Origin of the sequence: Paenibacillus sp. SZ31 (assembly GCF_012912005.1) — a bacterium.
GTDB lineage: Bacteria > Bacillota > Bacilli > Paenibacillales > Paenibacillaceae > Paenibacillus.
In genome coordinates, this window is record NZ_JABBEA010000002.1 from 1 (window position 1) to 115,343 (window position 115,343).

Annotated in this window: 103 protein-coding genes and 1 pseudogene (1 of these 104 running past the window's edge); 65 read left to right on the plus strand and 39 right to left on the minus strand. The window is 45.5% G+C overall.

Annotated elements, in window-relative coordinates; all coding sequences use genetic code 11:
- Positions 1-429: 429 nt before the first annotated feature.
- The 4 genes from HF638_RS04725 (at position 430) to HF638_RS04740 (ending at position 4,704) form a co-directional block, all read left to right on the plus strand.
- Positions 430-1,479 (plus strand): LacI family DNA-binding transcriptional regulator, encoded by a 1,050-nt coding sequence (locus tag HF638_RS04725; RefSeq protein ID WP_169479160.1) that lies wholly within the window; start codon positions 430-432, stop codon positions 1,477-1,479.
- Positions 1,480-1,533: 54 nt separating this feature from the next.
- Positions 1,534-2,706 carry a Gfo/Idh/MocA family protein gene (locus tag HF638_RS04730; protein ID WP_169479161.1) on the plus strand — a complete coding sequence of 391 codons (1,173 nt, stop codon included), beginning with the start codon at positions 1,534-1,536 and terminating at the stop codon, positions 2,704-2,706.
- Positions 2,707-2,775: 69 nt separating this feature from the next.
- Entirely contained in the window at positions 2,776-3,501 is a 726-nt protein-coding gene (locus HF638_RS04735) for a ThuA domain-containing protein (RefSeq protein ID WP_169479162.1), read from the plus strand.
- Between the two features lie 96 nt (positions 3,502-3,597).
- Positions 3,598-4,704, plus strand: coding sequence for a Gfo/Idh/MocA family protein (locus HF638_RS04740; protein ID WP_169479163.1), 1,107 nt, complete (start codon positions 3,598-3,600; stop codon positions 4,702-4,704).
- A gap of 167 nt (positions 4,705-4,871) precedes the next feature.
- Here HF638_RS04740 and HF638_RS04745 read toward each other — a convergent pair whose 3' ends face one another.
- Together HF638_RS04745 and HF638_RS04750 are read right to left on the minus strand one after the other, a co-directional pair.
- Entirely contained in the window at positions 4,872-5,690 is an 819-nt protein-coding gene (locus HF638_RS04745; RefSeq protein WP_169479164.1) for an SPL family radical SAM protein, read from the minus strand.
- Positions 5,687-6,271, minus strand: a complete 585-nt coding sequence (locus HF638_RS04750; protein WP_169479165.1) for an Ada metal-binding domain-containing protein — start codon at positions 6,269-6,271, stop codon at positions 5,687-5,689. The genes HF638_RS04745 and HF638_RS04750 overlap by 4 nt, the downstream gene beginning before the upstream one ends.
- Before the next feature lie 191 nt (positions 6,272-6,462).
- Here HF638_RS04750 and HF638_RS04755 point away from each other — a divergent pair, with 191 nt between their 5' ends.
- The 4 genes from HF638_RS04755 to HF638_RS04770 are packed head-to-tail and all read left to right on the plus strand — an operon-like array spanning position 6,463 to position 8,934.
- Positions 6,463-7,443: a Gfo/Idh/MocA family protein gene (locus HF638_RS04755; RefSeq protein ID WP_169479166.1), complete on the plus strand. Its 981-nt coding sequence runs from the start codon at positions 6,463-6,465 to the stop codon at positions 7,441-7,443.
- Between the two features lie 30 nt (positions 7,444-7,473).
- Positions 7,474-7,638: a hypothetical protein gene (locus tag HF638_RS04760; RefSeq protein WP_169479167.1), complete on the plus strand. Its 165-nt coding sequence runs from the start codon at positions 7,474-7,476 to the stop codon at positions 7,636-7,638.
- Positions 7,639-7,679: 41 nt separating this feature from the next.
- Complete coding sequence (locus HF638_RS04765; protein ID WP_169479168.1) at positions 7,680-8,048, plus strand: hypothetical protein; 369 nt, start codon at positions 7,680-7,682, stop codon at positions 8,046-8,048.
- Complete coding sequence (locus tag HF638_RS04770; protein ID WP_169479169.1) at positions 8,041-8,934, plus strand: NAD-dependent epimerase/dehydratase family protein; 894 nt, start codon at positions 8,041-8,043, stop codon at positions 8,932-8,934. The genes HF638_RS04765 and HF638_RS04770 overlap by 8 nt, the downstream gene beginning before the upstream one ends.
- 409 nt (positions 8,935-9,343) lie before the next feature.
- On the opposite strand, the gene HF638_RS04775 is transcribed toward HF638_RS04770, so the two are convergent.
- Positions 9,344-10,360, minus strand: coding sequence for a LacI family DNA-binding transcriptional regulator (locus HF638_RS04775; protein WP_169479170.1), 1,017 nt, complete (start codon positions 10,358-10,360; stop codon positions 9,344-9,346).
- A gap of 412 nt (positions 10,361-10,772) precedes the next feature.
- Here HF638_RS04775 and HF638_RS04780 point away from each other — a divergent pair, with 412 nt between their 5' ends.
- The 13 genes from HF638_RS04780 (at position 10,773) to HF638_RS04840 (ending at position 27,058) form a co-directional block, all read left to right on the plus strand.
- On the plus strand, positions 10,773-12,563 hold the full coding sequence (locus HF638_RS04780; RefSeq protein WP_169479171.1) for an L-fucose isomerase: 1,791 nt from the start codon (positions 10,773-10,775) through the stop codon (positions 12,561-12,563).
- A gap of 124 nt (positions 12,564-12,687) precedes the next feature.
- Positions 12,688-14,178, plus strand: coding sequence for a rhamnulokinase (locus HF638_RS04785; protein ID WP_169479172.1), 1,491 nt, complete (start codon positions 12,688-12,690; stop codon positions 14,176-14,178).
- 69 nt (positions 14,179-14,247) lie between these two features.
- The gene (locus tag HF638_RS04790; protein ID WP_169479173.1) at positions 14,248-14,910 is read left to right on the plus strand and encodes a class II aldolase/adducin family protein; all 663 of its coding nucleotides are present in this window, start codon (positions 14,248-14,250) and stop codon (positions 14,908-14,910) included.
- Between the two features lie 282 nt (positions 14,911-15,192).
- The gene (locus HF638_RS04795) at positions 15,193-15,921 is read left to right on the plus strand and encodes an FCD domain-containing protein (protein WP_340398468.1); all 729 of its coding nucleotides are present in this window, start codon (positions 15,193-15,195) and stop codon (positions 15,919-15,921) included.
- A 41-nt stretch (positions 15,922-15,962) separates the two neighbouring features.
- On the plus strand, positions 15,963-18,011 hold the full coding sequence (locus tag HF638_RS04800; protein ID WP_169479174.1) for a hydantoinase/oxoprolinase family protein: 2,049 nt from the start codon (positions 15,963-15,965) through the stop codon (positions 18,009-18,011).
- Positions 18,008-19,981: a hydantoinase B/oxoprolinase family protein gene (locus HF638_RS04805; protein WP_169479175.1), complete on the plus strand. Its 1,974-nt coding sequence runs from the start codon at positions 18,008-18,010 to the stop codon at positions 19,979-19,981. The genes HF638_RS04800 and HF638_RS04805 overlap by 4 nt, the downstream gene beginning before the upstream one ends.
- 69 nt (positions 19,982-20,050) lie before the next feature.
- A complete protein-coding gene (locus HF638_RS04810; protein ID WP_169479176.1) occupies positions 20,051-21,187 on the plus strand; it encodes an ABC transporter substrate-binding protein in 1,137 nt (378 codons plus the stop codon).
- A gap of 72 nt (positions 21,188-21,259) precedes the next feature.
- Positions 21,260-22,390, plus strand: coding sequence for an ABC transporter ATP-binding protein (locus HF638_RS04815; RefSeq protein WP_169479177.1), 1,131 nt, complete (start codon positions 21,260-21,262; stop codon positions 22,388-22,390).
- Positions 22,387-23,304 (plus strand): ABC transporter permease, encoded by a 918-nt coding sequence (locus tag HF638_RS04820; protein ID WP_169479178.1) that lies wholly within the window; start codon positions 22,387-22,389, stop codon positions 23,302-23,304. The genes HF638_RS04815 and HF638_RS04820 overlap by 4 nt, the downstream gene beginning before the upstream one ends.
- Entirely contained in the window at positions 23,297-24,142 is an 846-nt protein-coding gene (locus tag HF638_RS04825; protein WP_169479179.1) for an ABC transporter permease, read from the plus strand. Before HF638_RS04820 ends, HF638_RS04825 begins: the two co-directional genes overlap by 8 nt.
- The gene (locus HF638_RS04830; RefSeq protein WP_169479180.1) at positions 24,135-25,352 is read left to right on the plus strand and encodes a M24 family metallopeptidase; all 1,218 of its coding nucleotides are present in this window, start codon (positions 24,135-24,137) and stop codon (positions 25,350-25,352) included. Before HF638_RS04825 ends, HF638_RS04830 begins: the two co-directional genes overlap by 8 nt.
- A gap of 19 nt (positions 25,353-25,371) precedes the next feature.
- Complete coding sequence (locus HF638_RS04835; RefSeq protein WP_348982070.1) at positions 25,372-26,622, plus strand: MFS transporter; 1,251 nt, start codon at positions 25,372-25,374, stop codon at positions 26,620-26,622.
- An 85-nt stretch (positions 26,623-26,707) separates the two neighbouring features.
- A complete protein-coding gene (locus tag HF638_RS04840) occupies positions 26,708-27,058 on the plus strand; it encodes a hypothetical protein (RefSeq protein ID WP_169479181.1) in 351 nt (116 codons plus the stop codon).
- A gap of 108 nt (positions 27,059-27,166) precedes the next feature.
- On the opposite strand, the gene HF638_RS04845 is transcribed toward HF638_RS04840, so the two are convergent.
- The gene (locus HF638_RS04845; protein WP_169479182.1) at positions 27,167-27,793 is read right to left on the minus strand and encodes an FMN-dependent NADH-azoreductase; all 627 of its coding nucleotides are present in this window, start codon (positions 27,791-27,793) and stop codon (positions 27,167-27,169) included.
- Between the two features lie 236 nt (positions 27,794-28,029).
- Here HF638_RS04845 and HF638_RS04850 point away from each other — a divergent pair, with 236 nt between their 5' ends.
- The 6 genes from HF638_RS04850 to HF638_RS04875 all read left to right on the plus strand — a co-directional run bounded on the left by HF638_RS04850 (position 28,030) and on the right by HF638_RS04875 (position 34,816).
- On the plus strand, positions 28,030-28,968 hold the full coding sequence (locus HF638_RS04850; RefSeq protein WP_169479643.1) for a sugar-binding transcriptional regulator: 939 nt from the start codon (positions 28,030-28,032) through the stop codon (positions 28,966-28,968).
- Between the two features lie 215 nt (positions 28,969-29,183).
- Positions 29,184-29,834 carry a deoxyribose-phosphate aldolase gene (gene deoC, locus HF638_RS04855; protein ID WP_062834778.1) on the plus strand — a complete coding sequence of 217 codons (651 nt, stop codon included), beginning with the start codon at positions 29,184-29,186 and terminating at the stop codon, positions 29,832-29,834.
- A gap of 227 nt (positions 29,835-30,061) precedes the next feature.
- A complete protein-coding gene (locus tag HF638_RS04860) occupies positions 30,062-31,252 on the plus strand; it encodes a NupC/NupG family nucleoside CNT transporter (protein WP_062834777.1) in 1,191 nt (396 codons plus the stop codon).
- 29 nt (positions 31,253-31,281) lie between these two features.
- Positions 31,282-32,460: a phosphopentomutase gene (deoB, locus tag HF638_RS04865; protein WP_169479183.1), complete on the plus strand. Its 1,179-nt coding sequence runs from the start codon at positions 31,282-31,284 to the stop codon at positions 32,458-32,460.
- Positions 32,461-32,558: 98 nt separating this feature from the next.
- Positions 32,559-33,266 carry a purine-nucleoside phosphorylase gene (gene deoD / locus HF638_RS04870; protein ID WP_169479184.1) on the plus strand — a complete coding sequence of 236 codons (708 nt, stop codon included), beginning with the start codon at positions 32,559-32,561 and terminating at the stop codon, positions 33,264-33,266.
- Between the two features lie 248 nt (positions 33,267-33,514).
- On the plus strand, positions 33,515-34,816 hold the full coding sequence (locus HF638_RS04875) for a pyrimidine-nucleoside phosphorylase (RefSeq protein WP_169479185.1): 1,302 nt from the start codon (positions 33,515-33,517) through the stop codon (positions 34,814-34,816).
- Positions 34,817-34,935: 119 nt separating this feature from the next.
- On the opposite strand, the gene HF638_RS04880 is transcribed toward HF638_RS04875, so the two are convergent.
- Both HF638_RS04880 and HF638_RS04885 read right to left on the minus strand, forming a co-directional pair.
- A complete protein-coding gene (locus tag HF638_RS04880; protein WP_169479186.1) occupies positions 34,936-35,919 on the minus strand; it encodes a TIGR03943 family putative permease subunit in 984 nt (327 codons plus the stop codon).
- A gap of 82 nt (positions 35,920-36,001) precedes the next feature.
- Entirely contained in the window at positions 36,002-37,042 is a 1,041-nt protein-coding gene (locus HF638_RS04885) for a permease (RefSeq protein WP_169479187.1), read from the minus strand.
- Between the two features lie 223 nt (positions 37,043-37,265).
- Here HF638_RS04885 and HF638_RS04890 point away from each other — a divergent pair, with 223 nt between their 5' ends.
- Positions 37,266-38,465 carry a GTP-binding protein gene (locus tag HF638_RS04890; protein WP_169479188.1) on the plus strand — a complete coding sequence of 400 codons (1,200 nt, stop codon included), beginning with the start codon at positions 37,266-37,268 and terminating at the stop codon, positions 38,463-38,465.
- A gap of 69 nt (positions 38,466-38,534) precedes the next feature.
- On the opposite strand, the gene HF638_RS04895 is transcribed toward HF638_RS04890, so the two are convergent.
- The gene (locus HF638_RS04895; RefSeq protein ID WP_169479189.1) at positions 38,535-39,392 is read right to left on the minus strand and encodes a stalk domain-containing protein; all 858 of its coding nucleotides are present in this window, start codon (positions 39,390-39,392) and stop codon (positions 38,535-38,537) included.
- A gap of 169 nt (positions 39,393-39,561) precedes the next feature.
- On the opposite strand from HF638_RS04895, the gene rpmG reads away from it, so the two are divergent.
- The 6 genes from rpmG to HF638_RS04925 all read left to right on the plus strand — a co-directional run bounded on the left by rpmG (position 39,562) and on the right by HF638_RS04925 (position 43,817).
- Entirely contained in the window at positions 39,562-39,711 is a 150-nt protein-coding gene (gene rpmG / locus HF638_RS04900; RefSeq protein WP_036613813.1) for a 50S ribosomal protein L33, read from the plus strand.
- Positions 39,712-39,760: 49 nt separating this feature from the next.
- Positions 39,761-40,468, plus strand: coding sequence for a metal ABC transporter ATP-binding protein (locus HF638_RS04905; RefSeq protein ID WP_169479190.1), 708 nt, complete (start codon positions 39,761-39,763; stop codon positions 40,466-40,468).
- Complete coding sequence (locus HF638_RS04910) at positions 40,414-41,307, plus strand: metal ABC transporter permease (protein WP_169479191.1); 894 nt, start codon at positions 40,414-40,416, stop codon at positions 41,305-41,307. Before HF638_RS04905 ends, HF638_RS04910 begins: the two co-directional genes overlap by 55 nt.
- Positions 41,294-42,412: a metal ABC transporter solute-binding protein, Zn/Mn family gene (locus tag HF638_RS04915; RefSeq protein ID WP_169479192.1), complete on the plus strand. Its 1,119-nt coding sequence runs from the start codon at positions 41,294-41,296 to the stop codon at positions 42,410-42,412. Before HF638_RS04910 ends, HF638_RS04915 begins: the two co-directional genes overlap by 14 nt.
- A gap of 165 nt (positions 42,413-42,577) precedes the next feature.
- Positions 42,578-43,060: a hypothetical protein gene (locus tag HF638_RS04920; RefSeq protein ID WP_169479193.1), complete on the plus strand. Its 483-nt coding sequence runs from the start codon at positions 42,578-42,580 to the stop codon at positions 43,058-43,060.
- A 55-nt stretch (positions 43,061-43,115) separates the two neighbouring features.
- Positions 43,116-43,817 (plus strand): M50 family metallopeptidase, encoded by a 702-nt coding sequence (locus HF638_RS04925; protein ID WP_169479194.1) that lies wholly within the window; start codon positions 43,116-43,118, stop codon positions 43,815-43,817.
- A gap of 115 nt (positions 43,818-43,932) precedes the next feature.
- Here HF638_RS04925 and HF638_RS04930 read toward each other — a convergent pair whose 3' ends face one another.
- From HF638_RS04930 to HF638_RS04950, 5 genes are all read right to left on the minus strand, one after another.
- Positions 43,933-44,304, minus strand: coding sequence for a DUF4363 family protein (locus HF638_RS04930; RefSeq protein ID WP_169479195.1), 372 nt, complete (start codon positions 44,302-44,304; stop codon positions 43,933-43,935).
- A gap of 26 nt (positions 44,305-44,330) precedes the next feature.
- A complete protein-coding gene (locus HF638_RS04935) occupies positions 44,331-45,059 on the minus strand; it encodes a DUF421 domain-containing protein (RefSeq protein ID WP_062834765.1) in 729 nt (242 codons plus the stop codon).
- A gap of 206 nt (positions 45,060-45,265) precedes the next feature.
- Entirely contained in the window at positions 45,266-46,129 is an 864-nt protein-coding gene (locus HF638_RS04940; protein ID WP_169479196.1) for an SDR family oxidoreductase, read from the minus strand.
- The gene (gene uxuA, locus HF638_RS04945) at positions 46,126-47,193 is read right to left on the minus strand and encodes a mannonate dehydratase (protein ID WP_169479197.1); all 1,068 of its coding nucleotides are present in this window, start codon (positions 47,191-47,193) and stop codon (positions 46,126-46,128) included. Before uxuA ends, HF638_RS04940 begins: the two co-directional genes overlap by 4 nt.
- A gap of 40 nt (positions 47,194-47,233) precedes the next feature.
- Positions 47,234-47,899, minus strand: coding sequence for a GntR family transcriptional regulator (locus HF638_RS04950; protein WP_169479644.1), 666 nt, complete (start codon positions 47,897-47,899; stop codon positions 47,234-47,236).
- A 267-nt stretch (positions 47,900-48,166) separates the two neighbouring features.
- Here HF638_RS04950 and HF638_RS04955 point away from each other — a divergent pair, with 267 nt between their 5' ends.
- Both HF638_RS04955 and HF638_RS04960 read left to right on the plus strand, forming a co-directional pair.
- Positions 48,167-48,469, plus strand: a complete 303-nt coding sequence (locus tag HF638_RS04955) for an ArsR/SmtB family transcription factor (protein WP_017688208.1) — start codon at positions 48,167-48,169, stop codon at positions 48,467-48,469.
- A gap of 90 nt (positions 48,470-48,559) precedes the next feature.
- Positions 48,560-49,963, plus strand: a complete 1,404-nt coding sequence (locus HF638_RS04960; RefSeq protein WP_169479198.1) for an aldehyde dehydrogenase — start codon at positions 48,560-48,562, stop codon at positions 49,961-49,963.
- Between the two features lie 82 nt (positions 49,964-50,045).
- On the opposite strand, the gene HF638_RS04965 is transcribed toward HF638_RS04960, so the two are convergent.
- Positions 50,046-50,957 carry an AraC family transcriptional regulator gene (locus HF638_RS04965; RefSeq protein WP_169479199.1) on the minus strand — a complete coding sequence of 304 codons (912 nt, stop codon included), beginning with the start codon at positions 50,955-50,957 and terminating at the stop codon, positions 50,046-50,048.
- 273 nt (positions 50,958-51,230) lie between these two features.
- Between HF638_RS04965 and HF638_RS04970 the strand changes: the two genes are divergently transcribed.
- The 9 genes from HF638_RS04970 (at position 51,231) to HF638_RS05010 (ending at position 62,050) form a co-directional block, all read left to right on the plus strand.
- Positions 51,231-53,462, plus strand: coding sequence for a glycoside hydrolase family 52 protein (locus HF638_RS04970; RefSeq protein WP_169479200.1), 2,232 nt, complete (start codon positions 51,231-51,233; stop codon positions 53,460-53,462).
- Positions 53,459-55,600 (plus strand): alpha-glucuronidase family glycosyl hydrolase, encoded by a 2,142-nt coding sequence (locus tag HF638_RS04975; RefSeq protein ID WP_169479201.1) that lies wholly within the window; start codon positions 53,459-53,461, stop codon positions 55,598-55,600. The genes HF638_RS04970 and HF638_RS04975 overlap by 4 nt, the downstream gene beginning before the upstream one ends.
- A 106-nt stretch (positions 55,601-55,706) precedes the next feature.
- Positions 55,707-56,774 (plus strand): NAD(P)-dependent alcohol dehydrogenase, encoded by a 1,068-nt coding sequence (locus HF638_RS04980; RefSeq protein ID WP_169479202.1) that lies wholly within the window; start codon positions 55,707-55,709, stop codon positions 56,772-56,774.
- A gap of 166 nt (positions 56,775-56,940) precedes the next feature.
- The gene (locus tag HF638_RS04985; protein ID WP_348982071.1) at positions 56,941-57,207 is read left to right on the plus strand and encodes an HPr family phosphocarrier protein; all 267 of its coding nucleotides are present in this window, start codon (positions 56,941-56,943) and stop codon (positions 57,205-57,207) included.
- Between the two features lie 144 nt (positions 57,208-57,351).
- Positions 57,352-57,603 (plus strand): type B 50S ribosomal protein L31, encoded by a 252-nt coding sequence (locus HF638_RS04990; protein ID WP_062834756.1) that lies wholly within the window; start codon positions 57,352-57,354, stop codon positions 57,601-57,603.
- Positions 57,604-57,752: 149 nt separating this feature from the next.
- Positions 57,753-58,058, plus strand: a complete 306-nt coding sequence (locus HF638_RS04995) for a Dabb family protein (RefSeq protein ID WP_169479203.1) — start codon at positions 57,753-57,755, stop codon at positions 58,056-58,058.
- Between the two features lie 164 nt (positions 58,059-58,222).
- Positions 58,223-58,984: an SDR family NAD(P)-dependent oxidoreductase gene (locus HF638_RS05000; protein ID WP_169479204.1), complete on the plus strand. Its 762-nt coding sequence runs from the start codon at positions 58,223-58,225 to the stop codon at positions 58,982-58,984.
- Between the two features lie 256 nt (positions 58,985-59,240).
- Positions 59,241-60,968: a ubiquinone-dependent pyruvate dehydrogenase gene (poxB, locus tag HF638_RS05005; protein WP_169479205.1), complete on the plus strand. Its 1,728-nt coding sequence runs from the start codon at positions 59,241-59,243 to the stop codon at positions 60,966-60,968.
- Positions 60,969-61,294: 326 nt separating this feature from the next.
- A complete protein-coding gene (locus HF638_RS05010) occupies positions 61,295-62,050 on the plus strand; it encodes an SDR family NAD(P)-dependent oxidoreductase (RefSeq protein WP_062834752.1) in 756 nt (251 codons plus the stop codon).
- 107 nt (positions 62,051-62,157) lie between these two features.
- Here the strand turns inward: HF638_RS05010 and HF638_RS05015 are convergent, their stop codons facing one another.
- The 4 genes from HF638_RS05015 to HF638_RS05030 all read right to left on the minus strand — a co-directional run bounded on the left by HF638_RS05015 (position 62,158) and on the right by HF638_RS05030 (position 65,617).
- Positions 62,158-63,342, minus strand: a complete 1,185-nt coding sequence (locus HF638_RS05015; protein ID WP_169479206.1) for an MFS transporter — start codon at positions 63,340-63,342, stop codon at positions 62,158-62,160.
- Between the two features lie 232 nt (positions 63,343-63,574).
- Positions 63,575-63,862 (minus strand): ArsR/SmtB family transcription factor, encoded by a 288-nt coding sequence (locus HF638_RS05020; RefSeq protein ID WP_169479207.1) that lies wholly within the window; start codon positions 63,860-63,862, stop codon positions 63,575-63,577.
- A gap of 167 nt (positions 63,863-64,029) precedes the next feature.
- Positions 64,030-64,371, minus strand: coding sequence for a ribosomal protein L7/L12 (locus tag HF638_RS05025; RefSeq protein WP_248278037.1), 342 nt, complete (start codon positions 64,369-64,371; stop codon positions 64,030-64,032).
- Between the two features lie 46 nt (positions 64,372-64,417).
- Positions 64,418-65,617 (minus strand): cytochrome P450 family protein, encoded by a 1,200-nt coding sequence (locus HF638_RS05030; protein ID WP_169479208.1) that lies wholly within the window; start codon positions 65,615-65,617, stop codon positions 64,418-64,420.
- A 188-nt stretch (positions 65,618-65,805) separates the two neighbouring features.
- Between HF638_RS05030 and HF638_RS05035 the strand changes: the two genes are divergently transcribed.
- The 14 genes from HF638_RS05035 (at position 65,806) to HF638_RS05100 (ending at position 87,542) form a co-directional block, all read left to right on the plus strand.
- Positions 65,806-66,783 carry an aldo/keto reductase gene (locus HF638_RS05035; RefSeq protein WP_169479209.1) on the plus strand — a complete coding sequence of 326 codons (978 nt, stop codon included), beginning with the start codon at positions 65,806-65,808 and terminating at the stop codon, positions 66,781-66,783.
- A 423-nt stretch (positions 66,784-67,206) separates the two neighbouring features.
- A complete protein-coding gene (locus HF638_RS05040) occupies positions 67,207-68,307 on the plus strand; it encodes an ATP-binding protein (RefSeq protein ID WP_169479210.1) in 1,101 nt (366 codons plus the stop codon).
- Positions 68,295-70,763, plus strand: coding sequence for a DUF5682 family protein (locus HF638_RS05045; protein ID WP_169479211.1), 2,469 nt, complete (start codon positions 68,295-68,297; stop codon positions 70,761-70,763). The genes HF638_RS05040 and HF638_RS05045 overlap by 13 nt, the downstream gene beginning before the upstream one ends.
- Positions 70,748-71,971, plus strand: coding sequence for a VWA domain-containing protein (locus HF638_RS05050; protein ID WP_248278038.1), 1,224 nt, complete (start codon positions 70,748-70,750; stop codon positions 71,969-71,971). The genes HF638_RS05045 and HF638_RS05050 overlap by 16 nt, the downstream gene beginning before the upstream one ends.
- 19 nt (positions 71,972-71,990) lie before the next feature.
- A complete protein-coding gene (locus HF638_RS05055; RefSeq protein ID WP_169479212.1) occupies positions 71,991-75,548 on the plus strand; it encodes a DUF4132 domain-containing protein in 3,558 nt (1,185 codons plus the stop codon).
- Between the two features lie 4 nt (positions 75,549-75,552).
- Entirely contained in the window at positions 75,553-77,385 is a 1,833-nt protein-coding gene (locus HF638_RS05060; protein ID WP_169479213.1) for a hypothetical protein, read from the plus strand.
- Positions 77,372-77,650: a hypothetical protein gene (locus HF638_RS05065; protein WP_169479214.1), complete on the plus strand. Its 279-nt coding sequence runs from the start codon at positions 77,372-77,374 to the stop codon at positions 77,648-77,650. The genes HF638_RS05060 and HF638_RS05065 overlap by 14 nt, the downstream gene beginning before the upstream one ends.
- Positions 77,651-77,936: 286 nt before the next feature.
- Positions 77,937-80,444, plus strand: coding sequence for a WG repeat-containing protein (locus tag HF638_RS05070; protein ID WP_169479215.1), 2,508 nt, complete (start codon positions 77,937-77,939; stop codon positions 80,442-80,444).
- A gap of 106 nt (positions 80,445-80,550) precedes the next feature.
- On the plus strand, positions 80,551-81,552 hold the full coding sequence (locus HF638_RS28385; RefSeq protein WP_211175514.1) for a helix-turn-helix domain-containing protein: 1,002 nt from the start codon (positions 80,551-80,553) through the stop codon (positions 81,550-81,552).
- Positions 81,553-81,702: 150 nt separating this feature from the next.
- Positions 81,703-83,502, plus strand: a complete 1,800-nt coding sequence (locus HF638_RS05080; protein ID WP_169479216.1) for an ABC transporter ATP-binding protein — start codon at positions 81,703-81,705, stop codon at positions 83,500-83,502.
- Positions 83,499-85,247 (plus strand): ABC transporter ATP-binding protein, encoded by a 1,749-nt coding sequence (locus HF638_RS05085; RefSeq protein WP_169479217.1) that lies wholly within the window; start codon positions 83,499-83,501, stop codon positions 85,245-85,247. Before HF638_RS05080 ends, HF638_RS05085 begins: the two co-directional genes overlap by 4 nt.
- A 44-nt stretch (positions 85,248-85,291) precedes the next feature.
- A complete protein-coding gene (locus tag HF638_RS05090; RefSeq protein ID WP_248278039.1) occupies positions 85,292-86,254 on the plus strand; it encodes an ABC transporter substrate-binding protein in 963 nt (320 codons plus the stop codon).
- 140 nt (positions 86,255-86,394) lie between these two features.
- The gene (locus HF638_RS05095) at positions 86,395-86,859 is read left to right on the plus strand and encodes a hypothetical protein (RefSeq protein ID WP_169479218.1); all 465 of its coding nucleotides are present in this window, start codon (positions 86,395-86,397) and stop codon (positions 86,857-86,859) included.
- A 284-nt stretch (positions 86,860-87,143) separates the two neighbouring features.
- On the plus strand, positions 87,144-87,542 hold the full coding sequence (locus HF638_RS05100) for an RDD family protein (protein WP_211175515.1): 399 nt from the start codon (positions 87,144-87,146) through the stop codon (positions 87,540-87,542).
- A gap of 387 nt (positions 87,543-87,929) precedes the next feature.
- Here the strand turns inward: HF638_RS05100 and ilvD are convergent, their stop codons facing one another.
- The 6 genes and pseudogenes from ilvD to HF638_RS05125 form a co-directional block, all read right to left on the minus strand.
- On the minus strand, positions 87,930-89,621 hold the full coding sequence (gene ilvD, locus HF638_RS05105) for a dihydroxy-acid dehydratase (RefSeq protein ID WP_169479219.1): 1,692 nt from the start codon (positions 89,619-89,621) through the stop codon (positions 87,930-87,932).
- 15 nt (positions 89,622-89,636) lie between these two features.
- Positions 89,637-90,302, minus strand: coding sequence for a GntR family transcriptional regulator (locus tag HF638_RS05110; RefSeq protein ID WP_100527506.1), 666 nt, complete (start codon positions 90,300-90,302; stop codon positions 89,637-89,639).
- A 502-nt stretch (positions 90,303-90,804) separates the two neighbouring features.
- Positions 90,805-90,915, minus strand: a pseudogene (locus HF638_RS28495) (tyrosine recombinase XerS); the annotation flags it as partial.
- A gap of 73 nt (positions 90,916-90,988) precedes the next feature.
- Positions 90,989-92,965: a sigma-70 family RNA polymerase sigma factor gene (locus tag HF638_RS05115; protein WP_169479220.1), complete on the minus strand. Its 1,977-nt coding sequence runs from the start codon at positions 92,963-92,965 to the stop codon at positions 90,989-90,991.
- A gap of 320 nt (positions 92,966-93,285) precedes the next feature.
- On the minus strand, positions 93,286-93,540 hold the full coding sequence (locus HF638_RS28975) for an alpha/beta hydrolase (RefSeq protein WP_169479221.1): 255 nt from the start codon (positions 93,538-93,540) through the stop codon (positions 93,286-93,288).
- 273 nt (positions 93,541-93,813) lie between these two features.
- Positions 93,814-94,731, minus strand: a complete 918-nt coding sequence (locus HF638_RS05125) for an alpha/beta hydrolase (RefSeq protein ID WP_169479222.1) — start codon at positions 94,729-94,731, stop codon at positions 93,814-93,816.
- Positions 94,732-94,895: 164 nt separating this feature from the next.
- Here HF638_RS05125 and HF638_RS05130 point away from each other — a divergent pair, with 164 nt between their 5' ends.
- A complete protein-coding gene (locus tag HF638_RS05130) occupies positions 94,896-95,444 on the plus strand; it encodes a TetR/AcrR family transcriptional regulator (protein ID WP_169479223.1) in 549 nt (182 codons plus the stop codon).
- Here the strand turns inward: HF638_RS05130 and HF638_RS28980 are convergent.
- Positions 95,441-95,614, minus strand: coding sequence for a DUF3888 domain-containing protein (locus tag HF638_RS28980; protein WP_169479224.1), 174 nt, complete (start codon positions 95,612-95,614; stop codon positions 95,441-95,443). The two genes, HF638_RS05130 and HF638_RS28980, sit on opposite strands and share 4 nt — an antisense overlap.
- Positions 95,615-96,190: 576 nt before the next feature.
- Here HF638_RS28980 and HF638_RS05140 point away from each other — a divergent pair.
- Positions 96,191-96,859, plus strand: a complete 669-nt coding sequence (locus tag HF638_RS05140; RefSeq protein ID WP_169479225.1) for a hypothetical protein — start codon at positions 96,191-96,193, stop codon at positions 96,857-96,859.
- Positions 96,860-97,425: 566 nt separating this feature from the next.
- On the opposite strand, the gene HF638_RS28750 is transcribed toward HF638_RS05140, so the two are convergent.
- The 10 genes from HF638_RS28750 to HF638_RS05190 form a co-directional block, all read right to left on the minus strand.
- Positions 97,426-98,559 carry a stalk domain-containing protein gene (locus HF638_RS28750; RefSeq protein WP_169479226.1) on the minus strand — a complete coding sequence of 378 codons (1,134 nt, stop codon included), beginning with the start codon at positions 98,557-98,559 and terminating at the stop codon, positions 97,426-97,428.
- A 243-nt stretch (positions 98,560-98,802) separates the two neighbouring features.
- Positions 98,803-99,738, minus strand: coding sequence for an NADP-dependent oxidoreductase (locus HF638_RS05150; RefSeq protein WP_169479227.1), 936 nt, complete (start codon positions 99,736-99,738; stop codon positions 98,803-98,805).
- 352 nt (positions 99,739-100,090) lie between these two features.
- Positions 100,091-100,495 (minus strand): GNAT family N-acetyltransferase, encoded by a 405-nt coding sequence (locus HF638_RS05155; protein ID WP_169479228.1) that lies wholly within the window; start codon positions 100,493-100,495, stop codon positions 100,091-100,093.
- 141 nt (positions 100,496-100,636) lie between these two features.
- A complete protein-coding gene (locus HF638_RS05160) occupies positions 100,637-101,248 on the minus strand; it encodes a GNAT family N-acetyltransferase (protein ID WP_169479229.1) in 612 nt (203 codons plus the stop codon).
- A 27-nt stretch (positions 101,249-101,275) separates the two neighbouring features.
- The gene (locus HF638_RS05165) at positions 101,276-102,133 is read right to left on the minus strand and encodes a DegV family protein (RefSeq protein ID WP_169479230.1); all 858 of its coding nucleotides are present in this window, start codon (positions 102,131-102,133) and stop codon (positions 101,276-101,278) included.
- Positions 102,134-102,195: 62 nt separating this feature from the next.
- Positions 102,196-103,359: an FAD-dependent oxidoreductase gene (locus HF638_RS05170; RefSeq protein WP_169479231.1), complete on the minus strand. Its 1,164-nt coding sequence runs from the start codon at positions 103,357-103,359 to the stop codon at positions 102,196-102,198.
- A 423-nt stretch (positions 103,360-103,782) separates the two neighbouring features.
- Positions 103,783-104,484 (minus strand): SDR family oxidoreductase, encoded by a 702-nt coding sequence (locus HF638_RS05175; RefSeq protein ID WP_169479232.1) that lies wholly within the window; start codon positions 104,482-104,484, stop codon positions 103,783-103,785.
- Positions 104,485-104,821: 337 nt separating this feature from the next.
- The gene (locus tag HF638_RS05180) at positions 104,822-105,664 is read right to left on the minus strand and encodes an alpha/beta fold hydrolase (RefSeq protein ID WP_169479233.1); all 843 of its coding nucleotides are present in this window, start codon (positions 105,662-105,664) and stop codon (positions 104,822-104,824) included.
- 3 nt (positions 105,665-105,667) lie between these two features.
- Positions 105,668-106,681, minus strand: coding sequence for an NADP-dependent oxidoreductase (locus tag HF638_RS05185; protein WP_169479234.1), 1,014 nt, complete (start codon positions 106,679-106,681; stop codon positions 105,668-105,670).
- Positions 106,682-106,693: 12 nt separating this feature from the next.
- Positions 106,694-107,695, minus strand: a complete 1,002-nt coding sequence (locus tag HF638_RS05190; RefSeq protein WP_169479235.1) for an NADP-dependent oxidoreductase — start codon at positions 107,693-107,695, stop codon at positions 106,694-106,696.
- 184 nt (positions 107,696-107,879) lie between these two features.
- Between HF638_RS05190 and HF638_RS05195 the strand changes: the two genes are divergently transcribed.
- Positions 107,880-108,428 carry a TetR family transcriptional regulator gene (locus tag HF638_RS05195; RefSeq protein WP_169479236.1) on the plus strand — a complete coding sequence of 183 codons (549 nt, stop codon included), beginning with the start codon at positions 107,880-107,882 and terminating at the stop codon, positions 108,426-108,428.
- A 492-nt stretch (positions 108,429-108,920) separates the two neighbouring features.
- On the plus strand, positions 108,921-109,673 hold the full coding sequence (locus HF638_RS05200; RefSeq protein ID WP_211175516.1) for an SDR family oxidoreductase: 753 nt from the start codon (positions 108,921-108,923) through the stop codon (positions 109,671-109,673).
- A gap of 132 nt (positions 109,674-109,805) precedes the next feature.
- Here HF638_RS05200 and HF638_RS05205 read toward each other — a convergent pair whose 3' ends face one another.
- Entirely contained in the window at positions 109,806-109,952 is a 147-nt protein-coding gene (locus HF638_RS05205; protein ID WP_169479237.1) for a hypothetical protein, read from the minus strand.
- A gap of 779 nt (positions 109,953-110,731) precedes the next feature.
- Between HF638_RS05205 and HF638_RS05210 the strand changes: the two genes are divergently transcribed.
- Both HF638_RS05210 and HF638_RS05215 read left to right on the plus strand, forming a co-directional pair.
- Positions 110,732-111,253 carry a GNAT family N-acetyltransferase gene (locus HF638_RS05210; RefSeq protein ID WP_169479238.1) on the plus strand — a complete coding sequence of 174 codons (522 nt, stop codon included), beginning with the start codon at positions 110,732-110,734 and terminating at the stop codon, positions 111,251-111,253.
- Positions 111,254-111,282: 29 nt separating this feature from the next.
- On the plus strand, positions 111,283-112,107 hold the full coding sequence (locus HF638_RS05215) for a MerR family transcriptional regulator (protein WP_211175517.1): 825 nt from the start codon (positions 111,283-111,285) through the stop codon (positions 112,105-112,107).
- Positions 112,108-112,543: 436 nt separating this feature from the next.
- Here HF638_RS05215 and HF638_RS05220 read toward each other — a convergent pair whose 3' ends face one another.
- From HF638_RS05220 to HF638_RS05235, 4 genes are all read right to left on the minus strand, one after another.
- The gene (locus HF638_RS05220) at positions 112,544-112,939 is read right to left on the minus strand and encodes a hypothetical protein (RefSeq protein ID WP_169479239.1); all 396 of its coding nucleotides are present in this window, start codon (positions 112,937-112,939) and stop codon (positions 112,544-112,546) included.
- Positions 112,940-113,301: 362 nt separating this feature from the next.
- Complete coding sequence (locus HF638_RS05225) at positions 113,302-113,880, minus strand: TetR/AcrR family transcriptional regulator (protein ID WP_169479240.1); 579 nt, start codon at positions 113,878-113,880, stop codon at positions 113,302-113,304.
- A 75-nt stretch (positions 113,881-113,955) separates the two neighbouring features.
- Entirely contained in the window at positions 113,956-114,213 is a 258-nt protein-coding gene (locus tag HF638_RS05230) for a muconolactone Delta-isomerase family protein (RefSeq protein ID WP_169479241.1), read from the minus strand.
- A gap of 358 nt (positions 114,214-114,571) precedes the next feature.
- Positions 114,572-115,343, minus strand: the 3' end of a protein-coding gene (locus HF638_RS05235) for an ABC-F family ATP-binding cassette domain-containing protein (RefSeq protein ID WP_169479242.1). It continues 968 nt past the right edge of the window; the window shows 772 of its 1,740 coding nt (coding positions 969-1,740); its start codon lies off the right edge, out of view; its stop codon occupies positions 114,572-114,574.

The window sequence follows — 115,343 nt, forward strand, 5'->3', positions numbered from 1 at the left end:
TCATTCTACACGAATCCGGCCATGGGCCATTTTTTATTTATTTCCAGTAGGTGTCGCACTTCATATTACAATTCGTCTAGTTAAAAGGATGGGGAAATGGGGTCAATCCATTCCTCATCCTTTTTGTGTTAAAAGCATTGACAACGGTTACATGGCATGAGAAAATGTACGCGCGTACATAAATATATATTTTTAATTACTATTTGATTTATTGATGAGCTATATATGTTGAACTAATCATTTGCACGATAACGGAGAGGACAGAAAAAACCTGAAAAAGCAAAGCGTTCGCCTTTATCCCCGGATTTTCCCCTTTAGAAAAAAGGAATCGAAAAATCTGGGGATAACAGCGATTGGAAGGTTGTTCTGTCATCGTAGTGTCAGTGTAAATAATCTTTAGTTCAACTTATATAAAAGGGGGTGAAATTCATGGCATCTCGTAGAGAAGTGGCTGATCTTGCGGGGGTTTCCGAGGCAACCGTATCCCGGGTGCTTAATGGGGTAGGTCCTATTAAAGAAGAGACGCGTCGCAAGGTTCTTGAAGCTTCCGAACAGTTAGGCTATGTGCCCAGCGCGCTTGCTCGCAGTTTTGCCAGAAGTAAAAGCGGGAACCTTGGTGTGGTATTACCTTATGTTCCGAAAGCGCATCTGTTCTCGGCGTATTTTTTCTCGGAAATGCTCAGTGGGATTGGAAGCAAAGCCAGAGACAATGGCATGGACCTGCTGGTCATGTTCCGGACACCCGGTGAAGTGATGAATTATACGGACCTGTTCCGGCGTCAGAAAGTGGATGCCTGCATTATCCTTGGTGCCAGAGATGATCACGAAGAACTGGTGGCCATGCAGCAGCTTCACCAGGAAGGTCACCCATTCTGTGTCATGAATCAGCATTTTGAAGGCCAATCGTTCACGGAAGTGGATGCGGATCATGTGGAAGGAAGCAGGCTTGCCATACGCCATCTTACGGATCAGGGGTATCGCAAAATCGCTTTTCTCAATGGTCCGGACAGCTACTCTAACAGCCAAGAGCGAATGGAAGGTGTCCGTCTGGGTCTGCAAGAAGCGGGTATGGAGCTGGACCCTAGCCTATTGCTTGAGGGGAATTACAGCAGACGAAGCGGCATTGCGGCCGCGGCAATTGTAGCAGATCGACTACATGAGATTGACGCTATTTTTGCGGCCAATGACCGGATGGCTATTGGGATCATGCATGGTTTGCGTGAGCGGGGAATAGGGCCTGCGGATTTTCCGGCATTTGTGGGTTATGACGACTCCGATGCCGCCGAGATGGCGGTTCCGCCGCTGAGTAGCGTACGGGTTCCATTTTTTGAAATGGGTGAACTTGCAGCATCGAAGTTAATGCGTGGGTCAGTGGGTGGAACACCTGAAGCGAATAACCCGGTTGTATCCGTAACTGAATCAGCAAGAGCGTTGTTGCCTACCGAACTGATCATCCGTGCTTCTTCTATACGTCAATAGTTTATTAGTGCATATATTGAAAGACTTTTTATTATTCCAAAGGAGGAAATGACCATGTCAAATCGTCTTCGTGTCGGAATGGTTGGATACAAGTTTATGGGGAAGGCCCACAGTAACGCTTATCGCAGTCTGCCAATGTTTTTCCCGTCTGCTCCGTTGCAGCCTGAGATGTCTGTGATCTGTGGACGTAACGAGCAGGGAGTTCAAGAGGCGGCGAGCCAGTTCGGTTGGTCCGAAAGTGTAACGGATTGGCGCGAACTGGTGAAGCGGGATGATATCGATCTGATTGATATTAACGCGCCAAGTGATGCCCATAAGGAAATAGCTTTGGAAGCGGCTCGTCAGGGCAAGCATCTGTTCTGTGAGAAACCACTGGCCCTGTCGCTCGCAGATTCGCGTGAGATGCTTCAAGCAGCAGAGGATGCTGGCGTCGCCCATATGGTGGGGTTCAACTATCGTTTCTCACCAGCAGTACAGTTAGCCAAAGATCTGGTGGAGAGCGGACGACTGGGTAAGATCTATCATTTCCGTGCGTTTTTCCTTCAGGACTGGATTATGGACCCTTCGTTCCCATTGGTATGGCGTTTGCAAAAAGAAGTGGCTGGATCCGGTTCCCATGGGGATCTGGGCGCGCACTTAATCGATCTAGCTCGTTTCCTTGTTGGTGAATTCCAGGAAGTCATCGGCATGAGCGAAACCTTTATCAAAGAACGACCCCTTGCATCTGAGATGACCGGACTAAGTGCAAAGGGCAGTTCCAATGCAGATGCACCGATGGGAGAAGTAACTGTCGACGATGCTACGCTATTCCTTGCACGATTCGCAGGAGGTGCGCTGGGCAGCTTCGAGGCTACACGCTTTGCGGCGGGGCATCGCAGTACGAATTCGTTTGAGATTAACGGTAGCCTCGGCAGTGTACGATTTGATTTTGAGCGTATGAATGAACTGGAAGTGTATTTCACAAAGGATGAAGAGGACGTACAGGGATTCCGCCGTGTATTGGCAACCGATCCTGCTCACAAATATTCCGAGGCCTGGTGGCCTGCCGGACATACGATTGGATTCGAGCACACGTTCACGCATGAAATGCTGGAGCTGGTGACTGCGATCTCTGAAGGACGACAACCATCACCGAGTTTCCACGATGGGGTCGCCTGTCAGGCTGTACTTGAAGCCGTAGAACGCTCGGTGACAGAGCGACGCTGGGTGACGCTTGAAGAGATGTGAGCAAGCAAGACAGCGAAGTCAGGATGAGGTTGAACACAACTAAAATATCCGAAAGCGAGTGATTAAACGATGAGCAAAGCACTGATTGTATGGGGCGGTTGGGATGGACATGAACCGGAACAGGTAGCAGCAATTTTTGAACGCATTTTGAAGGAAGAGCAGTTTGAGGTTGAAGTCTCGAATACGTTGGATTCTTATGCAGATGCAGAGAAGCTGCTGGGTCTGGATCTAATCGTGCCATTGTGGACGATGGGGCAGATTGAGCAGGAGCTGGTCAATAACGTATCAGCGGCTGTTCAGAGCGGTGTCGGCTTGGCTGGTATTCATGGCGGCATGTGTGATGCCTTCCGAAATAACGTGGACTGGCAGTTTATGACGGGTGGACAATGGGTTGCCCATCCAGGTAACGATGGCGTGGAGTATATGGTGAACATGAAGCGCGGCTCTAGTCCGTTGTTGGATCATATTGAAGATTTTCAGGTGAAAAGCGAACAGTACTACCTGCACGTAGACCCGGCAGTGGAAGTGCTGGCAACGACTCGTTTTCCAGTGGTGACAGGCCCGCATGCGGCGAATGGACCCGTAGATATGCCGGTTGTTTGGACGAAACGCTGGGGCGCAGGACGGGTATTTTACAACTCACTGGGACACCATGCGGACATTGTAGACATGAAACCTGTGACTGAAATGATGCGCAGTGGCTTCAAATGGACGGCAGCAGGCAAAGAGCTTGCGAAGACCCGAGCAGGTGCAGTGAATGAAGTATACACAGGTATGGCGGACAACCAGAACTAATGAAATTGTAGTTTAGTTGCACACGTAAAGTCAGTCTCAACCATTCATCCTCAATGGATAAACCATTTCTGATCCACGGCGAAGGGAGCCCCAGGCATGAAAACAATGAAAGTAGGCATTATTGGCTGCGGTAAAATCAGCGGAATATATATGGAAAACTGTCACCGGTTCGAGGTGCTGGAGCTTGTTGCTGTTGCGGATCTCGACCGGAAACGTGCCGAGGAGCAGGCAGCAGCCTATAACGTGCCAAACGTCTACAGCGTCGACGAAATCTTGGCTGATCCCGAGATTGAACTGATCATCAACCTGACGATTCCTTCCGTTCATGCGGATGTATGCTTGCGGGCGCTCGAATCAGGCAAACATGTCTATGTGGAAAAACCGCTCGCAGTTACCCGCGAGGAAGGTCAGGCCGTGCTCGAAAAAGCTAAGCGCAAAGGACTTCTCGTAGGCTGCGCGCCAGAGACGTTCTTCGGTTCAGGTATCCAGACTTCGCTTCAATTGGTGGAGGAGGGAGTGATCGGCAAGCCGGTGGCGGCGACCGCATTTATGATGAGTCGTGGTCATGAGCACTGGCACCCAGATCCGGAGTTTTATTACGCGTCAGGCGGTGGGCCGATGTTTGATATGGGTCCATACTATCTCACCGCATTGGTCCAGCTGATGGGACCGATCAAGTCGATTGCAGGTATGACAGGTAAAGCCATGGAAGAACGGACGATTACGAGTGAGAAAAAGAGAGGCCAGACGGTTCCCGTCGAAATTCCAACTCACGTTACCGGTCTGCTACAGTTTGAACAGGGAGCCATTGGCACACTGATTACGAGCTTTGACGTATTTGGCGGAAGTGCACTGCCACCGATTGAGATATATGGCACGCACGGTACATTGCAGGTACCTGACCCCAATACCTTCGGCGGTCCAGTTCGTTACCGCTTGCTGGGTGAACAGGAATGGACGGAGGTTCCGCTTCTCCCAGGGTATCAGGAGAATACACGTGGCATCGGTGTGGCAGATATGGCCTATGCAGCACATAGCGGACGTGCACACCGGGCAAGTGGGGAGCTGGCATACCACGTTCTTGAGGCCATGTGGGCATTCCACGATTCATCAGATGAGCAGACATTCTACCAAATGAAAAGCTCGTGTCAGCGCCCAGCTGCATTGCCGGTGGATCTACCATTGTATACATTGGATAAATAAGACAGTCATTATTGCTTATATCATGACGAACAGCCCCTTTTCCTTCTAACAAGGAAAGGGGCTATTTTTTATTAAATCAAAAAATCTGGGAATAACAGCGATCGGAAGGTTGTTCTGTCATCGGAGTATCCAGTGTAAATATTCTTTAGTTCAACTTATATAGCCATTTAGGGCTCGAAACCCGCCTGACTGATCCAGATCTCATCCTCGGCAAAATAGTCTTTTATCCGCTGAGCGACAATCTGATACGCATCTGGATGATACCAGTGCTCCATGTCCACTTGCTGATAGAGCGACTCCATACCGAGTCGACGGGTGCGCTTGCCCTCACTGCCATCGCCCATGAAATAATCGTCAATGCATACACGCTGAACCAGAGGTCTCAAGATAGCTGCAAACTGTTCACTGCTGGGTAATACGGGAGCAATCGCAACCTGTGTGGGTATTCCAGCATCCCGCAACTGTTCCAGTGCACGTAAACGGCCTGCAATCGGGGGAGCGGAAGGACTGAAATGCTTGCGCATATCGTCCAGGTCCGTCTCCACGGTCATGCTTACCCGAACTCGGTCGCCTAGCTGCTGTAGCAGATCGATATCCCGTGTAACCAGTGGACTGCGGGTCTGAACCAAGACGAAATCCGGCGGAAACTGAACCATCGTTTCAAGCAAAGAACGCGTGATACACTCCTTGTACTCTGCGGGTTGATACGGGTCGGTACTGGATGACATGAATATGGTGACTTTGCCTTTCGGCAGGGCGCGCTGCAATTCTTTGGCGAATACTCTAGAAGCCTCCTGTTTCACATCGACCCAGCTTCCCCAATCCTCTTTGCGAAATAAAGAGACAGGAATCTGTCTGACATAACAATAGGAACAACCGAAGGCGCAGCCTGTGTAAGGATTCAGTGTATGTGTATAGCCATGAAGGAAACCTGTTCCTTTGTTCATTAACGTTTTAGGTACTTTGTAAGTAAGGTTGGTCTTCATGAGTTGTCATGCCTTTCGCGGTAGTGTGCAGGTGTGAGACCTGTATGTTTGCGAAATACAGTGATGAAATAAGCTGAGTTGGGTATACCGACATAGCGTCCAATATCGGTGACGTTAAGTCTTGTATTTTCAAGCAATTTCCGGGCTTCGGTGATTCGTTTTTCCTGAATATATTGAACAGGTGTGTGGCCTGTAATCCGCTTAAATACACGATGCAGATGATAGGGACTGCCATGACTTACAGTGGCTAGGACATCCAAGGTTAGAGGTTCGGCGTAATGATGTTCGATGTAATCGGTGATCCCGTATATCCACTCCTGATCCGGTACGCGCTCGCCGGTTGGCTTGCAACGTTTGCAGGGTCTGAACTTTCGTGCTAACGCTTCTTCAGCATGTTGAAATATTAGGACATTCTCAACTTTGGGTGCTCTGGACTTACAGGAAGGTCGACAGAAAATACCCGTTGTCTGCACACCGTAAAAGAAGATTCCATCATAAGAATTATCGTTGTGGATGATGGCATGCCAGTATTTTTGCTCTATAGATTCAGGCTGTATGCGATCTTGATCTCGACTTTCCACGGTGATCACCTCACCTCTAATTATACCCCTGATTCCTTGGGATTGACGAAGTTTCGACTCAAAAAGCAAGATATCAATATCTGGAGATATAGCTCCTTCCTTCAATCTGAACGAAATATGAGCTACAATATACAAGATGGTATACAGGTTAGAACTCAAATGAAATTTATAGATGAAAGAGGTAGGTAGGCATGGTTCGTTTTGGCGTAGTGGGTACCAACTGGATTACAGAAAGGCTTCTGGAAGCTGCAGCACAGGTTGAAGGATTCAAATTGACCGCTGTGTATTCAAGAACTGAGGATAAGGCTAATGCATTTGCAGATAAATATGAGGTTGAACATCGCTTCACTGATCTGGAAGAGTTGGCGGCAAGTGATGTGATCGATGCAGTCTACATCGCAACACCAAATACGGTTCATGCGGAGCAGGCTGAGCTTTTTCTGAGAAACGGTAAACATGTATTGTGCGAGAAACCTCTGGCTGCAAATAGCGCAGAAGTTCGGAGTATGATCGATACAGCACGAGAACACGAGGTTCTGCTCATGGAAGCGATGAAATCGACCCTTGTTCCCCAGTTCAAAATGGTGAAGTCTAACCTGCATAAAATCGGTCCTGTCCGCAAATACGTAGCAGGATACTCCCAGTATTCTTCTCGTTACGACAAGTACAAAGAGGGGATTGTCCTGAACGCGTTCAAGCCTGAACTCGCTAATGGGGCGTTAATGGATCTCGGTGTGTATTGTCTCTATCCGCTGGTTACGTTGTTCGGTGCACCTAACCGGGTTCAGTCCCAAGCGATGATGCTGGAATCTGGCGTGGATGGACAAGGTAGCGTGCTGCTGGACTATGATGGGATGGATGCGGTCGTTACATACTCCAAAATCTCCAACTCTCATCTACCAAGCGAAATTATGGGGGAACTGGGCAGCATTATCATTGACAAGATTGGTTCACCAGAACATGCAGAGATACGTTACAATGACGGTACAGTGGAGCAAATCACAGTCGAACAAAACCATCCGGCGATGTATTATGAAGTGGAGGAGTTCGTGAATCTGGTTCAGCAAGGCGAAAAGGAATCCGGCATGAATACGTATGAACGCTCCTATGTGACGATGCAGGTTATGGATCAGATTCGAAAGCAGATTGGGCTTGTGTTCCCTAACGATTGATTCAAGAACAGGAAAGGTAGCTGAGACGAGATGAGCAGAGATGAGCTGAGCAACTATGGAGAGCATAAGAAGAACAGCGGAGAAGATCAGGAGTCCATTAATTCTGGAGGTTTGGAACTGACGCAGATCGTTTTCATAGGAAGAACCTTCGAGGAATATATGTATGGGATCAATTTTGGTCAATCCAGGGGTTAAAGGAAGAACGAACTCGTGCCATCACAGATTGCATCGTAGATATGAGAATGTATCCTGACCGTTATGTGGCGTCTGTGCTGCCGGAGCTTACCTTTGCCAATGAGCAATTCGATCTGACGTTATCCGCCCATTTCCTGTTTACGTATGCGGGTCGATTGGATGTTGATTTTCATGTTGCAACCGTCATGGAGCTGCTGCGTGTGACCAAACGAGAGGTTCGCATTTTTCCGACAGTGGATATGTCTGGCGATCGTTACAAGCATATGGATGCTTTAAAATTAATACTCGAAGAGCGTGGGTGCACCGTATCCGAAGAACCAACAGCATATGAGTTTCAACGAAACGCTCACACCATGCTTCAAATTGTTAAACATAAATCGAACAAGATAGGAGGTTTTTTGGATGAATAAAGTTCTTATACTTGGGGGTACACGTTTTTTTGGTAAACGTCTCGTGGATCACTTGCTGTGGGAAGGGAAGTCTCAGATCACAGTCGCGACTCGTGGTAAAACGGAAGCTGACTTTGGACCTGAAGTGAACCGAATCAAGATGGATCGCGAAGACCCGGAATCTCTGGCAGAGGTTGCGCAGACAGACATGTGGGATGTCGTGTACGACAATATCTGCTATTCACCCGATGCGGCGAAAGCAGCATGTGAAGCTTTTGCAGCGCGAACCAAAAGATACGTTCTGACATCTACACTGTCTGTGTACGGTGATCCCAAACCGGGATTTGCGGAAACGGATTTTGACCCGTATACATATCCATTACAATATGGGAGTGCGGATGATTTTTCGTACGGAGAAGGCAAACGGCTTGCAGAGGCTGTATTTTTCCAGGAAGCGGATTTCCCGGTAGTGGCGATGCGCATCCCAATTGTACTCGGGATTGATGATTATACGAGAAGACTTCATTTTCATATTGAACATGTGCAAAAAGGAAAACCGATCGGCATGCCAAATCCGGATGCGGAGATTGGATTTATCAATTCCACCGAAGCGGCAAGATTTCTCGCTTGGCTTGGACATTCGTCCATCACCGGTCCGGTGAATGCGGCTTCCAAGGGTGCGATTACGCTCTCAGCCATGATGCATCTGATCGAGACCGTCACGGGCATGCAGTCCCAGATCCTTACGGAAACCGTGAAAGAGGACATGTCACCATTCGGGATTGAACAATCATGGACGATGGAGACGACCAAGGCAGAACAAGCAGGGTATACATTCGAAGCTCTGATGGACTGGTTCCCGGGACTCGTTCGTGAGGTCGCCCTCGCTTTACAGTCGGAGCGGTAGAAATATCGACTCGGATGGAACTGAAATAAACCTGATGGGCCAATCGGTTCGAACAAACTGATCTTTTCAACGAATGAATGTAAAACAGGGTGCAGCCAGAGCGTAATCTCCGGTGCACCCTGTTCATGTTTTACATTATTTTAAATCTGAATTGAACCTAATCTAGATAAGTGGGACTAATCATTTACACGATAACGGAGAGGACAGAAAAAACCTGAAAAAGCGAAGCGTTCGCCTAAAAGCTTTCTGAAAGAAAGCTGCTTCGGAAGCATACGCTATCTCCGGATTTCCCCTTTAAAAGGGAATGAAAAAATCTGGGGATAACAGCGATTGGAAGGTTGTTCTGTTATCGTAGTGTCAGTGTAAATAATTTTTGGTCCACTTATTTAGTCAACTCACGCGCTTAACTCTAATTTTGCTCACGTGGAGCAGTAGCTGAAGCCCGTATGCGCAGTTCTGACGGTAGAATGACGGTTTGGGCTTCGGGAGGAGCCATGCCCTCAATCCGGTCAATCAGCATCTGTACTCCCTGAAATCCAAAATCATATGCGGGCTGTGCAGCTACGGTCAGGAAAGGATCAAAGGCCGAAGCCAGATCCAGATCGTCGAAGCACACGACAGAGATGTCTTCTGGCACACGCAGTCCCCTTTTGCGCAAAAGTCGAATGACTCCAATCGCCAGCATGTTGTTGGCGGCAAAAATGGCTGTTGGTTGATCCGGTTGAGAGAGTAGTCGACCCAGCCCCTCGTCATCGCTGAAATCCCGGTACCCGGTTCGGAGTACAAGCTCGGGATCGATATCAGCTCCGGCCTCACGCAAACCCGCTACATAACCTTCCTCCCGCAGTCTGGCGGTAGAAACCTCCGAAGAACCATTGACCAGTGCAATGCGCCGGTGCCCCAATTGCACCAGATATCGGATCAGCTCAATCGCGCCTTCCAGGCTATCTCCAGCAATGATATCTGACGTAATGCCAGGTACGGTGCGGTCCAGAAAGACAAAGGGAATGTGACGTTCCTGCAGCTGTTTCAGATGAGGAAGAGAACGATCCCCCGCCGGGGCATAGAGTACACCATCCACACGAGTAGACAGAATCGCATCCACGTAATCCTTTTCCTTATTGTAATCCTCGTCACTATTACCGAATAAAAGACGGTATCCACGAAGATGGGCTGCATCTTCAGCACCACGCGCCAGTGTTGTATAAAAAGGGTTGGTAATATCTGTAATGAGCAGGGAGAGCATCTGGGTTCGTTGAAGCACAAGGCTGCGTGCATTGGAGTTCGGGATGTAGCCCAGTTCGTCGATCACCTGTTGCACACGTTCGCGTGTCGCGGAACTTATGCGGCCTGTATGATTAATGACTTTGGAGACCGTCATGGCGGAGACGTTGGCTTTTTTGGCAATATCGTAAATGGTAATCATTAGAATCTAACCTTTCCGCAACATAGTCTTACCATTCTATAGGATAATGCCAATTGACAGCAAGATAGGCTCGTGCTATGTTAGGGTTACCGATAACCCTAATGGGTTCTGAACGTCTTTACTACATAAACCATTTCGTTAAATTTGCTCATGCACGTTCCATTTTCTTGAATAGAGGAACTACATATACAGCTAATTAATGAAGTGGTTTATTGTTATTTTTTAAAATATGTAAACGCATTCAATATTAATTGAGGCTCTTGATAATCTGTGTATGTAATTCTTGCGTGCAACTCGGGTATCGGTTATATCTCCGTCATTATCTTATTCCAATCACTGCACATGGATCAGACAGAAGGTTTCTCAATTCAACCCAAATTCTATGAAACGAATTGAAGGAGGACGCTCTAGTATGACACATCAGGATTATCGTTATAAGCAGGCTTTCCCCAAGATTGGTATTCGTCCCACGATTGATGGAAGACGCAAAGGTGTTCGGGAGTCACTGGAAGAGCAAACGATGCGGATGGCGACATCCGTTGCTGAGCTGCTTGCAGCAGAAATACGTTATCCTGACGGGTCCGCGGTGGAGTGTGTTGTTGCTGAGACCTGCATTGGCGGAGTGGCCGAAGCGGCCGCAGCAGCAGAACTGTTCAGCCGTTCGAACGTTGGCGTAACGATTACCGTGACACCATGCTGGTGTTACGGTACGGAAACGATGGACATGTCGCCGTCCATTCCAACAGCCATCTGGGGTTTTAACGGGACTGAGCGTCCGGGTGCAGTATATCTGGCAGCGGTACTCTCTGCCCATGCACAGAAGGGAATTCCGGCCTTTGGGATCTATGGAGAGGATGTGCAGGACGGCGGAGATACTACGATTCCCGATGACGTGCGTGAGAAATTGCTCCGGTTCAGTCGTGCGGGTCTTGCAGCCGCGACCTTGAAAGGGCAAGCCTATCTGTCTATTGGATCGGTATCCATGGGGATTGCAGGTTCGATTGTGAACGATTCATTTTTCCAGGAGTATCTGGGCATGCGTAATGAATACGTGGATATGAGTGAACTCACTCGTCGTATTGAAGAAGAAATCTATGACCCCGAGGAGTATAAGCTCGCACTGGCCTGGGTGAAGGAGAACTGTAGCGAAGGTCCAGACAACAACGCTGCCCATCTGCAAACAGATCGCAAACGCAAAGAATACGAATGGGAAACCGTTGTGAAAATGACCCAAATTGTACGTGACCTCATGGCAGGTAACCCAAGATTGGCTGAGCTTGGTTTTACAGAGGAATCGATGGGCCACCACGCGATTGTATCCGGCTTCCAGGGACAACGGCAGTGGACGGATCATTTTCCGAACGGAGATTTTCTCGAGTCGATATTGAATTCTTCCTTTGACTGGAACGGCAAACGTGCGCCTTATCTGGTAGCAACAGAGAATGATAGCTTGAACGGGGTATCGATGTTATTCGGTTCGTTGCTCACACATACGGCACAGATCTTTGCTGATGTGCGGACGTATTGGAGTCCGGACTCGGTACAGCGTGTGACGGGACATCAGTTGGAAGGAAATGCGAAGGGCGGCATTCTGCATCTGATTAACTCCGGTTCCGCAGCCTTGGATGGCACTGGACAACAGTCCAGAGATGGTAAGCCTGTACTCAAGCCTTTCTGGGAAATTACAGATGAGGAAGTTCAGGACTGTCTGAAAGCAACATCGTGGAGACCGGCATCCGTAGAGTATTTCCGCGGGGGTGGCTATTCAGCGGATTTCTTGACCAAAGGCGGCATGCCTGTAACGATGACACGTCTGAATCTGGTCAAAGGACTGGGACCGGTGCTGCAAATCGCTCAGGGTTACACGGTCGATCTGCCTGAAGATGTTCATGATACGCTGGATAAGCGAACAGATCCAACATGGCCATCCACCTGGTTTGCACCTGTTCTAACCGGATCGGGAGCGTTTACTTCCGTATACGAAGTCATGAATCAATGGGGCGCCAACCATGGCTCTATCTCGTATGGACACATCGGTGCAGATCTGATTACGCTCGCTTCCATGCTTCGCATTCCGGTAAACATGCACAATGTCCCAGAGTCGGAGATTTTCCGTCCGCGTGCATGGGGATTATTCGGCACGAGTGAGCCGGAGAATGCAGACTACCGTGCTTGCAGTGTATTTGGTCCGTTGTATCGTTAAAATAAAGTTCCATTCCTGTCAAACGCCATGTTCCTTGTGAAATGAGGTAACATGGCTTTCTCTTGAAAGCCATGTTCAGAACTCGAATACGGCTTATCGCGCAGAGTTAAGGAGGCTTGAAAGAATGGGCAATCAAGCAACACATGTGCTTGCTGCCGATTACGGTGCCGGTAGTGGACGCGTAGTCCGGGGTTCTTTTGATGGAAGCAGACTCTCGTTACAAGAAGTGCATCGATTCAACAACGAACCCGTGCAGCTGGGGGATGGATTGTATTGGGATTTCTTGCGACTTTTTCATGAATTAAAACAAGGCATTGTGAAAGGGACGCAAGGCATATCTCTATCGGTCCGTTCTATAGCAGTGGATACGTGGGGAGTGGACTATGGCCTGGTGGATTCTGCTGGAAGATTATGCTCGAACCCGCGTCATTATCGGGAAACACGCAATGCGCAGTGGATGGAAGAAGTTCTGCACATGGTGAAAGAAGAAGAACTGTATGCCATGTCTGGCGTTCTGCCGCAGCAAATCAATACGGTATTTCAACTGTTAGGCAGTGTACGAGAGCATGTCGAAGGTTTGCGTCCGGATGTGCGCATGTTATTTATGCCGAATTTATTTCAATATTATCTATCCGGTCAGCAGGCTTGTGAGTATACGATTGCAAGTACCAGTGGGCTGTTGCATGCAGGCGAGGCGCGTTGGAATGAACATCTGATCGGGCGTCTTGGTATACCGGAAACATTATTTCCAAAGCTCGTTCAGCCCGGTACCGTGCTGGGGGAGTTAACGAATGACTTATGCGCCGAATTAAGGACTGGACCGATGCAGATCGTTTCAGTGGGCTCACATGATACCGCATCTGCCTTGGCAGCGATTCCTGCGATGGATTCGGATTTTGCTTTTATCAGCTGTGGAACCTGGTCTCTTATGGGTGTGGAGCGAGATACACCTGTATTGGATGACCGAAGCCGTGCATTGGGATTCACTAATGAAGGGACTGTGAATGGCAAAGTACGCACCCTGAAAAATCGTTCAGGCCTGTGGCTGCTACAGGAATGCAAACGACAGTGGGAGCGAGAGAATCAACTTTTTACACATGAAGAACTGATTCAATTGGCTACCTTGTCAACGCCGCATCAAAGTTACGTATCGCCGGGAGATGGCGTGTATTTGGCGCCAGGGAATATGGCTGAACGAATACGGCAACAATGCAGTCTCAGCGGACAGACAGTGCCCGAAACGACTGGAGCGATTGTGCGCTGCATTCTGGAAAGTCTTGCACTGGAATTCAGACAGACGCTGGATGAACTGCAGTTGATTACAGGTACAAGACCTCGTGTCATTCATATGGTTGGTGGCGGTGTGCACAATCGTCTACTATGCCAGTTTACAGCTAATGCAGCCGGCGTCCCGGTGGTGGCAGGCCCGGCAGAGGCGACTTCAGCCGGGAATTGCATGCTGCAATTCCTTGCACATGGAGAAGTGGGTAGCTTGACCGAGATTCGGGAGATCATGGCTGCTTCCTTTTCCCCCGAGATCTATGAGCCTGAGGATACAGAGCTGTGGCAGGAAGCTTATGAAAGCTACCAAAGTCTGAATCAAATCAAAAATTAATGAACAGATTCAATGAAATGAGCATGGACGCAAAATGCTAAAAAGAAAAGGATGAGGAGTGGAGAAAACATGTCTGAACAACAAGTAAGGGAAGAGTTAACGAAGTATGCCCGGAGAGCCGTTGCCCAAGGACTGGTGGTCGGACCTGGTGGGAATCTGAGCGCTCGCTCTGGGGGAACGATGTTATTGTCTCCGAGTGGTTATGCACTTGAGGATCTGGAGCCTGACGAATGGATCGCTATTGATATCGAGACAGGGGAAACTCGTGCCGGAGCAACACGCCCTTCTTCCGAAGTATTGATGCATCTGTACAGCTACCGTGTGAATCCTGATATCCAAGCCATTGTGCATACGCATCCGGCATATACGATCGCACTCAGTCTCGTTTTCAATGAATTGCCACACTTGTTCCCTGATCAGTCGGCATTGGTGGGCGATATCGGGTTCGTTCCATATGTTCTGCCAACGACGAAACTACTTGCCGATGCAGTCTCAGCAAAGGTAGAAGAACATACGGCACTCATTCTCGTCAATCACGGATTGGTCACAACGGGTAAAAACCTCCGCGAAGCCTATTATCGCACCCAGGTGGTGGAAGAAAGTGCGAAGGTATATATGATTGCAAAGGCAGCCGGGGAACCCAAGGTGCTTACTGCGGAAGAATATAAGGAAATCCAATCTCTTGAAAGTGAAGCCTACCGTGTGCAGTTGCTGCAACAACTCAAGTCCTGATACATTATTTGTTCATAAGTGATTTTGAAAAATTGCTATGTTAAGAGCAGATTTCATCCTCCAGTTAAACGCTGGAATAAAGGATGTGAAATGCTCTTTTTTAATTTTTATTTTGAATTGAAAAGGCACAGAATATCGTTGAAAAAAATAATTCGCACTAATTGGGTAAGAATTGTTGAATTTACGTTGGTTTGAAGTTATACTATCGTTAATCATCAATGAGTAACAACTACGAGAAAGTCGATTAAATAATAATTAAGTAACTAAGAGGGGGGATATGTAGTGGGTCCTGAGTTAAACGAAATGGAGTTGGAATACGAACTGCTGAAGCAGCTTCGAGACGCGAGCGCTCCCATCGGGGCCAGTACGTTAGTTCATACTTTGGGCAAAACGTATGGTCTGAGTCAGGCAACCATCGGAAGAAGGCTTATGGAGATGGATGTTGAAGGTTTTACGGTCCTGGAGGGTCGCAAGGGAAGAACCTTGACCGAACAGGGACAGGAGCGAATCAAGACGTTGGAAAGAGATTTGCAGCAAAAAAGCGTAAATTCACAGTTAATTCAAATGCTGAACCATTCTGGGGAAAAGGCTCTGTTAGATGTTCTTGTTGCCAGAAGGGCTCTTGAACGGGAGATCGCTTCCCTCGCAGCACAGCGTGCCTCGAAAGAATACATAGTACTGTTGCAAGCATCGATTACGAACCAGCATGAATTGCTTTCCAAGAATATTATACCATACGAGGAGGACCGGGAGTTTCACAGATTACTGGCTTATGCCGCGCAAAACCAAATTCTTCTGCATGCGGTTGAACTGGTGTGGGAGACAAGCCGCGATTTTCTGGAGACCGCGTATATTCGCCGGAGAGTAGGAAGTGAATTAGTTGTGGATCATCAGCAGATTCTGGATGCTATAGTAGCGGGCTCTCCAGAGCGAGCTGAAGCGGCAATGGTGAATCATATCAATCAAATGATCGATGATGTCAAACGTTATTTCACCATGCAAAACCAATAACATTCCATAGAATGAGACCCGGTGATAAAGGAGTTGAGCTTGTGGACACAATCTACCGTTTAGGCATAGATATCGGAGGTACTTTCACCGATGCGCTGGTGATGGATCATCAGGGCAGGGTGATTGCGGCGCTGAAGACGCCATCGATTGCAGCAGCTCCGGAACAGGCAATTTTTAACGCACTGGATCAGCTCAAGGCGAGTGGCGTGAACATTCGTGAGATTGATCTGTTTGTTCATGGAACCACGCTCGGCGTAAACACGTTAATCGAACGAAATGGTGCGGTCACAGGTCTGCTGGTGACCAAAGGATTCCGTGATATTCTTGAAATCCGCCGGTTGCGACTTGAGGATACCACCAATCTGTATGGTGACAAGACCGATGCGTTGGTACCGAGACATCGTGTGAAGGAAGTCGATGAACGGGTCATTGCGAGCGGGGGAATACTCCAGCCACTGAATCAGGAACAGCTGTTGCAAGCGGTGGATGAGCTGGTGGAGGATGGGGTTACCGCTTTGGCAATCAGTTTCTTACATGCTTATGTGAATCCTGTTCATGAACAGCTTGCGGAAGATCTGATCAGGGAACGTTATCCGCAACTGTTCATCTGCCGAAGCAGCGCCATCTGGCCACAACAGCGTGAGTTCGAACGAACACTCGCAACGGCCATGAATGCTTATGTAGGTGAACGAATGGGATCTTACTTCCTGCGTCTGCAAGAAGGGATTCAGGCTTATGGTCTCAAAGCCAACTTGCTGTCGACCATGTCCAACGGTGGAATTATGACGGCTGCCAGAGCGGCTAATGAGCCGGTACGCACGCTCCTCTCCGGACCTGCTTCCGGTGTAATTGCCGCGACCCATATCGCTGAACGAGCTGGCATTCATCAGGTCATCACATTCGACATGGGCGGGACAAGCGTTGATGTCGCCCTAATTGACAAAGAACCTGCCTATTCATCCGAGAACAAAGTTGGAGATTTTCCTGTCATCATTCCTGCTGTTGATGTAACAGCGATTGGAGCTGGTGGTGGTTCAATTGCATGGCTTGATTCCGTAGGCGTACTCAAAGTTGGACCGCGCAGCGCGGGAGCCAATCCCGGTCCGGCCTGCTATCAGCGCGGGGGAGAAGAGCCGACAACGACAGATGCCTATCTACAGCTCGGTATCCTGCATGCTGACCGTTTCCTTGGCGGACAAATGCGTCTGTATCCCGAACTTGCAGAGCGTACTCTTTCCAATCTGGGAGAGAAGCTTGGATTGAATGCCGAACAGACTGCGCAAGCCATTCTCGATGTGGCAACCGCCAATATGTATGCCCAGTTTTCTCCCCTCATGGCTCGCAAGGGCGTTGATCCCCGCGATTTTACGTTGCTGGCATATGGTGGAGCTGGCCCGATGCATGCTTTTCTGATGGCACGTGAGGTAGGTATCGGCAGGGTGCTGATCCCGCCATCTCCTGGAACACTGTGTGCCATGGGTTGCACGGTTGCCAATCTTCGCAATGATTTCGTTCATACGTTACACAAAAGCACCCAGACTCTGGAGCCCGGGGAGTTAAGCTCTCTTTTCACTAAGCTGGAAAACCAGGGACGTAGCTGGGTCGATGAGGAAGCCCGTGGTGGTGTCCAACTGGATAATATTTATTGCCTATACAGTGCGGATATGCGATATGAAGGACAGGCTTTTGATCTAGAGGTCACGCTGACATTGGAAGAAATTGAAGATCCCCAAAAGGCAGGGATTAAATTCCATACGTCTTACCAAAATGTGTTTGGCATTAGTCAGCCAGAGGCAGAGGTTATGTTTGTAAGTCTTCGAGCGACCATTGTTGGTGTTTTGCCTACCCATAACACGGCAGTTCCGGCAAATTTGCCATTCGATGAGAGTGAAACGGAAGAACGGATCATTACTTTTGACCATGTACAGCAGATTGCCAAAGTACTGAAAAGGGGACAGATTCCATCGGTGGATGCCCCCATTCCCGGGCCCATTATTGTGGAGGAATATGATACAACGATCTTTATCCCGCCTGGATATAAGGTATACCGGGATGTGCACGGGAACGTGATTGGGGAGGTGGAAGCATGATCGGCGACAAAGTCTTTCTTGAGATTTTCAACAACCGGATTCAGGCCGCCGTGGAAGAAATGGCGAATGTCGTTTTACGGACAGGATTCACCGCTTTTGTCAAAGAAACGGGCGATTTTGGAACCTACCTTTTATCTCCCTCCGGGGAAACGTTCGGGTCGCCGCTGGAGACAGGGTACAATCTGTCCTTGGGCATTCCTGCTGCTGCGACCATTAACAGCATAGAAGACTGGGAAGAAGGGGATCTCGTCATATGCAATGATCCTTATTCCACCAAAGGCATGGTCACACACCTTCCAGATATTCATCTCATCAAGCCTTATTTTCACGAAGGGAGAATCATCGCTTACGGCATGTGCTTTGTTCATTCATCCGATGTGGGCGGCAAGGTACCGGGGAGCGTATCTCCCAGTGCCTACGATATTCATATGGAAGGCATTCGGATTGCACCAGTCAAGCTGTATGAAGCCGGTGTTCTGAACGAGCAGATCCTGCGAATGTTTATGGACAACAGCCGAATTCCGGAGCAGAATCTCGGTGATCTCAAAGCGCTTATGGCTGCGTTGAATCGGGGAGAGCAGCGGCTTGGGGAACTTATTTCACGATATGGCGTGGAGAAAATCGAGCAGGGCATCGAACATTTGCTGGAATACGCCGAGCTGAAGGCTCGTGCCATCGTGCAGGATATTCCGGACGGTTCTTATGACTTCTGGGATTACCTGGAGAAAGGCCCAGGAGGATATCCTATCCGGTTACGCTGCAGAATGACGATTGCAGGCAGTGACATTCATCTGGACTTTAGTGGCACCGATCCTCAGGTAAGGGCTTCATTCAACATTCCTACCCACAACCAACAGGGGCATTACATGCTTGTGCCCGCACTCATTCGTTATTTCCGTACGCTCGATCCGACGATTCCATGGAATTCGGGCATGATTCGTATGGTGCGAAATTACGCGCCGCCTGCTTCCGTACTTAACCCGGAGCCGATGGCAGCTGTTGGGGCACGTGCTGCGACCTTTATCCGGCTGATGGACGTTATCACGGGTGCTTTGGGGAAAGCTCAGGCCAGCAAGGTTCCCGCGGCAGGAGCTGGACAAGCCTGCATCGTCATGATGGCGATGACAGATGCATCCGATGGCAAGAAAAAGGTGGGCGTAATTCAGCCGATCTGCGGAGGTTCGGGAGCAAGGCCGATGAAAGACGGAATTGATGGCATGGATTTTGCCGTTGGTCATCTTCGGAATATCCCTGCGGAAACAGTGGAATCCGAGATGCCTGTGTTGATCGAGCATTATGGTCTTCGTGCGGATTCGGCAGGTGCGGGAACCTTCCGCGGGGGAAGCGGAATTGACCTGTGCGTCAGAATTCTGACACCCGATACCGTAATGACGGCCAGAAACATGGAGCGTATGGAGTTTCAGCCCTGGGGCAGGCTCGGTGGCGGCGTAGGTTCACATGGAGAAGCGATTCTCAATGCTGGACGTGCAAGTGAGGATCATCTGGGAAGAATTGATGAGTTGTTACTTCAGCCTGGAGAAACGGTTACATTTCTTTCACAAGGTGGAGGCGGATATGGCGATCCATTTGAGCGTGATTCACGTCTGGTTCTGGAGGATGTAAGAAGTGGGCTGGTATCCACTGAGAAAGCCCTTGAGTTATACGGTGTTGTGATTGACGGCCTGGAGCTGAACGAGAGCGATACCGAACAATTGCGCGCCAAGCGACCACGTCAGCAGGAGGAATTCGCATATGGCAAAGCACGGGAGCAATTTGAAGCCATATGGAGCGATGAGATGCAGGTATCACTGAATCATGCATTGCTGAGTGCTCCGCTTGCATTGAGAGACTACCTGAAGCGTCAGACCATGGGAGTTGTAGAGGAGAATTACAAGGATTCCCTGTCTGTAAATCCAGGGGAGATATCCGACATTATGGAAGGGTTACGCCAGAAAATAGGTTTGCATTGATCAAGTGTAAGGAGACTATTTAGTTCTTGTCTTATCGATATAACCAACTACATGGATGGGGGAATTAGCATGTTCAAATCAAACAAAAAACGCTTTCTCAGCCTTGCCTCACTGACACTGGCCGGTACATTGGTGCTTTCCGCCTGCGGTGGAGCAGGCAGTACAAGTAATACTGCCGGAGAGACCGGATCTTCAGGAGCGAGCGGAGACAAAGTTAAGCTGACGATGTTTATCTGGGCGGGTTCCAATCAAGACGTCGTTCCGAAAGAAGTAGTCGCCGAGTATGTGAAAGAACATCCCAACGTTGAAGTCACCTTTGAGGAATCCTCCAATTCGGTAATGTACCCGAAGATGGTCGCTGGCAAGCAGGCTGATGCCAACAATCCGGTCGTCAACTTCGGTTACTTCAATGCAGATGCAACGGCTAAAGGCTTGAATGATGACATGTGGGAGCCACTGGATACAAGTATCGTGACCAATATCAAGGATATTCCGGAGTCCTTCCACAAGCCAGACAATAAAGGTGTGGTCTGGGGCGTTTCGAGCTTCGCCTTAGTGTATAACAAAGACCTTGTGAAAACGCCGCCTACCAGCTGGAACGATCTATGGGATAACGAAGAGTTCAAAGGAAAAACTGCGCTCTGGGACTACATGTTCTATTCCTATATCTCCCCACTTATTGCTACCAAAGGTCAAGAGATTGGTGCATCCTATGAAAATCCCGAGCCAGCCTTCCAGTTCTGGGCAGATCGTAGTGACCAGATTGGCACATTGGTTTCATCCAATGATCAGCTGAAGGCACTGCTGGAGTCAGGTGATGCTCTCATTGCCCCATTCAGTGCACAGGTTGCACAGACATGGATTGATGGCGGTTCTCCACTTGCCGTAGCGTATCCGAGTGAAGGTGCGATCTCCTTCCCGTACACACTTCAGGTCGTGAAGGGCTCAACACCTGAGCAGGCACGTGTTGCAAATGAGATTATCAACGAATTGTTGAGCGCAGAGGCGTTGTCACAATATGCAGAAGCAACGGGTACGCCAGTAACCAGTACGACAGCTGCAATTCCGGACAAGTACAAGGATGATCCTTCTTTCTCCGTGGAAACGCAAAGTAACGGCATTAATCCAGACTGGGATGTGCTTGCACAGAACAGCTCTTCCTGGAAAGAACTATGGGACCGTCTCGTGAAAACAAAGCTTCAATAAAAGGATTGTTGACAGGCAGACAATAATTCCGGGTTCTGCTCTGAACCCGGAATGGATGGGAGGGAATCAGAGATGAGCAGCGGACAAGAGACCATATCCATTGAAACAAGGAAAGTCACGAAGACATATGGTGAGCGAGCCGCCGTTGATCAAGTAACACTCCAAGTGAAAAAGGGAGAATTCGTTTCCTTGCTTGGTCCGAGTGGCTGTGGCAAAACAACACTGCTGCGCATGCTTGGCGGACTTGAACAACCGGATCAGGGTACCATTATGTTGGGAGGTCGGGATGTTACCGGCATTCCGGCCTATGGACGCAATAGCAATATGATTTTTCAGCAGCTTGCGCTGTTCCCTCATATGGATGTATTCAACAACATTGCCTATGGGCTAAAGGTGAAGAAGTTACCAAAAGCCGATATCAAACGGCAGGTAGGTGAAATGCTTGATCTGGTCCAGCTCGGAGACTATGGCAGGCGTGCTGTATCCGAGCTGTCTGGAGGGCAGGCCCAACGTGTCGCCATTGCTCGCGCACTGATCAACAGACCCGAAGTGCTGTTGCTTGACGAACCTCTCTCTGCATTGGACATGCAACTGCGTCTCGATATGCAACGTGAACTGAAACGCATACAGCGCGAGTTCGGCGGAACGTTTATCTTTGTAACGCATGATCAGAGCGAAGCCATGAACATGTCTGACCGAATTGGCGTCATGCGCGCCGGAAAGCTGCTGCAATACGCAACCCCTGATGAAATCTATGAGAGACCGGTCGATAGCTTCGTGGCCAAGTTTATTGGAGATACCAATCTCTTTGAGACGGAAGTGTTGGGGCATGATGTGAATGGAATTCGGGTGGATTGCTTCGGCAAGCCATTGCTGGTGAAAGTCAGTGATGGCAATGCCGTACCGAAAGCGGGAGCAAGACATTCCTTATCGATCCGCATTGAGTATATTCGACTCGGAGCAGATGCAACTCATTGCCTGAACAAGCTGGATGGACACGTGATTGAAGCGGTGTATGGCGGAGCAAATATTCGATACAGTGTGCAGATTGCTGAAGGTTTTCTGGTTCAGGCCAGTGTGCTGCATCAGCGGGGAGCTTCACGTTATAGTCCAGGTGAGCCAATAGAAATTGGCTTTGACCCGGAGGACGCGCTCTTGTTATCTGAACCCATGCATGACCGTGTACAGGGGGCAGGAATATGAACCGGATCGCGGAACGAATCGTGAATCTGTATTCCTTTGGAAATCGCACATGGGTAACCCGGTTGTTGCTTCTGTTGCCTGCACTTGCTCTGATGGGCATCGTGTATCTGGGCGGGTTGCTGATCTTTGGCAGATATAGCTTCGATATTTATGAGAATGGAAAGCTTATTCGTGGCTGGGATTCGGGGGCCTATCGTGCATTTCTGTCTGATCCTTACTATTGGAAGCTGATTGGCACAACGTTTCGCATTGCCTTCAAGGTTACGCTATGGAGTCTACTGCTTGCCTATCCACTGGCGTATTGTATAGCGGGTCTAAAGAAGCCTGGCATGAAGCAATTGTTGCTGCTGCTCACGTTTCTTCCACTACTGGTCAGCGCGGTTGTGCGTTCTTACGGATGGCAGCTGTTGCTGTCCAAACAGGGCTTCATGAACTGGTTGTTTATCCGGCTGGGACTTACCGATGAAGGATTCAGCATGATCTACAACGAGACCGGTGTTGTTGTCGCGCTTGTCCATATCTTCCTGCCATTTATGGTCTTTCCGATCCTGAATGTACTCTCTCAAAGTGACGCTTCCTTAAAGGCAGCTGCTCAGGATTTGGGGGCGGGCAGCTGGCGAACGTTCCTGACCATTACCCTGCCTTTATCGGCAAGAGGCATTGCAAGCGGGGTACAAATTGTGTTCACGCTGTGCCTCACCGCATTCACCACACCTCAGCTAATCGGCGGGGGAAGAGTCATGACACTTCCGGTATTTATATACCAGCGTACCTTGGACACGAACTGGCCGATGGCTGCGGTTGCCAGCCTGTTCTTGCTTGTGTCTTCCATTGTCGTCTCGTTGCTTGTGAATAAAGGGGCGGAAATGTTGATGTTCCGTCGTTCCCGTAAGGGAGGTCAGGCGTATGGTTAAGTCGAATAGGGGCACCAAGCTGCTGCTCTATATCTTTGTGGGCGCCGTAGCGATTTATCTGCTGTTGCCGCTGCTGATGATTATGTTGACATCTGTAGGCTCCGGTTCAGCCAGTAAATTCCCGCCAGAAGGTCTAACCCTGAAATGGTATGCCAATCTGGGTGAACAGACCCAGTTTCTCGATGCATTCAAAAACAGCCTCATTGCTTCGACAGGGGCGGTTCTGCTGGCTTTGATTACGGGTACACTTGCTGCGCTAGCGATCGTGCAGTATCCCTTCCCGGGTTCTGGTATCTTAAGGGCATTTTTTGTATCTCCGATGGTTATGCCCAAAATTACGCTGGGTATCGCATATTTAATTTTATTCTCGAAAATGCATATTGCAGGCGGATTGTTTGCACTTATTTTGGGTGAAGCGGTCATTGTACTTCCATTCGTGCTCACTCTTGTGGGCAGTGCATTAGCCAATCTGCACCCGGCTCACCGGGAAGCTGCCGCGGACCTTGGCGCAGGACCGATGCGTATCTTTTTCACAATTACGCTGCCGCAGCTCCGACTATCCCTGCTTTTGTCAGGGTCAATCGCTTTTGTCTTCACTTTCGATCAGGTAGAGGCTGCTCTGTTGCTGCTCCGTCAGGACAGCTACACGTTGCCAATACAGCTGTTCCTGTATATGGAGAAATGGCAGGATCCAACGATTGCTGTTGTATCTGTAGTGTTGATCGCTTTTGCACTGGCTCTGTTTATGACGATTAAACTAGTTTTGCGCTCTGTACCAGGACTTGAGAGTTTGTTTGGTCGCAGGAAAACAAAAGGAGGTCTGGATCAAAATGAATAATGCACAGCATCTCTCCCATAGCTCAGGTCTGAATCGGGATCGGGCGGAAGAAGTGATGAAAGCGCAGGGGCTAAGTGCCCTGATTGCAACTACTCCAGAGAACATTCACTATGTCATCGGGTCCCAGCTGCGTGCAAGCAACTGGACCATGCAGATTTATGCTATTTTACCTGCCGACAGAACTGCAAAGCCATGTATCATCATTCCGACGAATCGGTTGGGCGTTGTGGCTCAGTTCGGTATCACGGGGGTGGACATATTTGCCTACAGTGACTTCTTCGTGGAAGGTTCAATTGAAGGCAAACCTTCCACGGACGACATTGATCTATTCTATTCTCTCCTGCAAACGACGGTTATTCATCCAGGTCCTCTAGAAGCACTCAAGGCAGCATTAAAACAGCTTGAGATCGAAGATCAGCCGATTGGAATCGATGAGATGCGGATCGCTCCCGATATTCTGGCTAGAATCAGGGAGGAGCTTCCTGAAAGGCCGGTGGTTTCCGCATATAAACTGTTCCGACAAATCCGCCTGGTTAAGACACCTTTCGAAATCGAGCAACTGCGCCAGGCTGCCCAATTAAATGAACGGATTGAGCAGGAGCTGATTGACCTGATTGCAGCAGGTGTTCATGAGAAGCAACTTGCCGATCATTATCGTCTGGCTGTGATGAGAGCAGGTGGAACTCCGGCAATGACTGCAGTAGGGGCAGGGCCACGTAGTGCGCTGCCACTCATCGAAAATTATTTTCATACGATTGAGACTGGAGATCAGGTCCGTTTCGATCTCTGCCTGCAGCTGGAAGGATACTGGGGGGATACGGGCCGCACGGTTGTTGCAGGTGAGCCTACCGCTTGGATGAAAAAGCATTTTGATGCAGTCAAAAGTGGATGGGAGACGGCACTCGAAACGGTGCGCCCTGGCGTCAAGGCTTCGGAAGTATTCCATGCCGCAGTGTCTCGCGTACAGCGTGAGGGAATTCCGCATTACCGACGCCAGCATGTCGGACATGCCATTGGCTTGGAACTGTACGACGATATGACTCTCTCCCCTGGTGACCAGCGCATACTGGAGCCCGGTATGGTGCTATGTGTCGAGGTACCTTATTACGAGCTCGGTGCTGGTGGCTTCCAAATCGAGGATACAGTTGTCGTAACTCCAGATGGTTATGAGTTTCTAACTCATATGGAACGGAAACTGTTCACCAAATAACGATAAATGGAAGGCTTCAGTGACTGGCGATCAGGACACAGTCGATCCAAGAAGCTTTCTTACCGAGAAAGTTGGAACATCCATGATTCAGCAGGGAACTAAGACGTTTCGTAACATTAGCCTTGCACTGTTCGCCGGAGGTTTTGTCACTTTTGCGTTACTCTACAGCCTTCAGCCCCTGATGCCTGAGATTAGCGATACATTCTCCATTACGCCGGCACACGCCAGTCTTACGCTATCGGTAACAACGATCGCCATGGCACTGACGATGCTGTTCATCGGGTCTTTGTCTGATTCGGTGGGACGACGCTTTATTATGACAGCGGCACTGGTGATATCTTCTGTTATTGCTTTGCTAAGTGCGTTCAGCCCGGGATATACGGAGCTTCTTCTGCTTCGTATTCTCCAAGGGGTGGCACTTGCGGGGTTGCCAGCGATAGCCATGACATATCTGTCAGAAGAAATTGAACCTGCGAGTCTTGGATATGCCATGGGGCTATATATCAGCGGGAATTCGATCGGAGGCATGGCCGGTCGTTTTATCAGCGGTGTGGTGACAGATTGGTTCAGTTGGCGCGCCGCTGTAGGTTTCATTGGTATTCTTGGACTGTGTGCTGCCGTTATTTTTTGGCTTGTCATCCCGCCATCCCGTCATTTTGTCAAAGCTGCACCCGGATTCAAAAATCCAATCCCTCTGTTGTGGTCGCAGTGTCGCAATCCGAGGCTGCTATGCCTGTATGGACTCGGTTTTCTCCTGATGGGGAGCTTTGTGACCCTCTTCAACTATATTGGTTTTGAATTAACGGGCGAACCCTATCATCTTAGCCAGTCCATTGTTGGAAGTCTATTTGTGGTATATCTGATGGGCACGGTTAGCAGTACCTGGATGGGCAGGCTGGCAGATCGGTACGGCAGATCACATGTGCTTGGAATCGCGCTGGGCATTATTCTGGCTGGTGCAGTCTGTACCCTTCATCCAGCGCTTTGGGTCAAAATTATCGGACTCGCCCTGTTTGCATTCGGTTTCTTCGGCGGCCACTCCATCGCAAGCAGCTGGGTTGGCCTCGTGGCCAATCAGCACAAATCCCAGGCCAATGCGTTGTATTTATTTTTCTACTACTTTGGTTCAAGCGTAAGCGGAACAGGGGGCGGATTACTTTACAGCCATCTGGGATGGATAGGCATTGTGGGCATGATTGGTGTGTATGTTTTGATCGGTTTTGTCTTGTGTAATTTGCTTGTCCATCGGTTGAAGGGACAGGCTACATAAATCAACTTTTTCCGACAGGTCTTGCATCTCCTGAAATACCGAGTATAATACTTGGTAAATAGACGAAAAGGGGATGCAATAAACGATGAAAACACATGCTGAATTGAACTCACTTCTTGTTGACGATTATCTGGATCTCCTGAACATAGCGAAACAGCTAGGTGATGACGAATGGAAAGATGCTATTCTGCAAGCATTGAAGGAAGAAGTCGACGCGAATCATCATCTGGATTCAACAGAGGTAAGACAGGATTTATGGAGTCAATTTGAAGGCATTAATGAACAGATGCATGATCTGTTAATGCAACTGAAACATGCCGACAATCCAGAAGAGAAAGAGCAGATTATTGAAATGATCTGGGGATTGAAAGTAGACCGTCATGCCATCACACGTAAACTTGAAACCATGAGCCGTGCCAGCGCTGGACATCAATAAGCTCTAGGTTGATTATACATTGAAACCCGCGTGCTCCCTAGGATTATCCCCTAGGTCGCACGCGGGTTTTGTTTATGTTTTGATTGTTACTATTTTTGAACTACCTTTCTAAAACTGTTTTGCCAAAGTAGTTGCCTGTTCTATAGCTTGTTGCTTGATCTCATCCGCACGATCTTTATATTGATTATGACCCTCTACAAAAATGCCATCAAGTTTCGGCACACCGAGGAATGACATGATAATGCTCAGGTAACGGTGACCAGATTCCATCTGAGCCGCTGGGCCTTCGGAATAAATGCCGCCGCGGGCCTGAATATGCAGCGCTTTTTTGTCAGTCAGCAGTCCAACAGGACCTTGTTCGGTATAACGAAAAGTTTTGCCAGCTACGCAGATGGAATCCACATAAGCCTTCAGAATAGGGGGAAATGAGAAGTTCCACATCGGTGTTACAAAAACATATTTATCTGCTGCAGCAAATTGATCTGACAGTTCATTCAAACGGCTTACTTTGGTCTGCTCTTCGGCAGTCAGATTACTGCCCGATTGCAGTTTGCCCCATCCACTGAAGACATCCGCATCGATATGGGGGATATCCGAGCGATACAGATCGAGGTGAACAACCTCATCAGAAGGGTGACTTTCACGATACGCGTCAATGAATGCTTTACCTGTAGCCATGCTAAAGGAGGTTTCATGATCATGAGGATGGGCAGTAATATACAATAAAGTAGACATGTTGTTCTTCCTCTCTGTGCAATTAATGGGGTGAAGCCATCTTGGAATGATGAAGCGACCGCAGTAGTATGCATCGTTTTCCCCGTTTTATACGTCAGAAAGGGATATGAGTGGAATGATCATGATACTGAATTGCATGCTATGTAGTGACCAGATACTCAATCCATGTATAATATACAGGACGAGTATTTATTTTCCAACGATAATAGGGATGAGTGAGATGAGCGCACATGGGAATGGACCTGGAGAAGCAACGATTAAGCATTGAAGCAGCGAAATTGTATTATCAGTCCGATTACAGCCAGCAGGATATTGCCGCCCGATTGGGCGTGTCACGTCCAACCGTATCAAGATTACTTCAGTACGCCAAAGATCGCGGATACGTCCGGATTGAAATTATGGACCCGCTGGAGGATATCGACATCATTGCCGGAGAACTCAAGTCGAAATATGATCTGGATACGGCACTTGTGTGTTTTGCCCCACTGAAGAGTGATGAGGAAATACAGAAGCATATCAGCAAACGAGCAGCAGACTACCTTCAGGAGACGGTTCAGGATGCAGATATTATCGGGGTGACTTGGGGAACAACCATGCATGCCATAGCACGCCAGCTTCGTCCCAAGCAGGTCAAAGGTGTCGAAGTCGTTCAATTGAAGGGGGGCGTAAGCCACTCCCATGTCAATACGTATGCCGCTGAGATTGTTCATTTGTTCGCTGAAGCCTTCCACACGGTACCAAGGTATCTGCCATTGCCCGTAATTTTCGACAACATTGAAGTGAAGAACATGGTGGAAGCGGATCGGCATATCGGCAGAATCGTGGAACTTGGCAGACAGGCCAACATTGCTTTGTTCACCGTGGGTACTGTGAAGGAGGATGCGTTATTGTTCAGACTCGGCTATTTCAATGAAGAAGAGCAACAATTACTAATGAACTCAGGTGCAGGTGACATTTGTTCACGCTTTTTTGATGCGGAAGGTCAGTTGATCAGTGAAGAGATTAACAGCAGAACCGTCGGAATTGACTTGGCGGAATTGAGAAATAAGGAAAAATCAATCCTTGTCGCCGGGGGGCAACGCAAAATTGAAGCGATTCACGCCGCGCTCAAAGGTCATTACGCCAATATTCTGGTTACGGATCAGTACACAGCGCAGGCATTACTGCGATTCTAATTTTCAAATGGATATGGATGACAACATCTGCCACGTAAAAAGGGCGGATGTTTTGCTTTGTAAGGCAGAAAATATAACGAAGCAAGAACAGCAAGTGGAACCGTGAACAAAAGTTCAATTTGATTTTTACATATGTTCATGTTAGTGTAAGGGTATAGAAAATAACTAGTTCAGATAAGGGAGAGATTCAATTGACTACACCACAATTAGCTAAAATGATCGACCATACGTTGCTTCGTGCGGACGCAACGCAGAGTGAAATGGCCAAGTTAACCGAAGAAGCGAAGCAATACCAGTTTGCTTCCGTATGTGTTAACCCAGGATGGGTTGCTTATGCTGCTGAGCAGTTGCAAGGTACTGGCGTAGATATCTGCACCGTTATTGGTTTCCCTCTGGGAGCATCTACATCGGAGACAAAAGCTTTCGAAACTAAAGATGCGATTGCTAAAGGTGCAACTGAAGTCGATATGGTCATCAACATCAGTGCTTTGAAAGATGGCAAAGATGATTACGTTGAACAGGATATTCGTGCTGTAGTTGAAGCTGCTGCGGGTAAAGCTTTGGTGAAAGTCATAATTGAAACTTGTCTGTTGACGGATGATGAGAAAGTACGTGCTTGTCAGGCAGCTGTACGAGCTGGAGCAGATTTTGTTAAAACTTCTACAGGTTTCTCCACAGGTGGAGCAACGCCAGAAGATATCGCTTTGATGCGTCGTACTGTAGGTCCTGATGTAGGCGTTAAAGCTTCAGGTGGCGTACGTAGCCTGGAAGATATGCAGAAAATGATCGAAGCGGGTGCGACTCGGATCGGTGCAAGCTCTGGCGTGAAGATCATGCAGGGCGGTCAGTCTACATCTTCTTACTAAGAAGGAGCTTGTTAAACAAAGCTTGATGGAGTGAAAAGTAATAATATATTCTCTGTACTTGGGCACTCGACTCAGGTACAGGGAATATAATGTACACTTATATTTTAAAAACGGGATTAATTGTAAGCGCTTCATAAGTTTTCTGAAAGGTTAATGATTTAGAATGCTTAAGCACCCTTTGAGCTGAATTCCACATCCGGCTTAACTACCTTCAAAGGAGAGATCAAATGAAATTTCTAATTGCCCTTCTTGGCTTACTCGTTGTTTTTGGACTGGCTTATATCGCAAGCAACGGTAAAAAGAAGATTAGATACCGACCGCTGGTCGTTATGATTGTTTTGCAGGTGATTCTGGCCTATGCCTTGCTGAATACAGGGGTAGGAACATGGCTGATTGGTGGATTTGCGACCATATTTGAAAGTTTGCTGGCCTATGCGAATGAAGGGATTTCATTTGTATTCGGTGGTTTAACTGGTGTCCCGGATGCTAATGGCGGATTTCCGTTCTTCCTGAATGTATTGATGCCGATTGTTGTCATTTCTGCCCTCATTGGGATATTGCAGTATATCCGAATCTTACCTTTTGTTATAAAATATATTGGTCTGGTATTAAGCAAAATCAACGGAATGGGCAAACTGGAATCATATAACGCGGTTGCTTCGGCTGTATTGGGGCAATCTGAAGTGTTCATTTCTGTGAAAAAACAAATTGGGTTGTTGCCAAAACATCGGCTGTACACCTTGTGTGCCTCGGCGATGTCCACGGTATCGATGTCGATTGTCGGTGCCTATATGTCCATGATTGATCCGAAATATGTGGTTACGGCACTCGTGCTGAACCTGTTTGGCGGTTTTATCATTGCTTCCATTGTGAATCCTTATGAGGTTACAGAGGAAGAAGATATATTGGAAGTACAGGAAGAGGAGAAACAGTCCTTTTTCGAAATGCTGGGTGAGTACATCCTGGATGGATTTAAAGTCGCCATCATCGTAGCTGCGATGTTAATCGGTTTTGTCGCTCTCATCGCGTTAGTTAACGGAATGTTTAGCGCAATACTCGGTATTTCATTCCAGGAGCTGCTAGGTTATGTGTTTGCACCATTTGCCTTTATTATGGGTGTTCCATGGAAGGAAGCTGTTCAAGCGGGAAGTATTATGGCTACCAAAATGGTATCCAATGAATTCGTAGCCATGCTTGATCTGACGAAGCAGACAACGTTGTCTGCCAGAACAACAGGGATCGTATCCGTCTTCCTCGTATCGTTCGCCAACTTCTCCTCCATCGGTATTATTGCCGGTGCGGTGAAGGGACTTCATGAGAAACAAGGTAATGTGGTAGCCCGCTTCGGTCTGAAACTGCTTTACGGTGCATCGCTTGTCAGTGTATTGTCGGCGATCATCGCCGGACTGTTCTTGTAAACCGGATTATTGGAAGGAGTGCTTAGGTTATGTCAACATTCAAAAGAGTACATCTAATCGTTATGGATTCTGTAGGGATCGGCGAAGCGCCGGATGCAGCAGAATTTGATGATTTTGATGTAGATACCTTCGGTCACATTGCACGTGAACGCGGAGGTCTAAAAATGCCTCACATGGCCAGTCTCGGACTGTCCAACATCAAAGAAATCGAGGGTGTTCCTGTAGCGGATGCACCTAAAGCGTATTACACCAAGATGCAGGAAGCATCCAGAGGCAAAGACACAATGACAGGTCACTGGGAGCTGATGGGTCTTTACATTGATACACCTTTCCGCGTGTTCGAGAACGGCTTTCCCGATGAGCTGATTCAGCGCATTGAAGAGAAAACGGGCCGTAAGGTCATTGGTAACAAACCGGCCAGCGGAACGGAAATTCTGGATGAGCTGGGTGCAGAGCATGTTGAAACTGGCGCACTCATCGTGTACACATCTGCGGATTCGGTTCTGCAAATTGCAGCACATGAGGACGTTGTTCCACTGAAAGAACTGTATGAGATCTGTGAGTTCTGTCGCGAAATCACACTTGAAGATCCGTACATGCTGGGCCGCATTATTGCACGTCCATTTGTAGGTGAAGCGGGTGTCTGGAAGCGTACTGCGAATCGTCATGACTATGCGCTTAAACCGTTTGGACGTACCGTTATGAATGAACTTCAAGATGGTGGATTTGATGTCATTGCCTTGGGTAAAATTGCGGATATCTACGATGGCGAAGGTGTGACGAAGTCCGTTCGTACTGTATCGAATATGGATGGCATGGACAAGTTGTCTGAAACGATGGATGAAGAGTTCACTGGACTTAGCTTCCTGAACCTGGTTGATTTTGATGCCCTGTACGGTCACCGTCGTGATCCACAAGGTTATGCTCAGGCGCTTGAAGACTATGATGCACGGCTGCCAGAGATTTTTGCCAAAATGACCAATGATGATCTGCTGCTGATCACAGCTGACCATGGTAACGATCCAACATACCGTGGCACAGACCACACTCGTGAATATGTACCACTGCTTGCCTACTCTCCGCGCTTCAGCGAGGGCAAAAAGCTTGATCTGCGCAGCACATTTGCTGACCTTGGTGCAACCGTAGCCGAGAACTTTGGAGTGAAAATGCCGGAATATGGCACCAGCTTCCTGAAAGATTTGAAATAGGTTTTTCGAAAACAGGATAGGGGATGTCGGAGTAGTTGAGGCTGCTCCGGTTCCTGCCATCATAATAGACTAAACATATAACTGGAGGAGATTCATTCATGAGTACACATATTGGAGCAAAACCCGGAGATATCGCAGAAACGATCCTTTTGCCAGGAGACCCTTTGCGCGCGAAATATATTGCAGATACGTACCTTGAAGATGTTGTATGTTACAACGAGGTTCGCGGAATGCTTGGTTTTACAGGTACATATCAAGGACACCGGATTTCGGTGCAAGGTTCAGGAATGGGTATTCCGTCTTTCGCAATCTATGCTAACGAATTGATCAGCGAATATGGCGTGAAAAACCTGATTCGTGTAGGTACTTGTGGCGGTATGCAGGAGCATGTACGTGTACGTGACGTCATCCTTGCACAAGCAGCATGTACAGATTCCAGCATGAACAAACACGTATTCGGTGGATATGACTTCTCGCCAATCGCTACGTTCTCCCTGCTGAAAGAAGCATATGATCGGGCAACAGCTAAAGGCATGAAAATTCATGTGGGTAACGTGTTCAGCTCGGATTCTTTCTACCGCGATGACCGTTCCGTAACCGAGAAGTTGATGAAACACGGCGTACTGGGCGTAGAAATGGAAACAACAGCACTGTATACCATCGCTGCCAAGTTCGGTGTTAACGCACTGACCATCCTGACGGTAAGTGACCACTTGCTGACAGGCGAAGAAACAACTGCCGAAGAGCGCCAAAAAACGTTCAACGACATGATGGTAGTTGCCCTGGACACAGCAATCACACTGTAATAGTTGCATTTTATATTCATAATCAATTGATTTTAATCGAAACTTTTGTTTTAAGCACGGAGTGAAGGAACTGGAATCGATTCTGAAGAAGCGAAGCGTTCGCCTTTGTCTCTGAGTTTTCCCCATTGCAAAATGGATCAAAAAAACTTGGAGACAACAGCGATCGAAGGAACGATCCGGAGCCGGAACGGTCAACGGACCAACAACAAAGTGTTCTATACAATCAACACACACAAGGAGAGATCATCATGAGAATGGTAGACATTATTGCCAAGAAACGCGACGGAAAAGAACTGACAACAGCTGAGATTGATTTTGTTGTTCAAGGATACACACAAGGAGAGATCCCGGACTATCAAGTCAGCGCATGGGCGATGGCGGTATTCTTTAAAGATATGACAGACAAAGAACGTGCTGATCTCACGATGTCCATGGTAAATTCGGGTGAAACGATCGACCTGTCCGCCATCGAAGGTATCAAAGTAGACAAGCACTCCACAGGAGGTGTGGGCGATACAACAACACTGGTACTCGCTCCGCTTGTTGCTGCGCTGGATGTTCCTGTTGCCAAAATGTCCGGACGTGGACTTGGTCACACGGGTGGTACAACAGACAAGCTGGAATCCGTTGCTGGCTTCCACGTAGAGCTTGAAAAAGAAGAGTTCATTCGACTCGTAAACGAACATAAGGTTGCAGTTATCGGACAAAGTGGTAATCTAACGCCTGCAGACAAGAAGCTCTATGCACTGCGTGACGTAACAGCTACCGTTAACTCCATCCCACTGATCGCCAGCTCCATCATGAGCAAGAAAATTGCAGCAGGTGCTGATGCAATCGTATTGGATGTTAAAACGGGTGCTGGTGCATTCATGAAAACAACGGAAGATGCTAAAGAACTGGCACATGCCATGGTAAGCATCGGTAACAATGTTGGCCGTAAAACGATGGCTGTTATCTCCGATATGTCCCAACCACTGGGTCTGGCGATTGGTAACGCGCTTGAAGTGAAAGAAGCCATCCTCACCCTGCAAGGTAAAGGCCCGAAAGATCTGGAAGAGCTGTGTCTGGCACTTGGACGTCAGATGGTATTCCTTGCTGGCAAGGCAGATTCCTTGGAGCATGCTGAGGAGAGATTGAGAGAAGTCATCCAGAACGGTAAGGCACTGGAGAAATTCAAAGATTTCTTGGCAAACCAAGGTGGAGACGCTTCGGTTGTGGATCATCCAGATCGTTTGCCTCAGGCACAATACCTGGTTGAAGTGCCAGCAGACAAAGACGGCTATGTTGCCGGAATCGTCGCTGACGAAATCGGTACTGCAGCAATGCTGCTCGGCGCAGGCCGTGCAACGAAAGAGTCTGAGATTGATCTCGCTGTTGGTCTGATGCTGAACAAAAAAGTCGGTGACCCAGTCAAAGCTGGTGAGTCCCTCGTAACGATCCATGCCAATCGTGAAGACGTAGCAGACGTCATCGCGAAGATCAAAGAAAACATTACGATCGCCGATCATGCCGATGCGCCTGTATTGGTTCATGATATCGTAACCGAATAATACAATCAGAACAGACGAGATGTAATCTCATGTCTAACTGAACATGAAAGCCCCAAAGCGATGTAATCCATCGCTTTGGGGCTTTTTGTCGTTGAGGCGCACGCTGTTAATATTAGCGATTAATTGCTCTTTATTTTCTCATACGCCATCACCGAATCCGCACTAGTATAAATATAAGGCGTGGATGGCTCGGATACAGGTGTCACCTTTGTTGCTCGAATCTCAATCGTATCCTTACCGTTCACCTGTGCAGAGCCGATGCTGCCATCGATTTGCACCCAGCTGTCTGTAGGGAAGCTATCCGCTTCGGGGATGTGAATCATCACGCCAAAGGGAGCCGCATCTGCGGGGCAACACATGACGAGAAATCGACCCAGCGCAAAATGTGATTCATGATCCATGCTTTTGTCCCGATAAACGAACCCGGTTAAGGAGATATCTTTGCCTGCAAATTGTCGCTGGAACATATCAATCGTGCCGAGGGTTTCAGAGAAAATCTCGGGATAGACTCGAATGACCTGTTCTGCATACAACTTCTCCGCCAGTTCAGCAAATTCGCGGCTATACTCGTCTGGGGGAATGAATTGTACTTTGGTGGCCGATGCAGACTGAACAACCGTTGGTTGTTGTGTAAGATCTTGTACATTCAATTGCGTTGCCGGATCAGGTAACGGTTCTTTCCGACGAATCTCGGGAGGAGCATAGGTGAGAGACATACCTTTCTGACTGGCCATGGAGCTGCCGAGAGCCCGATCAGGTAACAAAAAACCCAGCAATAAGGGTATAGCGATCAGACCATATACCATTGAACTACGAAGGAACCCGGAAGGCGGAGGATGCTCACAGTCGCAATGAACCTCGTTTCTACTGAACAGTCCATGCCACGCCATAATAACGGCAATAAACAATAAGGGAACAGGGCAGCATAACAGCAGTTTTTGCATGGTCGGCGCCAAATAATAATGAAGCGAATCACTTGAATTCAAGTGAATAATGTACACCGCCAGACCGCCGATCCATACCGCACGGATCAGGTTATGCCATTGAATGATGTGTGATCTTGGAACAGGGGCTTTTGTCATCGTATATACAGTGTGGTTCATATCATCACCTCATCTCTATTAATCGTCAGGATGAAAGTTCAAGTGATTAACCATTCAGGTCATGAAGTAATTTGCTTAACCTTTATACCAGCAGATTAATCAACCACGAGCCGGCAAAGACAAGGGTGATAATGGCTAGACTTAGACCTATAACAAACCGGGTACGGAAGGTCGAGAGCAGCATCAGGGTGCTTTTGAAATCCAACATTGGACCAAGCACAAGGAAGGATACCAGCGGCCCAAGTGCAAACGTATGTGAGAATGCAGAAGCCACAAATGCATCAGAAGTGGAGCAGAGAGACAGTACATAAGCAAAGCCCATCATGAACACGTAAGAGGCGACAGGACCATTGCCAAGTGAGATCAGATCGCTGCGGCTAATGAATGTCTGGATGCAGGCTGTAATCAAGGCACCGATCACCAGATATTTGCTCATATCGACAAATTCATCTCCGGCGTGAATGAAGAAGCTACGCCAGTTTTTCACATGGTTATGATCATGAGCATTTGCGTGTGCATGAGCATGAGGTTGCGCCATTTTAAACCCGGGATGTGTCTTGACCTCTGTCACTGCGACCTTTGGCATCCGAAGGGGATTTCGACGAACAAACACATACACGAGCATGCCTATGGAAGCTGCTACGGCAAAGGCCAGTCCCATACGGGCAATGGTAATCTCAGGATGGGAGGGAAAGGCGAGCAAGGTTGCCGTAAATACGATGGGATTGACTACGGGACCACTCAAGATGAACGTCACTGCGATATAGGCTGGCATGCCTTTGTGCATCAACCTTCTCACGACCGGGATCATGCCACATTCACAAATGGGAAAAATAATACCGAGCAGCCCTGCGACCAGCACACCGCCGATCGGATTCTTGGGCGTTAGTCTGCGTACCATCTCTTCCGATACGAACCACTGCATGAGTGAGGACAATAAAACACCCATGAGCAGAAAAGGTGCGGCTTCAAGGAAAATACCTATGAATACGGTTTTCATATTTTGCAAAGCTTCACTGTTCCATGCTTCCTTGAAGTCTGGAGCCATTGTGATCAACACGGGAACAAGAAATGCACAAGGGATCAGGAAGGACAGGAGCTTCAGATTGGCTGCCATTTTCATGAAACAGACCTCCACAACTAGGACTTTGCTAAAATATATGCTTGTACGTGCGGCAACATACATCATTCCTATGTTCTAATCAACATTTTTACGATTAATCAAGATTCTTCATCATTTTAGAGTTGACAACCCAAAGAAAACTGCGGTATAGTTCGGATTGATCGTCCTTAATAGTAATAATTACGATTAAATTCGCGACTTAAACAGAGTGGAGGAAGAAGAAATGTCAGATCAACAGGTTCAAAATCGGGTTCCAGTAACCGTACTTAGTGGATATTTGGGTGCAGGCAAAACGACACTGCTCAATCATGTGCTTCATAACCGCGAGGGGATGCGGGTTGCTGTTATCGTCAATGATCTCAGTGAGGTTAACATCGATGCGGGTTTAATACGAGATGGTGGAGGGTTATCGCGCATTGATGAGAAGCTGGTGGAGATGTCTAATGGTTGCATTTGCTGCACATTGAGAGAGGATCTGTTGAAAGAAGTCGAGCGGCTGGCGTTAGATGGTTCTTTTGACTACATATTGATTGAATCCACGGGTATTGGTGAGCCGGTACCTGTTGCGCAGACGTTTACGTATATCGATGAGGAACTCGGCATTGATTTGACGAAATTCACCCGTCTCGACACGATGGTTACGGTTGTCGATGCTGCCCAGTTCTGGCGTGATTTTTATTCCAAAGAAACACTGAAGGATCGTGGACAGGAAGCGGGGGAGGACGATGTTCGCGGAATCGTTCATCTGCTGACGGATCAGGTGGAATTCTGTGATGTGCTGATTCTGAACAAATGTGATCTGGTCTCGGAGGAAGAACTGACGAAGCTTGAAAAGGCACTACACGCGATGCAACCGGAGGCCAAGCTTATTCGCACGACACATGGGCAGATTGATCCGAGAGAGATATTGAATACGGGACGTTTTGATTTTGAAAAAGCAAGCCAGTCCGCGGGTTGGATCCGCGAATTAATGAAAGAGGAACATACCCCGGAGACTGAAGAATATGGAATTCATTCATTTGTCTATCATCGAAAACGTCCATTCCACTCGGAACGGTTGCTGCGTTGGATTGCGAAATATCCAGATAGCATCGTGCGATCCAAAGGTCTGATGTGGCTGGCAACAAGGAACCATATGGCAATCTCTTTCAGTCACGCAGGTACATCAAAGCAGCTTGCGCCAGCAGGAATATGGGTAGGTGCGATGAGTGAGGAGGAAAGGCAACTTCATTTTGGCGATACATTGCCTAGCATACCGGACTGGGATGATGAGTGGAGCGACCGGGTAACCAAATTAGTATTTATCGGCATTGACATGGATAGGGCTGAAATTGAACGTACATTGGATGAGACCCTTCTTACGGAGGAAGAGATGTTGATGAACTGGCGCGAATTGAAAGATCCTTTTCCGGAGTGGAGTTGAAGTGAAAAGAAAAGATCTTCAAGTGTACTAGTGCCCCTGAAGATCAATGATTATATTGCATTAAGGACTTTAGCTGAAGGACAAATCGCCAAGATAAAAATCACCGTTGCCACTTTTTTGCGGACTAAACACAAAGGTAAGGTACACTCCATAGGAACCCGTCCATCCTTGTGGATAATAAATGGCTTTGTAACTGTGTCTTGTTTTGGTTTTATCGTTCATTGCAATCACTTTAAAATCAGATGATTTAATGTTAATCAACTGATCTGCATATTTAGTCAGCGTTTTTTTATCATTTGCTGCAATGATACCTTTGACTGTAGTCTTAAATTTATCTTTCTGGGATTGCTTACCCAGATCAAAAATGTCGATCTCGGGATTTTCAATAACTTTAGCATCTATGTATTTATCAAATTCACTAGTGCTACCTGTTTTAAGTGCTTTACCATACATTTTGATCAATGTTAAAGATTCTTTTTGCAATTTGACTATCATCTGAGCGTCAGTTCCAGTCATCTTGATTGAGCCAGAAGTGCTTGAGTTACTTGAACTACTTGGTTTACTTGAATCTTCAGAACCTTTGGTACCTGTACTGCTGTTATTACTACTCGAACTGCTTGACTTACCGCTACCTGAATTAGTTATACTTACAACTTTGTTGCTAACATTCAGAGATACGTTGGCTCCCAGCGCTTCTGCTGTGGTACTTACAGGCAGGTAAACATCACCGTCATATACCAGTGCATTCAGTTTGTCTCCGGCTTCATTCTTGGGTGTCCAAGACAAACCGTTTACTTTAAAGCTAATGTTGCTGTCGAGTGCTGCTTCAATATCTTGAATTCCGTTTGAAGCTGCTACACCGAGGGCACCGAAAGCCAAACTGCATGCTACCAATGACCCAATAAAAGTTGATTTTTTGATCTTCATCTAGTTCCTCCGTAGGTAAAGTATAATGATACCAAAGCAGTATATCATATGTAATTATAATGTGCATACAAAATTTTACTTTCGCAGATATGGAGTTGACAAAAGAAAAAGCATAGGCTAATATCATTAAATAGTAATTATTACGATTAAATAAGAGGAGGCAACAACCATGAGAGTCATTGTAACCTTAGCCTGCACCGAGTGCGGGGACCGCAACTATACAACTACCAAGAACAAACGCAACCATCCAGAGAGACTTGAGATGAAGAAGTATTCCCCACGTTTGAAGAAAATGACGATCCACCGGGAAACACGCTAAATTTTTTTGTTATTTTTAAATCGTAATATTTACGGAAAGAGGGAAAGGCATGATATTATCCTCCATGCGTGATGTTGTATTCGGATATGGCAAAGAGCCGGTCATTGATCAACTGTCGCTGGATATCCATGTGGGAGAGTTCATAGGCATCACAGGTCCCAATGGTTCTGCCAAAACGACCCTGTTAAAGCTGCTGCTAGGGCTATTGAAGCCCTGGAGCGGCACGATACATATGAATCCGCAGTTGAAACGTGGGAACAAGTCCAATATCGGTTACGTGCCCCAGCAGGTTGCATCGTTCAATAGTGGATTTCCCAGTACGGTGAATGAGCTGGTCCGGTCCGGGTGTTACACCAGGCTGGGACTATTCCGCAGATTCACAGCAGAGCAGGATGCCATCGTTGAACGCAGTCTGCGGGAAGTTGGTATGTGGGAATATCGGAATACACGCGTCGGTGAGCTGTCTGGTGGACAGAAGCAGCGGATCTGTATTGCCAGAGCTATGGCTGGGCAACCGCAGGTTCTAGTATTGGATGAGCCAACAACGGGAATGGACCGCCACAGCCGTGAAGGGTTTTACAATCTGATGCGCCACTATGCTGATGTTCATGGGTTAACGATTATTATGGTTACTCATGGACTGGAAGAGATGGGAGATCGATTGGACCGAACGATTACTCTGGAGCGGCAAGAAAGTGAGGAATGGCAGTGTTTGAGTACGAATTCATGCAACGTGCCTTCTGGGCAGGTGGACTGATTGGAGTCATCGCTCCAATTCTTGGGGTCTATCTGATGCTCAGGCGGCAGGTCCTTATGGCGGACACGTTATCCCATGTCTCACTGGCAGGGGTTGCGCTCGGTTCGGTCATGAATCTTAACCCCGTGATCTGCGGATTCGCCATTGCAATTATCGGTGCATTACTGGTTGAACAACTACGGCGAAGCTACCGAACCTACAGCGAGGTACCTGTGGCGATCATCATGACTTCGGGACTGGCTCTTGCTGTAGTGTTGATGAGTCTTAAAACCAATCTGTCCAAAACCTTCAGCTCATACTTATTCGGATCTATTGTCGCGGTTAGCGATATTCAGTTGTGGATGATGGCAGGTGTATGTGTCATTGGTTTACTTTTTTTCATCTTACTCCGGAGACCGCTCTATAGCTTTACCTTTGATGAAGAGACAGCTTCCATTGGAGGCGTTCAGGTAAAAGGGTTATCGTTTGCATTTGCCATTCTGACAGGAATGACTGTAGCTTCAGCCATGCCGATCGTCGGTGTGTTGCTGGTGTCTGCTCTCATTGTATTGCCTGCTGCCTTGGCACTGAGAGTGTCTCGCAGTTTTACAGCAGCGATTGTTGTCGCGGTAATTACAGGATTAATTGGTATTTTTAGCGGGCTCACAACATCTTACCATCTAAATACACCACCGGGAGGAACAATTGCGCTCATCCTGTTGGTCATCCTATTGACTGGAATATCAGCGCAAAAGCTGATTGCACGATATAACCGCAAGCGTCACCGTAAACAAACGAAATCACAGCACGTCATTCTGGTCAACCATTCTAGGAGGAATACATCACATGAAATTCAGTAAAAAAGCTACGCTCGGATTGTTGTTCAGTCTCACACTTATCGTCGCAGGCTGCGGACAAAAATCCGCTTCTGATGCAAATACAAGTTCTACGGGTGCCGGTAATACGGTACCCGTAGAGAGTGAAGCAGCTAAATTAAACGTGCAGGTCAGCTTCTATCCGATGTATGAGTTCACCAAAAATGTGGCAGGTGATCTGGCCGATGTGCATACACTCGTTCCAGCAGGAATGGAGCCTCATGATTGGGAGCCCACACCACAAGATATTGCCAGCATTGAAAAAGCGGACGTGCTTGTATACAACGGTGCGGGCATGGAATCTTGGATTGATCAGGTCACCGGAAGTCTGAGCAATGCTTCACTCATTCAGGTGGAAGCGAGCAAAGGAATTAACCTGCTTGAAGGTACAGAAGATGAGCATGATCATGGACATGAAGATTCCGATGGAACGGATACGCATGACCATGCCGATGAATCCGCTGGGGAAGCACATGATCACGATCATGCGGATGAAGCGACTACGGAAGAACACGACCATGATCATGACGCAGAGGCAGAAGCAGGACATGATCACGATCACGGTGGACTCGATCCCCACGTATGGCTGTCACCTGCATTGGCTGTAAAGGAAGTGCGCAATATTGAAGCAGGTTTGGCGCAGGCTGCCCCGGAACATGCTGAACAGTTCAAGCAGAATGCAGATGCTTACATTGCTCAACTGGAGTCACTGGATCAGGACTTCAAGGCGGCTGTGACGGATAGCAAACGTAAAGATTTCATCACACAACACGCTGCATTTGGCTACCTTGCCAAGGAATATGGATTGCAACAGGTACCCATCGCAGGATTGTCTCCTGAGCAAGAACCTTCGGCAGCACAGATGGCATCTGTCATTGATTTTGCGAAAGAGCATCAGGTGAAGACCATTTTCTTCGAAACATTGGTTTCATCCAAAGTGTCTGAGACGATCGCAAGTGAAGTGGGAGCCAAAACGGCCGTATTGAACCCGATTGAGGGACTTACCGAGGAAGAGATCGCGGCGGGAATGGACTACATCAGCGTGATGAGACAAAATTTGGAGGCTCTGAAACTGGCGCTGAACGAATAATAAAAGATCGATTTGATGCCTCTCACCGAAAAAGGTACAATAATACAACATGCTGAGGAATGGATCGCCATTCCTTTGCCTTTTTGCAAAGCAGAGAGCACAGTGATGTGCTCTCTCTTTGTTGAATAAGGTGACCGGATCGAGGAGAACAGGAGGACACATTGCATGAGTTTAAATGAGGAACCTGAAGTGCTGTTAAGTGAACAGCCTGCTCATCTGTGGAGACGACGCAAGCTGGAGCTGATGCACTGGACGGAACGTGACAAACATATGGTTTCCGCGAAGAAAACAGAGATTTGGAACGGTGTTGAAGTCGATGCCGAACTCGTGAAGGCATTGTCCATACTTCAGAGTGCGGGCGTGAGGACGGAATTTTCATGTGCAGGGGTGAGTCCGCTTGATGAACCTGTTGATCATTCCCTTTATGCTTATGTTACCCTGATACAAAGTGAGGTTGCAGATCAATTCGTGCACTATGCTCTCCGTCGGATGCGGAATCGACTGCTCGTTACGTTAGAGGCCGAAAAGGGCCGCTATGATCTGTCTTCTTTTTTCATTGGACACAATCGAAGCTTCTGCTGGTGGATGGAGCACTGTGCCCTACAGTTTGGAAGCCGAAACGAATCGAGTGAAAAAAGCGTAGTATAAAGGATAGGCTTGTTTAATTGATTGTTTACTTGAAGGTAAAGGAGGTATGGCACGATTGAATAAGTGGGTCAAAACGATACTTTTTCTACTAGGCTCCGTCTTTCTAACACGATTCATTCCATTCTCGTCCTTGTTCCGTAACCTGGATACGATGATTCACGAATTCGGTCATGCACTAATGACACTGGTATTGTCCGGTAAAGTGCTGCGGATTGAATTGTACGCTGATCATAGCGGCGTGACCTATTCGTCCATGTTGACGCCAGGTAGATCGATCCTGGTTTCTCTCGCGGGATATATCAGTGCATCACTGTTCGCCTGGCTATTGTTCTACTTATACCGCAAAGGCTTGCATATGTGGGGACTTGGGATTATGACGGCTGTAGCTCTGGTGTCACTCCTGTTGTATGTAAGAGGGGAGTTCGGCATGTTATGGTTGACCGGGTTCATCGTTCTGAATGTGGTCATTATGATTTTTGGCGCCAAGATCGTAAAATTCTATTATCTGTTACTGGCGTTTCTTACACTGGAAGAGTCCGTTGTTAGTGCTGTATACGTTGGATTTATGTCCTGGACTCAGCCTTCACGGGCAGGGGATGCAGCGAATCTCGCTCAACAGACGTTCCTTCCCGCGCTGTTCTGGGGTACACTGTTCGCTTTGTTTGCACTGTGGTGTGCGAACAGAGCGCTCACTCTCTTTTTCCGCAAAGAAGGTACTTCGCGATCGCCACGATCTCGGGGATTACGAAGAGCGTAACGGATTTAGAGTTATGTAAAAGCAAAGAAGGCACTTCCTTTCTTCATAAAGGGAAAGTGCCTTTTGTTTTTGGACGTACATCTGATATTAAAGTCTGATATTGAACACATTGAACCTAATCACCAAGATTATCCCATAATACATAAAAGTAATAAATCTCTTCCATAATCGCTTTATCATCCTCTGCTGCAACGCCGCCCTTCATGCGAGCAAGGGTCCCCAGAATATCATAAATCGCTTCACGCTCCACACTGAACTGAATGCGGTTGACGATTTTATCCCAAGCCTGCATTGCATAATTGATTTGAGTCTTGGCTTCAGTCCAGTTTTGGCCCTCGACCTGTTTCTCCAACATTTGTACTGATTCAAGCAAGCGATCATCGGTACCAAAGGGCTTTTTGAGAAAGGCTCCGCTAGCCATAATCGCAACGAATACAAGAATGAGGAAGATCGGAAGCACATATAGCAGCCAGAAACGCGTTTTCATTCAACCGCCTCCTTCATGTAGAGAATTTAGAAAGGCCCCTCATAATCGCCCATATCGATTTTTTCGGTGATCTTATCCTTGAACAGATCCACATACAATTTGTCATTGGGTAATATGGCGGCAAAAGCGATATCCTGTATCGTAATGTTTTGCTTTTTCAGCTGCTCACTGAGCCAGTTAGTATCTTTGTTTCTTTCCTCCAGATTTTGCTTAATCAGCAGGCCATCAATAATAATCTCGGTCATCAGCTTGCTCTTGGGCGGGTGCATATGCATGTCTTTCGCGGTTACCGGTTGATTCTCAGGTTTCAAAACAACCGAAAGGCTGCCGTCCGGTTCCAGAATCGCATAATCCAAAGTCGTAATATCAAATACATCCTTTTGCCGTAGCATCATGGTCAACTCATCAAATTTGACTCGCATTTTACTCAGGTTCTGTTCGAGAATTTTACCGTTCTGGATGATCAATGTGGGATCAGAGTCCATCAGTTTGGAGATGGTGCGATTTTTCAGCGTAATATACTGAAAGATGATCGTAATGATTGTGAAAATGGTCAAGGCCACAAAATGAATCCACGCCTTGGACGAGAGATCGGTTGCAAACGTACCCGCAATGGAACCGATTGTGATACCGTTAATGTAATCAAAATACGTCAAGTTACCCATCTGCTGCTTGCCCAGCACCCTTGTGTAGATGATCAGGGTTAGAAAGGCAATAATAGACCGTACGGCAACAACCCATGTTTCTTCCATCATATATGTATCACCTTCCTTTAGTTCACCGTAGTTCTATTAAGAGGTTGTTTAAAAAGTTTGCTTTTGAACACGTATTATAACAAGCTTTTCCTACGCTGGATGATCTTATGCTTGAACGCAAAAAACCGAAACCTGGGTAAGTATCCCAAGCTTCGGTTTCATTAATCACCTATATTAGTTGAACTGATTCATTTACACGTTAATCGTTAAACACCGGAATATGCCATAAATCCGCCATCTACCGGAATGACTGTGCCAGTGACGAAGCCGGATTGTCTTTCATCCGCAAGCCACATTAATGTGCCCAGCAGATCCTCCGGCTTACCGAAGCGGCGCATGGGCGTATGCGCAATAATTTTACTGGAACGTTCCGTCGGAGAGCCGTCTGGTTGCAGTAATAGATTACGGTTCTGCTCGGTCAGGAAGAACCCGGGTGCAATGGCGTTGACACGAATACCGGATTCAGCCAGATGAACGGCGAGCCATTGCGTGAAGTTGTTAATCGCTGCCTTGGCAGCACTGTACGCAGGAACTTTAGTCATGGGCGACGGGGCACTCATGGAAGAAATATTGATGACCGTTGCCGGAACATCACGCTCAATCATATGTCTTGCAAAGATTTGAGTGGGAATGAGAGAACCGACAAAATTCAGATCCATCACCTGCCGAAATCCCTCTACACTCACATCGAAAAACGTCGTGATGTCGCTCTGTTCCAGATCTTCCAATCTGAATATTTCATTCGTAGTATTAGCACTGGCGTTATTGCCACCAGCGCCATTAATGAGAATATCACAGGGCCCAAGCTGTTCCAGCACCGTATCTGCCGCTGCTTGCACACTATCGGCCTGGGTTACGTCACAGGCGATAGCAATCGCTCGGCCACCGACAGCTTCAATTGCAGCTACAACCTCCTGACCCTTGGACACGGTGCGGTTCAGGATGGCTACACTTGCACTGTGCCGAGCAAGTTCTTCCGCCATGGAGCGGCAGAGTACTCCAGCACCACCGGTGATTACAGCCGTTCTGCCTTCGAGACGAGATGAGCGTTCATATTGACGTTCACTCATGCTTTTGTCCTCCTTTGCAAGGAATCCCAGACGCCCCACAGATACATGATTCCTAAAGCCCGGTCATAGAGTCCATAACCAGGTCGGCATTGTTCTCCCCAGAGATGACGACCGTGGTCGGGCCTCGCATAACCTTCATAACCGATATCGTGATAAGCCTCAACAACCCCCGCAATGTCGACGCTTCCATCCTGGCTGCGGTGTGATGTTTCGATAAAGTCGCCGTTATCATAGATTTTGACATTACGAATATGTGCAAATGGAATCCGATCCTTGAACTCGTGAATCATCCCGATAATGTCATTATCAGCATTCGCTCCCAAAGAGCCGCTGCACAACGTCACGCTATTGTAAGGGCTATCATAAAGATTCAGATATTTGCGAACATTCTCCTGACTCGTAATAATCTTCGGTAATCCAAAAATTGGCCATGGCGGGTCATCCGGATGGATGGCCATTCGAATCCCCAGCCGTTCGGCTGTAGGAATAATCTCTTGCAGGAAATAACGCGCGTGCTCCCACATATGCTCCTCGGTCACATCCTTGTAAGCTTCGAACAGACCTGTTAAATACTGCAATCGTTCTGGTTCCCAACCTGGCATGGTGAGTGCGGAGTTTTCGGTAATGCGTCGAACCAGCTCCAGCGGTTCAATATTTTCAATCTTGCTATTCTCATAGAAGAGAGCAGTGGAGCCATCTTCCATCTCCTTATGAAGATCGGTACGTAGCCAGTCGAAGATCGGCATAAAGTTGTAACAGATGACCTTTACACCCACCTGAGCCAGTTTTTCCATCGTTTTAATGTAGTTTGCAATGTATTTATCCCTTGATGGCAGGCCCAACTTGATATCCTCATGGATGTTCACACTCTCAACGACATCCAGATGTAACCCGGCCTTGTCTGCTGCCGCTTTGACAGCGAGTATTTTGTCCATCGGCCATTCCTCGCCAGCAGGAACATCGTGCAGCGCCCACACAATACCTTCAACACCCGGAATCTGCCGGATGTGATCCAGTGTTACCGTATCATTGCCTTCGCCAAACCAGCGAAACACCATTCTCATCACGTTCACCTCATCATGAATAGTAGTAAGAAGAATTCAGTCATTGAAAATAGGATGGATATGTATCCTGCAGGACAGCCAAATCGGTCACAGTTAAATGCAGGTGTTCCTGCATTAGTCGCTCTGCCGTCTGGGCATCATGCTCTTGTATAGCCTGGACCATGGACCTGTGCTGTTCGATCAGATGATCCCACTGGTAATCCGAGGACAGGCGAAGCATGCGACTGCGATTCAAATGCACATTCATCTGCTGGATGACAGTCCAGGTGTTGCTTTTGTTACAGCCTGCAAAAAGAGTGCTATGGAATTCCTCATCCAATTGGAACATTCGTTCATCATCCGGATTGACTCTGCATTCCTGTTGACGTGCAAGATTCTGTTCAAGTGCCACCATCTGTTCGTCAGGAAAGTTCTCACAGGCGAGTCTGATTACGGCTCGTTCGAGCTGTTCACGCATGAACCGTGCTTCCTCAACCAGATCGAGTTGGATCAGGGAGACGTATGTGCCACGCTGTGGATACACTTCCAGCAAACCTTCCTGGGCAAGTCTCACAAAACTTTCTCGAACGGGTGTCCGGCTGACCTGGAACTCCAGCGAAATGTCCTTCTCTGAAATGGCTGTTCCCGGAGGCAGCTTCAGACTCAAAATCAGCTTTTTAAGCGTGACGTACACCGCATCCCGGGCTGAGGAAGACTGCTTGTTCATGGAAGACAGACTGTTCGCAGCAGGCGACAAACCGGCTTTGGATGATAACTTTGGCGTATATTCCACAACTTCAACTCCTTCATTGACATACTACCATACTTGTATGGTAGTATGGAAGCGCTTTATCGCTATTGTATTGAACTTATTTGATAATTTACTTGCAGTTCAAGATAGTAGAGAGTACAATTCAATCATTAGGTTCGAATGTTTAAACCAACAGACATCGAATAGAGAACAATATACGAAGAATAGTACAGAGGTGAAACCATGGGACAAAAAGCAATTAGCGTTTTTCAAACCTGTATTCCGTTATTTCAGGTGTTAAGTGACAACCATCGTCAATCCATTTTGCTGACACTTACCGAGAAGGGCAGAATGACGGTGAATGAAATTACCGAACAATCCAGCCTATCCCGGCCAGCCATATCTCACCATCTCAAGCTGTTGTTAGAGAAGGGGCTCATATCTGTGGAACAGAAGGGCACACAGCGCTATTATTCGGCTTCATTGAATGCATCGGTGGAACTGTTGAAGGAACTGGTAGCTGCTTTGGAAGAAGAGTGTCTGTAGATGAATGGTGATACAACATGCTTTTGCATGTGTCTTATAGGTTCGTAAGTTTAAACGTTTAATCAATAATAAGTAGAGGAGTATGCATATATGACATCGACGATACAGGAAGTAACCAGTCAGGAAGTTGAAGAGATTTTGGAGCAGCAACGACAATTCTTTCGTTCCGGGGTCACACGATCGGCAGAAGCTCGAATTGCCCGTCTGACCCAACTGAAGCAGGCGATTCAAAAGTATGAGTCCAGACTGACAGAAGCCCTTTATCAGGATTTGGGCAAAAGTGAGTTCGAATCCTACACAACCGAGATCGGATTTATGATGGACAGCATCACACACACCATTCGTAAAGTGAAGAAATGGGTGAAACCCGTTAAAGTCAAAACGCAAATGGCACTCCTGGGCTCCAAAAGTGTGATTATACCCGAACCTTATGGGTCCGTTCTGATCATCGGACCTTTCAATTATCCATTTCAACTCTTGATCGAACCATTGGTAGGCGCTATTGCGGCAGGAAACACAGCCGTGCTCAAAGCCTCAGAGAATACACCTGCGGTGTCTGCTGTTGTACGTGAAATGATCGCGACCGTATTCGAACCGGCATACGTGCAGGTACTTGACGGTGCCAAAGACACAACGACTGCACTGATTAACGCACCATTCGACTATATCTTTTTTACAGGCAGTGTACCGGTTGGCAAGATTGTGATGGAGGCAGCTGCCAAAAATCTGGTTCCCGTTACGTTGGAACTGGGAGGTAAAAGCCCAGTCATCGTGGATGAACAGGCCGATATCAAAGTAGCTGCGGAGCGCATCATATGGGGTAAACTGCTCAATACAGGACAGACCTGTATCGCACCTGACTATTTACTCGTGCATGAGCGTGTGAAGGAACAGTTAGTTACGGAGATGAAAACAGCAATTGTGTCTTTCTTTGGTTCAGATATCCAACATAACAAGGACTATGGGCGTATCGTGAACAAGGGACATTTTAAACGTCTGACGACGCTAATTGAACGGGATCAGGCCAAAGTGATATATGGAGGAGCATCGGATGAGGAAGATCGATTCATTGAACCTACTTTGATTGATGCGGAATCCTGGGATGCAGCAACGATGGAAGATGAGATTTTTGGACCGATTCTACCGATCATCAGCTACCGTAACCTCGATGAAGCCATTGTAGAGATCGTAAAACGGCCGAAACCACTTGCCTTGTATCTATTTACTTCTGACACCCAAGTTCAGGACAAAGTGCTGCGCGAAGTTTCATTTGGCGGCGGATGCATTAACGATACCATCACGCATGTAGCGAACCCACGTCTGCCATTTGGCGGTGTTGGTCATTCAGGTGTTGGCTCATATCATGGGCAGTACAGCTTCGAAACCTTCTCTCATCTCAAAAGTGTCCTGAAAAAAAGCACAAAATTGAATCTGCCGATTCTGTATCCACCTTACGATAACAAGCTGAAGTTGATTAAGCGTTTGTTGAAATAAGCATTTCATATAAATACAGAGATTTATCTCGAATCGAATTTTGCAAAATGTTGAATCAAGCCAAACAGCCTGCTACTGGACCTCATTCCAGAGCAGGCTGTTCCTGTCGGTAACGGGATGGCGACATGCCGGCCCAACGCTTGAATTGACGACTGAAATGGGCAATATCCTTGTAACCAAGCATGACCGCAATATTTTGAACAGACAGCTTCGGATTGCCCAGAAGAAGCTTCGCTTCATGCAAAACCAACTGGGATAACACAGCACGGGGAGACTGACCGAATACCTGCTTGAAGACACGATTACAGTGTGAAGAGCTGATCCCCAGTTCTGCTGCAATATCATCAATGCCATAGTGTCCGTCCGATTCGTGTCCCTGTTTGAATTGCTGACTCATCAGGCCTTGCAATCGATTGCGAATCCGATGGGCGAGTTCAATCTTCTCGTGTCCATCCGTAAACCATTGCACTGCCTCTTGCGAGACCGCCTCCCACAGATGTCCGAATAGTTCAAATACTGCAGATTGCAGCTGCATACGCTGAACCATCGTACTTGCTGTTTCATCATCCGCGGATGACATTAATTTGCGCAAAACAGGCTCAATCTGCTGCGTAACCGGACTATCCGCATTGAATCGTACTTGTTTGATGCGCGCCAGCAATGATAGGAACAACGGATCATCAATGTCAAAGTGCATGCAAAAATACGTGAATCCCTTGCTGTTATGGCTCTGGCTCGAATGAATGCTTCCCGGAGGAATCAGGAGCAGTTCGCCAGCCTTTTGAATATACAGGGTACCATTCACCATCATGCGTTGCTCGCCTTCCGTGACATAATTCAATTCATATTGAGGGTGCTCATGCGCCGGGTAATCCCAGTCTGTACCGACACTTCGCAAATGAATGGCGAACAGATTGACCGTTGTTTGCACATCTGGGTAAAAAACTTCATGGACACTTTCTCCCAAATCGGGAGGCAAGAACGTTGAAGACATGGAAGATCCCCCTTATAGAGGTTGCTCAAAAAAAGCCCGCTTGGAAACGGCTCTTCTCGAACTCTCACTATTATCAAATGAAATGATTGGTTTAGCTTATGAGAACTATTACTATTAATAAACTCTTTTTTGTAACCGCTTTAATTCATTATAGTCTATTAGCTTGATTTGGGTAAATATCCGATTGATTTGATCATGGTCTGAGGTAGAACCACGTGTTAGGATGGGGCTAATGAAAACGTATGCATACCATTCTGAGAGGGGTTATGATTCATGAGCACATCCAAATCCATCTTTTATAATGCACATCACGCACCGATTGGTGCTTTTGCCAGTTTTACACTGGGATACAAAGGAGCCAAGGGCGGGCTGGGTCTGGAACTCGGCAAGCCGGCAGACCAAAATGTATATATTGGATTACAATCTCGCGATGGAGACAATTATCAGGCACTTCCTTTTTATGAAACTTCCGAGGATGAAAGCAGCCGCTATGATGTAGAGAAGTTAGAGAATGGGGATCAGGCACAGACATCCGTAAATACGGAGAAAAAGTTGGATACGGCTCCGTCGACGACTGCGTCAAAGGATCCACAACCTCTTATTACGGCTTTTCGTGATGAAGATATTACCCGTGAATTCACCTCAGGTACGGATACGTGGACTGCGGGAGATCTGACGTTCCGTATCTACTCGCCTGTCCGACCCGTACCAGATCCAACGAGTGGGGATCGTGAAGCCTTAATGGATGCACTCGTACCCGCCGTATTGGTAGAGATGACGATTGACAATACGCAAGGTCAACAACCACGGAAAGCCTACTTTGGCTATCAGGGCAATGATCCGTATTCTGCGATGCGTCTAATTGGAGGACCAGAAGGTGGCTCCATCACAGGTGTTGGACAAGGTCGGCTTACAGCCATTATGTCGGCAGATGATGGACTATGGCCTGCGCGCGGATTTACGTTGGAGAAGCTCTTACAGGAGAAGCATCGGGAGAATCTGGCTTTTGGACTTGGCGGAACTGCGGCATTACTGATGGAGGTACCTGCTGGAGAGAAACGTACATACCAATTCGCAGTATGTTTCTATCGTGGGGGTATTGTGACGACTGGAATGGATACGACGTATTGGTATACGCGGTATTTTGCAGACATCCAGGCGGCAGGAGAGTATGCCCTGCAACGTTTCAGTGAACTGACCGCTTCTTGTGCAGAGGTTGAACAACGCCTTGGAACGGCTGCTTTGAGCGAAGATCAATCCTTCATGCTTGCTCATTCCATCCACAGCTATTATGCCAGCACTCAACTGTTGGATGCCGATGGCGAGCCACTCTGGGTGGTGAACGAAGGGGAGTATCGAATGATGAACACACTTGATCTGACGGCTGATCAGCTGTACTTCGAGCTTGCCTTGAATCCCTGGACGGTGCGGAATGAGCTGGAATGGTTTGTAAAACGGTACAGTTATACGGATCAGGTTCGTTTTCCGGGGGAAGAGAAGTTATATCCGGGCGGAATTACGTTTACCCATGACATTGGTGTAGCCAATGTGTTCTCACGTCCTGGACACTCAGCGTATGAGTTAGTTGGTATTGACGACTGCTTCTCACAGATGAGCCACGAGGAACTGGTGAACTGGCTCTGTTGTGCGACGGTGTACATCGAACAGACACAGGATCCAGCGTTTGTGAAAGACATGTTGCCTGTTATTCGCGATTGCTTCGAAAGCATGCTTAATCGGGACCATCCCGACGCAGAGCAGCGGAACGGTCTAATGGGTCTAGATAGCAGCCGCACCCAGGGTGGAGCGGAGATTACAACCTATGACAGTCTGGATGTGTCACTTGGGCAGTCTCGTAATAATATCTATCTTGCAGGTAAATGTTGGGCGGTCTATGTTGCGTTGGAGAAGCTGTTCGCGGCCGAGAAATTGGCGGAACTGTCACATCAAGCAGGGCGTCAAGCCGATCGCTGCGCTGCCAGTATCGCTGCACAGATGACTGATGGCGGCTACATTCCGGCTGTGATTGCAGAAAATAATGATTCCCGAATTATTCCTGCGATTGAAGGTCTGGTGTTCCCTTACTTTACAGGCTGTGAAGCAGCACTGGATGTCAATGGTCGTTTTGGACCTTACCTGAAGGCACTCCAAACCCATCTGAAAACGGTTCTTGTACCTGGGACTTGTCTGTTCGAAGATGGAGGCTGGAAACTGTCCTCAACAAGCAATAACTCGTGGCTGAGCAAAATCTATCTGTCCCAATTTATCACTAGAGAACTGCTTGGTGTGGAATGGGATGAGACAGGCAAGGCAGCAGACGCGGCTCATGTCAACTGGCTGTTGCATCCGGAGGAATCCTACTGGTGTTGGAGTGACCAGATCCTGTCTGGTGTGGCGGTTGGCAGCAAGTATTATCCGCGTGGTGTAACGTCCATTCTATGGCTACTCGAAGGTAAGGGAAATCGCCTTGCTCAGATCTATGCCAGCAAGGAGGCGGTACAATGAGCCAATCCGTCGTTCAATCGGGTCTGTCAGGTCCACAATACGATGCATGGCTGGGGTATCACTCCACATTGTCAGGAACGAATGGATTTGCCAAGAGGACAGCTCCGCTCTGGAGCAGGCTGATCTTGGCGGAAGAGAATCATCAGATCATTACGACAGCTCTGACGGAACTCTCACAGGGACTGGAGAAGTTATATGGGGTGAAACCGACGGTCGGTCAGCTGACTGCTGTTCAAGCTAGTGAGCGGAACGAGCAGGCTTCTGCAATCCGGATAGGCACTTGGGCTGGAAGCCATTCTGTAGCCGAAACGTTTAGCGAAACCGAGCGCTCTGCTGTGCAAGGGGAAGGCTATATCATTCGCAGGGACGAGGCAGAAGGTGTACTGGTCATTGGATCAGAGACTCCCCAAGGAGTGTTGTATGGTACATTCCATCTGCTGCGAGAGCTGACACTGGATCAAGATAGTAGCAGCGAAGCGGATGAAGCTGCCGGCAAGTGGAGTTTTATTACCGAGCAGCCAACCAATGCGCTACGGATGATTAATCAGTGGGATAACGTGGATGGCAGCATTGAGCGTGGTTACGCAGGGAACTCCATTTTCTATGATAATGGGGAATTCACGCAGGACCTGGGACGTATCCGGGATTACGCAAGATTGCTCGCTTCTACGGGGATCAATGCCATATCGATCAACAATGTCAACGTACATCGGCACGAGAGTCTGTTCCTGACAGAACGTTACTTGGGTGATGTGGCGAAGGTCGCCGCTGAATTCAGAGCCTATGGCATTCGACTGTTCTTGAGCGCTAACTACGCAAGTCCAATCGAGATTGGTGGATTGCATACGGCAGATCCGCTGGATACGCAGGTACGGGAATGGTGGAACATCCAAACGGCCAAGGTGTATGCAGCCATTCCGGATTTTGGCGGTTACCTGATCAAGGCAGACTCCGAGAATCGTCCGGGACCGTTCACGTATAATCGTGATCATGCCGAGGGTGCCAACATGCTGGCTGAAGCCCTTCGTCCATTCGGTGGATTGGTCATCTGGCGCTGCTTTGTCTATAACTGCAAGCAGGACTGGCGGGATCGTTCCACAGACCGTGCACGTGCAGCGTATGACCACTTTACGCCGCTGGATGGGCGGTTTGCCGACAATGTCATTTTGCAAATCAAGAATGGACCGATGGATTTTCAGGTGAGAGAAGCGGTATCCCCACTCTTCGGCGCCATGGAAAATACGAATCAGGTCATTGAGTTTCAGATTACGCAAGAGTATACCGGGCAGCAGCGTCATCTATGTTATCTGGTTCCCCAGTGGAAAGAAGTATTGGACTTCGACACATACGCCAAAGGCGAAGGTTCAGAGATCAAGCGAATCGCGGACGGTTCTCTCTATAAAAGACCTTATAGTGGCTTCGCCGCAGTATCCAATATTGGTGCAGATGCTTGCTGGACAGGACATCCTCTCGCGCAGGCCAATCTGTATGGATATGGCAGACTTGCGTGGAATCCAGAGCTGTCCGCGGAAGAGATTGCCGATGAGTGGGTGAGACTGACGTTTGGACATGAGGACGAGGTCGTGCGGCAGGTTACGGATATGCTTTTGAATTCGCTAGATATCTATGAAAATTATACGGCACCTCTCGGTGTAGGTTGGATGGTTAACCCGGAGCATCATTATGGGCCGAATGTAGATGGATATGAGTATTCCAAATGGGGAACGTATCACTTTGCCGATTGTCATGGCATTGGTGTAGATCGAACCGTTAAGAGCGGCACAGGGTATACCTCGCAGTATCACCCTGAGAATGCTGATCGTTATGAGTCTTTGGACACCTGTCCGGATGAGTTGATCTTATTTTTCCATCACGTGCCGTACACCCATCTTCTGCATTCGGGTAAGACAGTCATTCAGCATATTTATGATACACACTTTGAAGGTGCTGTGCAGGCAGAGGCGTTAGCCGAGACATGGAGACAGCTGGAGGGAAAAGTGGACCCGGTTATCTTCAGCAAAGTTGCTTCATTACAAGACAATCAGGCCGAACATGCGAAGGAATGGCGGGACATGATCAATACGTATTTCTATCGCAAGAGCGGCATAGCGGATGAACAGGGTCGAACAATCTATTGAGTGGAATTGCGGATGCAGATGAACTTGGTAATTAGGAAGTAAGAAGATACCTTGTTTTCTTTGATGTACAATAGACAGCATGGACATACATGAGGAGGAGATACGTATGGGACAACATCAATTGCCCGAGACCATGAAAGCTGCTGTCATGACAGAGCCAGGACACATCATTATTGAGGAACAACCCGTCCCGCAACCGGCTGCGGATGAGGTGTTAATTCAGGTGATGGCGGTAGGCGTGTGCGGATCAGATGTGCATTATTTTGAACATGGACGCATCGGCAGATTTGTGGTGGAGAAACCGATCATTCTGGGACATGAGTGTGCGGGGATGATTGCTGCAGTTGGCGAGAATGTATCACGTCTGAAAATAGGAGACCGGGTTGCCATTGAGCCTGGGGTCACCTGTGGACGTTGCACGGCATGCAAGGAAGGTCGCTATAACCTGTGTCCTGATGTACAGTTTCTGGCGACTCCTCCGGTGGACGGGGCATTTGTACAATACATGACGATACGCGAAGATATGGTATTCCCGATTCCCGATGATCTATCCTATGAGGAAGCAGCCATGAATGAACCATTCTCCGTTGGGATTCACGCGGCTCGCCGGAGCAAGCTGGCTCCGGGTACGACTCTTGCGATTATGGGGATGGGGCCCGTTGGACTGATGGCTGTTGCAGCTGCAAAATCATTTGGCGTAGAGAAGATCATTGTTACGGATCTGGAGGAAGTTAGGCTGGAAGCGGCTCGCCGCATGGGTGCCACCCATACCATTAACGTGCGGAATGAAGATGCGCTGGCTGTGATTCGCGAGTTAACAGGCGGTGTGGGTGTCGATACTGCATGGGAAACAGCGGGGAATCCGAAGGCGCTACAATCCGCTCTGTATTCACTTCGACGTGGAGGCAAGCTTGCGATTGTTGGCCTGCCGGCACAGGACGAGATTGCACTTAATGTTCCCTTTATCGCAGACAATGAAGTTGATATCTATGGGATATTCCGATATGCCAACACGTATCCTGCAGGGATTGAATTCCTGAGCTCTGGTCAACATGACGTGATGTCTCTGATTACAGATCGTTATTCTCTGGAAGAGACACAGCAGGCGATGGAGCGTGCCTTGCACAATAAGAGTGGCAGTCTCAAGGTCATGGTATATCCGAACGGCAGATAAGACCATACTGGGAGAGTCCTGGAGTTCAGGACTCTTTTTTTGTTTTTTTGCAAAATAAAGGGATAGTCAAGCTCCTATAACATGGTATAATCCATGCAGATTTTAATATATAAAATGATACACATCTCTTAGGTGAACAAGTACTTAGCGAAAGGAACTGAAAGTTGTGAGAGTACATGGATTTATGATTCACGCTGATTTTCATCGGGATGATCTGATGTCGGTATCTTCTCAAGCATCACGTTTTACCTCGGATATTATCTTGTCGTATATGGAGTCTGAGCATGAGCATCGAGTAGATGTCAAAAGCCTGCTTGGGATGGCGTTACTTCCCATTCGATATGGTAGTGTTATCAGATTACAGACAAGAGGCAGGGATGAGCTGGAGGCTTTGGAGTACATGCTGAATGTACTGGAGAAAGGGACGGCGTGACACCTGATTCGGTGCAAAATCATAGAAATCATAATTTTTTTTGCTATTCCTCAAATCCTGCTGGTACTTTGTACAAAAAAAGAGTATAATAAAATTTAGTTTGATTCTAAAGAAGTACCCATATTAAAGGAGTGTAAATAGATTATGCCAAAAGTTGACATCCATCCAAAGACACAACTCGTAATTTTTTACGATGCAAGTGCTGATTTCAAATTCCTGAGTTCTTCCACGAAGTTCTCTAACGAAACTATGGAATGGGAAGACGGTAACTCTTACCCAGTAATCCGTGTGGACACTAGCTCCGCATCCCACCCGTTCTTCACTGGTAAACAAAGAAACGTGGATATCGGTGGCCGTGTTGATAAATTTAACCGTAAATACAACATCAACAAATAGTTTGTCCATACATTACAAAAAAACCTCGGGATTCGTTCTGAGGTTTTTTTGTGTACATTAAAAATTAATTCAACCAATTATTGCGCTTACAACACATTCGGATGTACACTAGGAAACAGAGTAAGAACATATTGGAGGAGGAAATAGAGATGAGCATCACACATATGGTAACGTTTACACTTTACGCAGGTAAAGATACACCGGAGGCAGAAGCCTTTTTGAAGGAAAGTTCCGATGCACTTGCAGTTATTCCTGGGGTAGAGCAGTTTCAGGTTCTGAGACAGGTAAGTGAGAAAAATGAATTCGATTACAGCTTCTCGATGGTCTTTGCGGATCAGGCTGCGTATGATGCATACAACAATCACCCGGTTCACCGTCAATATGTAGCAGAGCGTTGGGAAAAGGAAGTTAGTCGCTTCCAGGAAATTGATCTTATTCAACATAATAATAAATAATCGCCACATATAGGGAATCAAGTTGAATTACTATATACAGCATTGAATAATGCTGTATATCCCTAATACTGTATATCCCTCTGGATGAAGTTCATTAGTGTTGAGAAACACACAATTACGAAATCGTTTTCGATTAAATTGAATTTACGGAGGTTTACGCTGTTATGCAATTGGATCTCACAGGAAAAACGGCTCTGGTTACAGGTGCGACCGGTCAACTGGGGAGAGTGATCGCCCGCACGTTGGCAGCCTGTGGCGCCAATCTGGCTCTACATTACATAAATAATGATACGAAGGCTCAGGAGCTTCAGGGTGAGATTGAGGCACTGGGTCGTCAGGCCGTCATTGTACAGGGAGATATTACGAAGCAGGATACGGCATTTCGGATGCGTGATGAAATCCAGTCTGTCCTCGGCGGAGTGGATATCGTTGTTGCCAATGCAGTCATTCAGTATGAATGGACCACGGTGTTGGAGCAGTCGCCTGAAGATTACTTGAGCCAGTTCGAATCTTGTGTCATGCAGAGTGTGTATCTTGCCAAAGCTTTCATTCCTCATATGCAATCGGTCAAAGCCGGTCGCTTCATCGGCATCAATACAGAATGTGCGATGCAAAATTTCGCTCATCAGTCGGCCTACACCGCTGGTAAGCGTGGAATGGATGGTGTGTATCGTGTGCTTGCCAAGGAGGTTGGCGAGTATCAGATTACCGTGAACCAGGTTGCACCTGGATGGACGATTAGTGAACGTGATCGCTCCAATGAGCCTGGACATGATGAGGCATATACGCGTACCGTGCCGCTTAAGCGCAGGGGTGAAGATCAGGAAATCGCCAATGCGGTGGCTTTTCTCGCCTCGGATCTGTCTTCATTTATCACGGGTGCCTATATCCCGGTAAGTGGCGGCAATGTGATGCCTGCCATCTAGTTACTCTTTGGATTCAGGAATCCACATGAAATATGAATAAATTTAGCTTAATCGTAATCCGTTTGTCATTCGACAAGCGGATTTTTTGGCATTTTGCTAACCCTGAAATAACGGTTTAAGGGGCAGGTTTTTCGTTTCGTATATCCAGAGATACATATGATTTGGTTCGGATTTCAGAAGATTGGGGTATAAGAATAGGTATATTAACAGAGTGGAAACATAATCAAAATGAGCAATTAAAGGAGACCCATTACTTATGAAAAAAACAGTCGCGGACGTTCTGGTTGAATCCTTATTGAACGCTGGCATCAAACGCATATATGGCATTGTTGGAGACTCCTTGAATGCGGTACTTGACTCTATCCGTCGTTCGGGCAAGATCGAGTGGATTCATGTACGACATGAAGAAGTGGCTGCATTTGCTGCTGGGGCAGACGCTGAGGTCAGTGGAAGTATCGCTGTCTGCGCAGGTAGCAGTGGTCCTGGTAACATGCATCTGATTAACGGTCTGTACGACTGTCATCGCAATCGTGTTCCTGTACTCGCTATTGCTGCACATATCCCAAGTGACGAGATTGGCAGTGAATATTTTCAGGCGACACATCCGGAATATCTGTTCCAGGAATGTAGCGATTATTGTGAAGTGATTACGACAGCAAAACAGATGCCGCGTTCCCTCACGATGGCCATCCAGACAGCAGTCGCACGTTCAGGTGTGTCTGTCGTTGTATTGCCGGGGGATGTAGCAGGACTTGAAGCAGCGGATCTGCCTGTGCCTGAGCATGTGTATCATGCAACCAATCCAGTGGTACATCCTTCTGAGCCAGAACTCGTGAAACTGGCGGAGTATCTGAATCAAGGCAAAAAAATTACGTTATTGTGCGGTGCAGGCTGCGCGGGCGCTCGGGAACCCCTTATGCAGCTCTGTGATCGCTTGAAATCCCCGATGGTTATTGCGCTACGAGGCAAGGAATATTTGGAGTATGACAACCCCTATTCCGTGGGCCTTACGGGATTAATCGGGTATTCGTCCGGTTATCATGCGATGATGGACTGTGATGTACTCCTGATGCTGGGAACGGATTTCCCATATCGTCAATTCTATCCCGAAGATGCCACTGTACTTCAGGTCGACATTCAATCTTCCCATCTGGGTCGGCGCACGAAGCTGGATTACGGCGTATGTGGGGACGTAAAAGCGACCATTGAAACTTTGCTTCCTTATCTAACAGAAGAACACAGTGATAAACATCTGCGTAAAAGTGTCGATCGTTATGTGAAAGTACGCAAAGATCTCGACGAGCTGGCCGTTGGAAAACCTGGTAAAAAGCCGATTCATCCGCAGTACCTAACCAAGATTATTAGTGATGCTGCAGCTGAAAATGCAATCTTCACCTGTGATGTCGGTACTCCGACAGTATGGGCGGCCCGTTATATCGAGATGAGTCGCAATCGCAGGCTACTCGGTTCATTCAGTCATGGTACGATGGCAAATGCTTTGCCACAGGCGATTGGCGCCCAAGTCGCTGATCCGGGCAGACAAGTCATCTCGTTGTCGGGTGATGGCGGTATTACGATGCTGATGGGTGATCTGTTGACATTGAAACAGCATAATCTCCCGATTAAAGTTGTGGTGTTTAATAACGGAGCACTCGGTTTTGTTGAGCTGGAGATGAAAGCTGCCGGGTTCCTGGAGTCGGGAACAGAGCTTGTAAATCCCAACTTTGCGATGGTTGCTCAAGCCATGGGTATGGAAGGTATTCGGGTTGAGGATCCGGATGAACTGGAAGGGGCTGTGCAGCGTGCGCTCCAGCATGAGGGTCCTGTGCTGATTGACGTGGTGGTGAATCGTCAGGAATTGTCCTTACCTCCGAAGATTGATATCAAACAGGCGGAAGGATTCACCTTATGGATGATGAAAGCCGTGCTGAATGGACGCGGGGACGAGATTATTGAATTGGCCAAAACCAATTTGCTAAGATAGGCGAGCGTTTCGATAAGCGGAAAATATACCGTTTGTATTTGTTAAGAAAATTGACGTAAATAGCGTCTATCATCCAAAGGAGGGGCAGGCAGAAGTCATTAGAGTTGTCTGTTCCTCCAACTTACTACTGAATGTGTGACATGTGATATAGTATGAATCCATATTATATGAATTGTTTTTATGTCGAAAGTCTATTAGAATAGGTAAAGTCAGGAAGGTTTTATGCCATTTTTGACCTACATAATGCATTATCACATATACGAACGTTTCATATCGTATTCATCGATCCAATCACAAGATGACACACACACATGGAGGAGATCAACATGAGTCACGCAGGAAAAGTAGCCATTATTACTGGAGCAGGAAGTGGATTGGGCCAAGCAGCAGCATTGAAGCTGGCTGAGAAGGGTGCATCCATTGTCGTCGTGGATCTTGTCGAAGAGACAGGTCTTGAAACGGTTAAGCAGATTGAGAAGCTGGGAAGTAAAGCCATTTTTGTACAAGCAGATGTGAGTAAAGCACCTGAAGTTGAGAATTACGTGAAAAAAGCAGTCGAAGAGTTCGGACGAATCGACATGTTCTTTAATAATGCAGGTATTGCAGGTCCTGGGATCAAGTTGATCGAACATACGATTGAGCAGTTTGACCAGATTATTGATATTAACCTGAGAAGTGTATTCTACGGGTTGAAGTATGTGATTACGGAAATGCTCAAAACCGGCGGAGGTTCTATTCTCAACACGGCCTCCACAGCCGGTATTGTTGGTGTACCCGCAGTTGCACCTTACGCAGCAACCAAACATGGCGTGGTGGGCTTGACCCGCACAGCTGCGATTGAATATGGCAAGGACAACATTCGTGTAAATGCAATTGCGCCAGGTACAATTGAGACACCGATGGTTGTTCAGTTCGGTAAAGACAACCCTGAAGTGTTCAAAGCAACCGTTGACAGCATTCCATCTGGACGTCTCGGCAGACCGGAAGAGATCGCGAACCTCGTTTCCTTCCTTCTGGGAGATGAAGCGCCATATATCAATGGTGCAGTATATCCGATCGATGGAGCAGTTACAGCCCAATAAGAGTTCTCCTTATCTGTAAAAGAATAGCCGTTAAAATGGTTAAAGAGAGGTCACTGTATACGTACAGTGCCTCTCTTTTTGTTTGTCTTTTGTACAACGAACTCATATCAGGCAGCGTTATGCGATGTATCGGTTTGTGTACTTTTCGCAGATGCTGATCGATACGAGCTTATAACGATGATGATGGCAATAGCGACTCCGACAGCTCCAATCCAGGTAATGGATGACAATGAAACGCTGCTGACCGCGATTCCGCCAATACCTGCTCCGGCAGCCATCGCCAGTTGCATCACCGAACTGTTCAGACTAAGCATAATGCCTGAGGATTCCGGAGCCATGGTGACAAGGTTATATTGCTGAGTTGGACCTGAGGACCACGCTGCAAAAGACCACAAAATCAGAACAAGGAAGATAGCCAGATGAGAGCTTGCCGTTATATTCAGCAGGACCAGACTCGCGATATGCAGTGTCATGCCCGTGATCAGCGTTCGTTTGACACCCAATCTGTCCGCACTGAAGCCTCCAACTTTTGAACCGATCAGACTTGCTATGCCAAATGCGAGTAAAGCTGAACTGAGTAGTGCTTCGCTCATTCCTGCAACGGTTACGAGATAAGGTGAGATATACGTGTAAGCAATGGAATACCCACCTAACCAGAAAAAGGTTACCAGCAGTGCCCAAACAATTTGTGGCTGTTTGAGCAAAGACAGTTGTTTCTTCAGCGGAACGGGTGCTTCTGCTTGGGAAGGCGGAATGGCGGCCGCGATCACCAGCATGGCGAGAACACCAAGAACGGCTATGCCGGCAAAAACAAGCTTCCAATCCCAAGATGCAGCCACAAGTCTTCCGAGCGGAACGCCAACAATCAAAGAAGCCGTAAATCCAGTGATTACTGTGGCGATTGCGCTAGCCTGTTTGCCCTCAGCCGCTATTTGAGAAGCGACAGTTAATGCTGTGACAACAACAACGCCCGCGCCCAAAGCCATCAATACTCGTGCTGCGACGAACAGTCCATAACCCGGCAACAGGTAGGCAAGAACATTAGCCACAACGAATAGACCGAGGAAGTATAGCAACAGCTTGCGACGGTCCCAGCGCGAAGTCAGTGCAATAATGACAGGTGTACCAAGCGCATATACGAGTGAAAAAATCGTAATGAGCTGTCCGGCAGCGATTAAAGAGATATTCATCGTATCTGCAATACGATCCAAAATGCCGGCAATGACATATTCGGACGTTCCTACAAGGAAGCTGACCAAGGCAAGCACATAGATTTTGAGCGTAGAAGACATGGAAACATAACCTCTTTCGGATTATAATTATTATATTTTTAGAAATATAGAAATAAAGACAAGAGAACAAGACATGAATGCAGTGAATGCAACCCATCTGCGAGAATAGTCATGTTACAACCGAGATAATTAATATTGGTATAAGCGTAAACTTAGGTGACCTAGTTTTACTAATAAATATCGTACATTGTTTCTATATTTCTAATTATATAGAAATACCATTCAAAATTTTTTATTTATTTAGCAGATAGGGAACAAACTTTTGTGCAGTCTCCGTATTCAGGCTGTAGTAGATATACGTACCTTTCTTCTGCGATGTGAGCAGTCCGCAATCGTACAGCTGTTTCAGGTGATGAGACAGAGTCGATAGGGCAACGGTAACAAGGCGGCTCTCCAGATCGGCAGGACACAGGTTGCTTTCGCCCGATAGAATCTGAATAATTTTGTAGCGTGTTTGCTCACCCAGTGCTTTATGAATTTTGACGACTTGTTCAAGTTCATTCGAGTTTGGTTGCATCATGTTCTGTCCTTTCGTCTTTATTTCTTATTTCTAGTAATATAGAAATAACAGTAGCATATGTCGTTTGAAAAGTAAACTCTCGGACGAAGATTCCATACTTTCTATTGCGTCTGTGTTAACAGCCGAAAGTCTGGAGTACCTTACCCGAGAGTTATGTGAGTTGTATATTACCGATCTAGGGAATCAACATAGTCTTTGGCTTCCTTTAACGAAAGGCCTTTGGCTTCGCGCAGTCGTTTGATTGCCATAATTTTTTTCTCTTGTTGTATAAGTGCAAGCAGCTCCTGATCCAGATCCGTTGGGGTTGGTTGGCTTGTGTGAGAAGGGGATGCTTCCTTCGGCGACAAGGTGTAATTGAAGTCGGAGCGTGTGCTTGCGGTTGAGCCGTTCTCCAGACGTTCGACATCTCTTTTCAATTCATTCAATTGGCGTTGCAGGCTGGTGACTCTGACTAGTAACACAAGGATCAGAAGCAGTAAAACGATCCATACCAAGGTGTTCATTTCCATGATGTCATGTGCCTCACTTTCATTGATTCATGTTTAGCCATTTCCATTATTTAAGCTGAACCGGGATCTCCTTGACACCACGAACAATCATGCCGGGTCTCCATTCAAGTTCATTCACGTCAGTCTGTAGTTGCATATTCGGAAAACGATTCAGAAGCGTACTGACTGCAATCTCGCCTTCCAGACGTGCAAGCGGTGCTCCGAGGCAGAGGTGAATGCCTGTGCCAAAGGCCAGATGCGAACTCTTCTCGCGGGTAATGTCAAAGACATCAGCATCCTTGAACTGCTGTTCGTCCCGATTAGCCGAATCAAGCGCAACGATGACAAGCTCACCTTGAGCGATATGCTGTCCACGGAATTCGATATCTTCCAGAGCCCATCGAGATGTACTGAACTCCACCGGTCCATTGTAGCGCAGCATCTCTTCAATGGCCTTGTGAATAAGCTCGGGCTGCTTGATGAGCAGTTCGCGTTGCTCCGGATGCTCCAGCAGGGCAAGAATTCCATTGCCGATGAGATTAACCGTCGTTTCGTGGCCCGCGATGATTAACAAGGAGACTACGCCAAGCAATTCATTTTCAGACAGTTGTTGCCCGGAATCTTCTGCTGTTACGAGCTGACTGATCAGGTCGTTCCCCGGATCTTTGCGTACTTTGTCGAACCAGGCATTCAGGTATTCGGTGAATTCCCTGGCATGCTGTTCAAACATCTCAGCGTGTTCCGAGCTGGATGCATCAATGATGGAATTGGACCACATACGGAACTTGTCCTGATCTTCCAGCGGCACGCCGAGGATCTCACTAATAACGATGATCGGCAATGGGAAAGCAAAGTCGTCAATCAGATTCATTTTCTCTTGGGACGCAAGATTGTCCAGTAGATCATCCGCAATTTCTTGAATATGGCTTCTCATGTCTGCAATCAACTTAGGGGTGAACGCTTTCTGTACAAGTCCGCGCAGACGGCGATGATCCGGTGGATCGGAGAACAGCATGTTATTGACAAAGATACTTTGATTTTCAGGTCCATAACGTTTGGCGATATCCTTAGTGAAGCGAGGATCTTTCAGGATCTGGACTGCATCCTCATATCGGGTAATGATCCAGCCAAACTCGCCGTGAGGAAACATGACTCTGAAAACAGGCTCCTCTTTTCTTAACTTTTCATACACGGGGTAAGGGTTATGCGTGAATTCTTTCGTGAAAAACGCTGGCTTTGAGGACTCGTTGGGTTCATTCGGGTTCAAATGCAAAATCTCCTCTCATATTCCTGCATAATACCTGCACCCTCTATATATTCAATATACAAGCTTTTGAAACCTTGTTTTTGTTTCATATGAATGATAGAGCAGGAGAATAGAGGAAGTTAGAAGAAGACATGTAGAGAGAATCGGTCATTGTGCTTTGTAAAAATGAAAATGAGGTGAATGCTGATATGTCTTACGCACAACTTCCCTTGCATCACCACCAGATTCCGGCAAGTCGAATGGTTCTTGGCTGTATGCGGTTTGGGGGTGAATGGGATGGTCTTCCCATTACTTCAGATCTTGTTGTGGAAGGTCATCGGGCGGTAGAAGCTGCTATTGAAATAGGCATTAATCATTTTGATCTGGCTGATATATATACACGCGGTAAGGCAGAGTACGTCTTGGGGCGAGTTTTATCCGAAACTCCTGGTTTGCGTGAACAGATCATTATACAGTCAAAGTGTGGTATACGTCTTGTGGGTGATGATGAAGGACCTCAGCGTTATGACACCTCAGGTGCACATATTCTGGCGAGTGTTGATGGTATCCTGGAACGGCTCGGCATCGATTATCTGGATATTTTCCTATTACACCGTCCTGATCCGCTCGCCCACCCACAAGAGATTGGGGAAGCACTGGCTGAGCTGCATCATTCTGGTAAAGTGCGCCATTTTGGTGTGTCCAACATGGGCTCTGAACAGATTCGTCTTCTTCAGCTCCATAGTAAAGTGCCTCTGATTGTGAATCAGTTGGAGATGAGTCTGGACAAGATTGGGTTCGTAGAAGCTGGTGTGACGGTGAATCGACCCCAAGCCAGAGACAACGTGTTTCCTTATGGCACGATGGAATATTGTCAGGCAGAGCATATTCAATTGCAAGCCTGGGGTCCCCTTGCTCAGGGGCGATTTACTGGCAGGGTAGTTGAGGGACAGCGTCCTGAAATTGACCATACGGCTCAATTGGTTAATCGAATGGCCAAGGAGCGTGGGGTGACACCGGAGTCTATTGTACTGGCTTGGTTAATGAAGCATCCAGCAGGTATTCAGCCCGTGATTGGTTCAATTCGACCAGAGCGGATTCTGGCCTGCCGTGACGCGACTAAGATTGAGCTAACCCGATATGAGTGGTACGAGCTGTACTCAGCTTCGTGTGGTCGCAGAATGTAATTAGCAATGTTGGACAGTGAGGCGTAATGATCCACCCTTTTTAGAAAGGGGATAGTTAAGTTTGAACATATAAGAAGACACAGGCTGCTGATGGCCTGTGTTTTCTTTGTGATATTCAGCCTCATGTGGTTGAAACACAATATGGAGCGTGTAATGATTCATAAGGTCATACGGCCTACAATGCGAATACATTTGCAATAAGTATACTGATTCACGGCCGAAACCAGTGTGTTGGCACAGCTGTAAGGATAGTTCACCTTCATATTTGTGCTATACACTATGTCCAAGGACTTAGAAGAAGTGCTGATAAGAAGGACGTTTCAACCATTTTTATCGTTTTACCGGGTAGTTGCTGGAGTGCTGTGATAAAATGATAGGAATAAGAACATACGATCTGTTTGTGTGAGAGGAGACACCTTGACGATGGAGATGCTTAAACCACCCGCCGAGACATTATACGAGGTTGAATTACGCGCGCTGCGAGAGGAAGATCAGGGGAAACGTCCCCCGAACTGGCTGTTATCTCCCGCCTATGTGCGCGATTTTATTATAGGCAGGGATAAGCCTGCGTTATTAAATGGAGAAGAGATCACGATTACCCGCAAATTCTATGGCAATGACGTGTTAATTGAACGTGCAGTGGTTACTCTGGCAGGCAATCGAGGGTTAATGCTCGTGGGAGAACCCGGAACAGCCAAGACCATGCTTAGCGAATTACTGACCGCAGCGATTTCCGGAACCAGTCTGAATACGATTCAGGGTACGGCAGGCACGACGGAAGATATGATCAAGTATTCATGGAATTACGCCATGCTGCTCGATAAAGGTCCTTCGGAAGCCGCGCTTGTGCCATCGCCGTTATATAACGGAATGAAGAAGGGTATTCTTACCCGTTTTGAAGAGATCACACGTTGTCCCGCCGAAGCGCAGGATAGTCTGATCAGTATTCTCAGTGACAAGGTCATGAGCATCCCGGAACTTGATGGCGGTGTATTGTTTGCCCAACCGGGATTTAACGTCATTGCTACAGCCAATATTCGGGATAAAGGTGTTAATGAAATGAGCGGTGCCTTGAAACGACGATTCAATTTTGAAACGATCAAGCCCATTCATAACGTAAAGATGGAAGCCAAAATTATTGAATCCCAGGCACGAAGCCTGTTATTACATAGTGGAATTGATATTGAAATTAATACGGATGTGGTTGAATTGCTGGCTACAACATTTATGGAACTGCGCACTGGCATGACACGGGAAGGCTACAAGCTCGACACACCTCAAGCATCCATGAGTACGGCGGAAGCGGTGTCTGTCTATGTCCAGAGTGCGATGACTTCCTATTATTACGAAGATAAGGCTATTGCGCTGGATCGGTTGGTGCAGAACATGCTGGGAACCATTGCGAAGGAAAACGACAAGGATCTGTCCATTCTCAAAACCTACTTCTCCAAGGTCGTAAAAGAGCGTTCCAGAGAAGAGGGAATGTGGAAGGACTATTATGAGGAGAGAAAATGGATCGGTTAAGAGCAGTACTGGACCCTGATGTTGATCAGTTACAATCCTTGTTCGAGTCCCAGGTATATAACCTGAGTAATCATACGGTCTATTATCCTATTAGACACCATAGCCCTGCATGTTCGTATCACTTGTTACGATTAATTGGGGAGTACAAGCCGGATATCATTTTGATTGAAGGACCGGAGAGTGGTAATCCATTAATTTCGGTGCTGAGTGATGAGGCAACGGTACCTCCTGTCAGTCTGTACTATACCTACGAGAGTGAATTGGAGAGAGAAGCCTGCTATTATCCGATGCTTCGGTATTCGCCTGAATATGTCGCTTTGAAAGAAGCAAAATGTCTGGACATTCCGGCAAAGTTTATTGATCTGGACTATCGTCACTTCTCCACTCGTGCATCCAAGTCCGGTCAGACAGAACAAAAGGAGATCTCCATCCAGGACGAGACTTTGCTTGCGGGGTCTGACTTCATTAATCGGTTGTGCCAAAAAACAAACTGTCGCAGTTTTGATGAATTGTGGGAAAAGGTGTTTGAGATTGGCGGTTTGGAGAAATCCACTCGGGCGTTCGTGCAGGATGTATTCACGTATTGTACGTTATCCCGAATGTGCTATTCCACGGAACGATTACAGTCTTCAGGTGATCTGGCACGAGAAGCACATATGAAACAACGTATTAATCAAGCGGTACAAGAGTATGATCGTGTGCTTGTCATTACCGGTGGATTTCATACGTATGGACTGTTGATGTCAGAGAAACATGAATCCGAATTGGAACATCCGGAAATGGAGAAACATCATGCAGATCAACGTTTGGATGGACGAGGTAAACCAGGTACGTCTCAACAAAGTGCAGTTGATCCAGATCCGGTTCACCAACAAATGTACCCGATGGTCTATACCTTTGCTGAAGCGGATCGGCTCAATGGATATGCGAGCGGCATGCCTTATGTGAATTATTACGATCAGATCTGGAACCAGCTGCTTCGCAAGAAGAGTACACCATATAATCTAACGGCTCTGGACTTGTTATCCCGGCTGATGCGCCAATTACGGGACGGACACGAGCATGTATCAACGAGTGATGCGATTGAGGCGTACAGCATGATACAGGGTCTTGCCGGGCTTCGGGGGAAAAGGGAAGGCGGCGTCTATGAGTTGATGGATGCAGCACTCTCTTCCTTTGTGAAGGGGGAACTTACCCTAGCGACCGATAAACCGTTGCAAGAGCTTCAGCAGTTATTGACAGGAGACGTCATTGGAAGCGTGGCTCCCAATTCATTCAGTATTCCCATCGTGGAGGACTTCAAGGTGCGTTGTACAGGGCACAAACTGCAGATCCGCACAACAGGACAACACAAGAAAGTGCTGGATCTGTATGCGAAACCGGAGCACCGTCAGATAAGTCAATTGATTCAGTGTATCACGTATCTGGTTCCGGAATTCGCTAAACGGCAATCCGGGCCGGACTGGATCGCAGAACGTGACATGAATCTTGTACGCGAAACCTGGGTTTATATGTACTCATCCCGCATTGAAGCCAGATTGATAGAGAACTCTCTCTATGGCGGAACGCTTGCCGGGGCGGCTACACGCAAAATGGAAGAACAGATGCAAGAAATACCGGATCATCATAGCGGTGAACTTGCCCGACTAATGCTTCAAGCGCTGCTCATGGGGCTTCAGGACACTGCGATGAAGCTTTATGAACAGGTGCGCTCGGCGCTGAGAACCGACGGGAATTTCCTTTCCTTATGTAACAGTCTGCATGTCTTGAACCGAATTCATCAGCACCGCAGGCTACTGGGATTATCTGACGAGCAACAACTCCCTGAGTTGGTATCCGAGGCTTACAGGAACGCCGTGGACAAGTTGTTACAGCTCTCCAGAGCCAATCCGGATGAGCATGAAGCTATTATTCAGGGATTGAAGCTGCTAGCCATGCTCGCGGAGTCATCAGAGGAGCATTTTCAGGATGAGACATTCCGAATTCACCTGAATGAGCTTCTGTCTGATCACCAGCTTCCGGCTCAGCTGGAGGGTGTGTGTGTTGCTATTTCCTCAGGGCTCGGCGACAGGCCCAGAGAAGAGATTGTTGATCGTGCACGTGGATATATCCATGGTACACCGGATCAGACCCGTCAAACGGCACTTTTTTTACAGGGAGTATTCTCTGTAGCGCGTGACGCTTTTTTATATGAAGATCAGTTGTTGTCCGAGTTGAATTATTTGATTGAACAGCTATCATATAACGACTTCATTAGTATGGTACCGGAATTACGGTTGGCATTCACCTACTTTACACCAATGGAGACGGGCTTGATTGCCGAGCGGGTGGCGAGTCTGCATCAGGTTGAACTGGAAGAGATGTTAAGGCCTGCGGTTGATGAGCAGATGCTGATTCAGTCCAAAGCATGGGATGAAGCGCTTCGAAAGGAGTTTGCCGCATGGAAGCTAATATGAATGAAGCGAATCGGATAACAGAAGAAAACGGAGAAACGGACAAAACCTCCAATCCGGATGGAAGCAACCGAGGAGATCATCATTCTGCTGAAACCTTGAATCGATGGCGTTTGATTCTCGGTGAATCCGCCGAAGAAGGGTTGTGTAATACAGATCAATACACTTCGGGTGAATTTCAATATACGGAAATGGATGAGATTCTGGGTTATCTGTATAACCGTGAATACGGTGAAGAACAAGGTTACCGAAAAGAGGGAGGACGCGGTGCGTCTAACCTGACTGTCCCGAAATGGTTGCACAAAGTCAGGGATCTATTCCCCAAACCAACGGTAGAAATATTGGAAAAACAGGCGCTTGATCGTTATGGGCTGACAGAATTGTTAACGGACAAAAAGCTGCTTGAATCCCTTGAACCAAATATGAATCTGCTCAAGAATATTATGCAGTTCAAAGGACGGATGAAAGGTGAGGTGTTAAAGAGCGCCAAGGAGATCGTGCGAACCGTGGTTGAAGAGCTGCGCAGTAAGCTGGAATCTCAGACCCGAGCGAGTATCATGGGCAAGCGCAGTCGCTATACCTCGAGTTCAGTACGATCCTTGCGCAATCTGAATTTCAAGCGAACCATCACCAAGAATTTGAAGAATTACGATAAAAACAAACGCAGGTTTGTCATTGATCGTCTATATTTCGACGGGAGTATACAGCCTCATAACAAGTGGAACATCATCATTGGTGTGGATGAAAGTGGCAGTATGCTGGATTCAGTCATCTACAGTTCGGTAATGGCGAGCATCTTTTATCGCTTGAATGCGCTGCGCACGAAATTATTCATATTTGATACGCAGGTTGTTGATCTGAGCGACAGGCTGGAAGACCCCGTAGACGTGCTCATGAATGTGCAGCTCGGCGGGGGAACACATATTACCAAAGCGTTGCGTTATGGCGAGACGCTAATCGATAATCCTGGCAAAACCATCTTTATTCTGGTCAGTGATCTGGAGGAAGGTTACCCGATTGCGCAGATGTACAAAGCCTGTAAAGATATCATCGATGCAGGATGCAAGCTACTGGTTCTCACCGCACTCGATTTTAACGGGGATTCTGTCTATAACAAACATGCAGCACAGACATTAACCAACATGGGGGCACATGTAGCCGCAATTACCCCAAACGAGTTGGCAGATTGGATTGGCGAAATCATCACTTAAATTCAAGGAGGAATGTGTAATGCTTACCGCAGACCGCGCAGTAGAAACTTTGGTGGAGAAATTCGCAGTGACCTGTTCAAACGAGTATTCATTAAAAACAGACCGAAGCTCCGAAATTATTGATTATGTATTGGGCACGACAGACAAGTTTCCGGATATGATGGGAAATTCGAGTCATTATGTGTATCAAACAATTGATCTGCTCATGAAGCTCGCCAAAAAAGATGATGGAGATATCTTTTACCGGGCCGGGGCTATTGTGATATATCTGGAATCCAATTATTCCAAAAGAAGTTCATGGAGAACGGATGCTTTTACTGTCTGTATGGGAAATGATTCAGAAGCCTACGGATTGAGCGGGAAGAGCAAAAGCGCTGATCGCATGGGTGGGTTGTTGGCCCGGTTGGAGAAGATCAAACAGTTTGCCGGTAAAGAGGAGATCCTTTCTGAATTAAAGAGTAAATTAAAGCGTGCCCAGTGGCTTTTTGATTCCAAAAAGGCCGACACCCAGGGGGATTATCGAGATGTAATCAATGCGTTAATGCTGCTGCAACTATATTCGAAGCTCAGTGACACGGCTTCTCATCTTGCAGAGGTTCAAGCTTCTGCTCAATCGTTACCGGTGTTGTTTCAACATGTGATGGCTAATGATGCAGATAAGTTGCGGGACGAGTTACATACGTTGATTGAACCTGTAGTGGTCAGTAATATTCAAGGGAAGCATAACGGATCTTCCCAAGAATTAAAGGATGAATTCCTCAAGGAGAAGCGTAGTCAGCTCATAGCTGAGTTTTATCCCAATACGTCTTTCTCTCCAAAAGAGCAATGTTCACACACTGTATTCCATCAAACTATGGTGCTTGTGAGTGGTGCCTTGTTGTACCTGATTAACATTAGTGGAGGTAAACAACGGTTCCTTGATACAAATAGTGAGATTGGGAATGTTTTGCTTCAAACAATACATCAATTACATGAGATTTATCCACTTGAAGTTCGCCGTTACTTGCTGAGTATGGACCCTAGAGCAAAGAGTCCAAATGATCTGCTTGCTGGACTTGTGCCTCTGGATGAGCCTTATCAGTTGGTTGAAATGTTGCGGGACGAGCTTAATTCGTACACGGTATCTTGGAACATGTTACAATCCGCGATCGCGAATCGTCCTGAACAAGCGATTCGAGCATACGAGATTATGAAACCGCCATTCCTCAAACTCTGCATTCAGAAATTCATGGAGGATCAAGGATTGACATTGCCTAATGCGGAGGGGTCACTGGAGCAAGCGGTATTCAACGCTCTTCGGCATCCTTTGGATGGGGGACGTCAAGGACTTACGATTGCAAGATACTTAAGCGGGGAGAACTCCCTTGAGGAATATTGGGAGGACCCGAATAGTCGTGGGCTGTTTAATAACTTGAATCGGGACAAGAAGCGTATTCACAATCTGATAAGCATCAGTTTCCTACCCTTGGAGTCGGAGGCAATGCGCAGGTTCGCAATCCTGACCACTCATCCCGATTGGACACTGGATATTATCTCAGACATGTACAATTCATACGCTTTTAGTGGAGAGCAGCTGCTTCAACGTTACGGGCAAGACCCTGAGGTGCAACGTGAGAAATTGCTAACCAGCCTGATCTCACTTAATGGCATGACCGACTACAGATACAAATCGATGCCGCATGACGAATACCGCCGAATCATTCAGCAGAATCTGGACTATGCACTGACACAGTACAAGAAACTGCCAACGGATACGCGCATTTTAATTCTGGAGCTTACCTTTGAACAGCGTGATGAGTTATCGAAAAAAATATTGGCTGAAGCGATTCGTGCCGGATTGCAGGATTCGTCCAAAAAGGCCAACGGTGTGGCCTTAGCCGAATTCAACCGAATCCCTGATCAGGAATTGTATACACTCGTATACCTCTCGGAGAAAAAAGTGGCGATTAAAGAGATGGCTCTGACCGCGATCCGTAGTCTGGAAAACAGCAAGGAACTGTACGGTGAGCTTTTGAAGAAAGAAAAGTCCGATGAGTGGAAGAGCTTGATCCAAATTCTGCTGGATACCGCAGATTTAAGTCCAGAGTATGCCCATGCTGCACTCGCTGATCAGGCAGATGCCAAAAAGTTGTCGAGACTGAGCTGGTTGTCCTTGAAAGATCTCCCTTCACTGATTCGTATTGAAGACAATCAGCCTTTAGATGACCGGATTAAGCAGTATGCTTTGGTGCAATCGCTGGATCACACATCAGGACCCAATGAAAGATTAAATGAATTGCGGGATTACGTAAGTGACGCATCGCTCGCTCGTTTTGCAAGTGAACTGCTCCAGGTCTGGATTCAGGAAGGTGCTCCTGCAAAAGAGAAATGGGTGATGTATGTATCAGCACTCTTTGGTGATATTCAGATTGTGAATATTCTGGCTCCGCAAATTAAGGAATGGACAGAAAATAGCCGCGGCGCGATTGCTGCAGATGCTGTGAAAGTGCTCGCTTACCTGAAAGATCCATCTGCTCTTATGGCGATTGACAAGATCAAACGTGGCGTGAAGAACCGTCAGGTGAAAGGTGCAGCAGAAGAAGCGTTGCAGCTTGCAGCGGATAATATGGGACTTACCTCGGAACAACTGGAGGATCGGCTGGTCACCACACTTGGTTTTGATGAAAAAGGAACCATGCAGCTTAGTTATGGCGAGCGTTCATTCCTGATTAAGGTGAATGGAGACTTACAAGTCGTTGTCTTGAATGAAGAAACAGGCAAATCCGTGAAGAGTCTGCCTGCTCCTACACAGAAAGATGATCCTGAATTGGCAGCGCAGTCCAAGGCACGTTTCACGCAACTGAAAAAAGATCTCAAATCCATGGTTAGCATTCAGGCACAGCGTCTGGAAGAGTCATTGTCCAAACAACGTCTATGGTCTGCCGATGAGTGGAAAGCCCTGTTTGTAGAAAATGTAATTATGCAGAAATTTGCTGTTGGTCTGATCTGGGGAACGTATGAGGATGGCGCTCTGATCAGCACGTTCCGTTATATGGAGGATGGCACATTCAATACAGTGGACGAGGATGAGGTTGATCTGCCTTCAGGTGCGCAGGTGGGACTTATACACCCACTGGAATTGGATCAGGCTACCCTTGAAGGTTGGACAACGCAGTTGGAGGATTACGAGATCAAGCAGCCATTCGAGCAATTAAATCGTGAGATTCACCAGCCGGAAGATGAGGATAAAACGAAGAATGAATACGATCATCTGCCCGAGTCTGATTTCTCACCAACGGCTTTCCCTAAAGCACTGGAGAAATACGGCTGGATCAAAGGACCGCCACAGGACGGCGGCTGGTATCATGAATTTTATAAAGAGTACGGAGATCTTGTTGCAGAATTGCAATTCAGCGGTACGAGCATCACGTATTACGAGGGATTGGATGATATTACACTGGAATCCCTACATTTCTTCAAACCGAGTGGCAAGCAACATTATTATTATGGTGACAACAAATCCATTGCTCTGGGCAACGTTCCAGGTCGCGTGTTCAGTGAAACGATCTACGATATTCTGAGAGCAACGGGGCGTTGATGACGTGAGTGGGTTCAAGGAGAAATTCCGAAGTTTCTCGAAGCTGTGTACAGAGGATTATCTGATTCGTTATGCCAACAAGGGGTTGTACAAAAGGTCTTTGAAAGAGTTGGACAACGGTGTGAGTGTAACGTACACATGGAACGAATCATCTGTGAGTTGTCAGCTCAGTGACGGGACACACTGTACGCTTGAAAATACGCTGGACCATTGGGAGTGCTCCTGCCCTGCAGAACATATCTGCAAGCATGTGCTGATCGCACTTCTATATGATCAACGCGAACATTCGTCAGAGGATTCGATAAGTGCAGACGAAAAGCATGTGCCGGATAAGGACTCAGGGATATCGAATAATGCTTCGTCGGACGCACCAAAAAACGTATCGGTAACAGAATCAGTAACAGACTTAGTATCAGATGTGGACGCTCCAAGCGAAATTCCGCATACGGTATCACGTGAGATCGAGTCTCGCTTCCGCTGGATGACGGAGTCTGACCTTACCGTGTTAATTAAGTCATATAGTTCTTCCATGATTGAGGAAGTTGTTTTCCGATTGAGATACCCAGAAGAAATTAAGATCATCGAAGATTCACTTCTTACGGTGCATCTGAAAAGCCAGAATATCGAGGTGTCTTTTACGGAGGAAGCGAGCCTTGCAAAAGCACTTTGTAAAGTGCCGCAGACTGCCGGGAAGATGGCCAAGCTTGAAGCTTTGCTACGATATCGGGTACTAAGAGGCCTGGATGATACGGATGCATTAAGCGGACGAGTGTACGAAGCCAAGTTCTCTCTGCAGACGGTGCAGGAATGTCGTATTATGCTGGCAGGATTGTTGAAGACGGGACTGGCCCGTCTTCCTCAGTCTTATATGGCACAACTGGAGACCCTGGCAATCGCAGCTCATAGTGGCAACCTGCCTGACATAGAACGCAGTTTACGAGGGATACAAGGAGAACTACAGTTGTTTTTCAACAGACATATACGTTTCTCCATGCAATCCATGCTGGATCGGGTAAGCAAGCTGTATCTTGCACTCCAGGTTCTTGAAGAAGAAAAGGTATCTGTCATTCAGCAGAGTCAGCTCATTGGCAGTTTTCGAAGTAAATACTTTACGGTTCCTTCACTTCACCTGTATGGACTGGGAGCTGATGCGTGGGAGACACGATCCGGTTTCCGTGGAATCACCTATTACTTCTATTGTTTCGATGATGCGGAAATCTACACTTATAGCGATGTACGTGCTGTATATTATGATGATCAGCAGTTCTCGTATACAGAGCATTACGGCGCATTCACACCGTGGCTGCCTCATCTGACATTTCGCCAGTTTGTGGGTGAAGAAGTTCAATTCCATTCCGTTAAAGTAAATGAAGAACGCCGGATCTCTTCCGGGGAAGGTGCAAAGCTTACGATTTTGCCACGAATGGGTGTGGAAACGTTGAATATGGGCAAGTACATGCAAGATGTATCGTCTGTACTTCAAGAGGAATCGCCAACATTTGACTTGTTTGCTGCTCCCAAAGAACGACTGGCTGTGATCAAAGTTGCTCGAATCGTGGACCATAACTTTGTCAAACAAACGCAGGATCTGGTCCTGACGGTTGAGAGTGTCGAAGGAGAACGATTGGCACTTACTCTCCCGTATTCAAGTGATTGGCAAACGATGATTCAAAGACTGGAGTCAGGATATGGTGTTCAATCACTCGAGCACTTCTATGCCTTTGTTCGTGTGGAATCAAAACGGATCAGCCCGATCAGTTTCCTGAAGGGTCAAACGGTGCTCAGTCTGAAACTGGATATTGGCAATGGAAGGATGGGAAGACTTGGAAGAGCATAATCAGTTCATGCAGAAAATTAGTGGATGGTCTGAAGAGTTGCTACTGCGCGGGTTATCCCAGTTTACGATCCGAGATATTGAGGTACTTGAGCAGCTCGCAGTGGAATCCTTACGGTTGCAGAAGAGTTTTCTTCATGAATTGCTGAATCACGTCATTAACGAAGGGCGTAGCGTGGCTCTTGGACAAGGTGATGAAGAACTGCTGTTATCTCAGTATTGTTGTCTCACCCAATATGTACAGCTCAGTGTGCAAGAAGAGGCGTGATATTGGTTAGTTATCGAAGCGAAGGCACATGAAGCGATATGATGTAGATAATAAGATGTAATATAGAAGATAAGAAGATTTGCAGAAGGCTACAAGGCCACTGCAAATCTTTTTTTTGCTATTCTCTAGTTCGATGTATTTACAGATCGAAAAATATCAACATTTAATGTTTGTTTAGAAACAGGATGAGAATTACAATTGTTCTCAGTTATATTCGTTCTGATGTCATATCCCGATTTATGACGCATACCATTAGGCGAATGCGGTCATAAGGGAGGAAATTGAAATGTCCATGAGCGAACCGCTGTTAACGCAAATTGTGAATCAACATATTCCGGCTGGTGCAACGGTCGTCACTATTGATAAACCTGTCCAACATCCAGCGATCTACGCGGCTGATCTTACTGGTGATGGCATGCCGGAGATTGCCGCAGTCTATCAGTTGAACGGTGAGCTGTATTTACTCATTCTGAAATTTGTTCAAGGACATTGGATCAAGATGGCACTAATCAAGGGATTGGGGTATGGGGTGACTTTAATGACTGCAGCCCCTGTAACTTCAACAGCAAGGAACAATCTCATCATCGGTTGGCGGATCGGTGCGATCTGGTCTAAGCTTGCCGTATATGAGTGGACCGAATCAGGGCTCAAAGATCTGGCCCCTGACGATCTATATTATAGCTATGCAGAGATTATAGATATGCCTGGTCCGCATGGTCGAGATGGGAAAGTGGAGATTGCACTCTGGATCCATGACACAGGTGAAGCTTATCGTGTGGAGATTATCCGATGGCAGAATGGGAAATGGGTTCCTGCACCGGACGTATATGCAACCTATTATCCCAAAGTAGTGCAATATTACGAGCAACTAACCCAGCAATATCCTGATTATATCTTTTACTGGTATTACCTTGCGGATGCTCAGTACCATGCGGGCCAGTATCCGGCAGCACTCGCTTCCGTTCAGAAGGCACTCAGCTTTCCGGAAGCGTATCCTTCCAGAGAGGCGCTGCTGGAGCTGGAAAAGAAAATTAAGCAGGCGATGGTCCCTTTAAGTCATGCCCGGGTAGCGACATGGTTATATCCGATCTCCGTTCGAACCACGAGTGGGACTCGTTGGGGGTATATGGATGCGCAGGGACATGTTCGGCTAGAGCCGGTTCTGGATGACGCCCATGCGTTTCAGCCCAATGGATTGGCTGTTGTGGTCAAGGACGGTCGAGCCGGTGTGATTAATCTTCAAGGGCAGTATGTCGTTCAACCTGTATACGATTCCATCAATTCCTTTTCTGAAGAACGGGCGATGGTGATTGATTCTCAAGGATTTAAGATGATTAATGAACAAGGCACGGTCCTGACCAAACGCGCGTACTCGTATATCTCGAATATGAAGGACGGCCGAGCGCTGTTTTACGATTCTAATCCTGGTCAGACAGATGGATCGGTGAGTCTGTATGGTTATCTGGATGCTTCGGGCAATGAGGTAATTCCGGCACAGTTCGTGTCAGCGAACGATTTTCAAGATGGCAAAGCGGTTGTGCAGATCAAGGACAATGAATATGCGCTCATTAATCGCAATGGACATCGGCTCGCGACGTATCCATTTGCTTATGTGGGACCATTAGGAGATGGACTACTCGCTTTTCAAAAAGAGGCCTCGGGCAAATATGGGTACATCGACGAACGGGGTAATATTCGCATTCAGCCCAAATTTTCATCGGCATTTCCTTTTAGCGACGGGCAAGCGATTGTCAATACAGCGGAGGATTACAAGTCCATCTACGGTGTCATTAATACGCAAGGATCGTTTATCATTCAACCTGCCTATAATGACATCCGCGAACTAGGCGAGCATCGTTATGCGCTGGGGCAAGCGGTTAATCCGGAGCAGCCTTATATTGGCTCTGTATACGCGATCGCAGATACCAATGGCAGAAGACTTACGGAGTTCCTATATCGCGAAGTAGGCAATTACAAAAACGGCCTTGCTTCCGCATCGGATGGAAGACAGACGTATCTGCTGGATTTGAGCGGACGACCTGCTCAAGGATATCCCCGTGTTGAGGGTTCGGGTACGCTGGAGGTTGTGGCACCTGATTTGATCAAGGCCTATGTAGACCAGCGTTTATCGTATGTAAATCGGGCCGGACAGATCATCTGGCGTCAAAATACGATCGTTCCGCTACATCCGCCGTACCGTGTACGCGAAGAGAAGTACAAACCAAACAGGGATTACCTTGTATATTATCCGCAGGTGGAGGGATTGACGAACCAAGCGGAGCAGCTAGCACTAAATGCCAAGTTGAAGGCACTCTCTCAGGTTAAACCAATCCCTGCCGATCAGCAGCTGGATTACACGTATACAGGGGATTTTGATATTACGTTCTATCAGCAGCAATTGCTGCAACTGCAACTTACAGGTTATAACTATCCGGCTGGTGCAGCGCATGGCATGCCTACGATGATCTATGCGATCATTAATCTGACGAATGGTCAGTTGTATGAGTTGAAGGATCTATTTAAACCGAATAGTGACTATGTAAAAGTGTTGAGCCAGATTGTGGGGGATCAGATCAAAAATGATCCTCAATACTCGTATGTGTTTCCGGACACCTATACGGGGATTACTGCGGATCAGCCATTTTTTGTCACAGCGGATGCTCTGAATCTCTACTTCAATCCATATGACATCGCGCCCTATGCGGCAGGATTTCCAACGTTTACGATTCCTTTTGTCCAGATCAAGGACATTATTAATACAGAAGGTTCGTTCTGGAAAGCTTTCCATGAGTGAGTGTCTTCTCACAATTCATCAGATTCAGAGTATGAGGCCATATGTCCAATATGGCTTCTTTCTTATATAATAAGCTGAAACAACAGACAACGAGAGGGGAAGTCAGATGCAATCCAAGGTGTCAGAGACATGGTACGCCATTCAAAATAAAGAAGATCAACGCTGTGCATTGGCAGCGAGATTAAATACATTTTACCAAAGCAGTTCTGCCGAACGAATCATTCATATTCCAGAAGAGATTGGTCAGGGTTACTGGCAGTTGAATCGAATTCATCCCTCCATGGAACTCGTGTATAGTGATGCGATATTCCATCGGCCAACCGCCTTGAGCAGTCTGGAGCAGGATGACAGTATCAAGTTAAGCTTCTGCATTGGTGAGAGCATATCATGGAACATTGATGGCAAGCTGGGGGAGTTCCATGTACATACCCAGGAAAGTTCTGCATATGGCAGTCGAGATACGAGCAGTACGTGTGAGTTTGGATTACAGCAGCACTTCAAGGGATTTACGTTGAAGCTGGATCAGACACCGATCAGTGGAATGATGCAGCAACTTCCCATACAACAACTCATGACAGCCATCGCTGGAAGTGGGGGAGGTTTCTATAATGCGAAGATGACACCCACGATGACTCGAATCGTTAACGAGATGACACAATGCCCGTATTCGGGAGAACTGAAACAACTGTATTTAAACGGAAAAGCACTTGAGCTGCTCGCGGTATATTTCAGTGAATGTATTCTGGAGCGCCAGTTACCTACGAATCATGATGGGTTGTCCCGGACGGACCTGACCAGTTTGCAGCAGGCGAAGCACATTCTCGATGCGAATCTGGCACATCCGCCAACTCTTGAAGGGCTATCCAGACAAGTTTGTCTGAATGAATTCAAGCTGAAAAAAGGATTCAAGCAATTGTTCGGTTTTCCTGTACATGCATATGTCATTGAGCAAAGGCTAGAGGCAGCGTATTACCTGCTGGAGACCAGACAGATGAATGTGACCACGGCAGCTGCAGCGGTTGGTTTTAATAAATCAAGTCACTTTTCCGCGCAATTCAAACGAAAGTATGGCATGACACCATCCACGTATTTTAATCAAACGTTCTAGTAGTCTACTCGTAGCATCTACTTATAATCCGTATTGAGGTACTTTTGCTCCGGATTGGGGTAGCGGTAGCCAGGTGCCCTGTGAGATATTAATGTGCGTATATAGCACTGTGCTATATTGAGAATGATTATTAATATCAGGAGGGGTGAGATGAACAACACATCTGAAGTGTCCGGACTAATGCAAGTAACGAAGGAGCGTAAAGGTCTGCTGATCACAGCAAGTATCTTCTCGACCCTGTCGAGTCTATTGCAGATTGTTCCTTTTATCGGGGTGTACAAGATCGTCGAGGAACTGCTAACTCATGCGGGCCAACCATCTGCCATGGACAGAGATCTGTTGATCTATTGGGGGATTGTCGCATTCGTAGCCCTGATTGCAGGGCTCATTGCGCTCTATATCGGGGGGATGTGCTCACACATCGCTGCGTTCAACATTTTGTACCAGCTCAGAGTGAGACTTGCGGAGCATGTTGCCAAAGTACCCATGGGGTATCACACCCGAACGGCAACCGGTGAGCTGAAGAAGATCATCGAAGTCAGTGTGGAGAAAATCGAGAAATTTATCGCCCATCAGTTGCCGGATCTGGTGAGTGCGATCGTTATTCCGTTAATGCTGCTGGGTTACTTGTTCTGGCTCGATTATCGGATGGCGCTGGCGCTGTTGGTTCCGATCGGAATCGGGTTCTGGCTGCAAAGTCGTATCTTCCGCAGCGAAGGCGGCCGTCAGGCTTATCGTGATTTCCAGCTTGCTATTGAAGAAATGAATGCGACGGGTGTTGAATACGTGAGAGGTATGCCTGCGGTCAAAGTATTTGGCATTACAGCTGATTCATTTCTGACGTTTAAACAAGCGGTGACGCGATATCGGGATATTTCGTTGAAAATAACAGATTTATGTAAAACATCTTACGGGCTGTTTTTTGTAATCATGATCTCGTTATTTACCTTCATCGTTCCGGTGGGTATTCTGCTGTCGAGTGGAAATGCGGGGAATCAGTCGTTTGCGATCACGTTTATTCTGTTTCTGATCATTACCCCGAGTCTATCTGCTCCGTTATTGAAGTTAATGTATCTGGGTAGTGGGATGCGAGAGATTGTGGAAGGACAGAAACGGATTGAATCGGTGTTTGCTGAGCCGGTTGTACAAGAACCTGAGTTGCCTAAAGTTCCGGATACATATGAGGTTGCCTTTCGGCAGGTATCTTTTGCTTATGAGCGTAAGGAGAGCGAAGCATATAAACCCGTACTTGAACAGATTGATTTTGTAGCCAAAGCAGGAGAGATGACCGCGCTTGTCGGACCTTCGGGTGGAGGAAAGTCGACCATTGCTAATCTATTGCTTCGTTTCTGGGATGTACAGGAAGGTGAGATTACGATTGGTGGAATTCCGATCCAGGAGATGGGGACGGAGAAACTGATGGATACCGTGTCCTTTGTATTTCAGGATGTACATCTGTTCTACGATACGATTGAAGAAAATATTCGGATGGGCAATACATCAGCTTCACGACAGGACGTTATAGCTGCGGCTCAAACTGCTTGCTGTCATGAGTTTATCGACAAACTGGATGCCGGATATGACACCAAAATTGGAGAAGGCGGTACGTATCTATCTGGTGGTGAAGCACAGCGAATTGCAATTGCACGAGCACTGCTTAAAAATGCTCCCATTCTGGTCCTGGATGAAGCGACGGCCTACGCAGATGCAGAGAATGAACACAAGATCCAGCAAGGTCTAGCCCAATTGGTTCAAGGCAAAACAGTACTGATTATTGCTCATCGTCTAACAACGATTCGTGCAGCCGAGCATATACTCGTGATCCGCAAGGGAACGATTGCCGAGCGTGGGACACATGATCAATTGCGTGCATTAGGCGGCGTGTATGAGCACATGTGGCAGGCCCATATCAGTGCGGCTTCCTGGAAGCTTGGAGGTGCAGGACGATGAAGAATTATTTATACAATATATCTGGCGGCAACCCTCGTAGTCTGCTTCCTTCGGTAATTGCAGCGATTCTGGACGGGATTGCGAAGATTGTTCCTGCGGCGCTGCTTGTGGATATATTTAATACGATTTATAAGTCATTCGCTGAACCGGACAAAGGACTGGATATCAACCGAATGTGGATTGTATGCTGTATCCTGTTTGCCTGGCTTCTGGTGGAGTATGCGGCTTATGCTTCGCTCTATGATAAGACCTATCGGGCAGCATACAGCCTTGCGGCCTCAGGAAGGTTGAAGTTGGCGGAACATATTCGCCATCTGTCGTTAGGATTTTTCGGAAAACGTGATCCTGGCGATCTGACGAATCTGATCCTGAGTGATTATGGTCAGGTTGAGCATACGATCTCTCACAATCTGTCACAGCTGATCAGTGCGATTGTGCTTCCTGTGCTCGCTTTTGGCGGACTACTGTTGGTGGATTGGAGAATGGCCGTAGCCATGTTTATTGCGGTTCCCTTAGGTGTGACTCTGTTATGGCTTACGGATTCCATTCAGGCACGACTGAGTGAGAACCATGTTCGAGCCAAAAACGAAGCCGCCAGTCGGCTGCAGGAGTATCTGAGCGGTATTCGTGAGATTAAGGCCCACAATATGGGGGGCAAACGTTTTGAACGGCTGCGTCGTTCTTTTGACGAATTGAAATCCGCTTCCATTCGGTTGGAAGGCATCATGGGACCGATGATCATGGGCGCGATGTTGCTTGCACGATCAGGGATGACATGGATGATTCTGGTGGGCAGTTATTTGCTTGCAGGCGGTGAGTTGTCATTACCGGTATTTCTGTTATTTTTGCTGGTAGGTACGAAGGTATTCGAACCATTGACGGTTGTACTGATGAGTTATGGGGAGATGCGGTACTCTGCATATAGTGCAAGACGCATTATGGATGTGCAACAGGAGGCCCCGATGGCAGGAACGGGAGATGTACAGCCCAATCAGGCGATTTCATTTGACCAAGTGACCTTTGGATATGATGAGTGGCAGCCGGTCTTGAAAGACTTGTCCTTTACGATTGAGCCGCATACCATTACAGCGCTGGTTGGCCCATCCGGTAGTGGTAAGAGTACAGTCACACGTCTCATTGCCCGCTTCTGGGACGTACAGCAAGGAACTATTCGCATTGGTGGCAGACCCGTTGATCAGATGGACCCGGAGAAGCTGTTACAGGATATCTCAGTGGTCTTCCAGGACGTGTATCTGTTCCAGGATACGATCGGCAACAACATCCGTGTAGGAAAGAAAGACGCTACGCAATTCGAGATTGAAGAGGCGGCACGCAGAGCTTGTTGTCATGAGTTTATCTCCAGTCTGCCTCAAGGGTACGATACGCTCGTTGGCGAGGGTGGATCGACGTTATCTGGTGGGGAGAAGCAGCGTATTTCCATTGCACGTGCTTTGTTGAAAAATGCATCGATCGTATTGCTTGACGAAGCCACCGCCTCACTTGATCCGGAGAACGAAGCCGCGGTACAGCAAGCGATTAATGAGCTAGTCGCGGACAAGACGGTTATTTTGATTGCACACCGATTAAAGACCATTCAAAATGCCGATCAGATCCTTGTATTGGACCAAGGTCAGCTCGTAGAGCAAGGAACTCATGCGCAATTGTTAGATCACTCAGGCATCTACGCTCGGTTGTGGCAATTACAACAGGATGCAGAAGGCTGGCAGGTAAAAGTAAACGGATAAGCCTAATGTGGCTATTGAACTGACATAAAAGGAGAATGACAACGATGTTTAAACGAATTCCTGTATGGATTGCACTATGCTGTATGCTCACCTTGGCGGCTTGTGGAACGACCCAGACCACCAATGAATTGGCCAGCTCCTCAGAGGCAACCACACAAGCGACGACCAAATTGATTACCAACCCGAATGGAGAAGAGATTACGATCCCTTTGAATCCAGAGCGCATTGTTGATCTATCCGGCTCTACAGAAGAACTACTGATCATTGGGAAAACACCTGTGGCCACGATGAGCGCAGATTACGGTAACCCGGAGGAACTTACACCAACCATTAAGGATCAACTGAGTGCAGATACCGTTAATCTGGGCTGGTATGGTTTCCCGTTCAGCATTGAAGCTATAGCGGGTGCTAATCCGGACCTGATTATTCTGGGAAAGGATTTTAACACGGATCAGTATGAAACCTTATCCAAAATTGCGCCTACGATTGCATTGCCTTATTCCTACTATGATTGGAGAGAGCGCCTGACATTCCTGGCATATACGTTTGGAGAAGAAAGCAAGAAAGATGAATATCTGGCCAAGTATGATGCGAAATCTGCAGAGTGGAAACAAAAGCTGGAGGCGGCTGTAAATGGTGAATCCTTTGCCGTAATTGAGACATATCCAAACAATCTGGTCATCTATTCCAATAAAGGTGCAGCTGAGATGTTATATAGTGAATGGGGCCTGAAGCGTACAGACGGTATCCCTGATCCTGAGGGTTGGGGAGGCAAAGAGATCGCTCTAGAGGCTCTAGTTACTGTTAATCCGGATCGTCTGCTATTGATGGAGAATAGTGAGAATAAAATGGTCGATAGCAAGGTGTGGAATAACATGAACGCCGTGAAGAATGAAAAGATCTATAAAATCTCTAATGTCGATAATTACAACTACTCGTACACAGCCATGGGAAGAATGGAACTTATGGACCGCCTGGGTACAATGATTCTGGAAGAACAGAAGTAGTCGTTGAATTATAGCAATTTACGATGGATTAACTTTAACATTTAATAGAACCTAATGGCGGCCTATGTGTAATTGTGTAGTTTGTTCGAAATCATGTAACTTGAGCGGTTCGAGCTGCGTTTAGACATTGGGGTGATCTAATGTTGGTGAACACGGTTCAACGGTACATGGTATTAGGACTTATATTTATAGGGATAAGCTTAACGGCATATCTCGTTCTTGAAAGGATTGAAGGGTACCAAATTACAACGACAGAGTATTACGGCTTACGTAATGCAGGGGGAGTAATATATATTTTATCGCTCATTCTGGGCTTCGGTCACTATTTACTCGCTTTTTTTATTGTTATTCTTAGTCCGATCGCATGGCTGTTGCGGAAATATGTACGCTTTCCTATGGTGAGAACTTTCATCTATATGGTTGGGTTTGGATGTGGAGGCCTATGGGTTTTCGATCAAATGTACAGTCCATATTTCGTGAATGGATACGATCTGAATCGAATAACATCGATATGGATATTTGCCATCGCCGGTGTAGTCTATGCCATCATGGAGAATAAGATTTGGCGAAGAGGGCAAATGCAGAAAGAACAGAAGGCTACTTAACAAATGTTGAGTAGCCTTCTTGGTTTACATAATTATTATGGTGTTTTCATTGGGGGCTCAGAGGCCAAATACAATATTTAGAAAGGATTATGTAAGTAATTCGATAGTTTGTTATAAAATTCACAAAGAATGCAATTAAAATGAAATAGGAGTTTTATCGTAAAAAGGTAAAATTTTCTGTTATACTATTTGGGTTGTGTACATAAAGTTAGATATTTTAATGAAGGGAGTTCATGAAGTAAATTAGCCGTTTAGTTTAAAATTGTAGTTTGGAGGAAAGCATTTTGTATAAAGCAGGTTTTTGGATTAGATTAGGAGCAGGTGTATTGGATAGTCTTATTATTTCAATTCCGTTAGTGATTATTGCAGGTGTGCTGACGGGCAACTTTGATACGGATGAGCCGATTGCCAAACTGCTTAGTGCGTTATACTCAATTTTATTACCAGTTTACTGGTATGGTCGAACCATAGGCAAACGTATATGTGGAATTCGAATCCGCCAATACGATACACACGAACCGCCAAAAATTGGTACGATGCTGATGCGAGTTGTTGTAGCTGGACTTGTGTATGTAATAACTTTGGGTATCGGAGTTATCGTGAGTGCGTTTATGGTCGGTCTGCGTGAAGATCGACGTGCGATTCACGACTTTATAGCAGGAACAGAAGTAGTCTGGGATTAAGTCGGAGATTCTAAAGAAGTAGCTGTACAGGGGTAAAAATCCCGGTGCAGCTTTTAAATCATTACTACTGTTTCACAAAACTCGTATTTTGTACATATGTATTGCATTGGCAATATTTACTCATTCGAGATTTAGACCATCCAAACATTCCTGCACTAGCCGGCAAAAATACACCCCCTAGAATTTCATCGGCTAAACTCAGGGGTTTTTCCAATGTCTATTCTAGGGGGTGCACTTCATTTTCAAATGATGAAACTAAATTCTTCATCTTTTTCTTGCGACATTCTTGATCTCTAAAGCTGGCGTTTTTTTGTTTAGCGCGCTTCATGCATTCGTTGTAGTAGCTTCTCCCCTCCCATTTTATATGTAGCATCAATGTTTAATTGTCTATTCCATCAAATCTGTTACTGCACCTCTTGAAGCAGAGGAAACTAATTTAGCATATTTGGCAAGTACCCCGGATTTCACTTTCAGTGGCGGTTGTACCCAAGCTTGTGCTCGAGCAGCTAGCTCTTCTTCTGATAACTCAACCTTCATCTCCTGAATGTCGCTATCAATGGTAATAATGTCCCCATTTCTAAGCAATGAGATCGGTCCACCTACTTGTGCCTCAGGGGATACATGGCCGACTACAAATCCATGCGAGCCACCCGAGAACCTACCATCTGTTATGAGAGCAACTTTCCCACCGAGACCTTTCCCTACAATGAGTGCTGTAACGGAAAGCATCTCAGGCATACCTGGTCCACCCTTCGGTCCACAATAGCGTATGACCAATACGTCCCCTTCTTGAATTTCATCATTCATGATCGCTTCTGTCGCTTCATCTTCGCTATCGTACACCTTTGTCGGCCCGGAAAACTGTTGTATCTTCATGCCTGACATTTTGGCAACAGCGCCTTCAGGAGCTAGGTTTCCTCGAAGCACAACCAGTGGTCCATTTGGTTTAAGCGGATTATTGAGTGGACGTATAATCTCTTGATCATTCTGTAGTGGAGCAGCTTCCGCTAAATTCTCCGCCAACGTTTTACCAGTTACGGTGAGGCAATCCCCATGAAGTAATCCCTCAGCGAGCAATAGCTTCATTACCCCGGAAACACCACCAATATCATTCAAATCCTGCATGACATACTGACCACTTGGCTTCAGATCTGCCAAATGAGGAACACGCAAGCGAATTCGTTCAAAATCATCCAAGGTTAAATCCACTTCTACGGAGTGCGCAATAGCTAGCAGATGGAGAAATGCGTTGGTTGATCCCCCTAGAGCCATAACAACGGTGATCGCATTCTCAAATGCTTTCTTCGTCATAATGTCTCTTGGGTAGATTTCCTGTTCAAGAAGTGAGATGACCTGCTTACCGGCTGCTTCGCATTCCAATGCTTTATCCGCTGAGATAGCTGATGTCGAAGAAGAACCAGGCAAACACATACCCATTGCTTCTGCAGCTGCGGCCATCGTATTAGCGGTATACATCCCCCCACAAGCCCCTGGACCTGGACAAACACTGCATTCGACCTTATGCAATTGTTCGTCTGTTATTTTTCCATCTTGATATTGCCCAACGGCTTCAAAAGCTGAAACGATATCCACTTTTTTACCGTCGAGATTACCAGGTTGAATGGTTCCTCCATATACATAAACAGAAGGAATATTCATCCGTCCAATAGCCATCAAACATGCAGGCGTATTCTTGTCACACCCACCGATTGCAACAACGCCGTCAAAACGCTCGGCTCCGGTCACAATTTCAATCGAATCAGCTATAGCTTCCCGACTTGGTAGCGAGAACAACATCCCGCCATGCCCCATCGAGATCCCATCAGAAACGGTAATCGTATTAAAAATTAGTGGAGCACCGCCGTTATTACGTGCGCCCCGCTTAGCTTGCACCGCTAAATCATTGATGTGCATATTACACGGTGTTACTTCACTCCACGTACTTGCTATTCCGATCATTGGCTTTTTAAAATCCTCATCTTGAAATCCAACTGCACGCAGCATCGCTCTGTTCGGTACCCGGTTAGCACCTTCACTGATTACCTTGCTTCGAATGCGAAGATCTTTTTTATTTTCCATGTTTCTTCCCTCATTTCAAAGTATTTCGTTCAGTTCCTGCATCGGTCGAATAAAATTTTGTTTCATTAAATTATGGGCATCGTTGCTATTTTTGCCTTCAAAAGCTTTAATAATCTGATCATGTTCTTCAACTGAAGCTAGTGTAGCCGTAATAGGTTGTTTTAAAAATACGTATTTAAATCGCCTAATGTGAATCTGAAGAGATGTATTAAATGTAGCTACATAAGGATTATCTGAGAGCTCCACAATATAATTATGAAATTGCTCATCCACCTCCATAGCCTGATAAACTTGTCCATTTTTAATAGAACTTGCGAATTCCAAATTTATGGATCTTAGTTTCTCGATCTGTTCTGGAACAATAGTTTGGGCGGTGATTTCAGCAGCTAAGGCCTGAAGAGCAGCCATCGTTGAATACATCTTAAAAATATCGTTTTTCTCAATATTCGTTACTTTTGTTTCTTTTCCTGGATGCATGGACACGAGGCCTTGAACTTCGAGTAACTGAAATGCCTCCCGAATCGGTGTCCGGCTGACTCCAAGCGATTCAGCCATTTCCGCATCAATAAGCTTTTCACCGGGTTGCAGTGTTCCATCAATGATCCATCGCTGAATCTGAGAAAACGCTCTTTCTTTTGCGGACATACGGACTGGTAAGGAAAAATCTTTAGGAATTGGCATTTTTTTCATCCTCATTACAATTATTCTTATATGCAATATATCGCATACACGATCGAGAAGCAATTATTATTTCATTTACTCGCTCCATTAAGTTTATCGAGATAACTACCTGTTTTTATTGAGAGTTTGAGACAAAAAAGAAAGACTATAATTTAGGAGTCTTTCTTTGAGAAATGTTACATAAGTAATATATTTTAATGTGAATGTTCTTATATAAAATTATTTGGTACTAATGAGGGCTTATGTACTTTTTATTTAAGTACACATCTAATCGGAAATCGGACGATGTTCTTGTCCATTACGGTAATCGGTACAAGTTCTTGTCCCTCGACATGAGTTTGTAGTTTTAACTCCCACCCCTCCGTCGTATAATCTATCTAAAACGCCGAACTCATATTCCGAGTTCGGCGTTTTTAAAATTCAATGGTCACAATTAATATGCCGGTTTGATCGACTCTCGCATCCTCCAAATTCATGAATTTATGCCCTTTGTCTAAATAATGGAAAATGAATGCCTCAAAGAAGAATGAACCGTCAAAGCCGGCTTTCCAAAGGCTGTTGCATATTTCTCAACAAGTTTTTCTATAGAACATTGTGTTAAACGTCTATTTTTAAAATGCTGTTCTACGTCCGCAGGCTTTTGAATGCCTTCCACCCCTTAGTTTCGGGCTAGATGTTTTTGTTTGTCAGTAAAACGTATTTTCGTATAACTTCCCCGTATGCGCATCAAGTACTTCGGGCGTCCGCTCGTGCTCGCTACCAATCATTCGATACACTAGTTCGTACGGGGCCTCTTCCGCCCTAGCATTGTGCATCCGTTCCCATTGCAGACGCAGCTTGGCCTGTGCCGTCCATCGGAGGATGGCTGTCTGGTAATCAAATGAAGGCACGGTCTCCAGCTTCTTTAACTGTTCTGGCCTTATGGAGGGGGACATCAAACTTTTGACCCTCCCATTAGAGCGGTCAACAACTAGTTGATAGCATTCATCCCTGACAGATACGTCTTGAACATATACACCAAAGCGAATGATTTCCAAACGATCTTCGTCGTCAGTCTCTTCAGTTAGAAGCTTGAGATACGGCAACATTTCGGCTGCTAGTCCTCGGACATAGTCCATAGATACTTCTATACATGCGTCTCGATCCCAGGTTAATGGAGCTAGTTGATCTGGCTTACCATGCGAAACAAAGTCAATCAGTTGTCCGGTTTGGCTGTCTACTCGCGCCTTGACCGTTCCCTCCATCTGATCAGCCCAATAGGCCTTCCAAGACCGGTCATTCTTGGCTGGACGCTCTTCATTCTGTTGCTTCCACACCATCAACTTGGTGTTCGAGCTAATATTTTCGTCTTGTACTAACTGAAATTGGTCGTTGTCTACGCTAATCCACTCTTCTAGGCTTCGTGCGGGCGGGAACTCACCTGGCCACTCGTCCAGAGTTCTTGGGTCAGAGGGGACAGCTTCTGCCCTATAGGCTGTCGGAACTTCCTCCTGTGATGATGCAGTATAGATTAGTCCTCTACTTCGGGGAGCGTAAACAAGATGGACCTGATCGTCACCATCCGTGTACACGGCTTTGTCCAACACGCAATATTCCACATGTAGCAAAAAATTCGCCTTCATACACGCCATCTGTTCCTCTTCTGGTGTGATCATGGTTGGGAGTGCTGGCCCTGGAACGGTTCCGTAGTACCTAAATGCGACCACTCGACCGCTGGGGTGAACCATAATCAGGCATCCCGTCTCAGGAAGCGGCAGCCCCATCGCCTTCTGCTGTCGTGTGTACCCAAACATCCCTTCCATCCACTCCATCTCACAATACGGAAAATCACGCAGTGCGCCGGGATAATGATCTTCCAGGAATTGCTCTGCCTGCTGTTTGAGCTCTTCCTCAGATATCCGTGTCTCGTTGTCCAATGAGGCCCAGGAAATGGCATAGTCTAGCAAGTTGCCGTCCCTGGAGAGCGTGGCAGAAACGGCGTCATCACTCCCCGTTTTAACCCATAAGAATCCCGCTTCTCCCTTCCCTGTTCCCCTCATGGTGTTCTCTTGATAATCATTGACGATCAGATCATAATCCGGTGAAACGGCAAACTGGTGCTCTGCCTGTTGTCTTAACTGCAGGCGTAATGTATCCAGGTCTCGTTCGAGAAAATCTTGAGCCATTTCGTTGCGCAAATGTTCCAGCCCCTTCCGTAATTGTGTTTTTACAGTACCTAATGGCATATCCAGGAGATGGGCGATTTGCTGCTGGGTCAGGTCCTTCTTATATTTTAAGAATAGGAGCTGACGCAGCTTCGGATTCAGACTGGCCAATGCACGCTCCAGATCCAGGGTTTGATCGATATCATTAACGACCAATGGCTCTTGCGCCTGCGGGTCTTCGCTCAGGTGAACACGCTTGGATTTCTCCAAATGATTGAGCGCCCGGTTCACCACAATTCTGGTAAGCCAGCTCTCAAACGCTTCGGCTTGCTGCAGCGTTTGCAGTGACTCATAAGCCTTAACTAGGGCATCCTGAACGATATCCTCCGCATCTTTGGACTCCCGTACATAATGGCGAGCCACTCGGTGCAGCTTATCCGTTCGATCCTTTATAAGAGATACGAAGGCATCGTGATCTCCGTTTTGTGCGGCGTTGATTTGTTGCTGTGCATCGATCATTGTCGTTCACCTCCTGTTATATAGACAGCTAACTCGGGAGTTTGGATTTAATTAATGTAACATTATTCTTATAGTTGTTCCCAAACAAGTGCATATGCTGATTATTTAGATATACACCTAATCGGCAATCGGTCTATGTTCTTGTCCATTTCGGTAATCGGTATAAGTTCTTGTCCTTAGCTTGGGACAAGAACTTATACCGATAAAATAAAAAAGCCGCTAAAATAGCGACTTCAATGGGAATATGTTCTTGTCCCTCGACAACAAAGCCCTATCTTTATGTCATTCTACAACATCCCTTTGGCTACTAATTATACATCTCAGATAAAAAAATATTCTGGGGAATTTTTATACATACCACTTTCCGCGTGGCCAATGGATACGACAATATAGCCGGAGCTAGCCAGCTCTTGACAGTACAACGTGCCTTGCTGCGGGTAAGCGCCTGCACCATGAGAATAGAATAAAACCGGATATTGATCTTCCTTTTCAGACAAGGCCACATCTTCGTAAGACCATGTCTTAACATTGGAGTCAAATAGTTTCTCACCCGCTCCCCCCCCCGCAGACGTCATGAAGATTGAGCTTGATTATGAAGATACTCTCGCTAAGTCAATAAATGTACATTAAAGCAAACAAGTTTCAGGCGGCTCAAATTCCGAATTGTTCGGAGCTCAGGTCGCCTGTAACTTGTATTTTATCTTGGTATTGAATTGGATTTTCTTTTCTTAGACAAATCTATTCCCATGAATGATGACGGAGTGCCTCTTAGAGAGATCAGTATAGTCTCTTACATTCATGCGCTAAGAAATCATAGTCTATTGTCTGAGGGTTGTCCGTAAAGCGCATTAAAGATACTTTTTATAGAAAGCGTCCAATCTGTCAACAGCTTCCTTCACTGGCTCAGTCTTATCGTACAAGTCATAATGACTGGCTCCTTCTACAATAAACAGATCTTTATGTTCCGAGGCTGCACGTTGATACAAATCATGACCATCATGGTAAGAACCAAACGCTCCCCGTATACTACCGACAATGATCTGCAAAGGTTGGGTTAACAAAGAGTCTGCCAGATGAAACGCGTCAAAGGCAATAATGGAATCTACACTTGTAAATTTCAAACGGTTAGGTGAGTTCGGATGCTGACCTCTAGATGTGCGGTAGTAATCCACTGCTTGTTTAATATCAAGTTCATTCATTCCTGCTGCTTCTCTTTCTCCGTGGCTTCCAGGAATCCATGGGTTAGTCAGAGGTTCTGCCCCGCGTGCCTCAGCCGTACGTTGCTGAGCAACCTGCTCCAACATTCCAATTGGATCGTTTTCACGATATCCGCGACCTATGTTCGCAACGGAAACTGCAGCCACTGCCTGGATGCGTCGTTCCGTCATTGCAGCATGTACAGCATATCCGCCTCCAGCACATACCCCCAGTACACCAATCCGATGCTCATCGACATATTCCAGAGTAGTCAGGTAATCCACAGCAGAGCGAATATCTTCCACACGAGCGGACGGGTATTCGGCATGACGAGGCTCGCCTTCACTTTCTCCCTGATACGATGCATCAAATACAATCGTCACATAGCCCAACTCGGCAAGTTTCTCTGCATAGATGCCTGCTGTTTGCTCTTTGCAGCTACTACCCGGATGAACACAGACAATAGCCGGATTACCTTTCTTTTCTTCAGCCTGCTCAGGTATTCGGAGAATTGCAGCTAAAGCCAGACCCTGCGCTAGGAAATTAACGTTCTTTTGGATGACTATCATCTATAAAACCACCTTTTCTATTTATGACACTTGTGCGTATTATTCGCCTTGTGTATATTAAGGTTAAAATAATCAAGCATTAGATTCAATAACCACATCACCTCACATGTGTGTTAATACACACACCACATACATTGTGTAGAAATGTACAGGAGGACGACGCTATGGATAAAATAGACCGCAGAATCGTAAAGTCCAGACAAGCGATTCAATCTAATTTTTTGCAAATGATCATTCAGGAAGGGTTTGATAACATCACAGTTAAACATCTGACAGAGAAAGCCAATGTAGGTCGAAAAACATTTTATCTGCATTATCTAGATAAATACGATCTGTTGGATCAAATGGTGGACGACCATATCGCACAACTGCAAGAAATATGTGATCAAAAAAAGGAAATCGGCATAACTGAAGGTTCACTCATGTGGTTTTCTTACTTTGAGCTTCACAAATCATTCTTTGCTGCTTTATTTCAAAGTGACAGTGCTTCATCCTTTCGCAAAAAGCTGTTGGCCTTTACTATGGGAGAGATTGATAAAAAGCTGAATGATGACACACTTCCGATCATCGATAAGCGTATTTTTTTGAAGTTTTTGGGGATGGCAACCATGGGTGTACTTGAATCCTACGTATTGGACGAAATAGACAGTGATATCGAGGCTGTGTCAGCGCAAGTGGTGCAGTTATATATGAGACAATTAACTACTAGCTAATGAGATTTATTATATGTCTTCCTGATTGCGAAATTAAAATATCCGCTTGCTGGAGAGCAAACGGTATTCTTGATATGTTTAAATTCAATGACTTTAACATCGCCGGAGTTGTCTATTTGAAATTTAATCAGGTCTTTACCAGCACTTAAGTGAGGACCAACATACGGCATAACCGTTAACTTTGACAGTAATATGTGAATAACTGTAATCTACGTTTTGGTCATTCCCGCCAAGAAAAGGAGAAAAAGTAGGTTTCTCAGTCAATTTATCTTTATGTCGCATTATGGGATAGGGTCTTAGATGGAGATGGAGCTAGTTGTAAGTGATAAGCATATCAAAATCGGTGGCCTGTTCCGTAATTTATAATAGCGAGGTTACGAACTTCACCTCCGGAAAGCGGCTATCCGGTCCTTTTAATAAGATTCCGCCTTGATTTTTCAGATACATATGGAAGAAATCCAGCACCATCCGTTTGAAGGATCCATCCTCTTTTCAGTCGTAATAATATGGATAAATGTGTCTATCATTATCTATTTTCCTCGTAATTCATCTCATTTTATATGGTTTAATATGCCAATTTAAAAAGAGAAAAAAATACCACCCCTTCAAATTCAAAGGTCGGTTTACCCATCGAGAGAAGAAAACAATGGTTATAATACTCTGTACAATTGGAAAATTGTACAGATAGATCTATTCTCTTTTTTTGTGTTAACATCGCTAATGTTGTATACATAGCAAAAAACATTATGGGGGTTTACTTAATTGCAGAAAAAGAAAGTTGTAATTTCATTGGGAGGACTAGTAGTTCTCGTCACCAGCCTAAGTTTATTTGCAGGTGTGGGACTGCTTCAAAACCAGTATCATTTGATGCTTCAACTCCGGTTGTTGAATTAATGATGACGAAAAAATATTCTAAAATCACCATAGTCGTTGTCGTTTTGTTGCTTATTACTTCAACATATATTTTAGTTGAAAACTTAATGAGCAAGAAAGAAGTTGAGGTTAATTCGAATTATTATACTGGTTTTGTTTCGAGAGTACAGAAATTAGATGATACACTATCTCAAACCAGTGAGGTAGGGTCTAATGGAGAAATTGAGCAAATGTTTGATGTGTATACTTCCATTATTTTAGTGAATGACCGATTAACTCTTCTACAAGAAAATGCTAAAAATTTCTCTGAACTAAATGTTCTTATCAATGACTTTTTAATATTTAGAAATGAATATGGTTATCTTGTAAAGGATCAATTAAAAGGTAATCGTGCAGATTCTGAAGTACGTTTAAAAGTGGCCAAACAGGTCAAATTATTCCTGAATGACTTGCCGATAGAGTACCAAAGTTCCAAGGAATTTTCAGATCAGTTTAGTGTTGCTGCTGATCATATAAAGCCTTTATTACATCTTAATTTCTAATTTATTTGAGCCGCGCTTGCGGCCCTTTTTTTAGCAGCATCGGTATCAATGTATGGACCTAGAATTAATATAGTTAGCTTCCTACTTTCTACAGGTAAGGTTACTTTGTGCTGATCGGTTTGTAACATCTCCTTACGTACTAGATTACGTATGGATTCCCACTGTTCAAGATAGAGTAATTCCTTTTATGGAGCTTCCATTGACCACAGGATATTTAAGATTTTTTCCTTAAGTAGAGACACTTGCTTAATAATTTATCCCTATCGACTCTAATCATAGAGTGATTTAAAAATTCTATACAAAATAAAGCTAAAGATCGGCTGGGACAAGAACTTGTGTCGAAATTTCATACCTTTACTTTACATAAAATTGTTTTTGGAGGTCGTGAGAGAACAGTTTTTTGTAAGGGGTTATTCCCCTAAAGCCGCTCTGCAGCTCTATTATTGTAAACCCGCGACCAAAAAATAGAGCCAGACATTCTCCTACAGAGAAAGGCCCGACTCTATACTTGTTAGAAGAATTTCTATTACCTAAGGTTCAACTGCACCTCATGTAACAACCTTGTATTAGGATAGCCGATGAATCGACCATACTATATCCGTACTGAATCCAATGGGTAGACCATCAGCTTCGTAATATAACCCGACTTGATCACCTGCCTGCAGCTCTACATCACCGGTTAACGTCACCGTCGCACTACCTAGTACAGTTCTCATAGTTAAAACTAACGGTATATTAACGTCAAGGAAAGGCATATAACCTTTTATTAAATCAATATTGCCATTATTCTTTACAGTAAAAACCGGATCAATGTCTCTTCCCATGCTTACATTGATTGGCGCGCCAATCTTATAATTTACAGTTGCATGTATGGTATATCTGCCAGTGTCCGGTGCCGTAAATATCCCTGTTGCAGGATCAAATGTAGGGCTTCCGTAATATGGGGACGTCTCGTTCCAATTCAAAAATAGCGTGCTACTATTGATTGAGTATGTCGTACCGGTAACAGAAAATCCTTCCGAGGTAAAAGAAGTCCCCGCTGGGCCTGGATCTCCCTGCGGTCCCGCCGGGCCTGCTGGACCTTGTGCTCCTACTGGCCCTGAATTTCCTTGCGGTCCCACGTGGCCTTGTGGTCCTGCTGGCCCCGAAGCTCCTTGTGCTCCAACTGGTCCAGTCGCTCCGGTATCGCCTTTATCTCCCTTGGCTCCATCGCCTGTAGAATTCTGCGATTCTTCGACAACTGATGGAAAAGTACTGATGATGATGGTTTTAATGGTGAAATTCCATACTACTTTTGCTCCGAATAATTCCGCAATAAAACGTACGGGTACCATAACCCGGTTCTGAATGATCTTAGCAGGTTGATCGAGCGCGACCTTCTCCTCTACATCACCGATTTTTACGCTGGCAGTTGGGTTTCCAATAATTAGAACACCCAATGCATCTCCTTTAATAACCGTTATGGTTTGTGTAGAACTATTCCAGTTAAGAGACACACCGAGCGATTCTTCAAGGACCCTTAAAGGAATAAGTGTGGTTCCTTTATGGACAACGGGTTTGACGTCACTCTGGACTACACTATCATTAACAATAATAGAGATCTCATCTATTTGGCTGCCTGGAGCCGCCTGAGCAGCAGAAACCACAAACAACGTCATTACAAGCATAAATACAATGGATAATTTCAATCTTTTTATCACTTAACTTTCCCCCATATTAATTAATTTTTATCCCTTAATCCCGGTTGCGATCATCTCATTCTCTAAGTAGACATTGTAGACAAAATTATAGGAATTGTAGTCATACGAAAGTAGTACGCTGCCCTGAAAAAACAATCGTTCGGGTATACGCTTAGATATACAACTAATCGGCAATCGGATAAAACAAAAAAGCCACTGAATTAGTGACTTCAATGGGACTATATTCCTCTCCAGTCTCTTTATTTAAAATGTAATGACAATTTTACCTACAGCGTGGTGGGTTTCACTCAAAGCATGTGCATCATAGATACCCTGCCTACTGAATGGGAATGTTTCCCCTACAATCGACTTTATCTTTTTCTCTTCCATCAGTTCTGCCATTCTCTGCAATTGATCACCATCTGGCTGCAGCCAAATCCCCTTCGCTGATACATTGTGAGACTTAGCGGTATCATGATTGGGTTCACCAACAATAGTAATCAGTTTTCCGGTATTTGGCTTAAGCACCTTATAGCTATTCTCAGCTACTTCTCCACCCATCGTGTCAAAGACTAAATCTATATCTTTTAGAATTTCTTCAAATTTTTCCTTTTTGTAATCAATGACCTGGTCTGCACCTAACGAATAAAGAAGTTCATGATTTTTTTCACTTGCTGTTGTAATAACATGAGCACCGGCATTCTTTGCTAATTGAATGGCATAAATACCTACACCACCAGCTCCAGCGTGAATAAGTACAGTTTCACCTTCTTTCAAATCGCCATGAGTAAACAGTGCCTGCCATGCTGTTAAACCAGCTAAAGGTACAGCTGCAGCTTCCTCATATGAGATTGAATCAGGTAGTTTTGCCAGTAGGTGCTCATCAACTGCTGTATACTCAGCATACGTACCGAAACGAGTTGTTTCAGGACGACTGAATACTCGGTCCCCAACGTTCCACTTCGTAACGTTTGAACCAATTTCACTTATGACTCCAGCTAAATCCCAACCTAAGATAATAGGGAATTCCCAATCAAACATTTCTTTTAAGTAACCCTCTCTTAATTTCCAATCGATTGGATTAATGGATGTTGCCTCTAGTTTTACAACCACTTGATTGGCTTCTGCCCTTGGTCTATTCACTTCCTGCTCGACTAACTCTTCTTTGCTTCCATATTGATTAATCACAACTGCTTTCATTGTTGTAACACTCCTTTAAGCTAATAGCCTTTTATGTGCTATTCCCGATTATTTAATTCTAGTCAGTGAGCGTTTATAATTATTATCCTTACTCATTTTTTGCAACTAGAAAAAAATTATGCAGAAAAATAATTTAATTATTAAATACTATGTTTGTTTTTTCTAGGCTCAAACCTCCTGGTCTACAAAAACGAGTGGTGCAGAATATGTTTGGCGGGATCCGATTATTCGACTCCTTATAGAGGCATTCGGCTGTGACAAACTAATTAAAGTTAAATTGAACAAAGACAGCCGATTACTTTGATCGGCTGCCTTCTACGTTTCGTTATACTATAGTTTCCCGTTAGTTCAATCATATCAACTCTGAAATAAACATGGGTGTAGCCCCATCCTCTGTATCAAAGCCGAATTTATGATAGAAATCCACTGCATGAGGATAAGAAATTAATACTTTTGTTTTGCACCCTTGATATCTATCCAGCATAATAGTCATCAGTTCCTTACCTACACCTATACCCTGATAACTCGGATTAATAAGCATATAATGAAAATATACAGTTAAAACACCATCTGACAAAGCATTTATTAAACCGACAAGCTTTCCTTCTTCCCAAGCCGTAACAATTGAATGAGACCCTGCGATTGCTTGTAAAAGCTCGTTGGGATACTTCCCAGACTCCCATTCTACCGAAAGAAATAACTCTTGGAGTGCATCCTTTGTGATATCCTCTTTGCTTGAAGCGTAATAAATACTCACCCCTATACCTTCCTCTCACTTTCATCAAAGTGAATAATCACTTAATATACCCCAATATACTATTAAAAATAGGTGTAGAAAATGGACTAAAGCAAGTGGGATTTGGATTTATTTACGTTAAAGAATTCATGAGATTACTTCTTACATGAGCTTTTTGACCATTCGATACAAAGATACGGTAGGTTTTTCTATTTCAGATGTAATTTCATAGCCCAGTTTGGCGTATAGTTTGGCAGCGAGATGATTCTCTTTTTTGACTGTAAGGGAACTTAGGTTATAACCCTGTTTAATCTCCTGCTCTTCTGCATGTTGAATGAGTTGGGAGCCTATTCCCATCCCTCTGCTTTCAGGCATAGCTGCAAGGGTTGCAATAGGGTACTCTCCTTTGAATCCTTCCTTCAGTGTGAGTGTTGTAAATAAGGCTCTTGGATGCAGCAGATTGTAAGTGATCAGTCCCAGTTTTCGGTATGAAAACAGTTGTTTCGCCGTAGAGGAGGCCAATTGTTCCAGATCGGTAATGGGTAGACACGTAATCATTCCAAGCGATTTGTCACCCATTTTTGCCTCATAGGCAAATTCATGACTAAATCGATTGTTCTTAGACTTCCATAGCATTCTGAATGTCGCATCAGCAACGCTTTGCTTACTTGACCCCACAATTGAATGTGCCATATTTCCAACTGCCATTAAATTGAGTTTTGCTCCAACAAGAGAATTTGGATCGGCCTGTGAGATTAAGATGTTTGTCTTCATATTGATCAATACTCCTTTTCAGATCCCTTAGACATTCAAGTAGCTTAGCGCAATGGTATTCGGACCAGTATGTGAACCTATTACACACCCACCCTCAATAACTATCACTTCTTTAAAGTAAGCATGCTCAAGTATGCTAGTCCGAACTTTATCTGTCATTTTCTCCGCAACCGTTTGAGCAATGATCAAGAGATTGGGACAAATCTGATTTTTTTGAGTTGAAATCTTTTGTATGATACTTTCCAATGCCTTATCCATTTTGCCGCGATATTTTTGAACGGAACGTACCTCTCCATTGATGATATTTAATATGGGACGCACCCTGAGCACGTTACCAATCAGCTGCTGCATACTATTAACGCGACCTCCTTTATACAGATAATCGAGTCTGTCTACCAATACTTCAATCTTGACCTTCTCCCTCACATGTTCTATATCTGCCAGCACCTCTTCGATAGACTGCCCCATTTCAATTGCACGTGCAGCACGAAACACTAACATGGCATAACTTGCTGATAAATGCATGGAGTCAATGATATGAATCCGTCCAGCAGGGAACTCTTTAGCTGCAATATGCGCATTTTGATTGGTAGAAGATACTTTGGATGACATGCTAATATATAGAATTTGTTTACCTGCGAGAATCTCTGCTTCAAAGGTTTGATAAAAGTCTGAAGGAGATGGAGCTGCGGTTTTAGGGATGATCCCTTCTTCCTCGGAACGACGATATAGCTCGGCTGGAGTTATCTCAATATTATCCTTGTAAGTTTGAGACCCCATGATTACATAAAGTGGCACAACACTAATATCGTATTGTTGTAGCCATTGGTTCGATAGATCTGCAGTGCTATCGACTATCAATTTAATAGTATGGTCTCTTCTCATAATGTTCACCCTTTCCATTCCATAGAACAATATCAGACGGTCATCCTTTTCTGTTTAATCTATTAATTTTCCCAATGAATCTTGTAATTTGGATCAATAGTAGATCCGCTAAACAAACCAATATCAAAACCATTGCTGAAATCGAACCCTTTACTTACATCAAATATTTCCAAGCTATTCTGTATGGCATTTATACGATCTTTGCGATCAGCTTCTAAATAATACAACGCGTCAGTATAATGGTGTTTCTGTAACATTTTAGCTAAGTACATGGCGTCCTCTAAAGCCACGGAGCTTCCATATCCAGTGTTGGGGTTTATGGTATGTGCAGAATCTCCAATTACTACAGCCCGCCCTTTAGACCAGCTAGGAATAGGATCAACACAATATATTTGTTTAGGAATAATGTTAAATGATTTCTTGATAATCTCTGACAACGCTCCATGTTCACCATAACGTTTTACCAAATCTGATTTGAGTTCATCCAGATTCCTAAGTTCGAATTTCTCTTTTGGAATCTTCCTCTCTTGATATCCAGATGCTTGCCAAGATAGGTTTAATTCGTCGGTTGGATGGCTTTTAGAAAATAAGAAATTGGCATTCTCCGAAAAATAAAATAATTCATCCCCATTCATTAGGTTTTGTACATGTTTACTATCAATATCCTGAAATGATGCGATTCCATATAACGCCCATGATTTTGCATAACGTAATAGATGATCAGGAAACATTTGGTTTCTTACTGTTGAATGTAAACCATCTGCACCAACTAACAAACTTCCCATTTCCTGTTGACCGTCTTCAAAATAAGCAGTCACACTCGAAGCGTCCTCGGAGAAACGGGTGAGTTTTTTATTATAATGTACTTCAACGCCACTAGATTTAGCCTGTCTCATCAAAATTTCAACAAGATCGGAACGCTGCATGTAAATAGATCTTCTACTGAAAGTCGAATCCTGCATTAAATTTATTGAGGCAATTTCCGTATTGTCAGTCGTTAAGAGTCTCATCCGATCAGCAGAATGACTACTCATTTTGATGTGTTCTTCTATCCCTAATTCTTTTATCACGTGCACACCACTTTTGTTAATTCGAAAACTAGATCCTTCAATTCGCTTGTAAGGATAGTTCTCGTACACTGCGCAATCAATTCCCGCCTTTTTCAAAAAAATTGCTAATGAAAGCCCACTAATTCCAGCGCCTATAATAATGATTTTTTCTTTCATAATCGCTCCTCCTCATATTTAATATTTGTGCAATAAACTACAATTCTGTCTGGGTACTCCTGCTTCAAACTAACTTATAGTGATGACTACCTTTTAAATGATAATAAAAAGTACCTTTTGATAGTATTTTATATCAAATTTAATGTGAAATCAAATGTACCTATATTCTTTCAGGAGTTAGGAACTCATGGGACACAACGCTAGGCTAAAAGAACTTATACGGATAAACTAAAAAAGCCGCTAAATTAGCGACTTCAATGACACAATGTTATTGTCCCGCGACATCTACTGAGTCGTGCTCTCCGGATTAGCCCAGTTATCGTACAGATAGATCTACTAGAGTCTTTCATAAATACCACATGACGTGCCATTACAGTGGCACGCCATCATGTTGAACAACTCCTCTGTAGTTAAACTCGTTTTTTATTTAGAAAGTTGTGGGTATAGTGCAGCTACACCACCGGCAAGTCCAGCTTGTACTTGACGACTAACTTCATCTGCAATAATTTCAAAGCTGTCAGATTCTATGCCGTCAATAGCTATTTTCGCGATATCTGCAGGATTGGATTTAGGCATATCTACGTTAGCGGTCATGTCTGTCTCCATAAAGCCAACATGTAGACCAGCTACTCTTACATTGCGTGGATATAGATTTAATCGTAAGTCATTCGTTAATGCCCACTCTGCAGCCTTGGCAGCCGTATACGCGCCTAAAGTTCCCGAACTAAACCATGATAATCCGGAAAGGATATTCAAAATGGATCCTCCCCCGTTGTTCTCTATGATCGGTGCAAATGCCCGAACCATGGACAGTGTACCGAAAAAGTGTGTATTAAATTCCAAATCTATTTTTTCAGGATCACCGTCTAGTAAAGACGCTCCTGTTGATGAACCTGCATTGTTGATTAGCACGGTAACATCCTGAGCGATCATAGCAGCAGCTGCAACTTCTTGAGGGTTGGTAATATCCAACTTAACTGGTGTAACACCTGGAATATCAATAGTCTCCGGGTTTCTTGCACCTGCATATACTTTCGCCCCTCTTGATAGAAGTTCAAGGGCAAGATGGCGGCCAAATCCTCGGTTTGCTCCAGTAACAAATGCGACTTGTTCAGAAATTTTCATTTTTATTATCTCCTTTTATTGTGTAGATTTCTTATTAGATGAAGGGATATGTTAACAAAACAAGAATGATCGTTCTATAATTGGTAAAAAGAAGAATCTCATCAAGAAGAAAACTTTATTACTGCTTTATTTTCTTCAAATTCTCTGTACCGCATCATTCTGGTCCCCTCATTCCACACTCAATATAACATATTTAGAATGATCGATAAAGAATAAAATGTAATGCTAATCCATTCAATTATCACAAGCAATGAAACCGGAGATCAATTTATTCATCAGCCTTCATCATAAGTGTCCGTGAGATTAGTTTTAGTTTCAGAGATAGCCCGTGTTAGTATTATCTAAAAAATGCTATTACTGATTTCACAAATTCATCATGATATTGAAAAATCCCACCGTGACCGGAATCTTTATAAATAATGAGCTTGCTATTTGGAATACGTTGTGCCAAATCATAGGAGTTAGGTGTAGGTACCATTCTGTCATCATCACCGTTTACTACAAGGGTAGGTTGCGTAATTTTTGACAAATCAGCGGGTTTTGCCATTCCCCACTCGTGGATGGCTTTAAGTTGTCTACGATATCCTTTGATACTAATCTGTTTATCTCGCGCCTCTTTACGTTCTTTGAGCCGAACCAAGAATTCTTTTGCTTTCTGTTTGCCATGATCTGTTCGCGTGAAGAATAAATAGGTTTTAATATCTCTCAACGTGAAGATCGCACGTATCAAATCACGATCAGAAAGTTTCGTAACATGTTCTATGCCTTCACCACCACGCGGGCCTGTTCCTGACAAAACAAGTTTACGAACCAGTCTTGGTTCGATGGCCAAGAGTTCTTGTGCAATCATACCCCCCATCGAAAATGACAAAATATCGATTTGCTCAAATCCCAATGCATGAATGAACGTCAACGCATCTCTTGCCATTTGTTCAATCGTATCTGGGACTTTCCCACTAGAAAGTCCAACACCTTTATTATCAAATGCAATGACCCAATGTTTTTTGGCAATACCATCCACTACGCGTGGGTCCCAGTTGTCCAGATTAGCAGATAAATGGGTGAAAAATATAACGGGGATACCCTTTTTCTCTCCTAGTTCACGGTATGCGTAAACTGTTCCATCAGCCGTCTTAATACTTAGATTTGGTGCTTTTACATATGAATAGTTAGTTGCCATAATTCATTGACCTCCATCTTCTACTTGTAACAGAACTTTCCCTCGGCTATGCCCTGTCGCAATTTTAGCAATCGCAGCATTCACTTGGTCAAACGTGTACTCGGAATCAATCACCGGCTTGATGTTTGTTTTTTCAATATACTGTGTAAAAACTGTTAATTGCTGACCATTCGGCTGTACATACAGAAAGTCATAACTCTTCTTATGCCATTTGGCTAGCCCATCAAAAGGCAAGCCCAGTAAACTGAAAAGAATCTTTTTCCCCGTTGACAAGTCTGCGCTTCGATTAGCGAAACGGGCATTGGGACCAGCGCTTAACGCCAATAATGTACCACCGGGTTTTAGTAGCTTCATATGTTTACTAATTTCACTGGCGCCACGGGTATCAATAACATAATCGTAGTCTCTCCGTATGTGAGTATAGTCCTGCGTTTCATAGTCGATAAACTCATCTGCACCGAGTCGATTGGCCAAATCACGCGCAGACCCACTACCACTGACGGTCACAAACAGTCCTTGTGACTTCGCGTAAGGTATGGCAATCTGTCCAAAGCCCCCCGTGCCTCCAGAGATAAATAATTTACTGCCTTGTTGAGCACCTAAAATATCTAGAGCTTGGATGATCGTCAAAGCAGACAATGGCACGGCCGCTGCTTCTTTAAAGGAAAGATTGGCTGGCATCTTAGCCACGATTGCCGCATCTACTGCGACATATTCGGCAAACGCCCCCATCTTATCAAGCGGTGGCATGGTGTACACGTGATCACCCACCTTAAAATCCATAACACTAGCGCCGACGTCGATCACAACTCCAGCCAACTCGTTGCCCAGAGTCAATGGAAAGTCGTAGTGATCAAACAACTTAACTTTGCCTGTAATCGCCAAAACAAGGTGGGGATCAACACCGGCTGCCTTAGTCTTAATCAGAACCTGAGTTGATGTGATTGATGGAATATCGATTGAGTTGATTTCCACTTCAAGTGTTTTGGAATATCCAGCAATTTGTGCAGCTTTCATTAGGTGCTCTCCTTAAAATCGGATAATGACTTTTCCTTTAGGATGACCAGTTGCAACAAGCTTCAGAGCCTCGTTAATATCTTCAATGTGGAATTCAGTGGGGTCCACCGCTGGTACAATCCCGTTATCTTCAATAATCTTGGTGATTTTCTTTAATTGTTCACCATCACTGCGAACAAAAATGAAATGATATTGAATCTTCTTTTTCTTCGCTTTGTGATCATACTTAGCCCCGGCAATGGTGAAGAGCTTTTGTTTCCAACCTGGCAATCCCATATGTTCGGCGAAACGTTTGTTAGGGCCGGTCCGTAGGGAAAGAAGGCGACCTCCTGATTTAATAATGGAAAGTTCATGATCAAATTCGCTTGGTCCCAACGTATCCATCACATAATCTACATTACTAAGCTGCTCCCAATAATTCTCAGTCGTGTAATCAATATATTGGTCTGCTCCAGTCGCCATTGTCCGTTCACGTGCTTGCGGATTTCCACTAACGATGACCCTCAGCCCCATGCTTTTGGCGATAGGAATAGCCATTTGGCCAAATGAACCAGAACCCCCGGGGATAAACACGCTTTCGCCAGCTTTGGCAGCCAATTCTTCATGCAAACCTTGATAAGCAGTCAATCCTGTTAATGGCGCAGCAGCACCAGTTACAAAATCGAGATTAGCGGGCAAGTGCCCGATGGCATCCTCATGAATCGCTGCGTATTCCGCAAAGGCACCGATTTTTTGTAGTGGCAGGCGTGAGTAAATTGCATCGCCAACTTTAAATCCCTGGACGTTCTTACCAACCTTTTCAATAACACCTGTTAGCTCATTACCCAGGGTCAAAGGGAACTCATAATCCTGAATCAGCTTCACACTTCCAGTACCGATGAGTAATTCTAAATGATTAACCGCCGCCGCTTTCACCTTGACCAAGACTTCGTTATCATTTATATCTGGGACTGGAATATCATTAATTTCTACTATGAACTTTTTTGAGTATTTGTTAATTTGTGCTGCTTTCATAATGAATAGCCTCCTATGCGCTGAATAACAAGTAACATTTATTTGTTTTTGTAACTTGTGTGACAAGCATAATGCCAGAGGTTACAAAAGTCAACAATTGTTACTCATTGTTCTGTATGCTAAAATACAGGCAGGTGTATAAACGATTATTGGGATGTAATGAAGAAAGAGGGTTGGCAGCAAAGTGGCTAAAATCACACAAGAGCTCATTATTGAAACAGCGGAAGCGTTAATTGAACGCACGGAAAAAACTGAAGTGACCCTCTCTCAAATTGCGGATGAATTAAGTATCACCCACGCAGCGCTTTATAAACACTTTAAAAATAAGCAAGAGCTCTGGGCAGCTGTGTCGAAGAGCTGGTTCAACCGGATAATTTCAGAACAAATCAAAATAGACATGACTAATATGGCTAATCCACAGGAATTGCTCCACGATTGGCTTTGGGCATTTGCTAACGCAAAAAAACGTGCCTATAACGAGAATGCCAAAATGTTCGCCTTGAATACACAATATGTTGACAGCAATCCACTGGTATTACGTGAAGTTCTCTGGGATTCCTACCAAATTATTGACGGCTTCATGGACTATCAGGATCCCCACATGGAACGGGCAGAAGCAATTCTCTCTGCGTTTGCCGTGTTTAGCCTCCCGTCCTTCAAAGAATCCTGGAATTTACCAGACTATCAGGACAGGTTTGAACGCATCTGGAGTTTAATCAAACAGGGTCTATGAATCCTCTCTCTAAAACCAAGAACGTCTAGCCCCTTTTTGGAGCTTCTCAAATTCATCACGATTTCATTCTCTATACAAAACAAACAACCGCCTCTCCACACATTAGTGTACAAGAGACGGTTGTTTGTTTTTACGGTGCAATCGGTAACCCCCCATCGATAAGGGGTACAGCTCAATTAAAAAAATACTTTACCGATCGTTCTCAATATGATAATATGAATTTGCAGACAGGGGTGGTGCAGCAAAAAGCGTGAGAATGATTATGGCGAGAAGTAATCGAAAAACTTCCATAGAAGAGCTTTTCCAGGGCAAGTGCATTCACAGAAGAAGCTACAACTTTAGCAGTCCTGGGCTAAAATTTTAACATAATTAGAATGATTGTTCTTGAATTTAATCAAAAGCGGCATTCATTTTAGGTGCGATGCTAATCTTAAAATCATCAAGGCTAAGTCAAAGAACTGTATAAAATAAATCTCAAGGGGGAATTTTAAAATGACTATAAACATGGATGGTAAAGTTGCTTTTGTAACTGGAGGAAATCGTGGTATTGGATTGGAAACAGCACGTCAATTAGGTAAGCTTGGCGCCACGGTCGTTATTGGGTCACGCGATTTGGAGAAAGGGGAGGTTGCTGTGGATACACTTCGTTCGGAGGGAATCCAAGCGGAGAATATCAAATTGGACGTCAATCTAGCCGAAGACCTTCAAGTTGCTTACAATTTTTTCGAACAGCGGTACGGTAAGCTTGATATGTTGATTAATAATGCTGGGATACAGATCGAGATTGAAGATCTTTCACCGATGAATGAAACAAGTACCGTTTCGCCGAGCGTTATGCGTGAAACCTTCGATGCCAATTTCTTCAGTATGGTTGAATTAACTCAACTACTGCTGCCGTTAATTCGCAAAGCGCCAGCCGGAAGAATTGTTAATGTATCCAGTGCGCTTGGATCGAATAAACTCCATTCCAATCCCGAGGCTCAAATTTATGATGTCAAGCTGCTTGCTTACGATGCCTCGAAGGCGGCAATGAATACCTTTACGACCCATCTTGCACATGAGCTGAAGGATACACCAATTAAAGTGAATTCGGCTTATCCTGGCTGGGTGAAGACTCCACTGGGCGGAAAATACGCTGATATGGATCTTGAAGATGGCGGTAAGACAAGCGTAATGCTTGCCACGTTGCCTGCGGACGGACCAACAGGAAAGTTCTTCCATATGGATACAGAACTGCCTTGGTAATACGGTAGTCATCCGTTCTTTATGAACAGACTTGGGAATTGTAACAAAAAAAGTCGCTAAGATAGCGACTTCAATGGGAATATGTTCTTGTCCGCGACACTTTAACCGAGCTGAGGTTAAAGTGTCGCTTCTTCATTTAATAACTTCAACCTTTTTATCCCCTGCTGACTTCGCTACCTCTAACGTTGTATTACCTTGGATAGCGACGATCACGCCAGCAGCCAGCATAGAAACGATTAAAGCTGCGCTGAGGGCTTTGGAAATTTTCTTCTTGACCATAACCAGACCTCCAATATTTAATTACAATATTTCACTTTGTTGGGTAATCAAGCTGGTGATTGTATTATAACGTACTGACAATGATTGTAAAAGGATTTTTTCCTAGAAATGGTTTACAATTTAAAGTCGATAAGTATATAAAATTGTACGATAGCAACGAGAATATTATCGGAAAATTTCTACTCACTAGTTCAGAAGATTAACACCACACTAATCCCACTCCCCCACCATTTCTGAGAAGGGTTATCCTGTTTTTTCTTATCTCCTTTATCGTTCTTCTCATTATATTGCGATTGTTATCGTAATATGGAAAAATCCCGAAATCATATGGACCAATGTGTTATTTTTTGATTAAACTCTCTTTGTTCCCGCGTGACGTATAACTTACCGTTTGTAAAACGAAACCTATGGCTCCAGCGTCAAAAGGATTTATCTTCACAAGAATTTTTCAAGGTAGTGGAGAACCTATATTCAAAAGGGATTACGCCCTATTCTTAAAGGGCCGCTGTCTGTAACGGCAAGTTTAAAGGGCCATCCTTCGCAGGATGGCCCTTATTTTGCTTTTACTTATACACCGATCGTCCTCCGATAGGTTGGATGTATATTTTATCCAATTCTTCTTTCGACAATTGCTTTAGATATTACTTCCAGTTAAATTTACATTGATTTCAAAAAACACTCTCATTTCATGCATCAGTTTAATGACTAACACTTGACTCTGGTACGATACTAGGGTTTATCGTGATGTTATTCGATTAAGATGTTTGGGAGTGGTTGGAATGAACAATATTCAAATTTTTGATCAAGTTTTCGATATTATGAAGGAGTCCTTCCCCGAAGCCGAATACCGGGACTATCAAGAACAAAAGCTGCTACTAACTCATCCACGTTATTCTCTCCTTACGGAGAAGAATGAACAGCAAAATGTGATTGGATTCCTTGCAGGCTGGAAGTTCGATGAATTCAGTTATGTTGAAAATGTGGCAGTCTCTTCTAGTATCCGCGGTGGAGGCATCGGTAAAAAGCTCATGGAGCGTTTTATGGAACAAGCAACTCTGCCGATTGTATTAGAAGTTGAGTTACCCATGAATGAGATAAATCAGAGAAGGATAGGATTTTACAAACGATTAGGGTTTCAGTTATGTGAATTTCCTTACGTTCAGCCGCCACTTCGTACAGGGTTTAAGCCTTTGCCCCTGAAGATAATGAGCTTTCCGGATCATTTGTCTTCCATCGAATTTGAAAAAGTAAGACATGTCTTGTATAAAGAAGTGTACGATGTGGCTGTAATCCATAATTAAATAAGAAGAGCTGACTATGAGGAGATACGATGATTAAAAATAATTACAAAATCAAAGAAATATCACAACTATATGGAATTGGTGTAGACTCCTTACGTTATTACGAAAAACTAGGTTTATTGATCCCTCGTCGTGATAAAAATGGATATCGATTATATAGCCTACATGACATATATAAATTAAATATTATACGTGATTTGCGTGAGTTAGATTTTACAATGGATCAAATTAGAGAATATCTGGATAAACAGAGTATTGAGACCACACTTGAATTATTATATCAAGAGCAGGAATTGATACGTGATCGAACGGCCAAACTTGAATCAAGACAAAATATTTTGAAAAATAGAATTGATGTGATTACTGCAGCGATGAACATTAAAACGGGTGTATTTTCTATTAAAACGTTACCGAATCGTCCTTGTTTGAAGTTTGATGAACGGATCACCAGGGATGAAGAAATGGATTATGCCATTAAAATGCTACACCGGATTCATAACGCGTACATTACCGATCTGAGCAATCAATTATACGGTGCATCTATATCCTTACACGAGGTAAGCCAGGGAATTAAAGGTGTCTTCCATTCTGTCTTTTTTATTTTTGATTCTGAGTGTACCGATACCTTAGATTTTGATTATTTTCTTCCTGCGGGAGATTATTTATCACTCCATTACCGTGGCAGCTATGAACAAAGTTATGAAAAGGTAATGGAAGTTGTGAAGTATGCAAAAGAGAATGACCTTTCCCTTTTAGGAGACCCTTTTGAAGTTTACGAAATTGATAATCGTGATACGATGATGTCAGACCAATACTTGACTGAGATTCAAGTTAGGGTTGAACAACGTAAATGAACAATCGTTGATGATTGCAGCGGTGCAGAACAAAAATGTGTTTTCAAAGCCAGTAGATATTCAAGATGAAAAAACACGACTTGAATTAATTCTTAAACGAGCTACTTAGTCTATAAGCGTTCCATTACTTCTTTTTTCTAAAGAAATCGAACTTGATCACATAATCAAAAAAAGACGTAATGACAATAGATCCAAGTGGAATCAATAAATAAACCCAAAGTGGATTATTTGGAGCTTCACCAGATGGGGAATCAGTTAAAAAAACGTAAAGAACAACACAATAAATTATGGCCACTACAATACCTGTAATGTTTCTATTTTTCATAGCTGTTTTCCACCTCTTGTTCACTATACTACATCAAAACGAAAGAGCCACAGTAAGTGTGGCTCTTGTACTTTATTAATATTATAGTCCCGATGGTTGAATTTTGGCTACTTATTTCGTTTGAGAAGCCAACCATTGCTCTGCTTTTTCCAGAGAATCAAAGGTTTCAGTGACATGGTTACCTACAAGCACAGAGTCCAGTCTATTTAAAATCGATCTAGCGACTGCTTTTTCTGGAGTAATGAGAGCTAAGTATTTCAAACCTGCTTCTTCTGCCCTTGGAAACCAAACTTCTGAGAACCATTGTTGATCAGCTGGTGAAATTGCCGAGAATTTTAATGTGTTTGCGATTGATTTTGTAGCTTTTTTAGCGATTAATAGTTCTAAGCTTTTGTTCAAAGGGACTTGGTATTGATCTCGGGTAGCGAACCCCTTCCATTCTATAATAACCGCTTTAAGTTCTTGGTTCCATGAGACCAGAGCCTCGGGAGATTCGTAGTAAAGCATGTGATTGCCTCCTCTTGTTCTAACTACTTATTGTTTCATTTGAATTGAGCAAACTATATATTTAAAATGTTATACCCGTATTCCTGCCGAATTCGAATGAAAAAGAATTCTATGGTCTTCCCTCTTCGGATCTCGGATATATCATCTATTTTCACACCTAATTTATAGTTTTCTTTTTGATGAACGATCTACATGCTCTGTACGAGCTCTAATCAATGAATTGCTCCTGGAATGATAAGTGTCTTACCACAAGAATCGTATTTAGCCCTCTTTAGCAAAGTGGTCAGTTAGAGGTGCCTTAGACACTCAATCGCAAAGGGAAAACTTTTTTGAGAATGAATATTCTAATAAGTTTAAAAAATTTACACTATTAATTGCCCCATTGATATATCAACGATACGAAATAGTTTTTCTTTATCCATTGAGGATCTTGCCATTACTCTAATTCCAACGGATAAAGTATGCAGATTTTCAGCCATTTCCTTTGCATCGTAATCGAGAGAAAATTCTCCATCCCGCTGCCCCCAGAGAATAACTTGTTCAAACATTAGCTCTGTTAATTCGAATGATTTAATAGTTCTGGTATCTACATCTGAATCTCGTGCAGACAGTTCCGTGACCGAATTCACTAGTAGGCAACCAGAAACGGAATCTGCTTCTTCTAAGACCATGAATCTAAAAATCTTCTGCAAAGCTTCTTTTGCAGTCTTAGATTGTTTAACCTCTCCAGTAAGCATAACGTTACTTTTGTTGATGTAACGATCCATAGCCTGTAGAAATAACGAATGTTTATCTCCAAATGTGTCATACAAGCTTCTACGATGGATACCCATATGCTTAACCAAATCACTCATGGATGTCTTCTCATAACCTTGTTCCCAAAAAAGAATCATTGCTTTGTCCAAAACTACATTTACTTCAAACTCTTTACTTCTTGACATAAAAGTCCCTCCCGAAAATAACTTAACATATTGGGAACGATAAGTAAAGAATGATTAATGTCTTGTTTTTAGGTGTTATTCGTCAACCAGTTCGGTGTAATTTATGATCATAAATTTATAAAACGGTAAAGTTTCCAATGCGATAATTAAAGCATCTTGGTTGTCAGCGATACAAATGGACCAGTGCTCGTCCCTCGTGTGAGAGAGATAAAACTTATTGATCACGCCTTGCTCCACCAATTCTGCGAACCGTGCTTGTTCTGCTGGCAATTGTTCCGCAATTTCTTCCTGCGGTGCATCCGGTTGAATTTTGACATGAACGAGAAAACGCATGTTACACTCCTCCTATTAGGTTATTCTCCGAAACGAATGTTTTAGCAGTTGTTTCATTAATCCATTTGAAATGTGCAAAAACTGATTTTTCCATTTAAATAGCATACTGTAAAATACCCGTTTCTAAAACGATCGTTCTAAAAATACAAAATTAATTCTTAGGTGTTGGAAACTAGAGGTCATATGATTGAGAATGTTCATTCTCAACAGGGTGCATTATTTTCTTTTCGTGATTAAATATAACTTACTTGGGAACGATCGGTCAACAATTATTTACCTTCCATTGGTCTTCCGAACAAAAAAAGTCGCTAAGATAGCGACTTTTTTCTGGTCTATCATTTTATTAGAGAGTTGTAACTTAAAGCAACTTAATCAGCTCTTCTAACTCATCAACCAAACTCTTTGCAAGTTCAAAATTAGTATCTTTTAAAGCCAATTCTATTTTCATTTCAACAGACTTTTTCTTTTGTTCATTTTCTAGATAGTCTTCATCAAAATGACTAGCATAAATCATCTGTCTAAATTCTTCTATACTCATTTTACTAATCGTCTTGTCCTCAATAATTAAAACATAATCCATACCATTTACAACAGAATAGAAATCATGAGAAATCATGATAATCGCACCTTTGTAGTCTTCAATGGCTTTCTCCAAAGCAATTTGTGTATAGATGTCTAAATGACTTGTCGGTTCATCAAGAAGCAATACGTTGGCTTGACTGGCAGAAACTTTAGCCAATTGAAGCATGTTTTTTTCTCCGCCAGATAACGATTCAATCTTTTGATCAAGGATTTCTCCTTCAAAGCCATAGTTTGGAAGATACGATCTAATCTCATCATACGTTTGAAACCCGGAATCAATGAATTCATTTAGTATGGTATTCGAATCTTTGAGCATTTCGCCTTGAACCTGAGATAAATAGGCCACTTTAACATCAGCATTGATTTCAATGGAATCCTGATTGTTTTTAAAGATTTCTCGCAGTAAAGTTGTTTTCCCGGTACCGTTTGGACCGATCAGAGCTACTTTATCTGTTGATTTGATCTCGAAGTTCACATGTTCCAAAAGCAACTCGTCAAAGGAAACGCTATAATTATTGACGTTAACCACAACGGTGTCTTCCATTTCT

Coding starts and splice junctions, on each gene's coding strand:
- HF638_RS05170 (WP_169479231.1), bottom strand. CDS start 103,359: ATGAAAGAAAAAATCATTATTATAGGCGCTGGAATTAGTGGGCTTTCA.
- poxB (WP_169479205.1), top strand. CDS start 59,241: ATGAAAAAAACAGTCGCGGACGTTCTGGTTGAATCCTTATTGAACGCT.
- HF638_RS05205 (WP_169479237.1), bottom strand. CDS start 109,952: ATGGTCAAGAAGAAAATTTCCAAAGCCCTCAGCGCAGCTTTAATCGTT.
- HF638_RS04935 (WP_062834765.1), bottom strand. CDS start 45,059: ATGATGGAAGAAACATGGGTTGTTGCCGTACGGTCTATTATTGCCTTT.
- HF638_RS05025 (WP_248278037.1), bottom strand. CDS start 64,371: ATGGAAATGAACACCTTGGTATGGATCGTTTTACTGCTTCTGATCCTT.
- HF638_RS05185 (WP_169479234.1), bottom strand. CDS start 106,681: ATGAAAGCTGCACAAATTGCTGGATATTCCAAAACACTTGAAGTGGAA.
- HF638_RS04745 (WP_169479164.1), bottom strand. CDS start 5,690: ATGAAGACCAACCTTACTTACAAAGTACCTAAAACGTTAATGAACAAA.
- ilvD (WP_169479219.1), bottom strand. CDS start 89,621: ATGGAAAATAAAAAAGATCTTCGCATTCGAAGCAAGGTAATCAGTGAA.
- HF638_RS04810 (WP_169479176.1), top strand. CDS start 20,051: ATGTTCAAATCAAACAAAAAACGCTTTCTCAGCCTTGCCTCACTGACA.
- HF638_RS05070 (WP_169479215.1), top strand. CDS start 77,937: ATGTCCATGAGCGAACCGCTGTTAACGCAAATTGTGAATCAACATATT.
- HF638_RS04980 (WP_169479202.1), top strand. CDS start 55,707: ATGGGACAACATCAATTGCCCGAGACCATGAAAGCTGCTGTCATGACA.
- rpmG (WP_036613813.1), top strand. CDS start 39,562: ATGAGAGTCATTGTAACCTTAGCCTGCACCGAGTGCGGGGACCGCAAC.
- HF638_RS04785 (WP_169479172.1), top strand. CDS start 12,688: ATGGGCAATCAAGCAACACATGTGCTTGCTGCCGATTACGGTGCCGGT.
- HF638_RS04735 (WP_169479162.1), top strand. CDS start 2,776: ATGAGCAAAGCACTGATTGTATGGGGCGGTTGGGATGGACATGAACCG.
- deoC (WP_062834778.1), top strand. CDS start 29,184: ATGATCGACCATACGTTGCTTCGTGCGGACGCAACGCAGAGTGAAATG.
- HF638_RS04790 (WP_169479173.1), top strand. CDS start 14,248: ATGTCTGAACAACAAGTAAGGGAAGAGTTAACGAAGTATGCCCGGAGA.
- HF638_RS04880 (WP_169479186.1), bottom strand. CDS start 35,919: ATGAACCACACTGTATATACGATGACAAAAGCCCCTGTTCCAAGATCA.
- HF638_RS28980 (WP_169479224.1), bottom strand. CDS start 95,614: ATGCCGTATGTTGGTCCTCACTTAAGTGCTGGTAAAGACCTGATTAAA.
- HF638_RS05080 (WP_169479216.1), top strand. CDS start 81,703: ATGAACAACACATCTGAAGTGTCCGGACTAATGCAAGTAACGAAGGAG.
- HF638_RS05165 (WP_169479230.1), bottom strand. CDS start 102,133: ATGAGAAGAGACCATACTATTAAATTGATAGTCGATAGCACTGCAGAT.
- HF638_RS05115 (WP_169479220.1), bottom strand. CDS start 92,965: ATGATCGATGCACAGCAACAAATCAACGCCGCACAAAACGGAGATCAC.
- HF638_RS04820 (WP_169479178.1), top strand. CDS start 22,387: ATGAACCGGATCGCGGAACGAATCGTGAATCTGTATTCCTTTGGAAAT.
- HF638_RS04780 (WP_169479171.1), top strand. CDS start 10,773: ATGACACATCAGGATTATCGTTATAAGCAGGCTTTCCCCAAGATTGGT.
- HF638_RS04890 (WP_169479188.1), top strand. CDS start 37,266: ATGTCAGATCAACAGGTTCAAAATCGGGTTCCAGTAACCGTACTTAGT.
- HF638_RS05020 (WP_169479207.1), bottom strand. CDS start 63,862: ATGATGCAACCAAACTCGAATGAACTTGAACAAGTCGTCAAAATTCAT.
- HF638_RS04830 (WP_169479180.1), top strand. CDS start 24,135: ATGAATAATGCACAGCATCTCTCCCATAGCTCAGGTCTGAATCGGGAT.
- HF638_RS04765 (WP_169479168.1), top strand. CDS start 7,680: ATGAGAATGTATCCTGACCGTTATGTGGCGTCTGTGCTGCCGGAGCTT.
- HF638_RS04915 (WP_169479192.1), top strand. CDS start 41,294: ATGAAATTCAGTAAAAAAGCTACGCTCGGATTGTTGTTCAGTCTCACA.
- HF638_RS05040 (WP_169479210.1), top strand. CDS start 67,207: ATGGAGATGCTTAAACCACCCGCCGAGACATTATACGAGGTTGAATTA.
- HF638_RS04825 (WP_169479179.1), top strand. CDS start 23,297: ATGGTTAAGTCGAATAGGGGCACCAAGCTGCTGCTCTATATCTTTGTG.
- HF638_RS04740 (WP_169479163.1), top strand. CDS start 3,598: ATGAAAACAATGAAAGTAGGCATTATTGGCTGCGGTAAAATCAGCGGA.
- HF638_RS04875 (WP_169479185.1), top strand. CDS start 33,515: ATGAGAATGGTAGACATTATTGCCAAGAAACGCGACGGAAAAGAACTG.
- HF638_RS04970 (WP_169479200.1), top strand. CDS start 51,231: ATGAGCACATCCAAATCCATCTTTTATAATGCACATCACGCACCGATT.
- HF638_RS05175 (WP_169479232.1), bottom strand. CDS start 104,484: ATGAAAATTTCTGAACAAGTCGCATTTGTTACTGGAGCAAACCGAGGA.
- HF638_RS04960 (WP_169479198.1), top strand. CDS start 48,560: ATGACATCGACGATACAGGAAGTAACCAGTCAGGAAGTTGAAGAGATT.
- HF638_RS05045 (WP_169479211.1), top strand. CDS start 68,295: ATGGATCGGTTAAGAGCAGTACTGGACCCTGATGTTGATCAGTTACAA.
- deoB (WP_169479183.1), top strand. CDS start 31,282: ATGTCAACATTCAAAAGAGTACATCTAATCGTTATGGATTCTGTAGGG.
- HF638_RS04990 (WP_062834756.1), top strand. CDS start 57,352: ATGCCAAAAGTTGACATCCATCCAAAGACACAACTCGTAATTTTTTAC.
- HF638_RS04940 (WP_169479196.1), bottom strand. CDS start 46,129: ATGAGTGAACGTCAATATGAACGCTCATCTCGTCTCGAAGGCAGAACG.
- HF638_RS04995 (WP_169479203.1), top strand. CDS start 57,753: ATGAGCATCACACATATGGTAACGTTTACACTTTACGCAGGTAAAGAT.
- deoD (WP_169479184.1), top strand. CDS start 32,559: ATGAGTACACATATTGGAGCAAAACCCGGAGATATCGCAGAAACGATC.
- HF638_RS04755 (WP_169479166.1), top strand. CDS start 6,463: ATGGTTCGTTTTGGCGTAGTGGGTACCAACTGGATTACAGAAAGGCTT.
- HF638_RS05215 (WP_211175517.1), top strand. CDS start 111,283: ATGATTAAAAATAATTACAAAATCAAAGAAATATCACAACTATATGGA.
- HF638_RS28385 (WP_211175514.1), top strand. CDS start 80,551: ATGCAATCCAAGGTGTCAGAGACATGGTACGCCATTCAAAATAAAGAA.
- HF638_RS05055 (WP_169479212.1), top strand. CDS start 71,991: ATGCTTACCGCAGACCGCGCAGTAGAAACTTTGGTGGAGAAATTCGCA.
- HF638_RS05160 (WP_169479229.1), bottom strand. CDS start 101,248: ATGAAGACAAACATCTTAATCTCACAGGCCGATCCAAATTCTCTTGTT.
- HF638_RS05015 (WP_169479206.1), bottom strand. CDS start 63,342: ATGTCTTCTACGCTCAAAATCTATGTGCTTGCCTTGGTCAGCTTCCTT.
- HF638_RS05140 (WP_169479225.1), top strand. CDS start 96,191: ATGGGGGTTTACTTAATTGCAGAAAAAGAAAGTTGTAATTTCATTGGG.
- HF638_RS05010 (WP_062834752.1), top strand. CDS start 61,295: ATGAGTCACGCAGGAAAAGTAGCCATTATTACTGGAGCAGGAAGTGGA.
- HF638_RS04955 (WP_017688208.1), top strand. CDS start 48,167: ATGGGACAAAAAGCAATTAGCGTTTTTCAAACCTGTATTCCGTTATTT.
- HF638_RS04905 (WP_169479190.1), top strand. CDS start 39,761: ATGATATTATCCTCCATGCGTGATGTTGTATTCGGATATGGCAAAGAG.
- HF638_RS05150 (WP_169479227.1), bottom strand. CDS start 99,738: ATGAAAGCAGTTGTGATTAATCAATATGGAAGCAAAGAAGAGTTAGTC.
- HF638_RS05090 (WP_248278039.1), top strand. CDS start 85,292: ATGTTTAAACGAATTCCTGTATGGATTGCACTATGCTGTATGCTCACC.
- HF638_RS05210 (WP_169479238.1), top strand. CDS start 110,732: ATGAACAATATTCAAATTTTTGATCAAGTTTTCGATATTATGAAGGAG.
- HF638_RS04760 (WP_169479167.1), top strand. CDS start 7,474: ATGAGCAGAGATGAGCTGAGCAACTATGGAGAGCATAAGAAGAACAGC.
- HF638_RS04965 (WP_169479199.1), bottom strand. CDS start 50,957: ATGTCTTCAACGTTCTTGCCTCCCGATTTGGGAGAAAGTGTCCATGAA.
- HF638_RS05225 (WP_169479240.1), bottom strand. CDS start 113,880: ATGTCAAGAAGTAAAGAGTTTGAAGTAAATGTAGTTTTGGACAAAGCA.
- HF638_RS04950 (WP_169479644.1), bottom strand. CDS start 47,899: ATGAACAAGCAGTCTTCCTCAGCCCGGGATGCGGTGTACGTCACGCTT.
- HF638_RS04845 (WP_169479182.1), bottom strand. CDS start 27,793: ATGTCTACTTTATTGTATATTACTGCCCATCCTCATGATCATGAAACC.
- HF638_RS04885 (WP_169479187.1), bottom strand. CDS start 37,042: ATGAAAATGGCAGCCAATCTGAAGCTCCTGTCCTTCCTGATCCCTTGT.
- HF638_RS05180 (WP_169479233.1), bottom strand. CDS start 105,664: ATGGCAACTAACTATTCATATGTAAAAGCACCAAATCTAAGTATTAAG.
- HF638_RS05190 (WP_169479235.1), bottom strand. CDS start 107,695: ATGAAAGCAGCACAAATTAACAAATACTCAAAAAAGTTCATAGTAGAA.
- HF638_RS28975 (WP_169479221.1), bottom strand. CDS start 93,540: ATGACGTCTGCGGGGGGGGGAGCGGGTGAGAAACTATTTGACTCCAAT.
- HF638_RS04895 (WP_169479189.1), bottom strand. CDS start 39,392: ATGAAGATCAAAAAATCAACTTTTATTGGGTCATTGGTAGCATGCAGT.
- HF638_RS04860 (WP_062834777.1), top strand. CDS start 30,062: ATGAAATTTCTAATTGCCCTTCTTGGCTTACTCGTTGTTTTTGGACTG.
- HF638_RS05035 (WP_169479209.1), top strand. CDS start 65,806: ATGTCTTACGCACAACTTCCCTTGCATCACCACCAGATTCCGGCAAGT.
- HF638_RS05125 (WP_169479222.1), bottom strand. CDS start 94,731: ATGATAGTCATCCAAAAGAACGTTAATTTCCTAGCGCAGGGTCTGGCT.
- HF638_RS04815 (WP_169479177.1), top strand. CDS start 21,260: ATGAGCAGCGGACAAGAGACCATATCCATTGAAACAAGGAAAGTCACG.
- uxuA (WP_169479197.1), bottom strand. CDS start 47,193: ATGAGAATGGTGTTTCGCTGGTTTGGCGAAGGCAATGATACGGTAACA.
- HF638_RS05095 (WP_169479218.1), top strand. CDS start 86,395: ATGTTGGTGAACACGGTTCAACGGTACATGGTATTAGGACTTATATTT.
- HF638_RS04840 (WP_169479181.1), top strand. CDS start 26,708: ATGAAAACACATGCTGAATTGAACTCACTTCTTGTTGACGATTATCTG.
- HF638_RS05110 (WP_100527506.1), bottom strand. CDS start 90,302: ATGCCAATTCCTAAAGATTTTTCCTTACCAGTCCGTATGTCCGCAAAA.
- HF638_RS04730 (WP_169479161.1), top strand. CDS start 1,534: ATGTCAAATCGTCTTCGTGTCGGAATGGTTGGATACAAGTTTATGGGG.
- HF638_RS04975 (WP_169479201.1), top strand. CDS start 53,459: ATGAGCCAATCCGTCGTTCAATCGGGTCTGTCAGGTCCACAATACGAT.
- HF638_RS05230 (WP_169479241.1), bottom strand. CDS start 114,213: ATGCGTTTTCTCGTTCATGTCAAAATTCAACCGGATGCACCGCAGGAA.
- HF638_RS04775 (WP_169479170.1), bottom strand. CDS start 10,360: ATGATTACCATTTACGATATTGCCAAAAAAGCCAACGTCTCCGCCATG.
- HF638_RS05220 (WP_169479239.1), bottom strand. CDS start 112,939: ATGCTTTACTACGAATCTCCCGAGGCTCTGGTCTCATGGAACCAAGAA.
- HF638_RS04850 (WP_169479643.1), top strand. CDS start 28,030: ATGGACCTGGAGAAGCAACGATTAAGCATTGAAGCAGCGAAATTGTAT.
- HF638_RS05050 (WP_248278038.1), top strand. CDS start 70,748: ATGGAAGCTAATATGAATGAAGCGAATCGGATAACAGAAGAAAACGGA.
- HF638_RS04910 (WP_169479191.1), top strand. CDS start 40,414: ATGGCAGTGTTTGAGTACGAATTCATGCAACGTGCCTTCTGGGCAGGT.
- HF638_RS05000 (WP_169479204.1), top strand. CDS start 58,223: ATGCAATTGGATCTCACAGGAAAAACGGCTCTGGTTACAGGTGCGACC.
- HF638_RS05085 (WP_169479217.1), top strand. CDS start 83,499: ATGAAGAATTATTTATACAATATATCTGGCGGCAACCCTCGTAGTCTG.
- HF638_RS04770 (WP_169479169.1), top strand. CDS start 8,041: ATGAATAAAGTTCTTATACTTGGGGGTACACGTTTTTTTGGTAAACGT.
- HF638_RS04725 (WP_169479160.1), top strand. CDS start 430: ATGGCATCTCGTAGAGAAGTGGCTGATCTTGCGGGGGTTTCCGAGGCA.
- HF638_RS04920 (WP_169479193.1), top strand. CDS start 42,578: ATGAGTTTAAATGAGGAACCTGAAGTGCTGTTAAGTGAACAGCCTGCT.
- HF638_RS04805 (WP_169479175.1), top strand. CDS start 18,008: ATGATCGGCGACAAAGTCTTTCTTGAGATTTTCAACAACCGGATTCAG.
- HF638_RS05130 (WP_169479223.1), top strand. CDS start 94,896: ATGGATAAAATAGACCGCAGAATCGTAAAGTCCAGACAAGCGATTCAA.
- HF638_RS05200 (WP_211175516.1), top strand. CDS start 108,921: ATGACTATAAACATGGATGGTAAAGTTGCTTTTGTAACTGGAGGAAAT.
- HF638_RS04930 (WP_169479195.1), bottom strand. CDS start 44,304: ATGAAAACGCGTTTCTGGCTGCTATATGTGCTTCCGATCTTCCTCATT.